The organism is Ruegeria sp. CDSB013, assembly GCF_059611165.1.
In genome coordinates this window covers 339340-454682 of record NZ_JBXWPA010000001.1, presented here as the reverse complement: position 1 = coordinate 454682, position 115343 = coordinate 339340, and the positions used below count along the sequence as shown (strand labels likewise).

The following is a 115343-nucleotide window of genomic DNA, read 5'->3' as shown; positions in this document are numbered from 1 at the left end:
CGACCGATGCCGCACCGCGCGTATCGTCTGCGCGAAATGGTCGGCACCTCCGTCCTTCAGGTCATCGCGGTCAACCGACGTGATCACGACGTGGTTCAGGCCCAATTTTTCGACTGCGTGGGCCACACGACCTGGTTCAAAAACATCCAGATCATCAGGGCGGCCTGTCGCGATGTTGCAGAACGTGCAACCGCGGGTACAAATCTCGCCCATGATCATCATGGTGGCGTGGCCCTGGCTCCAGCATTCGCCGACATTTGGGCATCCGGCCTCTTCACAGACAGTGACCAGATTGTTTTCGCGCATGATCTTGTGCGTCTCAGCATAACCCTTACCGCCGGGTGCCTTGACGCGTATCCACTTGGGCTTTTTTGGCTGCGCATTGTCTGGACGATGCGCTTTTTCGGGATGACGTTGTTCTGGGATCTTCAGATCACGCACGGCTGGCTTTCCTGACTTTGGGTCAATTTGCTTTGCCCTAACATAATACGCCCGCGCAGACTATGCCACCCGGGTATACCCGCCATGCACGGTACGTTTGCACTCGCAGAAAATAGCCCGGAACTTCAAACACTCTAGGCAGATTAACTTTCGTTTGCAGCCACCTAAAGTTATATCGCAATTGCAGCATTTCTGGCGTTGAAGGCGGTTTAGAACTGTTTTAAGTCACCATTAATTCTAATGTGAATCACAGGAGCCCGTAGATGAAAACCGGCGCAAAACTGCCTTCCGTTACCTTCCACACCCGTGTCCGCGACGAAGCAATCGAAGGATCCAACCCGTTCCGTTGGGAAGACAAAACAACCGCGGATTACTTCGCGGGCAAGCGCGTTATCCTGTTTTCCCTGCCCGGTGCGTTCACACCCACGTGCTCGACCTACCAACTGCCCGGTTTCGAAAACGGTTATGCCGACTTCACCGCCAAGGGCATCGATGAAATCTACTGCATGTCCGTGAATGACAGCTTTGTCATGAACAAATGGGCAAAGGATCAGGGCCTTAAAAACGTCAAAGTCATCCCTGACGGTTCGGGCGAATTTACCCGCAAAATGGGCATGCTGGTCGACAAGGAAAACTTGGGCTTTGGCATGCGTTCGTGGCGCTACGCTGCCATCGTAACGGATGGTGTGGTCGAAGCTTGGTTCGAAGAGCCCGGCCTGATGGACAACTGCCCAGAAGACCCCTATGGCGTTTCGTCCCCGGAAACCCTGATGAAGCACCTGGAAGAAGCCAAAGAACCGGCACTGGCATAAGAAGTGTCAGGCTGACGTATCAAAGGCTCGCCTCTGGCGGGCCTTTTTTAATGACGGGTCTCGGTTACAATATCTTCGCCAACACGCCGGATGACTTCCGCCAGACTGTCGAACCAGTCTTCATGTCCCGTCGAAAGGCGCCGGACCAACCCCACCGTCCGCGCAGGCTGCGGTGCCCCGAACCGCATGAGCTTGAGCCCCGGAACTGCTTCGGTTTCCGAGCGCGCCGCGAGTTCAGGCATGAGTGTCAGACCAAACCCTTCGGCAACCAATCGCGACAGAGTCGCCAATGAGGACGCCCCCATATTGATCAAACCGCTGCTTCTGTCCTGACCACAGACCTCAAGAGCCTGATCCGTCAGGCAATGCCCGTCATCCAGCAACATCAACTGCGCGGTCTGCAGATCCACCGGGCGCAAGGCATCCGGGTCTGAGTGTACTGTCCCAAGCCGCCCCGCGCTTCCGGCAAGCAGAAAGCGATCCTCGAAAAGCGGCAATTCGAACAATTCGCTGCCACCGGCCGGCAAGGCCATCACACCGGCATCGATTTCCCCGGCCCGCAGCATGGCCAGCAAGCGCTCGGTCCGGGCCTCGCGGATCTGCACCCGCAAGGAGACGTCAGCTGTTCGCAGCCCGGCAAGCACTCCGGGTAAAAGATATGGGGCTATGGTCGGGATGATCCCAATCGCCAAGGACCGATGCCCAACGGAATGATCCTTTGCGAACTGGTCCAGACGGTCTGCCGCGCCAAGCACCTGACTGGCGTAGTCCATCACATCGCGCCCCAATGGCGTCAGCAGGATGTCGCGGGCCTGACGTTCGAACAGCGGCCCGCCCAAAGTCTCTTCCAACGCTTTGATTTGAACCGACAGCGCGGGCTGCGAAACATGGCAGACCTGCGCTGCACGGCCAAAATTGCGCTGATCCGCCACCGCATTGAAATACTGAAGCTGTCTGAGGGTAAAATTCATAGGCAATTCCTATCACTACCCCCTGAAACCTCAACTGCGAATTATGGAATTTCTACCCAATCAGGCGAGTTTTCTCTGCTTGATCTTCGTAATGGCGCTTGAGGCGTTGCAAGGCGATGCGCAACACGATCTTCCCGGAACGCGCCGACCAGCCCATGCGTTTTTCAGCCAATTCGAGCCCCTCAAGGTAACAGCAGCACCGCAGTGCCACGTCGCTTAACCCCGGTCCCAGATCCGACAGGGCACGTTCAACCCGAGCGCGCGCGTCTGACGATCCCTGGCCTGCATACGTTCCATTTGCGAAACTTCCCCGCCCCCCGGCAGTTAGAAAGTGATCCCAGTTTTGGGCAACCTGCGGACCGATCTGCGACAGTTCAAAGTCTTCGCGCAGCCGTTCCCCAGCGCCGACCAGAGTTTCGTCGAGAAAGGGCTTTCCGTCCTTGTCCCGCCTGCGCGCCAACGCGATCAGCGGGCTTTCGGCAGCACTGTACCGAATACGTCTGGCGCCGTGCGACGACCTGTCCTGTCTTTGTTCGCCATGCCCCTGAAACGGCGATTGCGCCTCGGCCATGCCGAACTCGTTTCTGGCGCGCGCTTTGTTCTCGGCCTCGGCGATCAGTTGGCTTAAGGCCGACCGCCCAGAGGAAGAGATGCGATACCGGGAAATACGTCCGGGATTATCGCAGGATATCCAATCATTCAGAGCCAGCGCTTGCGCAATCGTGCAATCGACGACTGCGGTTCTTGCGGTCCCGCTGTCGCCGGTGTCCCGAACGACCACGGCCTTGTCCATCTCTTCCGCCACGGCCAGAACCGCGCCGGTTTCGCAAAGGCGGCGCAGTATTCGAAGAGCTTCGCGGTTAAACTCATCGTCCTTGCTTGTTGCATCGTTGGCCTGAACCCCCAAAGGCTCGTTCAGGGATCCTGCACGCCCCTGTTGATCCGTGAAATGGACCTCTGCCAGCGCCTGCAGCGCAGCATCCACCAATGGATCGTCGCGGCGCATTTCAATACGTCGGATCTGTCTGAGTATGGTTGACGCATGGCACCCCACAGATCGCGCGATGTCGCGGATCGATTGACCGGTTTCAGTATGCGCCAGGTATCTCTGCGCCCCTTCAGGCACCCACGCCGGAATGGTGAAAGCCATGTTTTCTTGCATAGTTACTTGCCCTCGTCGACAAAACAATCGGTTCTCAATCGCCCCCGGTGAATGTGTTAACCAATCCTAACTAGAGCCGCTTTCGTTACTCGTTCGTTAACCGGGAGAGACAACAACCAGATTTGATTCAAAATCATAAACACTCATGAAGTCAGAGTTCGGAGGGAACCCGCACAAGGCAACACTCGTTTAGGTTGTGTGACAAATGGCTTTCTTCTGTTCAACCAAGGGATCACCGAAATGCAGGACCTGATGACCATGATTACAACGCTCCGCCGCCCACGCCTGTTGGCTCGGGCCGCAAAAATTGGGGCGCAGGAGTATGATCGGGATCGGCATCTTCAGCGTGTTCTGGGATACGGATCACTGCCCGGCACAGGGTCTGGGCTGGTTCGTTTGTTGGAATTGGAACGAGAGGTTAACGCCCAAAGACTGGCCGAAGACGCCGCCTATTCGTTGGTCCGCCATCTGGACCTGCTGATCGCGCTGTTGGGCGAGGCGCAACTGTTCAAAGCCAGTCGCGCCGCGCAATATCAATGATCAGGTGAAGGCATCCGGCATGGAAGCTTTCTTTTCCGCCACGTATGCGTTCAATGCTTCGTTGACGGCGGGATCGAGTTGCGGTTGCTGGTAGTTGGCCAGCAGATGCTCGACCCGCGACGTGGCCAATTGGCGTGTGTCGCGCCCGCCTTCGTCTTCCCAGGTCTCGAAGGGTTTGTAATCCAGAACATCGGACTTCCAGAACGCTTCTTTGAAATTCGCCTGCGTATGGGCGCAGCCCAGATAGTGGCCGCCGGGGCCAACCTCGCGGATCGCATCCATCGCCTGCGCATTCTCATCATATGCCACGCCTTTGGCCAGGCTATGCAGAACACCCAACTGGTCGGCATCCATGACAAACTTTTCAAAATCGGCCACCAGACCGCCTTCAAGCCAGCCGCAGGAATGCAGCATGAAGTTCACACCAGACATCAGCCCCATGTTCAGCGAGTTCGCGGTCTCATAGGCCGCCTGTGCGTCAGGCAGTTTCGAGCCGCAGAACGACCCGGCCGAGCGGAACGGCAGATTCAGACGTCGCGCCAACTGGCCCGCTCCGTAGGTGACCAACGAAGCCTCAGGTGTACCAAAGGTCGGTGCACCAGAGTTCATGTCGATCGACGACACAAAGGCACCAAAGATTGCAGGTGCACCCGGGCGGATGATCTGACTATAGGCCACGCCGGCCAGAACTTCGGCCAGAACCTGCGTCAGTGTCCCCGCAATCGAAACCGGTGCCATCGCACCGCCCACGATAAAGGGCGAGATGATGCAGGCCTGATTGTTCTTCGCATAAACCTCAAGCGCGCCCATCATCACATCGTCGAAGGTCATCGGCGAGTTGATGTTGGTCAGCGAGGTCATCACCGTGTTTTCCTGAACGAACTCTTTGCCGAACAGAATCTCGCACATCTCAACCGAATCCTGCGCGCGGCTGGGATCGGTGACCGAGCCCATGAACGGCTTGTCCGACAAGGTCATGTGCGCCATCAGCATGTCCAGGTGACGCTTGTTCACCGGAACGTCGGTGGGTTCGCAAACAGTCCCGCCCGAATGGTGCAACCACTTGGACATATAGGCCAGTTTCACGAACTTGTTGAAATCTTCCATAGTCGCATAGCGACGGCCACCTTGCGCGTCCCGCACAAAAGGCGGGCCGTACACCGGGGCCAGAACCAGATTACGGCCACCGATGACAACCGATTTTTCGGGGTTACGGGCGTGCTGCGTGAATTCGCTGGGCGCGGTTTTGATCAGCTGACGTGCCAGACCACGCGGAATGCGGACGCGTTCACCATCGACATCGGCGCCAACATCTTTCCAGCGCTGCAGCGCGGCTGGGTTGTCGACAAAGTTCACGCCGACTTCGGCTAGAATGGTTTCCGCATTGGTTTCGATGATTTCCAACGCTTCTTCGTTGAGAACCTCGAAGTTCGGAATATTCCGTTCGATGTATTTCGCCGTTTCGATGCGAACCGCGGTACGTTCGGCCCGGCGGGCGGCGCCACCGCCACCTCTTGCCCGACGCCGGGTGTTTGCCTCTGCCATGAGAAGATCCCGTCTAATGATTGAGTTGATCAGTTTGTTACAGCAAGCATTTGGGGCAAAGCATCTAATTTACGGCGCTATAGGGGGAAAAGCGACATCTGCATAAACCAAAACCGTCAGGCACTTGCTCTGATCACGTAAGTTCCTTCTCCATCAGGATGGTCTTTCCGCTCACCTCTTTCTCGTGCCACCCTAAGTAGAGATACATGGAGACTGTCGCTTGCATTAATTTATGCGTTCGCAACCTGAGCTTAGCGGTGCCCGTTCCCTTGGCTTTTTGTTCAGCTATTTCGATCAACCGCCTCGCCAACCCTGCCCCTTGTGCCTTTGGCGATACGGCGAGGTTAAAGATCATCACCGCAGAATCGACCTGGTCAAAAACAATAAACCCGACGATGTCTTCATCCTTCGCGGCAACCCAGGCCTGATGCGCGGCGATGTCGTCGCCAACGCCGTCCGTGACATCGGGCAGATCAGGAATATCGCGCAATGCCTCCGCATAGGCCGCCGCAATGCAGGTTGTGACCGCTTCGGTATCAGCAGCACTTGCGCGGCGTAGTACGATCTCGGGCATCTCGCGCTCTTTCTGTATTATCCTGAGGCTCAATTGCACAAATGACGTCATAGCGCTTGCACATGCAAGGCTTGCGACCTAATAGCCAACCATGACCCAAGACACCCATGACCGCCTTCTGATCATCGACTTCGGCAGCCAGGTTACGCAGCTTATTGCGCGCCGCCTGCGCGAGCTGAATGTCTATTGCGAAATCCACCCCTATCAAAAAGTCACAATGGACTTTGTGCGGGAAATGGCCCCGAAGGCCGTGATATTCTCGGGCGGTCCTGACAGCGTGACACGTGAGGGTTCGCCCCGTGTACCGCAAGAGATCTTTGATTACGGCGTTCCAATCCTTGGTATCTGTTACGGCCAACAGGTGATGATGCACCAGCTGGGCGGCAAAGTTGAAAGCGGACACGGCACGGCCGAGTTCGGGCGTGCGTTTGTTACCCCGCAGGCAAAGCTGGATATTTTGGAAGGCTGGTTTTCGGACGGTGACGAGCAGGTCTGGATGAGCCACGGCGACCATGTCAGCGAAATCGCGCCCGGCTTCACCGTTTACGGCACCTCACCCAACGCACCTTTCGCGATTACAGCGGACAGCGACCGTCACTTCTATGCGGTTCAGTTCCACCCCGAGGTGCACCATACCCCAAAGGGTGCCATGCTGTATGAGAATTTCGTCAAGCTGGCCGGGTTCAAGGGCGATTGGACCATGGGTGCCTATCGCGAACAAATGATCGAAAAGATCCGCGAGCAGGTCGGCGACAAACAAGTCATCTGCGGCCTGTCCGGTGGCGTCGACAGCTCGGTAGCGGCGATCCTGATCCACGAGGCGATCGGTGATCAGCTGACCTGCGTCTTCGTCGACCACGGGCTGTTGCGCAAGAACGAGGCCGAAGAAGTCGTCGGCATGTTCCGCGATAATTACAACATCCAGCTGATCCACGCGAACGAAAGCGATCTGTTCCTTGGTGAACTCGAAGGTCAAAGCGACCCCGAGACCAAGCGCAAGATCATCGGCAAGCTGTTCATCGACGTGTTCCAGAAACACGCCGACACAATCGACGGCGCCGAATTCCTGGCGCAGGGTACCCTGTATCCCGACGTGATTGAATCTGTGTCCTTCTCGGGCGGCCCCTCGGTCACGATCAAGTCGCACCACAATGTAGGCGGCCTGCCCGAAAAGATGGGCCTAAAACTAGTCGAGCCGCTGCGCGAGCTGTTCAAGGACGAAGTCCGCGCGCTGGGTCGTGAGTTGGGCCTGCCCCAGAGCTTTATCGGCCGCCACCCATTCCCCGGTCCCGGCCTGGCGATTCGCTGCCCCGGCGAGATCACCCGCGAAAAGCTGGATATCCTGCGCGAAGCGGATGCGGTCTATATCGACCAGATTCGCAAGCACGGTCTGTACGATGACATCTGGCAAGCCTTTGTGGCCATCCTGCCCGTGCGCACGGTGGGCGTCATGGGCGATGGTCGCACCTACGACTACGCTTGTGCTCTGCGCGCGGTGACATCGGTGGATGGCATGACCGCAGACTACTACCCGTTCAGCCACGAGTTCCTTGGCGAAACGGCCACACGGATCATCAACGAGGTCAAGGGCATCAACAGATGCACCTATGACATCACATCAAAACCACCCGGAACCATCGAGTGGGAATAATGCGAAAGCCGGGCTCTGTCCCGGCTTTTTTGTTTTTCACGCCGTGAAAAAATCGATAGCAATCAATTTGGTATAACCAAAATCTACAGGCGCCCGGATGGAAACGGCCAGACCACAGATCGGCAAGGCAGCGCTCTGGATGACCGGGGCGATTGCCTCTTTCTCGTCCATGGCAATCGCGGGCCGCGAACTGAGCGTGACCCACGACACGTTCGAGATCATGTTCTATCGCAGCCTCGTCGGCATCTGCGTGGTCGCCCTGATCCTGACTCTGACGCGAAAGTGGCACCAGGTTTCGACTGAACGGATCGGCTTGCACGGCATCCGGAACGTATTGCATTTCACCGGGCAAAACCTCTGGTTCTATGCGGTCAGCGTCATTCCGTTGGCGCAGGTTTTTGCGCTGGAGTTTACCCAGCCCATATGGGTCATACTGCTGTCTCCACTTCTATTGAAAGAGCGCCTGACGACCGTGCGCATGTTATCGGCGCTGATTGGCTTTGCTGGAATTCTTCTGGTCGCCCGGCCGGGCACCGTGCCTCTCAGTGCAGGTGTGATGACCGCTGCTATGTCCGCTGTTTTCTTCGCCTTAACAACGATATCGACAAAGTCCCTCACTCGTTTTGCCAGCATCGGATGCATCATGTTCTGGCTGACAGTAATGCAAGCCGTGCTGGGGCTGATCGCATCGGGTATCGACGGACAAATCACCCTGCCCTCGGCAGGCACAGCTCCGTTTTTGTTACTGGTGGGACTGGCCGGGCTGCTGGCGCATTACTGCATCACAAATGCGCTGGCGATTGCCCCGGCAACCGTTGTGGTGCCGTTTGACTTTGCACGCCTGCCCACAATCGCGGTCATAGGTATGGTTCTGTATCACGAACCGCTGGATCACTGGACTCTATTAGGCGCTGCGGTAATTTTCGTAGGTATTTTCCTGAACGTTCACGCCGAGAATCGTAACAGTTTGGCAACACCTCTACGCGACACTCAACACAAGTAACGCACGGTCACCAGTTGACGATAAGGTAAAGCTCAAGAAAATAACGAGCACCACAATGCAGGTCAGCCCGCACCACATATCAACAGGCGCTGACCTCCAGGAGACCTAGAGGGAGGAACTAATGAAAAAAGCGCTTCTACAGGCGTGTGCGGTATGCGTTGGCGCAACCGGTGCTTACGCAGGCGGTCTTGATCGCAGCGGCCAGGGCGTCAACATTCTGTTTGAGGAAGGTTCTGTTGTTCAGTTCCGTTTGGGTTACGCAAACCCCGACGTGAGCGGTGAGCAGAACGGTGTTGATTCCGGAAACATCGCCAAAAGCTTCTGGACACCACACCTAGCGTACAAGCATTCGTTTACCGATCAGTTGGACTTTGCTCTCATCTATGATGAGCCGTACGGTGCCGATGTCGAATACCCGTCGAACTATCCTTTGTCGCAGAACCCCTTGGCCGCTTTTGGTGGTCGCACCGACGTTTTGCGCGCTAAAGCGGATGTTGATGCGATTACTGCCCTGGTTCGTTACAAGTTCGATGGCGGCTTCAGCGCAATCGGCGGTATTCGCGCACAACGGGCCAAGGCAACCGTTGCTGTCCCGGTTGTTGCCGGTTACGAATTTGAATCCGGCTCTGAGGTTGACTTCGGTTACGTCATAGGCGTCGCATGGGAACGTCCCGAGATCGCGGCACGTGTCGCACTGACCTACAACTCGAAAATCACACACGATTTCGACTCGACAGAGTCCATCAACCGGAGACCACCGCCCGTCCCCGCACCGCTTGTGACCGCACAGACCGAAACCGAAGTTGTGACGCCTCAATCGGTAAATCTGGACTTCCAGACCGGTGTGGCACCTAAAACGCTGCTGTTCGGCTCGATCCGCTGGGTTGACTGGCCGCAGACAGTTCTGGCACCGCCGGTTTATACTGCCGCTGCGCAACAGAACCTGGTTGACTATGCGGACGATACCTTCACCTACACACTGGGTCTTGGCTACAAGTTCACCGAAGAGTTTTCTGGCGCGATCTCTGCGGGCTATGAAACGTCCTCGGGTTCTGCTGTTTCGAACCTCGGCCCCACCGACGGTTTCTGGAGCCTTGGCGTAGGTGGTACATACTCCTTCGAGCAGGCTCAGATTTCTGGCGGCATCCGCTATACCGACATCGGAGACGCGACCACCACAACAGGTGGCGAATTCTCGGGCAACTCGGCATGGAGCGTCGGCCTTCAGCTCACTTACACGCTGAACTGATCCCGCCTACCGAACCAACTACAAAAACCCCGCCACTTTCGGCGGGGTTTTTCTTTGCGCAAGTTTCGGGTCGAACATCGCCTTGGGGAATGCGAGAACGGGCTATGGAACCTCAAAAACACCTGTCTCCAAGGGCTTGGGCCGAACTGTTGCTTCTGGGCGTGATCTGGGGCGCATCCTTTATCTCGATCCGCGTCGCATTGGACACGATCCCCGTCATGACCTCGGTTCTGCACCGCGTATTCTGGGCGATGCTGGCGTTGTGGATCGTTGTCTGGGTTAAAAAGCTGAGTGTTCCTACCAGTCCGCGCATCTGGGGCGCATTCCTGATGATGGGGTTGTTGAACAATGCCATCCCCTTCTCGCTTATGGCTTGGGGGCAGCTTTACATCGAGACTGGCCTGACCTCGATCCTGAATGCCGCAACCGCTGTTTTCGGCGTTCTGATCGCTGCAATGTTCTTCAAGGACGAGCGATTGACCCTCGCGCGCGGAGTGGGCGTCGGTCTGGGATTTCTGGGTGTAGCAATTGCAATTGGCCTTAAGAATTTCGCAACTTTCAACCTTCAAAGCGTTGCCCAACTGGCAATCATCGCCGGAACAGTTTCTTACGCGTTGGCCAGCGCCTGGGCCAGAATCAAGTTGTCTGGCTTGTCTCCCATAGTTGCCGCAGCTGGCATGCTGACCGGCTCAACCATTCTGATTTTGCCTGTTTCCCTCGTGGTCGACGGGCTTCCCGTTTTGAACCTGCCGGTGATAACGTGGGCGGCCATTGCCTATTACGCTCTGATTGCAACCGCCGGAGCGTACTTGTTGTATTACCGCGTTCTGGCCATGGCCGGGGCCGGAAACCTGATGTTGGTAACGCTTGTCATACCGCCTGTTGCCATCGTTTTGGGCACTCTGGTGCGCGACGAAACCTTACCGCCGCAGGCCTTTTTGGGCTTTGCCGTGCTGGCGATCGGGCTATTGATTCTCAACTGGTCCCGCTCACGTGATTGACGCCGCCCCCTGCCCGTTTTAGCTAGGTCAGAAAAAGGGACAGCGGATAATGATCTACAGCTCGGCAAAGGACTGGCGCGAAGCGGCCCGGAAAAAAGTGCTGTTCTTCGGCATGTCTGGGCTGGGCAAGACCTATGTGTCGAACGTGCTGCGTGATTCCGGGGACTGGTTCCACTACTCGATCGATTACCGCATCGGCACCCGGTACATGGGCGAATACATCATCGACAATGCCAAGGCCGAGGCGATGAAGGTGCCCTTCCTGCGCGACCTGTTGCTGTCGGATTCGATCTATATCGGCTCGAATATCTCGTTCGAAAACCTGACACCGGTTGCGACCTATCTGGGCAAACCGGGAAACCCGGCGCACGGCGGGCTTGAGCTTACGGAATATCGTCGCAGGCAAGAACAGTTCCGCCTGGCTGAGATCCACGCCCTGCTAGACACCGAGTATTTCATCGACCGCGCCAAGCGTTTGTATCAATACCCGAACTTCATCTGTGATACCGGCGGGTCAATTTGCGAATGGGTCGATCCTGAGGACCCGGCTGATCATGTCTTGTCCGAGCTGTCCCGCCAAACCCTGATGATCTGGATTAAGGGCGATGAGGATCACACTGCAGAACTGATCCGCCGTTTCGATAAGGCCCCCAAGCCGATGTCCTATCAGGCAGAGTTTCTGACCCGGGTCTGGGACGAATACCTCACCGAACATGGTTACGCACCCGAGGACGTCGACCCGGACGCCTTTATCCGCTGGACCTATGCCCGCGCACTGGCGCACCGCCAACCGCGCTATCAGGCCATGGCGGACAATTGGGGTGTCACAGTCACCGCTGACGACATGCACAAGGTCCGCGATGCGGGTGATTTCGATGAGTTGATCGAACGCACCCTTGAGACCCGGACAAACCGGGCTTAATTACCGCCTCTACACAGTAACTCCAAAGGCTTGCACCTGATGCCGATCAAGATCCCTTCCGACCTGCCCGCTTACGACGTTCTCACCAAAGAGGGCGTCATGGTCATGGCTGCGGATCAGGCAATGCGTCAGGACATCCGCCCCTTGCGGATCGGATTGCTGAATCTGATGCCCAAGAAGATTCAGACCGAAAACCAGTTCGCGCGCCTGATTGGTGCCACGCCTCTGCAGATTGACCTGTCGTTGATCCGCATGACCGAACATCGCACCAGAAACACCGCCGCTGATCACATGGCCGAATTCTATCAACCGTTCCAAGAGGTTAAGGATCAGAAATTCGACGGCCTGATCATCACAGGCGCGCCAATCGAGCATCTGGAGTTCGATGACGTCACATATTGGGACGAAATGACCGAAGTATTCGAATGGACGCAGACGAACGTCCATTCCACCTTTGGCGTCTGCTGGGGTGGGATGGCGATGATCAACCATTTCCACGGCATCGACAAACAGGCGCTCGATGCCAAGGCGTTTGGTTGCTATCGGCACCAGAATCTGGCCCCTTCTTCCCCGTTTTTGCGTGGGTTTTCTGATGATTGCGTGATCCCGGTCAGCCGCTGGACCACAATGAACCAATCTGAGATCAACAGCGCGCCCGGCCTGACGACATTGTTGGGCAGTGATGAGGTCGGCCCCTGTCTGGTCGAGGACCCTTCGCATCGTGCGATCTATATCTTCAACCATTTCGAATATGACAGTGATACGTTGAAGCAGGAATATGATCGCGATGTCTCGAACGGGACACCCATCAACGTGCCGATGAACTACTATCCAGACGACGATCCATCACAACCGCCGCAAAACAGATGGCGCAGCCATGCGCATCTACTTTATGGCAATTGGATCAACGAGATTTACCAGTCCACACCGTTCAACATGGAAGACGTTGGTCATTAAAGTTCTGATATTCCTTGCCCTCGTCCTATCGGGTCTGATTCTGCTCACAGTCTGGCGCGCAGCACAGAATGAGGCTGCGGCTGAGGCTCGGTTTCCCCCCGAGGGTGAAATGGTGATGGTCGACGGTATCGCCGTCCATGCGGTGGTCATGGGCGACGGCCCCGATGTGGTTCTGATCCACGGATCCAGCGGTAACACCCGTGACATGACCTTTGCTCTTGCACCGATCCTGGCCGAGAACTTCCGTGTAATCGTGTTCGACCGACCCGGTCTGGGCTATAGCGATAGCTTCAATCCGGACGGCGAAACCATTGAAGAACAAGCGTTAATCCTGCAAAAGGCTGCAGCCAAATTAGGGGCGAAAAAACCTATTGTTGCAGGGCAAAGCTATGGCGGGTCCGTATCGCTGGCTTGGGCGGTCACCCGGCCCGACAACATTTCTGCCCTTGTTTTGATCGCACCGGCTGCGATCCCGTGGGAGACGCCGCTGGACGGTTTCAACAAACTGGCGTCGACTGAAGCGGGCAATACGCTGGCCCTGCCCCTGATCACCGCGTTTGTCCCTGAATGGTACGTGGAACAAGCGCTGGACAAAGTCTTTGCCCCGCAGACGGCACCCGCAGGGTATGCTCAGCATTTCGGCCCCGGCCTGACGATGCGACGCGCCTCGATGCATGCGAATGCCAAGCAACGGGCCAACCTGCTGGACGAAGTTCGCGCCCTGCAACCCCGATATGGGGAAATTTCCGTACCGACCGAAGTTGTTCACGGAACGGCTGACACCACTGTCAAGTTTGCCTGGCATGCAGAACAACTGGTCGACCAAATCCCTGACGCGGAACTGATCGAGCTTCCGGGTATTGGTCACATGCCGCAGGTTGTGGCTGCCCCCGAGGTCGCATCAGCTATCGACCGCGCGGCCGAGCGAGCGGGTTTGCGTTAAACCGCCAGCTAATCCATAGTAGGATATGGATTTTATGGCGAGGTAGCTAATGGCCCGTTCGGAAAAAGGTTCCATTGAAAAGTATTTCCGCAAGGACGCCCCGAAAGAGGTGCGATCAGCCATTGAAAACGCAAAGAAAGACGACATTCTAAACCCGACATATCCTTACGAAGAACGAATGAAGCGTAAGGATTACGACAAAGAGATGGATTTGCTGCAGATCGAACTGGTCAAAATGCAATCCTGGGTCAGGGAAACAGACAATCGCGTTGCAATCATTTTCGAAGGCCGCGATGCCGCCGGAAAAGGTGGTACGATCAAACGCTTTCGCGAGAACCTAAATCCGCGCGGCGCCCGCAACGTGGCGCTCAGCAAACCCTCTGATACCGAACGCAGCCAATGGTACTTCCAACGTTACGTTCAACATCTGCCTGCGGCAGGCGAAATCGTGTTCTTTGACCGCAGCTGGTACAATCGCGGTGTGGTCGAAAACGTCTTTGGTTTTTGCGAACCCGAAGAACGCGAACGTTTTTTCAGGCAAGTTCTGCCGCTTGAAACCGGACTGGTGAATGACGGGATCAAACTGTTCAAATTCTGGCTTAACGTCGGGCGCGCGGAGCAACTGAACCGCTTTCTGGCACGTGAGACAGATCCGCTAAAGCAATGGAAACTTAGCCCAATCGACATTGCGGGGCTTGGTAAGTGGGACGAGTACACGCAATCGATCTCGGAAAATCTGACCCGCAGTCACTCAGACCTTTGCCCTTGGACCATCATTCGCTCAGACGACAAAAAACGCGCCCGCATCGCGGCAATACGAACTGTTTTGCACGCGCTGGAATATGATGAAAAAGACAAGAAGGCTATTGGCAAGATCGATCCACTGATTTGCGGCGGACCCGAGGTGTTGGACGAGTGATGACATTTTCGCGCTCCATTGCTGCCAAGGGTTGGACGAACCGGCAGGCGTGGATTATGTCTTGGTTCCCCGGAACTTAAACAAAAAGGCTCGTGACACAGGCATGGCGAAACGCGGGTATCACCACGGCAATCTCAAGCAAGCCCTGATCGAGGCCGCTCTTTCGCTGATCGAAGAAAAAGGTCCGACAGGCTTTACCCTTTCCGAGGCCGCAAAGACCGCGGGTGTAACGCCTGCAGCTGTATACAGGCACTTTCAGGGACGCGAGGACCTGATTGCCGAGGCCGCCCGGCAGGGTTTCGAGATGTTTGCCGACTTGATGCAGTACGCCTACGACACGGGCCAACCCTCGGCCCTTGCTGCGTTTGAGGCAACCGGTCGGGCTTATCTGGCTTTTGCCCGCAAGCACCCTGGTCACTACATCGCCATGTTCGAAAGCGGGATTTCCGTTAACCGAACGCCTGAATTGGCGCTGGCCGCGAACCGGGCCAAGAGCGTCCTGGAGAAAGCGGCCGCAGATCTTTCGCAACACATCCCGCCAGAAAAACGGCCACCTGCGTCGATGTTCAGTGCTCATATCTGGGCCATGAGCCATGGCGTTGTTGAGCTTTATGCCCGAAACACAGGTGCCAGCTCTCCATTTCCGCCAGAGGATCTGTTGGAAAGTGGCATTGGAATATATTTGCGAGGTTTAGGTCTGGTTCCGCAGGACGATTGAGGTTCGAGCTAGAACCTGGGCCTTGGTGCCGGAACACTAAGGCCCGAGGTGACGTTAATCAGATCCATCTGCCCCATGCCCTTGATATCCACCGGCCCAATATCCGAGACCTGGAACTCGTCAATCAACGCGTATTTCATCTCTTCCGGGGCGACAATATTCATTGGGTTTGCAAAGACTTGCAGGCGTGAAGCAATGTTCACGGCCGGACCAAACACGTCGTAGACGTATTTCTGAATACCCACGACCGAGCCGACAGCCGGCCCCATTCCCAGACCGATCCGAGCCTGCCATTTATGCGGATGGCTTTCGTTGCGCCGTTCGAGATATCGCAAGAACCGCACCGCACAATGGGCCACGGCCGTCGCATGATCCGGTGTAGCGTCCGGCATACCCGAGACCGCCAGATAAGCGTCCCCGATAGTTTTGATCCGTTCGCACCCATATTGTTCGACGATCCTGTCGAAGGCCGTGAAAACATCGTTCAACTCGCTGAGTGTCACAGTCGGGTCGGTCTTTGCCGCAAAATCCGTAAAGCCCACAAAATCCAGCATCACGACCGAGACCTGATCGTAGAGCTGCGGCGTAACGACACCAAAGGTCTTGAACTCTTCGTACACAGCGCGTGGCATGAGGTTCAACAGCAGCCGTTCGACCCGCTCTTTCTCGCGTTCCAATTCGCGCGTGTTACGTTCGACCATGGTCGAATAGCTGTCGATCATGCTCTCAAGCTCGCGAATGCGGGTGATGTTCTGAAATTCGACCACCAGCACCTGTTCGGAAAGGCCGTTTGCCAAGGACACCGCGACCGCAAATATCAGCGTCCGGCGCTTGGGTTTGACCTGCAGCTCGACCGAATAGCGGAGGCCGGATTGTTTAACGTCTTCAAGCTCTTTTGGATCAAGGTCGGGAAAATAATCCAACAGGGTCTGACCTTCGGCCGGTGCCCCAAACCACTCGGTAAATGGACCGTTGTGAAACACGAAACCCAAATCCGAAGCCCGCACAACAGCGACGCCGACACCGATCGCGCGGAGCAGCTGTTCGTTTATGGCCAGAATACTCATGCGGCGTCGCGTGCCACGATGATGGCTCGTTTTGACTCGATGGCATCAAGGGCAATTTTTATATGCGCGTCTTCCATTCCATGCATCGACAGGGCTTCTCTGAAAAGCGCAGCCATCTCATCAAAATCGGCGTGAGAGATGTTCAGGTGACGATGAACCGCCTCGATCCTGTCATCGCTAAAGGATGCAGGTCCCCCAACCAGGGACGAAACGAACTTGGTCTGATGATCAATCAAACGGGGCATGTCTATGTCTTCGAAATGACCGCCGATCTGATCGGACTCCAACGCCATTTCGTAAAAGGTCATCACGATCCGCGAGATCGTTTTGAAACCACCGTATCTTTCGTAAATTGTCTGCCCCACGACACATAACCCAAACGTTATTCACCACTAACGTCACGAGATTATATCATATTGACAGTTTTGTTAACGCTTATGACGCGGCTGCAACGCGGGATGTCCGTTTAGGTGGCGTTGGTGAGGCTTGAATTTACACGCCCAGATCGTCGGCGCAGGGGATGAACCCGACATATCCCCCCTGTTCCAGCAATCGCGTCTGCCCCCCCATGCGCCAATACAGCTTGCGCCGCGCCGCGACCAATTCCCGCCGAAGGCGGAACCAAAGCGGCCCCTTATCCAGCCCGCTGTTGGTTTTCTGGTCTTGGGATCGTTCACTGACCTTCACCTCTTCGACCGTGTGATCTTGCTGTTTCGACCAGATCATCTGCACCCCAACAGCCGGACAGCACTGATACATCCGCCAATCCGACCGTGGGATGGAGACGAAATCATCCAGGTGATCCGAATACTTTTCGGACCAATTCAGCAGTTTCTGGCAGGCCCGCTGAGAAAGCACATAGGCGGCCGCACTCGGCGCCATTTCCAGCATGGGCCGGACGATTACGCCTGCGATATGCGTCTCTGGACCAAAACGAAGGGGCTTGGGGGAATAGTCCAGCTTCACCATGTCAAAGGCATTCGGGGCCTCTAACAGTGCAGAAATCACAGATCCTGCCTGAACAGACATTTCGACGTCATCTTCGAAAATGGCCACCGCATTCAGGCTTTGATCCACCGCAGTCTGCCAAACCGCGCGATGGCTTTCGAAACAGGCGACTTCGCTTTGCGTCAAACCCCAGCGACTGCCCGTTCCGGCAACATAACCACTGGCGTCCACGACTCCGGGTATCTGGGCATCCGTCGCGCTGAACCGGGTGGCACCCTCCAAGCCGGCATGATTGAACTGCGTTTCCATGAAACTGCGGCGCGCTGGAACCCGATCTAGATTGATAAAAAAGGCACCCGTCTCTGGTGGCAATTCCTGACGTCCCACGGCGTTTCCTTTCAAGCGGTTACGCCAGATACACACCGGTGAGGCGGACAATCAAGTCCGCGCTTGGGCAATAAGCATTGCGTTATGCCTATTCAGAATTAGAAGCCCCGATTAAGCTGCGCTGGGAAAACAATAAACAGGATTCTTGGAATGACGTCTCATGGATATTCTGGCGGCCGCCTCAACCTTCCGTTTGTGGGCATTTCGACCTTTGGCAAGGCTCCGTATGTCGAGGATTGGGACAAAATCGAAGCCGACGTCGCCATCATGGGAGCCCCTTTTGATTTCGGCACGCAATGGCGTTCGGGCGCCCGTTTCGGCCCAAGGGCGGTGCGAGAGGCGTCGACCCTGTTCAGCTTTGGGCACGCAGGCGCGTATGATCACGAGGATGATGCTACCTACTTGGATGCGTCCGTCCGGATGGTCGATATCGGTGATGCGGATATCATTCACACCAAAACCGAAGAAAGCCACGCGAACATTCAGTTCGGTGTGGAAAAGATGCTGAACGCGGGCGCCCTGCCCGTCACTATCGGTGGAGATCACTCGATCAACATCCCGTGTATCAACGCTTTCGAGAAAGATTGCGAAAAAAACGGACCCATCCACGTTGTTCAGATCGACGCACATCTGGATTTCGTGGACGAACGGCATGGCGTGACCGCCGGACACGGCAACCCCATGCGACGTGCAATTGAAAAATCGTATGTTTCGGGCATGACACAATTGGGCATCCGGAACGTGTCGTCAACCGCCAAAGAAGGATATGAGGACGCCCGCGCCCGCGGGTCGGACATTTTGTCTGTTCGGCAGGTGCGCAAGCTCGGTACGGATGGCGTGTTGGCGCGCATCCCGGAAGGCGCCCGGTATTATGTCACGATTGATATCGACGCATTCTGCCCGTCCATCGCCTCTGGCACTGGCACGCCCAGCCACGGCGGGTTCCAGTACTATGATGTCTTGGAGATAATTCAGGGGCTTGCAAAACGCGGAGACGTAGTCGGGATCGACCTTGTCGAAGTGGCTCCGAATTACGACCCGACCGAAAGCACGCAGATATTGGCGGCTCAGGTTCTGCTGAACTTCATCGGGTTCATCTTTCACGAACGTGGCAAGAAGGGCTGACCGCCCTTCCTGCCAGATCAATTATGCACTGATCGTGTTGTGTTCAGGGCCATAGGGGAAGCCGGTAATGTTTTCGGCACCGGTTTCCTCGACCACCAGAATATCGTGTTCCCGGTATCCGCCTGCACCCTTCTGACCTTCGGGAATCCACAGCATCGGTTCGATCGAGACGACCATGCCGGGTTCCAGAACCGTGTCGATGTCTTCACGCAATTCCAGACCTGCCTCGCGCCCATAGTAATGGCTGAGGATACCGAAGGAGTGGCCGTACCCAAAGGACCGGTACTGCAGCAGACCCTCGTCGGCAAAGAAACAGTTGATCTCTTCGCAGATCCCCGAGCAGGTCGCGCCGGGTTTAATCAGGCTCAGACCCAGTTCGTGCGCGGCAACGTTCGCTTTCCAGATGCGTAGACTTTCGGCGTCGGGTTCGCCCAGGAACAGAGTGCGCTCCAGCGCTGTGTAATAACCTGAAATCATCGGGAAAGTGTTCAGGGATAGGATATCGCCCTTTTCCAACGCACGCTTGGTGACCGGGTTATGTGCACCATCCGTGTTCAGGCCTGACTGAAACCAAACCCATGTGTCGCGGTATTCGGCATCCGGATAGGCGCGGGCAATCTCGGCTTCCATTGCGTCACGCCCAGCCATGGCGATCTCGATTTCGGTCGCGCCTTCACGGATCGCGGCGTGGATAGCTGCGCCACCAACATCCGCAGTACGCGCGCCGCCTTTGATCAATTCGATCTCTTCGGCTGATTTCACCATCCGTGCAGCCATCGTATCAGGCGCGATATCGACCAGTTCCGGCCCACCCAACATGTCCAGCGCAGTGTCGCGCATTGCCAGGGTCATGTGGTCACCCTCGATACCGACCCGGCGCGCGGAGCCGATCAGGCTAGCTACAGCGCGCCAGTAATTGTTCCGCTTCCAATCGGTGTAGATCACGTTCTCTTCGACCGACCGGCGCCAGGGCTGCCCGGCGTCGATATTGGCCGAAACCGTGGTACAGGCATCCTGCGTTACAACACAGCCATAGGGGCGACCAAACGAGCAGTACAGGAAGCCCGAGTAGTAAGCGATGTTCTGCATCGACGTCAGCAGAACTGCGGGAATGTCCCGTGCCGCCATGGTCGCGCGCAGGCTGGCAAGGCGGCGGTCGTATTCAGCCCGGCTGAATGGCAACGGCGCTTTGTCACCGTTGTGGCAGGTGAAAAACTCGGGGCGGTTGTTCAGATCTTTCATCTTTGACTCTCCTCAACGCCGGACTGGCATCGCCCGGCCACAAGTCCCGGCGTTCAGGACGAGCGGCCTCGGGATCCGAGAGCCATGCACCCCGCGTTGCGTCACGACGCCATCGTGACCGGGGTACATGGTGAAATCGCTAAATCAGCTTTTGAGTCGCGTCAAGCCGGGGTGAGACCCCGCAGGCGTTCAGACCGCCGCCGCAGCAGTTCGACCGTGGTCAGCAGCGCGATAGAGATCACGACAAGGATGGTCGCAACGGCCAGAATGGTCGGGCTGATCTGTTCACGAAGGCCGGTGAACATCTGCCAAGGCAATGTCTTTTGGCTGGCTGATCCGACAAAGAGAACCACCACAACTTCGTCAAACGAAGTGATGAAGGCAAACAATCCGCCCGAGATTACACCCGGCAAAATCAGCGGCATCTGGATCTTGAAGAACGTCCGCACCGGACCTGCACCCATATTCGCAGCAGCCCGCGTCAGGGATTGGTCAAACCCGACTAGCGTTGCGGTCACCGTGATGATGACGAAGGGAATCCCCAGAACCGCGTGGGCCAGCACGACTTTCACATAGCCGACGAAGTTCTTGTTCATGCCCAGCGTACCTTCCAAAAAACGGCCGATGTCGCTGTAGAAAAAGAACATACCCGTGGCCGAGATGATCAGCGGAACGATCATTGGCGAGATCAGAATGCCCATGATGGCCCGACGCCCCGGAACATGCGACTGGCTGAGGCCTATCGCCGCCAGAGTGCCCAGCGATACCGAAATGATGGTCGCAATTGGTGCGATGATCAGCGAGTTCTTGAAGCTACGCTGCCATTCATTGTTGGTGAAAAAGTCGCGGTAGTGCTTCAGCGAATACCCTTCAGGGTCCAGACGCAGCATTTCGGGCGTAAAGGTGAAAAAGTCCTGCGCATTGAAAGACAGCGGCAGTACCACAAGGATCGGCGTGATCAGGAACACGAAGATTGCCCCGCAGATCACCCGGAAAGTAAAATGCCACAACACCTGACCAGCCGTCATGTAAGGCAGCAATTTTTGCCGATAGCGCCCCTCGTAGAGCCAGAAGATGAAGAAGGCAAAGAACCACCCCGCCAGCAGCCCGACGATCAAGCCCGTAATGCCTGCGAAGAAAAATCCAATTGCAGCAAGACCCAGTATCGTAATCCAGCGCGCAACGCGTTCGTTGTCCAGCACGTTGATATACAGCCATGCCAGCCCTGCCATCAAAGCAGCGCCGATCAGAATGCCCAGCAGAACGTTGTCCTGCCCGGCTCCGACGAACATGCCCAGAAATCCTCCGGCGATTGCGACAGCCGGCAGAACCACGGACAACGGTTTGCGGGATATTGGTGTAAGTGCAGCCATATTCTTTATCCCAGCTTGACGTTATCAATGCCGACGATCTTGTCGTAGCACCAGTAGAGTAGAAGAACGACCGCCAGCAGGATCGTCCCCAGCGCCGCAGCCAGTCCCCAGTTCAGAGAGGATGAGATGTGGTACGCAATCCGGTTCGAAATGAAGACACCTTTGGTGCCGCCAACGATCTCGGGAGTGATGTAGTACCCGATGGCAAGAATGAATACGAGGATCGAACCCGCGCCGATACCCGGTATCGATTGCGGGAAGTAAATCCGCCAGAAAGTCGTCCAGTTGGTGGCGCCCATGGATTTGGCCGCACGGGTATAGTACGGCGGAATCGTCTGCATGACCGAATACATCGGCAGGATCATGAACGGCAGCAGGATATGCGTCATCGCAATGATCGTGCCGAATTGATTGTTGATGATCACCAGCCTCGCATCATCGGCAACAAAGCCCAGCCAGACCAGCGTTTCGTTGATCACACCCTGCTGCTGCAACATCACTTTCCAGGCGGAGGTGCGCACAAGCAGCGAGGTCCAGAATGGCAACAGCACCAAAATCATCAGCATGTTTGAAGCCCGCATCGGCAGATTGGCGAGCAGGTAAGAAACTGGATAGGCCAGCAGAATACAGGCCCCGGTAATGATCAGCGACATGAACAATGTCCGGCCGAACAGCTTGATGAGGATGCGCTTATCTTCGGGTTGCGCTTGCGCCCCTTCGGGTGTGCGCTGCATATCAATAGCGTTCAGAAAGTATCCATTGGTGATCGGCACCGCGTGCGTCTTGATCACGCGCCACGTGTCCACGTCCCCCCAACCATCGTGAATTTCGATCAATTTTTCCTTGAACGGGGCGTCAGCTTCCGTATCCAACCGCTTGATCTGGCGTCCAGATTTTCGGAACATCGACGACATTCCCGTCTGTTCGTAGTTCAAGCGGGTACCTAGTCTTGTGTGTTGCTTGGCGTCAACGGCAACAACCATGTCGCGAATAAATGCTTCATACAAAGCTTCGTCCGGCAATTCCCCGCTCTCGGCGTCCCATTGCTGTAACTCAACGACAGTCAAAGGAAGTGTCTCTGAGACTATCCCGTTTTCGACCGATCGGAATAGCATGGAAATGATAGGTATGACGAATGATAGCAGTACAAATAGCAAAAGTGGCGCAACTAGAGCCAACGCCCGCAATTTACGCCGACGCAATGAACGCGCCAGTGATTTCTTCAGCGGCGTACCATCTGCCGCCAACATCGGACCTGATTGAGTTGCGTCGCTCATCTGCGTTCCCTGACTTTTTGACGCCGGGGCCCAACTTGGCCCCGGCTGGTTTTTTGGTTCAATCAGCGATTACTTCGCCAGCCAAGCCTGGAACTTTGCTTCGATGTCATCGCGATAGTCAGCCCAGAACTCGTAGTTGTACAGGAACGTGTTCTTGGCGTTCTCGGGATCGGTCGGCATGTGAGGTGCCATGTCGATGCCCAGGTCCGCGTGCTGACCCACCAGCGGCGCCGAAGATGCGCGGGCCGGACCGTACGAGATGTACTTGGCCTGATCCGCCAGGCGCTGCGTATCGGTTGCGAACATAATGTAGTCCAGCGCGCGCTTCTGGCGCTCTTCGCTCAGACCAGCAGGAATAATCCAGCCGTCCAGATCAAAGATCTGCGCATCCCACAGCATTGCAACGGGTTGCTTCTGCTCTTCGATCACGCTGAACAGGCGACCGTTATAGGTCGAACCCATGATGATCTCGCCGTCCGCCAGCAACTGCGGCGTGTCCGCGCCTGCAGACCACCAGACAACGTTGTCTTTGATGGTGCCTAGCTTGGCCAGGGCCTGATCCTGCCCTTCAGGAGTCGCCAGCACGTCATAGACGTCGTCTTTGGCTACGCCATCACAAATCAGCGCCCATTCCATGTTGTTGATGGCACGCTTTTCAAGCGAACGCTTGCCAGGATACGCTTCCAGATCGAAGACTGCGCAAACATCCGACGGCGGTGTGTCACCCACCAGATCCGTGCGATACCCGAATGTAGTCGAATAAACGATTTGCGGAATGAAACACTCGCTGACAAGCAAGTCACCGAAATCATCGGCAGCCGAGGTTCCGTCAGGTGCCGGGGCCAGCATGGTGTCCGGATCGATTTCCAGCGCCAAACCTTCGTCACACAGACGAATTGCGTCTGCCGCCACAACGTCGACCACGTCCCAGGTAACGTTACCCGCTTCGTTCATCGCACGCAGTTTCGCAACCGCCTCGGCCGAGCTGTCGTCGTTCAGGATCGTGACGCCGGACTTCTCGGAATAGGGCTCGTGATATGCTTTCAGCTGCGACTTGGAGTATGCGCCGCCCCATGAGACAATTGTCATTTCTTCGGCTGATGCAGCGCCGGCAACTGCCGCGATAGCACCTGCCATAAGAGTGGTTTTTGTTACTTTCATCGTTAACTCCCTGTTATTCCCGTTAATTTTGATCTTTTTGGTTGGGCCACGGGGTAACCCACCCATGCCTTTCCCCGCGCACTTTGGTGTCGTGAACGGGTTGTTCCCTGATCAGGCGTCCAACGCCCGACAGTCACGCGCAAGCCAGCCGATCTCGACTTCTTGGCCCGGTGACAGTTTGATCGCGTCCGGGGCGTTTCGCGTTTTGATGATGAAGTCGTCGTTCCCGGCAACTGAAAGCCGGAACCGGAATACATCACCCATGTAGATGAACTCTTTCACCGTTGCTTTCAGGGTATGCGCATCGGCGTGCAGGCGATCCTTGTTGAATTCCACACGCTCAGGCCGGATCGACACTTTCGTTCGATCACCTGCCGCATGGACATTGACCGGCTTGGCGTCAATTTCAGATCCGTCATCCAGCGCTACAACACATTCGTCGCCGTTAATTGACTTAATAACGCCTTCCAACGTGTTGTTTTCACCGATAAACTGAGCAACAAAGCTGTTCTCTGGCTCTTCATACAGAAGATCCGGCGGCGCAAGCTGTTGAATGCGCCCATCGTCAAATACGGCAACGCGATCCGACATTGTCAGCGCTTCGGTTTGGTCGTGGGTCACGTAGACGGTCGTAATCCCAAGTTCATGGGCCAGACGCGTGATTTCAAACTGCATATGCTCGCGCAGCTGTTTGTCGAGCGCGCCCAGTGGTTCATCCATCAGAACCAGCTCGGGTTCGAACACCAACGCGCGCGCGAGGGCGATCCGCTGTTGCTGACCACCGGACAATTGCGCCGGTCGACGGCTGCCAAAGGCCCCCATCTGCACCATATCAAGCGCCCGGCGGACTTTCTCTTCTCTTGCGTCCTTGCCGATATTCCGCACTTCCAGAGGGAAAGACAGATTTTCTGCCACCGTCATGTGCGGAAAAAGAGCGTAGTTCTGGAAAACCATGCCGATACCGCGCTTGTGCGGTGGGATGTTGTTGATCGGCCGTCCGTCCAACATAATCTCGCCATGTGTGGCTGTTTCAAACCCTGCCAGCATCATCAGGCAAGTTGTCTTGCCGGATCCCGAGGGCCCAAGCATTGTAAGAAACTCACCCTTCGGCATGGAAAGGTTAAGGTCTTTTACAACAAGGATCTCGCCATCATAAGATTTTTGGACATGCTGAAACTCGACGAACGCTGCGTCATTGGACATTTACCGATTAGTCTCCCCTGTGCAGTCCTTGCCTGCCCGGTTCATCCGGATCTCAAAGACTTGTCGAGGCCATTTAAGGACATGCAGGGTGCGGCACGCAACCAAAATATGACACGTAGGTAACGATTAAAAAGGAAGCAGCAGAGTTTTCAGGCAGAATTCAACTTGCGCATGTGCCACGCAAGGCTTTGATTGCTGGAAAGCACCGGTTTTTTAAGGCGTTCCTGCACAATCGGAATAACATCAAAAGTTCTTAGATTCGTGCAGCTTAGAAAAACAGCTTCAACTGAATCATCCTGCCCAAGACTCACTGCAGCCTCAATCAGAGACTTCCGTGAAATCCGCGCGACTTTGGCCTCTTCGGCTTCGCCGAATGTGCCAAAAACATCCATCGAAATGCCATTTTGCGCAAATGCATGGCGTAAGGGATCGTTCACTTCTTCGATATATGGCGACAAAAGTGCAAACTTTGCTACGCCAAGTTCGTGGGCGCAGGCCGAGGCCGCGCGCAATGGGTTTGTAACAACCTCTGCCTCGCAAGTTTTTTGAACCATTTGTTCGACCTGATCCGAGCCGATAACCGAGCTGGCAGAGGTGCAGCCATAACCAACCACACGATATGGTCGGGTCTTGGGCAACAGATCGGCAGCGGCAGGTAACGCGGTTTCCATTTCCGCCAGAGTATCTGTCGTCACCTCTTTGCCGCTGGGAATTCTGGAGACATAAATCGGACAGCTACGATCAGAAAAATACGCGTTGAATTCCGGCTCAAGGGTCTCGTCTGTCTGCAAGACGATCAGACCCATTGGGGGCGTGGCGGGATCATCTGCATCAACTGTATAGGGTAATCGCGTCATATCTCGGGCAACTCCATACCAGCGCGAGGGCTAAGAAAGCGGGGCTCTTCTTCGGTTATGACGATGTTTTCTTCGTGGACAAGGATCTTTCCACCCACGGCAATGCCCGGTTCAAGCGTCAGGACCATGCCTGGTTCCAAAACTGTGTGGTCGGTTGGAATGAGAGATGGCCATTCTGTCAAAGACATCCCCAAACCATGCCCCAAACGCCCTGCCCCAGTGTCAGCATCGTGGCGCGACAGCACAGAGTTCATCGCCTGAAACAAGTCAGCCGCCGTGGAGCCCGGACGCGCAATCTCGAATGCCGCATCCGATGCTTCAATCAAAGCACTGTAGGCCGACTTAACCTGCTGGCTCGCGGACCCTATTGACCAGTTGCGGTCGTAATCACTGAAATACCCATCCCAAACCAGGCCGGTGTCCAGCATCAAGACATCGCCTTGCTGCAGCAGCGTATCAGATGCCGGGGAAATTACGTCGGTATACCCACCCTGTTCCGCACCACCGGCAAGGTAGGGAACCCAATCGGCCCCCTCGTCCAGGCACAGCATTTGAAACCGGCGAAACACAGCATCCAGCGCCACGCCTTCTTTGGCGATTTCGGGAACCCGCTGAAAGGCACGCCCGGCGATGGCGCATGCCGTTTCAATCTTTGCAATCTCCGCTGATGATTTCACCATCCGCAGCGCGCGTACGATCCCTTCATCGCCGCAAAGGTCTCGCTGACCGACTGTCTGTTGCAGACGTCGAAGGTCTGCCAACGGCATCCTCACATGCGTTTCATGCCCATCTGGTAGTCCGATCTTTGCGTCGTCGGGCGTCACCTCGCGGAGTGTATCAGCCAAAAGGCTAATGCCATCGTCGGCCAGATCCGGCGCAGCCCAGGTTCGGATATCGTCGAGCCATGTCTCGGCCATAAGCGCGGCCCCGATCGAAGGGATCACCGCAATCGGCTTGCCACTGGCAGGTACAATCAGAAACCAGGGCCGTGTTGGGCTTTCCCAAAAACGCGTCAGGTAGCCGGTAAAATATCGGACCTCAGGTTCCGTCGTCAGCAAAAGGGCCGACAGACCAGAGGCTTGCATCTTGTTTTGCGCGCGTTCCGTACGTGCTGCGAACTCAGATGTGTCAAACCCCCTCATTCCGTGACCTCAGAGAAAAAGTGGATAACCTGCGCGTCTGCGTCAATTCTCAAGCAAGTGCCATTGATCAGCTTTTGTCCGCCGCGATGGGGCGTAGGTGAGATTCTCAATTTGGTGTCTTTCCCGTGATGCCCATTGACGTGATCGCATTCGTCAAGTTCTGTCAACAAAACTCGCCCAAGGCAGGAGCCTAAAATGCCCCATTCAGATCCGGCCTTCAGCCGCGCCGAGTACGACCGCAGATTGGCAAAGACCCGCGCCGCCATGGCAGCCGCCGGGTTGGATGCTTTGTTTGTCGAAGATCCTTCAAACATGGCATGGCTGACGGGCTATGAGGGCTGGTCGTTCTATGTGCATCAAGGGGTACTTGTGCTTCAGGATGCCGACCCGATCTGGTGGGGCCGAAATCAGGATGCCAACGGCGCGCGTAAAACTGTTTGGATGTCCAATGACCGGATCCACGGCTATGCGGACGAATACGTACAATCCACCGTGCGTCACCCCATGCAGGATCTGGCAGCGCTGATTGCGGATACTGGTATCGCGAAGGGGCGGATCGGTGTCGAGTTGGACAATTATTATTATTCAGCCAAAGCGCACCTGACTTTGCTGGCAGAGTTGCCCGACGCAGAGCTGGTCGACGCAAACACATTGGTGAACTGGCAGCGTGCCGTGAAATCCGATGAGGAAATTGCGCTAATGCGAAAAGCTGCGCGGATATCCGAGCATGTGACCGACGGCGTATTGGAGCGCATCGAACCGGGTATGCGCAAGAACGACCTCGTCGCGCAAATCTACCATGACGCAGTCACCGGAGTTGGCGAGGATTGGGGCGATTACGCGGCCATTGTGCCGCTGCTCCCGTCCGGCCCGGATGCCGCCGCACCGCACCTGACTTGGGACGGTGAACCATTCAAATCCGGAGAGTGTACATTTTTCGAACTGTCAGGATGCTATCGCCGTTACCACGCGCCCTTCTGCCGCTCGGTCTTTTTGGGTAAGCCACCCGACTATTTGCTTCGTGCTGAAGCCGCCCTGGTAGAAGGGCTTGAAGCGGGACTAGAGGCCGCGCGGGCCGGCAATCAGGCGCGTGATATCGCGTTGGCTCTAGCTGACCCGCTGGAACGGGCGGGTATCAAGCGCGGCGCGCGATGCGGTTATCCGATTGGCCTCAGCTACCCACCCGATTGGGGCGAACGCACGATTTCCCTGCGACCCGAGGACGAGACCGTACTGGAACCCGGCATGACCTTTCACTTCATGCCCGGCCTCTGGATGGACGATTGGGGGTTGGAGATCACCGAGCCGATCCTAATCACTGAGTCGGGTCCCGCCGAATGTTTCTGCAACCGCCCCAGAATGCTGTTTGTGAAGCCATGACTTTACCTAGAACCATGGAAATACTGGCCGACCTGATTGCTTTTGAGACGGTATCTGCGGATTCGAATCTGGAAATGATCAACTACCTGACCGAACGGCTCGAGGCATTCGGTGCGAGGTGTATCGTCACTCGAGACAAGACCGGGGCAAAGGCCAACGTGTTTGCCACCGTCGGGCCGGATCAACCCGGCGGCATCCTTTTGTCCGGCCATACGGACGTGGTACCGGTGGCCGATCAGGACTGGACGACCGATCCGTTCCAGATGGCTGAAAATGACGGCAAACTCTACGGTCGCGGCACGTGCGACATGAAGGGCTTTATCGCTGCGGCGGTGGCTTTCGGCGAAACGCTGGATGTCGGGAAGCTGACCCAGCCGCTGCACTTTGCCTTTACTTACGATGAGGAAGTCGGCTGCCTTGGTGCGCAAGCGCTGGTCGATGACTTGTCCGAACGCGGCATCGTTCCGGACATCGCGATTATCGGCGAACCGACTGAGATGCGCGTGATTGAGGGGCACAAGGGCTGCTTTGAATATACAACTCGCTTTACCGGGTTAGAGGGACACAGCTCTGCCCCCGATGACGGGGTGAATGCTGCGGAGTATGCCGCGCGATACATCGGCAAACTGCTGGAGCTGCGCCATATCCTCAAGTCCCGCGCACCCGCCGACAGCCGGTTCGAGCCGCCTTGGACGACGGTCAATATCGGCCAAATTTCAGGCGGCGTTGCCCATAACGTCATAGCCAGCAAGGCCGAGGTCTTGTGGGAGATGCGGCCCGTGCAAGCAAGCGACGCCGACCTCGTCAAAAAGACCCTTTCGGACTACGTACAGCATTCACTGTTGCCGGAAATGCAAGCGGTCCACAGCGACTCGAGCATCACGCAAGAGGCTATCGCCGAGGTCGAAGGCCTTGAACCCATGGAAGAAAACGCGGCCCGTGATTTGGTGGCTGAGCTAACAGGCGCGAACGGCACTGGTGTTGTCGCCTTTGCGACCGAGGCCGGGTTGTTCCAGAAACTGGGCGTTCACGCGATCGTCTGCGGGCCGGGTTCGATCGCTCAGGCCCACAAGGCGGACGAGTTTCTTGAAATCGAACAGTTGGACATGTGCTGCAGAATGTTAACCCGTTTGGGTCAGCGCCTGACTCGTTAACCGGTTCCGTGCGTGCGGTCATATTTTGATCGATCCGGTTGCACATGCGCCGCACGCGCTTTCTCGCCGGGATCATAGACCTCCATCACCAACGGATGGCAGGCAGCGGCATCCGAAGAATGTTCCGACGAACAATCCCCGCCGGGGCAAGCAGACAGGCCGACGATCAGGTCAATCTCGGCATAGAACTCGAGATAATCGCCAGGCCGCACCGGGCTGGCCTTCATGAAATACTGGCCCGTGTCGCGGGTAAATCCGGTGCACATGAACACGTTCAGTACGTCATGCACCAGCATTTCGGCCTCATGCAGCGGCAGGTCGCAATGGCTGGCTAGCGCGCGGGTCAGGTTCGAGTGGCAGCAATAGTGATAGTCGTCCCCCGATAGCAAACGCCCGGTATACGGATCACACCGTGTGCCAATCACGTCATGGACCGATCCGCCATAGGTATCGAACCCATACCAGTCCAGAGTATCGGCAACGATCGTCGCCATCGGTCGCATGTTGGGAAAGCTCGACCACATCCGGTCTCCGGTCGATAGGTGCGTGCCGTGCAGCGCGCGGGTTTTGCCGGAATAGAACCGCTCGGTCAGGTCATGCTTATTCCACATGTTCAGGTCGCCAACCTGAGGACCGTCGACCGAAACCACTCTGACGAAAGCGCCAGCCGGAACATCAATGCAAGCCGCGTCACGCGGGGCAGCAGTGGCCTCGGCCACCTTTACGGCACCTTCGCGCAGTTGGCCCAAACCAATCAGATCAGGCTGCTGCAACGAGTCCGGTGGGTAGCAGATTACTGGGGCAATGGCCTTGCGGTCGGCGGCATCGGTCGGTGGTGGGAAGTTCGGTTTTGTCAGTTTCATGCGCCCCTCACCTCCCTCCGGAAATCCCTGCCTTTCCGAATCCTTAGCGCATTATGAAAGGGTTCGCCATCGGCTCTTGCGCGGTGCTGATCCAGGTGGTCTTGGTTCTGGTGTAATCCAGGATCGCCTCAACGCCGGCCTCGCGGCCATATCCCGACTGATTGAACCCGCCAAACGGCGCGATAGGAGAGATCGCGCGATAAGTGTTCACCCAGCAGATCCCAGCCCTAATCCGTTTTGATACGCGATGCGCGCGCGCAAGGTTCTGCGTGAACACGCCCGACCCCAACCCGTAAGGCGTGCTGTTTGCCAGCGCGATAGCCTCTTCTTCGGTATCGAATGGCAGCAACGACATGACAGGTCCGAACATTTCGATCTTCAAGGTTTCGGTCTCGGGTGACACGCATTCGACCAAAGTGGGATTCATGTAATTTCCGGGACGGTCTGCAGTTTCTCCGCCGAAATGGATCGTCGCGCCCTGCCCCTGCGCTTTGTCCAAGGTCTCTTCGATCTTGCGCACCTGCGCTGCCGTGCAAAGCGGTCCAACATGCGTTTCGGGCTGCAAAGGATCACCCAACCGGATGGCGCTGGCCTTTTCGGCGATCCGTTCGACCAGAGGTTCCAGGATTGACCGATGCACCAGCCCCCGTGTACCCGCCACACAACTCTGACCGGATGCGCCGAAGTTACCTGCGATCAGACCGTTTGCTGCACCGTCCATATCGGCGTCCTCAAACACGAGGATCGGGGATTTCCCACCCAATTCCAATGACGTGACCGCAAAGTTCTCAGCCGAGTTTCGCACCACATGGCGGGCGGTCTCTGGCCCGCCGGTAAAAGCAATTCGGTCGACATCAGGATGGCGGGTCAGTGGAATTGCACAGTTTTCGGCGTCACCGGTGATGACCGACACAACGCCGGACGGGAACCCAGCCTGTTCAATCAGCTTGGCGAATTCCAGCATGGGTGCGGGCGCGATTTCCGATGCTTTCAGCACCACGGAACACCCGGCAGCCAACGCCGGGCCCAGCTTGGTCGCGGTCAGGAACATCTGGGCATTCCACGGCACGATCGCGGCCACGACTCCAATCGGTTCTCGTGAGGTAAAGACATGCATGTCAGGCTTGTCGATGGGCAGGACCGTGCCTTCGATCTTGTCTGCCAGACCCGCATAGTAGCGGTAGTAATCGGCAACATATCCGGTTTGCGCCGAGGTTTCCGCCAACAGCTTTCCGCTGTCGGTCGTCTCCAACTCACCCAGGCGCTTGGCGTTTTCTGCCACCAGATCGGCAAGACGATACAGCAGCTTGCCCCGCTGCGTCTGTGTCATATCCCGCCATTCCGGGTCATCCAGAACCCGTTTGGCGGCGGCGATGGCGAGTTCAACATCACTGGGCGCGGCGCACGCGAATGTGGCCCACCCCTGGCCCGTGGCCGGGTTCTGTGACGTCATCACCTGCGAGGCTGATCCTTCGGTCCAGACGCCGTCAATGAACAGCTGAAAATGCGGTAGGTTTCCCATGGTGGTCCTCACTGAAATGCCGGCATCACGTCGTCGATGAATCGCGCCAAAGAGGCACGCTTACGTTCGTTGGTCATGCCGCTGTCGACCCAGAACGAAAACTCGTCATAACCCAGATCTTCATAGCGCTTGATCCGGTCGATCACCTGTTGGGCGGTCCCAACTGTCAGATCACGGCCCAAATTTTCTTTGGTATACATCGGGTTCGCGTCCATCTCGGCTTCGGTAATCGGCTTGATCAAGCCCTGTTCAACTGGCCGTTTGTTCATGAACCATGCACCAAAGTAATTGTAGTAACGGCGCAGATTTTGCACGCCCTGCGCAACATCGTCGTCATCTTTTCCGACATAGGTGTGGTGCAACAGCATGATCTTGGGGCGCGGCCCCGCGTAGCTGTCACAGGCATCGTTGAACCGCGCCATCAGGGTCTCGATCTCTTCCATGCCCTGCCACAGTGGGGTGACCTGAATATTGAATCCGTTGTGAACGCCGAATTCATGGCTGTTTGGGTCCCGCGCCGCGATCCAGATTGGCGGGCCGTCCTCCTGATATGGTTTCGGTGCCGAAGTTGCGGCCGGAAACGCATAAAACTCGCCTTCATGGGAACAATCGCCCTTCCAGATCTGAGGCAACAGCGGGGTGGACTCGCGCATGCGCTGCCCAGCTTCCCATGCGTCCATTCCCGGCATCAGGCGTTCATATTCATAGGAATACGCACCGCGCGCGATCCCCAACTCGATACGCCCTTTTGTCATCTGATCCGCTGCGGCGGCCTCACCTGCCAGTTTGATAGGATGCCAGAACGGCGCAATTACCGTCCCGGTCCCCAACCGCACATTGCGCGTGTGGTGTGCCAGATCGACCAGAGACAGGAACGGGTTCGGCGCAATGGTGAATTCCATCCCGTGATGTTCGCCGGTCCAGACCGCCCGCATGCCACCATCGTCAGCCATTTTTACAAGGCTCACGAATTCATCGTAAAGCACATCGTGAGGCTGATCCGGCGTCAGACGTTCCACGTGGGCAAACAGTGAAAACTTCATCAAATGGCTCCTTTACCGAAACTGTGAATTTCGCCGCGCTCAGCGTCACCGAGATACAGCCCGAAAACGCCTTCGCGGGCTTCAAGGGCGTAGCGGGTCATCATGTGGTGCAAACTTTTGCTGGCATAGGTCAGACCGGCCAGATCCCCGATATCTACCCATTTGGCATTGCCCGTCTGGGTGGTCTGACCGCAGGACGCCAGAAAGAACGTATAGTGCAGGTTCGTTTCGGCATCGTTGAACGAAGAATAAACCTGTTCGATCTGCGCCTGAATGCCCCGATCGGAAAGGCCCTGTGCCAGCCTGTTGCGTTGCCCCCCGGGTTCTGCACCGGCGATTTGAACCGGGCGAAATGCGCCTTGGTGGCATTCCAGAAGAACTTTGCCATTCGCCGCGACAATCGCGCCGCAGATTGTTGGAACCTGCGCGTCCATTTCACGCTCAAGTCCAAGACTGAAGTACGATCCGTTAACGTAGCCCAGACCGTTTCCACCGATATGGGTGAAGTCTGTGACACGACCAATCAGAACCGTGTGGTCGCCTGCGGGCAGCGCCTGATGCGTTTCACAACTGAACTGCGCCAGCGCTCCGTCGATCAGCGGCAAGCCATTGGCCCCGTCGCTATGCGCCACCCGACCAAATCGGTCGCCCTTGAAACTAGCGAAGGTGTTCGAGACGCCCTGCTGCCCATCTGCCAGAACATTCACCGCAAAGTGCGCGCATCCGGCAAAGGTATCGTGGGTGGACAGAAACTTGCCGGGACAGACCAACAGCAAGGGCGGATCAAGCGACACAGACGTGAAGGAATTCGCCGTGAACCCGACCGGGTTGCCGGACGTATCCCGGGTCGTCACAACCGTCACGCCGGTCATGAAGTTGCCGAAAGCATCACGCAGGGCGCGGGTATCAACCTCGGTCATGGCAGGCACCTCCGAACGAACTCAAGCAAATTGGCGTTAACGTTAGCCGGGTGCGTCATGGGCATCATGTGGGCGGCGTTCGGAACAATTTCGACACGCCCATTTGTCACCTTCTGCGCCATGCCCTGTGACATGCCCGGTGTGGAATTCGGCTCATCCCCGCCCGTCATAAACAGTGCCGGGCATTTGATTTGCCCCAGTTGTGCGTTAGTCGGTCCATCGCTTTCGGCGAAGACGGTATAGGCCGCTTTGTAGGCGCTCGGATCGACATCTTTTAGCCAACGCGAACAGGCTTCGCATTCTTCGGAAACCTGATCGCCAAACCAACGCTGCAAAGTCACGGTGGGATCGTTCATGGCCTCAGCATCCAGCGCCGCCGCGCGTGTCGTAACAGCCACGCGCGCTTCGGGGGTTCGGCGGTAAATTGCGTTCAACGCGGCAATGCCTCTCACCTGATCATGACCCGATGCCGCAATGTCCAAAGCGATCAAGGCGCCCATGGAATGCCCAATCAGAACGGCAGGCTCGGTCAATCGGGCCGCGATCGGGTTGGCGTATCCATCCAGCCCAATAGCACTTTGGAACGGGGTTTCCCCGTGCCCGGGCATATCCGGACACAGAACACGATACCCGGCGGCAGACAGCGCATCGATCTGTGCGCCCCAGGCTTCGGCCCGCAAGCCAACGCCATGGAGCAGAACCACAAGCGGGCCTTCGCCTTCGTCTATCGCGGCGAGCCCGCCGATGTCAGACCGAGGCCGGGTTGTCCACGTCATGGCCCAGATCCTTCAAGTCCTGATAACGGTCGCCAATACGATGATGCGGACGGCCCGAGGTTGCTCCGCCCAAAACCACAACAATCTCATCCGCACGGGGCGCATCGGGGATGGCGAATTGCAGCGTCAGGTAATGCGACCGGCGGCCTGCATCGTTCTTGTCCATCAATGGCACCATGATCGGTGTGTTCGCAGGCCCCCGGGTGTTGGTGAATGAAAGATAGGACTTGGCGCCAACTGCCTGCCGGAAGATATTTCCGAAATGCAGCGTGTGGATCAGGCCCGAAGCATGCTCGACCTCTCCGTCCAACCCCACAACCGCGGCCTTGCCATAAGCCTCAATCGCCTCGCCGCTTCCGGCCAGCGCGATCATCCTGTCGGTCAATTCTTGGCCCAGAATTGGGCCATAGGCCAAAATTTCAGGCCGCAGATCTTCGACGAAACGTCCGGCCCAAGGGTTCGTGACAACCGCTGCCACGGCGAACATGCGCCACGGCCGTTCGGCTTTGCGATATCCTTCGATCAGCACTTCTTCGTCGAAGGTCACTATTTTACGAATTTCCGGCTGCACGTTATCCCCCAATCTTGAGTACGAGAAATATCTTTGATTGGCCGGCACTTTGACAAACGAAAGAAGTTGGGTCTTAGGTATCAACAAAGCTACTAGGTCGGTTGCACATGCCCAAAACACTGCCCCCCCTTACATGGTTCAGGTCGTTCGAGGCCGCGGCCCGAAGGTTGAGCTCAACAGCTGCGGCGGATGAAATCGGATTGACCCAATCCGCCGTAAGCCAGCAAATCAGGTCGCTGGAATCCCGGCTTGGCGTCGTCCTGTTTCATCGGCACCCGCGCGGTCTTTCCTTGACGGATGAAGGGCGAAAGCTGCTGCCGCAAGTCGAAGCCGCACTGCAATTGCTGCAATCCGCCGCCTCTCCGTATTTGGCAGAGGAACGGGCCAGACACGTCACTGTTGCGGCGTCGATCAGCATCATCGAATGGTTGATTTCCCCTGCCCTGCCCCAGTTTCGCGACCAAAACCCAGACACGTCCATTCGCTTTGTCAGCACGATCTGGCCCGATGAATACTCGGCCCTGCGCGCCGATGTCGAAATCCGGTTCGGGTCGGAAAAACAGGTTGGACGGGATGCAATGCCCTTACGACCAAATGACCTGATTGCGGTAAAAGCACCTGGCTTGGTTGGCGCTTTTCAGGACTTGCCGTTGATCGAGGCCGTGGGAACGTCAGACAACTGGTCAACCTGGGCGGAAGTCACCGGTCATAAAATCCATACCCCGGCCTATTATGTCGATTCTTACGGCCTCGCCTTGCAATTGGCGGCTTCCGGGAACGGCGTGGCCTTGGTGAATGCACTTATCGCTGATCACGCTCTGCAGACCGGACAGGTCGCGCGTGCTTTCGATGAGACTGCTCCAGCGGCCGAAGGGTACTTTCTGGCCGTGCAGCGCGCATCACCCGAGGTTGACGCCTTTGTATCATGGTTTTCACAATTGGTTCCCGGCTCGGCACAGCAAAGGGTCTGATTCAGACACACCAATGTCGCATCTGAGGATATCGCTGAGCAGGAAAATAGTTAATTCTGGCAAAAAAGGTCCGATTCATGCGATATTCAGGCTTTCGAGTCATCAAAGAGGCGCTTACCGGCCACAAAGGGTGGAAACCGGTCTGGCGTGACCCCGAACCCAAAGCTCATTACGACATTATCGTCATAGGCGGTGGTGGTCATGGGCTGGCAACTGCTCATTACCTGTCCAAGGTCTACGGTCATCGAAATGTCGCGGTTGTCGAAAAGGGCTGGATCGGCGGAGGCAATGTCGGGCGGAATACAACGATCGTCCGCTCGAACTACATGCTGGACGGGAATGAGCCGTTCTACGAATTCTCGATGAAACTGTGGGAAGGGCTTGAGCAGGACCTGAACTACAACGCCATGATGAGCCAGCGCGGAATACTCAACCTGTTCCACACGGATGGTCAGCGCGACGCTTATACGCGGCGCGGCAATGCGATGATCCTGCACGGTGCAGATGCCGAATTGCTGGATGCCGATCAGGTACGCAAAGAACATCCCTATCTGAATTTCGACGACGCGCGTTTCCCGATCAAAGGCGGTCTGGCTCAGCGGCGGGGCGGCACCGCGCGCCATGATGCGGTGGCCTGGGGCTTTGCCCGATCCGCGGACAGCCACGGTGTCGACATCATCCAGAATTGCGAAGTCACCGGGCTGCGCATCGAGAACGGCAAATGCCTCGGTGTTGAGACCTCAAAGGGCTTTATCGGGGCTAACAAAGTCGGCTGCGCTGTTGCCGGAAACTCGGGTCGGGTGATGGGCATGGCGGGCATGCGCCTGCCGATCGAAAGCCACGTGCTGCAGGCCTTTGTGTCCGAAGGTCTGAAGCCCGTTCTGCCCAGCGTCATCACCTATGGGGCCGGACATTTCTATGTCAGCCAGTCCGACAAAGGCGGGTTGGTCTTTGGCGGCGACATCGACGGTTACAACACCTATGCGCAACGCGGGAACCTGCCGGTGGTCGAAGATGTCTGCGAAGGCGGCGTCTCATTGATGCCGATGATCGGGCGTGCCCGCCTGCTGCGCATGTGGGGTGGTGTTATGGACATGTCGATGGATGGCTCACCCATAATCGACCGCACGCCGGTCGAGGGTCTCTATTTCAACGGCGGATGGTGTTACGGCGGGTTCAAGGCGACCCCGGCGTCCGGTTACTGTTTTGCGCATCTGTTGGCGAAGGACGAACCGCACTCTACCGCCACAGCCTATCGTCTCGACCGGTTCCGCACGGGCCGGATGATCGACGAAAAAGGCGTGGGCAATCAGCCCAACCTGCATTGAGGGGAGCACGAGAATGATTATCAACCATCCCCTTCTGGGCCCGCGCGACGCATCTGAATTCACCTATCTGGGTGACGCATCACTGATCAACCGTCCTGATTGGCGGGCCGATAACGCGGCGGACGCGTTCTATGAATACGGCTACTTGCGCGACAATCCCGCAGGCGAGCATCAAGAACTCTGGTATCACGAGGCTGGCGACCGATCCTGGCTGGTCGTGACCCGTGACACCACCACGCATGAGATTTCGAAGGTAGAACTGGCGCGCGACGTGGCCCGTGCCCGGGGGCGATCCAAATGACCCAGAACAACAGGCTGAGCGGCGGCCAGATCGACCTCAATACCACTGTGAATTTCCGGTTCGACAACCGCAACTATACCGCCCATCCCGGCGATACGCTGGCTTCGGCTTTGCTGGCCAATGACGTGCGGTTGATCGGACGCTCGTTCAAGTATCACCGCCCGCGCGGCCTACTGACTGCCGGATCCGAGGAACCCAATGGCATTGTCGAGCTGCGCTCCGGCAACCGGCAGGAACCCAATACCCGCGCCACCACGATCGAGATGTTTGACGGGCTTGAGGCGCAATCGCAGAACCGTTGGCCAAGCCTGAAATTCGACGCTTTGGGCGTGAACGATCTGTTTTCGAACTTCCTGTCCGCCGGGTTCTATTACAAGACATTCATGTGGCCAGCCGCTTTTTGGGAAAAGGTCTATGAGCCGATCATTCGCCGCGCCGCGGGCCTTGGATCGCTCTCCATGGAGGCCGACCCCGACGAATACGACAAGGGGTTCCGCCATTGCGATCTGCTGATCATCGGTGCGGGCCCATCGGGCTTGATGGCAGCCCTGACCGCGGGGCGCGCTGGAGCGGACGTTATTCTGGCAGACGAAGACTTTCGGTTCGGCGGACGTCTGAACAGCGAGACAATTTCGGTTGGCGATCAAAGCGCTAGCGATTGGGCAGCGCAGGCCGTCGCGGAACTGTCATCCTTGCCCAACGTCCGGCTGATGGCCAGAACCACTGTCATCGGCGCGTTCGACCACGGCATCTACGGCGCTGTAGAACGCACCGGGGATCACGTGGCCACCCTACCCGCCGGTAAGCCGCGCCAAATCCTATGGCGCATTTATACCAAGAAGGCATTGCTGTGTGCGGGGGCGACTGAACGGCCCATCGCGTTCGAAAACAACGACCGCCCCGGCATCATGATGGCCAGCGCCTTGCGAACTTATGCCAACCGGTTTGCGGTTACGGCCTCTCAACGCGTGGCGATCTTTACCAACAACGACGACGGTCACCGCGCCGCCGCCGACTTGCATGCCAAGGGCGTTCACATTTGCGCCGTTATCGATGTCCGTGAAGATGCTCCGGTCAACTACGATTACGAAGTCTTGAGTGGCGCTCAGGTTGTGAATACCAAGGGGCGTCTTGGTTTGACCTTTGTAGAAGTTGCCCTGCCCGACGGTTCGACCCGCACGCTTGAATGCGGCGCGCTGGGCGTTTCGGGCGGGTGGAACCCGAATGTGCACCTGACCTGCCATCAGCGCGGGCGTCCGGTCTGGAACGACGATCTGGCCGCCTTTGTGCCCGGCTCGAACCTGCCTGTCGGGCTATCGGTGGCGGGTGCGGCGAACGGGGTGATGTCCACCCACGGCGCATTGAAATCCGGTGCCGAAGCTGCTGCGGCAGCATTAGAGTTGAGCGATGCTCAGCCCGACCTGCCGGAGGCCGAGGATACTCCGATCGCGCAGAAACCGTTCTGGTATGTCGAAGGCTGCAAACGCGCATGGCTGGACCAGCAAAATGACGTGACCGTCAAAGACGTCAAACTCAGCTATCAGGAAGGGTTCCGGTCAGTTGAACACCTGAAACGCTATACCACGCTGGGCATGGCGACTGATCAGGGCAAGACCTCGAACACCAGCGCATTGGCGATCATGGCCGAGGTGGCCGGAAAGACGATCCCCGAAACAGGAACAACCATTTTCCGCCCGCCCTACACGCCTGTTCCGATCAGCACTTTCGCCGGTCGGATGAAGGGACAAGAATTCCACCCCACGCGCCTGACGCCCTCGCATTATTGGGCCAAGGAACGGGGCGCTGTGTTTGTCGAGGTCGGCAACTGGCTGCGCGCGCAGTGGTTCCCCCTTCCGGGCGAAACACATTGGCGCGAGTCCGTGGATCGCGAGGTCCGTCAGACCCGCGCCTCCGTCGGGGTGTGCGACTGTACGACACTGGGCAAGATCGACGTCCAGGGTGCGGACGCGGCTGATTTCCTGAACCGCGTCTACGCGAACGGTTTCGCCAAGCTTCCCGTGGGAAAAACCCGCTATGGCCTGATGCTTCGCGAAGACGGCATGGTGATGGATGATGGCACAGCCGCGCGTCTGGCCGAGGATCATTTTGTCGTCACAACGACCACGGCCAACGCGGTAAATGTCTATCGTCACATGGAATTTGTGCGCCAATGCCTGTTCCCGGATATGGATGTGCAGCTGATCTCGACCACCGAATCCTGGGCGCAATATGCTGTCGCTGGTCCCAATTCGCGCAAGCTGCTGCAAAAGATTGTCGACCCTGAATTCGACATCTCGAACGACGCGTTCCCGTTCATGGGCTGTGGCAACATTACGGTCTGCGGCGGGTTGCGGGCGCGGCTGTTCCGGATCTCATTTTCGGGAGAGTTGGCCTTCGAAATCGCGGTGCCTTCGCGCTATGGCGACGCCCTTATGCGACGTTTGATGGCCGACGGCGAAGAATTTGACGTAGTCCCCTACGGCACCGAAGCGCTGGGCGTCATGCGGATCGAAAAGGGCCACGCGGCCGGCAACGAGTTGAATGGCACCACAACGGCATTGAATCTTGGATTGGGTAAGATGGTGTCGAAAAAGAAAGACAGCATCGGATCGACCCTGTCCGAACGAGAGGCCTTGGTAGAACCGGATGTCCTGCGGCTGGTCGGGATCAAACCGGTATCGCCCGAAGAAAAAGTCACCGCTGGTGGCCATTTGATGAACACGACCGGCCCGGTGGATGCCGCGCACGATCAGGGCTATGTCACTTCGGCTGCGTATTCGCCCATTCTGAACAGCAATATCGGGCTGGGTCTTTTGAGGGACGGTGCCAACCGAATGGGCGAGAAAATGCGCCTTGTGTCCCCATTGACCGATCTGACCGTCGAAGTCGAAATTGTATCGGCCCATTTCGTTGACCCCGAAGGAGAGCGTCTGCGTGCATGATCTAGTTGCAATAACCGCATTGGGCGGGTCCGAACCGCAGGTCGACACTGTTGGCGGGGTTACGTGCCTGGAAGTTCCGGGCGTCGCGTTGGCATCTGTCGCCGCACGAATGGGACAAGAAACCAAGGCCAGCAAAGCCCTGGCCAAGCTGATCGGTGCCCCTGCTCCCAATGTCGGCCAACATGCTGGTGACACTGTCACCGCCTTTTGGGCCGGTCCGGATCAGTGGATGATCGAGGCGCCTTTTGACACGCACGAAGAGCTTACTGATCAGGTGAAGTCCGCTTTGGGCGATACCGCGTCGGTGACAGAACAGACCGACGGTTGGACACGGTTCGACCTGAATGGGGATCAAATACCGGCAGTGCTGGAGCTGTTGTGCATGCTTGATCTTCGTAAAATGGACGCGGGCAGCGTCGCTCGTTGCTCAATTCACCACGTTGGCTGCTTTGTTCTCTGTCACTCAGATAAGGCGTTCAGCATTTATGGCCCCCGTTCATCCGCCGGGTCGTTGCATCATGCCATTGTCACTGCAATGCGGTCGGCGTTGTAAAGCAACGTCAGACTGACGGCAGCGGCGCGTTACCTTCGACACGGAAGCGGTTGATTCTGCGACGGTCTTCGCTGGGGCTTAGCCCAAAGGCCGACCGATAATGCGTCACAAGCGGCGCCACTGAACCATAGCCAATCGCAGCGGCGATGTCTGCGATTGGATCTTTGGTATAGACCACCATCTGCCGTGCCGCCTTCATGCGCATGGCGCGATAGTAATGGCTGGGGCTTTGGCCCGTCGCCTGCTTAAATGCGCGTTCCACCTGGCGCGGCGTAACCCCGATCTGCTGTGCGGCCTCTGCGATGGAAATCGGATCGCTCATATGACCGGCGAACAGGTCGACGCAGCGCGACACCAACGGTGGAAGGCTGTCCCCGGTTTCCGGCGCGGTCGTGGTCGGAACCTGTTGCCGCACACCGGCCCCCCGCATCATCGGATGTTGGAACCAACAGGCAACCTCGTGTGCAACATCGCCACCCAGCCGATCCTCGATCAGATGCAGGGCCAGATCGAACCCGGCAGCGGCACCGGCTGCAGTGTAGCGTGTCGCCGTTTTCACGATCACCTCGCTACGCGAGTCGACTTCGGGAAACTCAGCCAGAAATGCGGCCTCATAGCACCAATGGACGGAAACAGGTTGCCCCCCCATTACCCCGGACCGGACCAATGGGAAAACCCCACCGCTAATCCCGCCCAATACAGTGCCATGCCGTCCAAGACTGCGCAGAGCACCGTTGCCAACGGTTGTGTTGTCAAAGCCGGACGTTGGGCTGCTGAGAAGGAACAAGATGTCGATATCCTTGCAGTCGGCCAGAGATTGCTCGGCCTCGAACCGGACACCTGCGCTGGATCGTATTTTCTGTTGGCGCTCGGACAGCAGCGACCAGCAGAACGCCTCTTGCCCGGCGATTTCATTGGCCGCCCGCAACGGCTCGATTACCGAGGTCAGGCAAGCCATGGGAAAGCCGTCAAACAGCAAAAAGCCGATTTTGATTCTGTCTTCATTGCGCATAAGGCTGTTCTAGCAAGATTCCCGCAACTGCCCTATGCGAAGTTCATGCCCACCGGATCAACCCAATGATCGCTGAGGCCGCATAGAACCCTTGCAATAGCAGGAACGTCCAGCGGCGATCAATCACGGCCCAGGCCGCGAACAGGCCCGAGGACACTAACAAAAGGGTGAAACCCAACAACTCGGCCCCCGTATTCGACGCGATCAACAAGGCATAGGCCATGGCCAGAACCGATCCGCTGATTTCGAATACGGTCGTCAGACCGCGCTGGTCACGGGTTTTGGTTTGATCTGTCATGGCTCAGACTTTTCTCGGTAAGAGATTGATAAGCGACGTGGGTGTCTGTTCGGGGTGATCTCCAATCGGGAAATGACCGCAGTTTTCCAGCAGCTTGTGAACGACGGGAACCTGATCGGTGACCGAACCTTTAAGCGCCGGAATCCAAGGTCGTTCAAACTGACCAAGACACGCCAGATCGAACAAGTGTACCCTGTTGCCCGCCGCTGCCCGTACAGGCGGCACGCCGCGATGGATGTAAGATAATGTGCTGTGGATCAAATCCACCGGATCGCCTTCCCCATGGGTTCCGGGGACCATCCGCGGGGTTTTGATCACTGTGTGGTCCGGGACGAGATGCGGCATGCGAATGCTCCTGAGCTTTGGATTTCCTGACCAGTAGTTCAACACTGGTATGTGACGCAAATGAATGATATTCATACTTCAATCCAAATTTGTCATGGATATGCAATTGACCGACCGATTGGAAATTGACGCCCTGCGTGCCCTTCTGGCCATCGCATCCCACGGCGGCGTGACGCGTGCGGCCGAGCATTTGGCGCTGTCGCAATCGGCAGTCAGCCACAAAATCAGACGGTTAGAGCAAGCACTGGACTGCGATCTGCTGGCGCGCCGACCCGGTGGCCCTCTGTTCACGGATACTGGTCTGCGCCTGTGCGACTATGCCCGCCGAATATGTGCCCTGCACGATGAGGCGCTGGCCAGTTTGGGCAAGAAACCTTTGGCCGGCGCACTCCGGCTGGGTATGACCGAGGACACGGCCACCAGCGACATCGCTCGCATATTGGGTCGTTTCACACGGCTTTATCCGGACGTTCAGGTCCGAACACGCACCAGTCAAAGTCTGAACGTGCAAGAGTGGTTGAAGGCCGGAGAGTTGGATGTCGCCGTCATGCAAATCTTTCGGCACGATGCGCGGCCAGATGACCTGATCCTGTTCGAGAACACTCTGCACTGGGTAAAATCACCGGATTTCCAACTGGATACGACAGCACCTGTTCCCTTTCTGTCCTTCGACAGCCAGTGCTTCTATCGAAAATGGGGCTTCGGAGATGGGCAGCTGCAAGGGCACCGCTTCAACAACGTATTAGAGTGCCCAAGCGCCACTGGCATTCAGTCGGCCGTGCGGTCCGGTTTGGGCGTCGCCCTGTTGAATGGAATGCATGTCACACCGGACATAGAGGTGATCAAAGGCGTGTTCCCCGATCCCCCGGCCATCATTTTTGTCGCGCGGATGCATGTTAAGCGCCGAAACCCTGCCGCGATGGCGCTGGTTCAAGAGATCAGCCGCGAGGTTGAAGGCGCCAACCCTTTGAAAGTGGTCAGCTGAGTGTTTGTACCGGAAGAGCCTAAACAACGACCTCTACGATGGCCGGGTTTTCCGTCGACTTCTGCGGATGGGAAGAGTGGTTTGCCGAAGGAACCTAAGACCAAGAGGTAGGTCAATCAGCTCCTCAGGTCAGGCCTGATCAATTGCGCGGTCCCGTTTCTGCAACGCGCGGATACGCATCCGCTGTGCCGCATGAACATGGGCGCGCATCGCCAGCTCGGCTGCGTCGCCGTCACGAGCCTTTAAGGCTTCCATCACACGGCGATGCTCACCTGCGGCATCGTCCGCGCGCTGACCGTCCAGCATTTGGGACGGGCCCAATATCAACAACGCCTTTTGCAGCGATAGCATCGACTTTGTGAGAAATCGGTTTTTGGCGGCATCCAATAGCGTGGCGTGGAAAATACGGTGCAACTGGGCGGCCACCGGACCGGTGCCAGCCTCGGCAAGGCGATTGTTCAGGACATTCAGTTCGTCCAGTTCCACATCCGAAGCCGAGCGTGCCGCCAAACGTGCCGCCGTGCCCTCAAGTACGGCGCGCATTTCGTACAGCTCCATGACTTCCGAATAGCTCAGGCTGCGAACCGTTGCGCCCAGCCTAGGGACATGCGTAACCAACCCATCCGCTTCGAGTTGCCGTATCGCTTCGCGCACAGGTGTTCGGCTGACACCCAGTCTTTCGGACAGCTCGATCTCTCTCAGCCGTTCACCAGGCAACAAAACACCCTCGCGAATTTCATCTAGCAAGCGCTGATAAGCGGAATTCCCCTGCGGGCCGGTCTGATTAGGATCTTCTTGAGTTTTCATCATTCTCAATCTTGCATATTGAGTCTCTTTGTATACATTTGGATACATGCCTTAGTCAACGAAATCGGACACTATCCTTGACCGCCTCAAGCCTTCATTTGTCGCCGCTGATGCAACGGTCAGTCACGCTGATATTGGCTATGTTGGGAACTGCAGTTTTTTGGGCGTTAAACCTGCCGCTGCCCTTTCTGTTCGGGCCGATGTCAGCGTGTTTGATTGCCGCTTTGGCACACGCACCCATGCGGGATTTCGGGCAAGTCTCGGTCGCGTCCAGAACTATACTTGGCGTCGCGGTCGGGGCGTCGATCACACCCAGCCTGTTCGCGGAACTACCAAAGATGGCGGCGTCCCTTTTGCTGATACCAGTATTTATCCTGCTGATTGCAATGGTTGGCGTGCCGTTCTTTCGTAAATTCTGGGGCTTTGACGACAAAACTGCGTTTTTTGCAGCCATGCCGGGCGGGTTTCAGGACATGGTTATCTTTGGAGCCGAGGCCGGTGCCAATCCGCGAACCCTATCGCTGATCCACGGGACGCGCGTATTGATTATCGTCACCCTTGCCCCTTTGTTCCTGACTTTGTTTTACGGTGCCGAACTGACCAACCCGTTGGGCGAACCTGCCTCGGCCCTACCCTTGCATGAACTGATACTCATGGCGGTCGCAGCTTTTGTCGGCTGGAAAGGTGGAGAGAAGATCGGGCTTTTCGGTGCCTCGATTCTTGGACCATTAATCCTGACAGCGGCCTTATCGCTTGGGGATTTCATCCATACCCGCCCCCCGCGCGAGGCGATCCTGTTCGCCCAATTCTTCATCGGCTGTGGGATCGGCGTCAAGTTCGTCGGCGTCACGTGGTCGGAACTCACACGCGTCGTGGCGGCTGGGTTCACCTATGTGATCTTGCTGGCCGTTCTGGCCGCTGCTTTCACGGCAGTGGTCACCACGCTGGGGCTGGGCCATCCGGTCGAAGCCTTTCTAGCTTTTGCACCGGGCGGTCAGGCAGAGATGACAGTGCTGGCCATCGTATCAGGGGCGGATCTGGGCTATGTGGTCACACACCACCTGGCGCGCATTGTCGTCGTGATCATCGGCGCGCCAGTCGCGGCCAACCTACTTCTGCGCTGGTCGAAATCCAGGGGTTGACGGATTCACGTCCAAACGCGGCTGGATGAATGTTGATAGGGGATTGTGGCGGAGAGACAGGGATTCGAACCCTGGAGACGGTCTCCCGCCTACACACTTTCCAGGCGTGCGCCTTCGACCACTCGGCCACCTCTCCGTGCCGGCGTTATTTGAACTATCGCCGAGGGATTTGCAAGGCCCCATTGAGGTGAAATTTCACCTGAAATCGAAAGCCTTGCAAAGGCGTTTAAATCTCGTCGCCGTCACCATCAGCCAAATCGCCCTCGGTCATCTCGACGGGATTTGTGGATGGCTTTGCGGACGGTATTTCGTCGGTGTTCTCGCTGGGTTGGGCTTCGCTGCCCTGCAACACCTCGGGGTTACGCAACCAGAGATCGCGCTGTGCAAACGGGATTTCGATCCCCTCTTCGACAAAGCGCTGGTTGATCTCGTGGTTCATGTCGGATTTGACTGACAGCACCCAGTTCACATCGCGCAGGATGGCCCGGATTTCAAAGTCCAGCGAATCTGCGCCAAACCCCTGGAACACCACACTGGGCGCTGGATTCGCCAGAACCATCGGGTGTGAATTCGCGATTTCGCCCAGAATCTTCTCCACCATTCGGGTATCAGTCCCATAGGCGACGCCGACCGGCACAATCACCCGCCCGATCGTATTGCCGCGTGTATAGTTCGTGACAACGCCGCTGATCAGGTCCGAGTTCGGAACGATCACATCCGTGCGGTCAAACGTCTCGATCCGCGTGGACCGGACGGAAATATCACGGACGTACCCCATCATCCCATTCACGTCGATCCAATCCCCTTTCGAGATTGGGCGTTCGACCAAAAGGATAATGCCCGACACAAAATTCGACACGATGGTCTGCAGACCAAAGCCGATCCCGACTGACAACGCACCGGCAACAATAGCCAGCGATGACAGGTTGAAACCGGCAATCGTTATCGCAACCAGCGCGGCCAGGAAAATACCGACATACCCGGTGCCCGAAACAATCGCGTTTTGCCCGCCTGGATCAATGCTGGTCTTTGGCAACAGAGAATTGCGCAGCCCGCTTTGCAGCATCCGCGTCAGGCCATAGCCGATGGCAAATATGACAAGGAACGTAAAGAAGTTGCTGGGCGAGATGGTTACCCCGCCAATGTCAAACCCCTGCAGCAGGCGCGACCAGACTTCCTGCAGGTCGGTTTGACGCGCACCCCAATACAGCGCGAGCACGGGCATAGCCAGAATGGCCATTGCAAAGCCGATGAGAACCGAAAACAGCGAGTCCTTGGCCTTATCGCCCTGCCCGCCGAGCCAGCCGTAAACAGACGTCAGGAAGCGTTGGACGATGACCAGCGCTGCAATAAGAACCAATGAACGCACGGCCGGGAAAACGATTGCCTCAGCCGCATTCGTATACCCCAGCATCGCTAAAATCGGGCTGGCGATCCCCAGGAAGAACAAAGCGCGTCGAATGAACTCAACCAGTTGGCTGAACCCGGCAGCACGGGCCGTTTCGGACGGCTCACCTGCATCGACCGGGACATCAACGCTGCGGACGCGACGGACGCGAAGAAGAATCAAAGCTGTTGCGACGATGACCGGAAAGGCGACGACGGCGCGCGTCGCATCCGAGATATTTTCGATCTGATCGAACAGGTTCACCAGTTCATGCAGGATCAGGAGCCCGGCAAGAAAGTCGAGGTAGACGCGTAACTCAGTGACTTTCTGGCGGGACAGTTTTTTGAACCCCTGCGCCGCTTGCAGCACGTAAACCTGTCGGCCAATCCAGTCATAATACAGGATGATCGCCGCCCAATAGGGCACGTTTTCCATCAACAGCGTCCCGCGCAGCCCCAGAACGCCTGTCATCACAACAGCCTGAACCAGAAGCCAGACGCCGAACCAGGGGAGGATAATGCGCAGCAACGAGGTCAGGAACGTCCATACGCCACTTCCCTGCCCTCCCAGGGCTCGCAAACGCGCACCAGCGGCTTCCGACCAGCGCTTGCCGTAAAACAGCAGAACACCAGCAACGAACACCAAAGCCAGAATACCCAGGCCACGGGAACGCAAACGTTCATGAACGACGTCAGTTCTCAGGTTCCGCCGGGCTTCGTTGAACAACGCTTGCGCAGCTTCGTTCACATCAACCCAAGCAGGCCGCCAATGGGTGGGGTTCAGGGGCGACGGTCCGCGCTCTAAAAGTTCTTTCGCCTGACGGTCCCGCAATAGTTTGTCTATCTCGGAAATAAGGCCATTGGCCCGGCTGAATGCCTCTTCCGAGATGATCTGCGGGACGCGCAAACTGTTCAGCTGCTCGTCTAGGTGCTTTCGTAGTGTGGCAATGTCTTCCGGTTCGGTCGCGTCGCCTTCGGGCGCTGCACCAAGAGCCTTGATCTGATTTTCAAGCGTCTGGATACGTTCGGTGTTTGCACCGCGTGCCCGGTTGAAATCGTCCCGGTATTCGTTGATCTCGGCGCGCAGGTTTTCGAGCGACGCGTTCGACGCGCGATCGGCCTCGATCACCGTCTCGGCACGGTCCGCCGTTTTGACCCAGCCCTGATAATATTCGCTTTGACGATCTGTAAGCTGCGCGGCAGCGGGGCCGCACAGCATCGCAATACATACTGCGACAAGGGTCAGAAACAGGCGAACCTGCCGCAGCATCACACGTCCTCAAAAACGCCGGGGATGCTGCGCGGAGCTTCGGTCATCCAGTCCGGGACAGGCAATTCCTTTTCACGCAGGAAGTCCGGGTTGAACAGCTTGGACTGATAGCGGGTGCCATAATCACACAGGATGGTGACGATGGTGTGGCCCGGTCCCAGATCTTTGGACAGGCGCACCGCACCAGCCATGTTAATGGCGGTTGATCCGCCCATGACCAGGCCTTCATCGCGCAGCAGATCAAAGATGTAAGGCAGCGCCTCGTTATCCGTCATCTGATAGGCAAAATCTGGCTTGAAGCCTTCAAGGTTCTTGGTGATGCGCACCTGACCGATGCCTTCGGCGATCGAGCCGCCCTCCATCGCGATTTCGCCGGTGGTGTAGAACGAATACAGCCCCGCCCCCATCGGATCGACCAGACCGATCTTGACACCTTTGGGCTGAAGCGCGTCCGCTACGCCCGCCAATGTACCGCCCGAGCCCACGGCACAGACGAACCCGTCAACTTTGCCATCGGTCTGTTCCCAGATTTCGGGACCGGTCGTTTCCACATGTGCCTGACGGTTCGCCACATTGTCGAACTGGTTGGCCCAGATCGCACCGTTGGGCTCGGTCTGCGCCAGTTCTTCGGCCAGACGGCGCGAGTAATGCACAAAATTGTTGGGGTTGCGATACGGTGCGGCCGGAACCTGAACCAACTGAGCACCTGCCAGTCGCAGCATGTCCTTTTTCTCTTCGGACTGCGTTTCAGGGATGACGATAACGGTCTTGAATCCCATCGACGCGCCAACAAGCGCCAGACCGATCCCGGTGTTACCTGCCGTGCCTTCGACAATGGTGCCGCCCGGTTTCAGGTCACCGCGCGCGACGGCATCGCGGATGATGTAGAGCGCCGCACGATCCTTGACCGACTGGCCGGGGTTCATGAATTCGGCCTTGCCGAGAATCTCGCACCCGGTCTCTTCGCTGATGCGACGCAGGCGGATCAGCGGGGTTTTTCCGACTGCGTCGGCAAGGTCTCGTGCAATGCGCATGGCGCCCTCATTTCATTTCGGATCAACGCAGATTTACCTGTGGTGCGCGATGACCACAAGCGGCGAAAATCATCCGCGCAGGCGCTCACGGTGACGTGCAAGCCAATGGGCCACAGCCAAAAGCGGCAAATCCTTGTACCCATGGCTGTCGACCCTGTCCATGAAATCGCTGAAAGGCAGAATCTGGGTTCGGATATCCTCGCCTTCCGTGGCCAACCCGCCATCTTCGATGGTCTTGGTCAGATCAGCCAACCCTACATAAAGGTATAGATATTCGGTCGATGACCCGCTGGAGGAATACGCGCCGCCCGCATATTCCAACCTGTTCAACGCAATCTGGGCTTCTTCTTCGGCCTCGCGCAGGGCCGCCTGTTCCGGCGTTTCGCCTGAGTCGATCATTCCAGCAACTGGCTCCCACATCCAGGGTTCAGGATCCTCAGCCAGAAAGATCGGTGCCCTGAATTGTTCGACCAACAGCACCGTGTCCCGCACGGGATCATATGGCAGGACGATCACGGCGCTGCCCTGCATCAGGCTGCTTCGGTTCAGCACTTTGCCCATCGAGCCATCGTACTGGCGATGCTGCAACGCGACTTCTTCCATCCCGAAATAATTGACATATGCCGGTTTACGGTCGTGCACGATGACGTCATTGGCCGTGTCTCGTGCATCGCCTGTCGTACGTTGACGCGCAGCCAGCTTCGCCCATGCACGCGTCCGGATCGACGGAAAGCTGCGCGCAATCTGTCCCGCATCGACTTTGCCGTAATACGCCATAACCTCTTGCGCGGCGAGCATTGTCATCGCGCCCCACTCTTCCAACCAACCCTGCAGGGACCAAAGGCAGCCGCGGTTCCAAAGCCCCGGCTCCGGATAGAAAACAAGGGCTTGCGCATTTGATCCGTCGGCCAAATCAACTGTCTGCGCGCGCAGGTCGTAATCAAAGCCACCTTCGTAGAAGACCAAACGGTTCTGATCTTCCTCATTCAATCCCCGGAGCAATAACCCTTTGGCCAGACTGCCTTCCTCAGGAACAATCATGGGAAAGGCCTGATCCTGCACGCTATGGACTGCATGATCTTTCAGAGTGGCTTGGGCAAATTCAAGTTTGGACGCTGGACGTCCCAAAACAAGCTCCAGCAATGGCAAGTGCCGCAGCGTGCCATAAAAGAACAGATCTGACACTGTTGGGTTCTTTCGTACTTTAAGTTGTTAGCTCACCGCCACCGGCGGGCTGCTTCCTCGGTGACCAGCCCAGTGACCAAAGCCCCAATGACCAAAGTCCACAAGATTTCGGGCACCACAAGTTGCTGACCATATTCAACGCCGATTTTAAAGATAGAGATCAGCGCCTCAAACGGGCCGTCATACCGATGGCGCATTGCCAGGCGGAGCATTTCGTTGACACCCTGAACAAAAAGGCCCCAGAACACCAGCGCCGCCATTCCGGTCAAGCCGTTGTTGATTGCGGCAGTCCAGCCCCGGCCGGCACGCTTGCCCATGATCCACCATCCGCAGATCACGCCCAAAGCCATGTTTACGTAGGTAAACATACCGTAGTTTTTACCTTCATCACCGTTTTCGATGACCATACTCGAAACCAAGAACGCCACGATCAAAAGGCATAAACCGGCAACAAGCTTTGAGGCAGTGGGCATTTCTGAAGTCCGTTCCTTAACTCGGTTTCGCTATAGTGATCTGTGTCACATCGCAATTGCCGGTGTCAAAGGCTGCTCCGCAGGCGGTCAAATAATAATTCCACATGCGTCGAAAACGCTCATCAAAGCCCATTTCCGAGATTTCGTCCCACTTGTCGTTGAACGTGTCATACCAGCGGCGCAGGGTCAGATCATAGCTTTTGCCAAATTCTTTCGAATTGACGACCTTCAAACCCGCCTGAGCAACTTGTTCCTTCAATACGGACGGCGCCGGAAGCATACCGCCCGGGAAAATATATTTCTGAATGAAATCAATACCGTTACGATATACATCCCATCTATGATCCGCGACGGTGATAATTTGCAACGTCGCTTGCGCCCCGGGTTTTAACCGCTCACGCACAGTGTCGAAATACACAGGCCAGTACTTTTGACCTACTGCTTCGAACATCTCGATCGATGCGATTCCGTCATACTGGCCACGTTCATCCCGGTAATCCTGCAACTTGAATTCCACCAAATCTGAAAGGCCAGCATTTTCAATACGCTGCCTCGCAAACCTCAACTGCTCTTGACTGATCGTCAGACCTGTGACCCGCAGGCCACGCTCTTTCGCAGCATATTCAGCAAAGCCACCCCAGCCGCAGCCAATCTCAAGAATATGATCTCCGGGTTTTGCGCCCATTTCATCAACCAGACTGGCATATTTTGCGGTCTGCGCCTTTTCCAGACTTTCCTGCCCTGTTTCGAACAGAGCGCTGGAATAGGTCATCGTGTCGTCAAGCCACAAACCATAGAAATCATTGCCCAGATCATAATGGTACGAGATGTTCTTTTTGGCCTGTGTCCGGTTATTGCGGTGCAACCAGAATCGTAGCCGCTCATACATCTGCACGAGGACTTTGCCGGTGAAATCATCATAGACCGTTTCATTGCCCACATGCACCAGGTCCATAAAGGATCGCAGGTCCGGCGTACTCCAGTCACCTTCCAGATATGCGTCAGAAAAACCAAGTTCACCTTCGCGGACCAGGCGGGCGAAAACGTCTGGATTGTGGATATCCACACGGGCAACCGGCCCGGGTTTGGTGCCCTCGGTTCGGAAGACACGACCATCCGGTAGTCCGATGTCCAATCGGCCGGACTGCATCCGGCTAACCATTTTGAATACTTGCGCAAAGTATCTGGGCAGGTCTATCTGCCCCTCGGTGGTCATCAAAGTCATCCGCTCTCCCCTGTGCGGCCGCGCAAACAGGCTAGGCCGAGTTTGTGTTTGTGGCAAGTTTTCAATTCGTTACTGGTTTTTTCGGCCCTCATAGGCCGCCAATGCACGCGCCCGACCGGCTGCCAAAGTGACAACGGGTTGCGGGTATGGGTCCTGTGGACTGAGGTTCCATGACTTCGGAACCGCATCAAAATACGCCAGTGCTGTTGCTGGTGGATTGCTCTGCCCCTCGGCAATCCATTGCCGAACGAAGTCAGATTGCGGATCGAACTTTTCCTGCTGTGTTTGCGGATTGAAGATGCGAAAGAATGGCGAGGCATCGGGCCCCGACCCTGCAACCCATTGCCAGCCCATCGCGTTTGCCGCCGGGTCCCAGTCGACCAGACAATCCGCGAACCAATCCATGCCAATTCTCCAATGGGTCATCAGATGCTTGGTCAGGTAACTCGCTACGATCATCCGGGCCCGATTGTGCATTCGCCCGGTCACATACATCTGCCGTAACCCGGCATCGACTGCTGGGATGCCAGTTTTCGCCTGCTTCCAAGCGAGAACTTCGGGCTGGTCCGCATCAGTATTCCAGGGAAATCTATCCCACTCCGGCTTCCAATTACCGCTGAGCAAGGATGGGGTGTGATACATTAGGTGATAAGCAAATTCGCGCCAGACCAATTGGCGCAAATAGGGTTCACCCCCCTGAACGCCCGTCATCCCGGCCCGCTGAATTGCGTGCCAGACACTGCGTGGGCCAATTTCACCTAACGAAAGATACTCGGACAGGTTAGATGTCCCGTCCAAGTCCATACGATCCCGGTGATCTGAGTAGTCGGCGATGCGGTCCAGAAAATGATGCAAAGACTCAAAAGCCGCGGTTTCGCCCGGTCGGACATGGGGTGTGACCACGGATGCTCCGCGGCGCATCTGCGTGCCCAGATGCCAATCTTGGAGATTTTCGGAAACAGGCCACGTCGCAGGCGATCTGAGATGGGCCACAGCATCGCTGGGCATCGGAACGTCGCGGCTGCGCACTGAACGCCACATCGGCGTGAACACGCGGAACGGCTGCCCTGTTTTCGTCGCCACGGTCCAAGGCTCGAACAAAAGATGGCCGGCGAAGGACTTAACGGTGACATTTTGGTCGGTCAGCGCTGTCTTGATTTTCGTATCTCTGGCAATGGCGTCAGGGTCATATGCGCGGGTCCAGTAAACGCTGCTTGCACCGGTTTCGACGACAAGCTGCCGCAGAACGGTCAGCGCATCCCCTTGACGCAAGATCAGGCGGCTGCCAGACAGCTCTAGCGTCCTTGCAAAAGCCTTAAGGCCCAATTCAAGCCGCCATTTCGGTGCTGCGCCCAAAGCCTGGACCGAGTGGTCCAAAATAAAAACTGGTATGATTGTTCGCCCGCTCTCAACCGCGGCGCTCAGTGCAGGATGGTCCGACAGGCGCAAATCCCGTCGGAACCACATGATAATCGGTGACCGCTGCTGTTCCATGTCCGCCCTGCTCTTTTCTTCTTTCTTCGGTTACGAAGCAGAGGCGGAATTGGATCACAAAACGTCGTCTAGTGCATTCAAAAGCTGATCAATTTCCTGTTGAGACGTATAGTGCGTGAAACTGACCCGCAGCACGCCTTGATCCAGATCGACCCCCATCGCGGTTAACGGACGCACGGCATAGAAATCTCCGCCACCAGCCATGACGCCATATCCAGCCAGATCAGCGGCAACGGCTTCTGCATTGCGGTTCAGCGCCAGGGCCACAGTCGGCGCGCGGCGGTTGGCATCGGATGTTCCGATCAGGCGAACGGCGTTGCGGTCTTTGACTGCGTCCAAAACCGGTTGCAACAATGCAACCTCGTGCGAGCGCATCAGATCATGGGCGAATGAACCACGCTCGGCCGCTTCGCCGGTTGGCCCGCTATGATGGTCGCACAGCAGATCAATGTAATCCGCCATCCCCGCGCTGGCCGCGATCTGGGCATGGTCCGGCCCCGCCGGAGCAAACCGTTGGTACAGCACGTCGCCGTTGAAGTAGTGCCCCTGGTTCGGCAACATTTCACCTAGCGTACGCCGGATGACCATACACCCCTGATGCGGTCCGTATGTTTTGTAGGCCGAAAACAGATAGATATCCGGCCCCAGATCACCCACATTCGGAAACCCGTGTGGCGCGTAGGACACCCCGTCCACGCACACAAATGCCCCCGCGGCATGAGCAATCGCGGTGATCTCAGTCACCGGGTTGATCTCTCCGATCACGTTCGAGCAATGGGGAAAGCACACCACACGAACATTTTCGTCCAGCAGGTTTTCCAGGTCCATCGGGTTCAGCGAGCCAGTTTCGGGATCAATCTGCCATTCGCGGATTTCGATCCCCTCGTCCGCTAGCCGCCGCCACGGACCTGAATTTGCCTCGTGATCCTGATTGGTGACAACAATGGCCTCGCCCGGTTGCATCCATTGGCGAAAAGCCTGCGCCAGGACATAGGTGTTCTGCGTGGTCGAAGGGCCAAAGCTCAGCTCATCCGTCTCGACCCCCAGAATGGCCGCCATGCGTGCGCGGGCCTCATCCATTTCCTCACCCGCCAGACGGCTGGCTTCATAGGGTGCATAGGGTTGAACTTTACGCTGGGTGTAGTACCGCGTCAGGCGATCGAGCACTTGCTTGCAAGTGTATGATCCCCCAGCGTTTTCGAAGAATGCCTGCCCTTGCAGGCTGGGCTCGGAAAACGCGGGGAACTGCCCACGTACAAAATCGATATCAAGGGATGTCATCCCGCCTCTCTCCTTGGTTTTTGTCCACGTCCTGATTGTCGGTCCTTTCATGATCCCGGACCGCTCCGAAAACATGGCAGGTCTTCCAGCCAAGCCGCGATCCAGTCACAAGTTTATGGTTCGGCGGCAGCCCCAGGGACAGATATCCTCCTGCTCCTGTGACGGGCTCAGATAACCTGACGATCGCAACTCGGTCAAGCATCGCCGCTGGTGTCAGAATCTGTCATCAGGATTTGGCACAGTGTCCACATTCCAACGATTGTGAGGGACGAACATGACTTACAAACCCAAGGACTTTCTTGTGTGGGGCGAATTGCCCGTACAGGACATGGAGAAGGCCATCGCCTTTTATACGCAAGTGACCGGCGCAACACTCGAGCTTGACCCGAATGCCCCAAACCCCATGGCTGTTTTCAAACCCGCCGATCCCGCCACCGGTGTCGCGCTGCACCTTTATCCCGGCAAACCTGCGCAACAAGGTCACGGCCCAACATTACATCTGGCTGCAGATGGCGCTTTGGAGGACGTAATGAAGCGCGTAGAAACAGCTGGTGGAAAAGTCATTTCCGACCCGATCCAAATACCGGCTGGTCGGTTCTTCTATGCAACGGATCCCGATGGCAACTCCGTGGGCTTCTTTGAAGGCACTTAAGCAAAAAGGCCGGGCAACCTGGCCCGGCCTGATCCTGAACGTTGAGGCCAGCGTTAACCCTGAACTTTGGTGTAGGTCCCCTCACCGGCCAAAATACCCCGGAACCCGCCCGGTTCGTCCAGCCCGAAGACAATCAACGGCAGATTGTTGTCGCGCGCCAGTGCAATGGCCGACGCGTCCATAACCCGCAGGCGTTTGGCCAGAACATCATCATAGCTGACGGTGTCGTACCGCACGGCATCCGCGTGTTCCTTGGGGTCCTTATCATAAACACCATCGACGCCGTTCTTACCCATGAAGATCGCCTGACATGCCATTTCGTTGGCGCGCAGGGTCGCGGCGGTGTCGGTGGTGAAATACGGGTTTCCGGTTCCGGCAGCAAAGATGCAGACCCGCTTTTTCTCAAGGTGGCGCACGGCGCGACGGCGAATATAGGGCTCGCACACCTCGTCCATGCGGATGGCTGAGATTACCCGGGTGAAAACGCCGATTTCTTCCAATGCGGACTGCATCCCCAGCGCGTTCATGACCGTTGCCAGCATGCCCATGTAATCAGCCGTAGTCCGTTCCATCCCCTGTGCCGATCCGCTGAGACCGCGGAAGATATTGCCGCCGCCAATCACCATGCAGATCTCGACACCCAAATCGTGTACCGATTTGATCTCTTGCGCGATGCGCTGAACTGTGGGCGGATGCAGGCCAAACCCCTGATCGCCCATAAGCGCTTCGCCCGAGATTTTCAGCATTACGCGATCATACCTTGCCTTTGTGGTTTCGGCGGTGTCGGTGGTCGGGGAAATGGTCATGTTGCGCTCCGGGCTGGCACGGGTTTATTTTCAGGCGCAAAATGAAGCAAAACCGGCGCAGGTTCAATGCGATTGGTAAGGAATGAGGCAGTCCGAGATGACCGAACCCGCAGGATCGCAGATATTGGACCGCCTGCCCCCAATTCCCGGCGACAAACCAGTGTTGATTGCAGGCCCCACCGCCTCTGGAAAGTCCGCCCTTGCCCTGTTGATCGCCGAGCAGTTCGGTGGTGTCATCGTGAATGCCGATGCCAGCCAGGTCTACGATTGCTGGCGCGTGATTTCCGCCCGGCCGTCTGCTGAAGAAGAAGCCCGCGCACCGCATCTTTTGTATGGCCATATCTCATATGATCAGGACTATTCCACCGGCCATTGGCTGCGCGAGGTGAAACCGCTGCTGACCGACGGGGCACGCCCCATCATTGTTGGGGGCACCGGCCTGTATTTTTCTGCGCTGACCGAAGGTATGGCCGATATTCCACCTACACCGTCCGAAATCCGGGCCGAGGCGGACAGCCTGACCTTGCAGACTCTGATCGCGGGTGTGGATGCGCAGACTCTGGCCCGGATCGACACACAAAACCGCGCCCGTGTTCAGCGGGCTTGGGAAGTGCAGAAAGCCACTGGTCGAAACCTCAGTGACTGGCAAGACGCAACACCGCCCCCAGTTTTGGACCTGAAGAACACAGTGCCCATCGTTTTTGACGTAGATAAACAATGGCTTTTGGATCGCATCACGCGCCGCTTTGACCTGATGTTGGACACTGGTGCATTGACCGAGGTTGAAAGGATGCGGGACCGCTATAATCCGTCGCTTCCGGCATTCAAAGCCATCGGAGTACCCGAGTTGATGGCCTATATCGACGGCACCATGACGTTGGATGAAGCCCGCGAACGGGCCACGATTTCGACCCGCCAATTCGCCAAACGACAGCGCACCTGGTTTCGCGCCCGCATGAAAAGTTGGAATCGGGTCGACTTATCAAAGTGATACCTGATGCGGTTGAAGTCGCATTGATCGCGAACACACGTTCAAGGAATTCGCGGCGAATCCACTGCCGCGAAACTGAACCTGCCAAGGGATTCCCCTGGGGCTGAAAATGCTGATAGCGATAAACTCAGCCCGTCAATGTCGTTTTTGTACCTCGAATGACGATTTCGAACATTGACCTCACCCAAATTCTGGTGCCGAATGTCGGTCATGGGGATGTCCGAAATCCGAGATCAGAAGACCAATGAACCTGCCGGCCGGAGCATTCCGGCCTGAGCGGTTCGACACTTCATCCAAAAAATACTGTCTCACAGGGAGTAACGTTAATGAATAATCAAACAATGACCGGAGCACCGATGCACTGGGCGGCAGAAATGCACGCACAGGAATATCGGGACGGCAAACTGAACCGGCGCGAGTTTTTGACCCGTACCACCGGTCTTGGGGTCACCGCGGCCGCAGCCTATGGCATGATCGGACTGGCCGCCCCGGCACGTGCGGCCGGTGAAGACGCAAAGAAAGAAGGCGGCACCCTGCGCGTTCAGCAGGAAGTGCGCGCCCTGAAGGACCCACGCACCTATGACTGGTCGCAGATCGCGAACGTCACCCGCGGCACGCTCGAGTATCTGGTCGAGTACAACTCGGACGGTACGTTCCGCGGCATGTTGCTGGAGGGCTGGGAAGTCAACGACGACGCAACCGTTTACACTCTGAAAGTCCGCCCGGGCGTCAAATGGAACAACGGTGACGACTTCACCGCGGAAGATGTGGCCCGCAACATTGGGCGCTGGTGTGACAAGAGTTCGGAAACCAACTCGATGGCAGGTCGCTTTGCGACACTGATCGATCCTGAATCTGGTCAGGCCATTGACGGCGCAATCGAAGTTGTCGATGCCAACACCGTCAAACTGAACCTGCCAGCTTCTGACATCTCGCTGATTGCGGGCATGGCAGATTATCCGGCGGCTATTGTACACAGCTCGTTCAGTGAAACCGATCTGCTCAACAATGTGGGCACCGGCGCATATCTGGTGCAGGAATTGGAAGTCGGCGTGAAAGCCACCCTCGTTCGCAACGAGAACCACACCTGGTGGGGCGAAGAGATCTTTGGTCGCCCGGCACTGGACAGCATCGTCTACATTGACTACGGCACCGACCCGTCCGCTTGGCTGGCCGCGCTGGAATCCGACGAAGTCGACATGTTGTATGAATCGGTTGGTGAATTCATCGACGTGATGGACAGCCTCGGGTACATCAAATCCGAAGTTGTGACCATGAACACCATTGTCATCCGTCCGAACCAGCTGGCCGAGATCGACGGCAAGAAGCCATACGAAGACAAGCGTGTGCGCCAGGCTCTGCAAATGGCGGTTGATAACTCGATCTGTCTGGAACTGGGCTATGGCGGCCGCGGTTCGCCTGCGGAAAACCACCATGTTGGTCCGATCCACCCGGACTACTACGAACTGCCACCGCAGAAAGTGGACCCGGAAGGCGCACGTGCGCTGATGGAAGAAGCCGGAATGATCGATTTCGAGCACGAGCTGATCTCGATCGATGACGACTGGCGCCGGAACACCACCGACGCGGTTGCAGCGCAGCTGCGTGACGCGGGTATCAAGGTCAAGCGGACCGTTCTGCCGGGTAACACCTTCTGGAACGACTGGGCGAAATACCCCTACAGCTCGACCAACTGGAACCACCGTCCACTGGGCGTGCAAATCTGGGCTCTGGCCTATCGTACCGGTGAAGCCTGGAACGAATTCGGCTGGGCAAATGCCGAGTTTGACGCGCTTCTGACCGAAGCACTGGCCATCGCGGATGCCGACAAGCGCCGTGAAGTGGTCGCCAAGGGCGAGGCGATGATCCAGGAGGAAGGCGTGACCATTCAGCCTTACTGGCGTTCGCTGTACCGCCACATGAAAGACGGGCTTGTTGGCACCGACATGCACGTGTCCTTCGAGCACCACCACTATAAGTGGGGCTGGGCGGCCTAAAACCTGCCAGACGTTAATGGGGGCGCCTGAACAGGGCGCCCCTTTCCAGCCGCAGACAGGCCGACGCGGGGTCGGATGTCCGAGGCCAGACAATGGTCCAATGATCTGCGGAACACCCGAACAACAGGGGTCATCATGGGACTATTCATCCTCCGACGGTTCGGCGTCATGCTACTCACTGCATTGTGCCTGACTTTCGTGGTCTTTTTTCTGACCAACCTCTACCCGAACCTGGAAAAGCTTGCGAAAACGCAGGGCAACCAGCGGATGTCCGACGAACAGGTTGAGACCTGGTTGGACAATCGCGGCTATCTGCAACCCACTCTCGTCAAGTACGGTCAATGGCTGGGCGTTCTCCCTGGCTTTTCCAAGACACTTGACGACGGAACGTTCCTTGGAACGTGTACCCGCCCGGGATCGACCGAGGAAACGACTCCCAGATATTGCGGCGTATTGCAGGGTGACTGGGGTTACTCAACCGTTTTCAAGGATGATGTCGGCAAAATCGTCGGCATACGTCTCGGCAATACCGGCTATCTTATGTTCTGGGTTCTGGTTCTGATGGTGCCATCTGCGCTGCTGGTGGGTGTGTTGGCCGGGATGCGCGAAGGATCAGCATTGGACCGGTCCCTGTCCACATTCTCGATCATTACCACGGCGACACCGGAATATGTGTCGGGCGTGATCTTCATCGCGATCTTCACCTCGTCGACCGTCGGCCTGAAATGGTTCAAGGGCACGGCGACGTCGGCGATGGACAACCCAACCTTCGAGAACTTCTTCCTGCCGGTACTGACCATCTCACTGTACGGGATGGGCTATATCGCCCGGATGACCCGCGCGTCGATGACCGAGGTCATGACGGCGCAGTACATCCGAACCGCGCGGCTTAAAGGTGTTTCCTTTGGCAACATCGTTATGAAGCACGCGCTGCGAAACGCGCTGATCGCGCCCTTTACCGTCATCATGCTGCAGTTCCCATGGCTGCTGAATGGCGTGGTGATTGTTGAAACCCTGTTCAACTACAAAGGTTTCGGTTGGGCACTGGTACAGGCTGCAGGCAACAACGACATTCAGCTCTTGCTGGCGATTTCGGTCGTGTCGGTCTTTGTCGTGCTGGTGACGCAGCTGATCTCCGATATCGGCTATGTCTACCTCAACCCGCGCATCCGTATTTCTTAAGGGAGATAGATCATGGAACCTCTAAGCTGGACCGGCTCTATCGCCATTCTGAACCCTATCCTGATGATCGCGCTTGCCGCGTTGATCGTATCAATCGTCGTTTGGATTATCGGAAGCATTGTGCTGCCCGAATCCCCGATGAGCGTGAATATCGACGGCACCATAAGCGGCGGCAACGGGCTACGTGGGCTAACACAAAAGGCTCTGAGATACAGCTTTTCCGCCTGTGTCGCGCTTGCCTTGGCCTACATCGTGCTTGGCATCCTCATGGGGACCAGTGCCGGTATAATCGGAGCGATCTCGCAGCAGTTTCTTCCTGTGTGGTTATCGCTGATCATCCTGTTTGCAATGTCGATTGCCTTCAAACGTCGCCTCGGCCTTTACGGCAAACTGTTCGACAGCCCCATCGGCATGATCGGTTTTGGCCTTGTGATGTTCTGGGTCTTCACCGGCATCTTCGGTGCGCTGGATCTGATCATCACTCATGACCCGTTGGTTCAGGTATCGGGCATGAAGAACAAAGTGCCGGGAACACCACTGCCAAGTCCCGAAGAAGGTGAGTATGCCTGGTACCTTCTGGGCGGCGACAACCTTGCCCGCGACGTCTTTAGCCGAATGGTCAAAGGTGCTTGGATCGTGGTTCAGATCGCTCCGCTTGCGACCATGTTCGCATTTATGGTCGGGATCACTCTTGGTCTACCAGCCGGGTACTATGGCGGACGTCTGGACACGTTCCTGTCCTTCCTTGCCAATCTGATCCTGGCTTTCCCGGTCATCCTGCTGTTCTACTTGCTGGTCACGCCGGAAATCGTGGCGACAGGTGTGCCGAACTATATGGCGGCCGTTTTGTTCGTGTTCCCGATACTGTTTATCGGCGTTCTGCTAAACTCGCGGTATTATACCCGCCCGAATTTCCGCACTCCGCTATTGATCGGGGTTCTGGGTATCGCACTGTGGTTGTATCTGTCGCTGATTTCGACCGGTGGTTACGTCATCAACACGGATGACTACAGCATTTGGGGTCTGCCGACCTATCTGGACCTGTTCGATATCCCAGGCGGTATCCTTGTGGTGTTTGTGTCGGTGGTCTTCGTGAACTCGCCTACGGTTTTCCGCATCGTGCGCGGTCTCGCGCTGGACATCAAAACACGGGATTACGTGGCGGCGGCACAGACCCGTGGCGAAGGCCCTTGGTACATCATGCTGTGGGAGATCCTGCCCAATGCACGTGGCCCGCTGATCGTCGATTTCTGTCTGCGTATCGGCTATACCACGATCCTGTTGGGAACCTTGGGTTTCTTCGGATTGGGACTGCCTCCGGAAAGCCCCGATTGGGGCTCTACGATCAATGAAGGGCGCAAGCTACTTTCTATCTATCTGCACCCTGCCCTTCCGCCTGCCTTTGCCTTGCTGTCGCTGGTTCTTGGTTTGAACCTGCTTGCGGATGGACTGCGCGAAGAAAGCCTGAAGGACTGATGTGAGAGCGACCGGGGGCTTTGCCCCCGGACCCCCAGGATGTTTTTAGCCAGATGAAGGGGATCCCCGGACTCTCGCGAGGAGATACAAGATGAACAAATTGGCGGAATATGACGGCCCGATTCTTGAGATCGACAAACTTTCGATTTCTTTCTTCACCCGCCTTCGGGAAATTCCCGCCGTGATGGATTTTTCGGTCAGCGTACAGCCCGGCGAGGCTGTTGGACTGGTCGGAGAATCCGGTTGCGGCAAGTCCACTGTGGCACTTGGGGTCATGCAGGACCTCGGCAAGAACGGGCGGGTTGTAGGCGGTTCGATCAAGTTCAAAGGCCGCGATCTGGCCGAGATGAGCGCGGATGAATTGCGCGATATCCGCGGCAATGAGATCGCGATGATCTATCAGGAACCGATGGCCTCGCTGAACCCGGCGATGAAGATCGGCAAGCAATTGATGGAAGTGCCGATGATCCACGAGGGAGTCGGCAAGGAAGAGGCCCATGCCCGCGCATTGGAAGTGGTAACGGACGTACGCCTCCCCGACCCCGAGCGGATGCTGAACTCGTTCCCCCATCAGCTGTCAGGGGGGCAGCAGCAGCGTATCGTGATCGCGATGGCGCTGATGTCGAAGCCGGCGCTGTTGATTCTGGATGAACCGACAACCGCACTGGATGTGACGGTAGAGGCCGCCGTAGTCGAGCTGGTCAGGGATTTGGGTAAGAAATACGGCACCTCGATGCTGTTCATCTCGCACAACCTTGGTCTGGTTCTGGAAACCTGTGACCGGCTTTGCGTGATGTATTCGGGTGAGGCGGTTGAGCGCGGCTCGATACACGATGTGTTCGACGAGATGCAGCACCCCTATACGCAGGCGCTGTTCCGCTCGATCCCGTTGCCGGGGGCAGACAAGAACGCCCGCCCATTGGTGGCTATTCCGGGGAACTTCCCCCTGCCCCACGAACGCCCGTCAGGCTGTAACTTTGGCCCGCGCTGCGACTATTTCGAAGAAGGCCGCTGCGACGCGCAGAACATTCTGATGGAGCCTGTGCCCGGCAATGACCGCCACCACACACGCTGTTTGAAGTACAAGGAGATTGACTGGAACGCCCCGATCACTTTGGCCGACAAGAAAGAAAAAGGTGAAATCGGTCGCGTTGTCCTGAAAATGGACAACCTCAAGAAATACTATGAGGTAGCCGCCAATGCGTTGTTCGGGGGCGGTGAGAAGAAGGTAGTCAAAGCCAACGAAACGCTAAGCTTTGAGGCGCATGAGTCTGAGACGCTGGCGATTGTAGGCGAATCTGGGTGCGGTAAATCCACCTTTGCCAAAGTGTTGATGGGGCTTGAAACAGCCACAGATGGGCAAATCCTTCTGGACAACCGCAACATCGAAGATGTGCCCATCGAAGAACGTGACGCCAAAACCGTGGGCGAAGTTCAAATGGTGTTCCAGAACCCGTTTGACACTCTGAACCCCTCGATGACCGTTGGGCGGCAGATCATCCGCGCGCTGGAAATTTTTGGCATCGGCAATTCCGAGGCTGAGCGAAAACAACGCATGCTGGAATTGTTGGACCTGGTGAAGCTGCCGCGCGCCTTTGCCGATCGGATGCCGCGTCAGTTGTCCGGTGGACAGAAACAGCGCGTCGGTATCGCGCGCGCCTTTGCAGGCGATGCGCGGATCGTAGTTGCGGACGAACCTGTGTCGGCATTGGATGTGTCTGTGCAGGCGGCGGTGACCGACCTGTTGATGGAGATTCAGCGCGAACACAAGACAACCTTGCTGTTCATCAGTCACGACCTGTCGATTGTGCGCTATCTCAGCGACCGGGTGATGGTGATGTATCTGGGCCATGTGGTCGAGCTGGGGACCACCGACCAGGTGTTTTCGCCGCCCTATCACCCCTATACCGAAGCGTTGCTGAGTGCTGTTCCCATCGCGGATACGTCGGTTGAAAAAGCGCATATCGTTCTGGATGGTGATATCCCCTCGGCCATGAACCCGCCCCCGGGGTGCCCTTTCCAGACGCGCTGTCGCTGGAAATCCGAAGTGCCGGGCGGACTGTGCGAGAAAGATGTGCCGCCGGTGAAAACCCTTTCGGACGGGCATCAGGTCAAGTGCCATCTTTCCGAAGAGGTTCTGGCCCGCATGGAGCCGGTCATCAAAATCGCGGCCGAGTAACAGCCCAAACGCAAAGAACCGGCCACAGCGCCGGTTCTTTTCTGACTTGGGTTGGTAGTTTTTCAGCCGCCCCAGATCACTTTCACATAGTTCTGGGTTTCTTTGTAAGGTGGCACGCCGCCGTGCTTTTCCACGGCTTTCGGACCGGCGTTATAAGCCGCCAGCGCCAGCCGCCAGGATTTGAACTTGCGATACTGCCACGACAAATAACGGGCCCCGCCTTCCAGATTTTGCTTCGGATCATGCGGGTTCACACCTAAAAGGCGCGCGGTTCCAGGCATCAGCTGCGCCAGACCCAGTGCTCCTTTGTGAGACACCGCGTGCGGGTTCCATCCGCTTTCCTGTTGCACCAGTCGCAAGAACAACTCTTCCGGGACACTGTGTTTCCGGGCTGCTTGCCGCGCCAGCGCCAGGTATTGGCCGCGATATTTACCATTATACCGCTTGATGACCTGAGATGGCTGCGCGGTCTTTGGCTTCAGCCGTTCAGAATCGCGGTATTGAGTGGCTGCGCGCGAGTCCAGAATCTTGGATTGTTTGAGGAAGATGTCCTTGCGGCTTTTGGTGGACAGGGTGTCCGCTGCTGCCGGACCCGAAACCAGCGCAAGGCACAGAACAGAAAAACAACCAACTTGAAAACGCATTTATGCCAATCCCGCTCGCTCTCGAACCCGAATGAGTATAGGTATTTCAGGCAAGAATAAAAGCTTGGTAAACAGAACCTGCGTAGTTTCTTGCCAACCGTTGCACACATCAACTGTGTTTTAACCATGACGCAGGCCGTATAGGGTCGCGTAGCAACTTCGCGTCAGATTCGGGCGCGCTCGACACAGACAAGAACGGGGAAATATATGGCAGGTTCAGTCAACAAGGTCATTCTGGTCGGAAATCTTGGCCGCGATCCTGAAGTTAGGAATTTCCAAAACGGGGGCAAAGTATGCAACCTGCGCATCGCCACATCCGAAACCTGGAAAGACCGCAATACTGGCGAGCGTCGTGAGCGCACCGAGTGGCACTCGGTCGCGATCTTCAACGAAGGGCTTGTCCGCGTGGCGGAGCAATATCTGCGCAAAGGCTCGAAGGTCTATCTCGAAGGGCAATTGCAGACCCGCAAATGGCAGGACCAATCTGGGCAGGACCGTTACTCGACTGAGGTTGTTCTTCAGGGGTTCGGTTCGACCCTTGTGATGCTGGATGCACGCGGTGAAGGCGGAGGCAGTTACGGCGGCGGACAGTCAGGCAGCTATGGCGGCGGTCAGGCGGGCGGCGGCTATGGCGACCCTTATGGCGGACAGTCCAGCGCCCCTGCCCCTGCACCTGCATCCGGCGGAATCGACGACGACGAGATTCCGTTCTAAGACAAACGGAGACGCAACATGACATGGTCCTTCTCTCTCGGCCGAATACTGGGGTCGGAACTGAGGGTCCATGTCACCTTTTTTCTGCTACTGGGCTGGGTCGCCTTTGCGGCCTATTCCCAAGGCGGGGTGCCCGCCGCGATCGACAACCTGATCTTTGTTCTGGCTCTGTTTGCCTGCGTTGTCGCGCACGAGTTCGGCCACGCGCTGATGGCGCGGCGCTACGGCATCAAAACCCCTGACATCACCTTGCTGCCTATCGGCGGGCTCGCCCGGCTAGAACGGATGCCCGAGAAGCCCATGGAAGAAGTCTGGGTCGCTCTGGCCGGGCCGGCGGTAAATATTGTGATCTGGATCGTTTTGATGGCCATGGGGGCCGGAATGACGCTGGATTCCCTGGCCCGGATCGATTCGACCAGTGCCGGGCTGTTGAACCGGCTGGCCTATGTGAACTTGCTGCTGGCCGTATTTAACATGATCCCGGCCTTCCCCATGGATGGCGGCCGGGTATTCCGCGCGCTTTTGTGTCTGAAGATGGACCGGGTAAAAGCCACACGTATCGCCGCCCTTGCGGGTCAGGTCGTGGCGGTGGCGTTTGGTTTTCTTGGGTTGAGCACTGGTAACCCCCTGCTGGTTTTGATCGCCGTCTTCGTGTTCGTCGCGGCCAATGCCGAAAGCCACGATGTGGCCATGCGCTCGGTCGCGCGGCGGGTGCTGGCCCGCGACGCTATGATTACCGAGTTTCACTCCCTATCGCCCAACGACACGCTTGCAACCGCCGCACAGGCCGTCATTCACACCACGCAACACGAGTTCCCCGTGTTGGGTTCGAATGGAGACTTGCTTGGTTTTATTGCGCGCGGCACGCTGTTTACTGCCATGGCGCAAGAGGCACCTCGGTCCGATCTGGCAACTTCAATCATGGAAACCGAGATCCCGCGTGTTGAATTGACCACCGGCTTGGAAACCGTGCTGGAAAAGCTACACAAGGGTGCTCCCGCCGTCGCAGTTTGCACGCAGGCCGGCGCAATGGTTGGCTACATCACCCGCGAAAACATCGGAGAATTGATGGTGATCCGCGGACGCTGATCAGACCGTCGCCAATGCGTCTTCCAGCACGGACAATACAGCGTCCCTTGGGACGTCCGAAGTTACGAACGCCTGCCCGATCCCGCGGGCCAGAATAAACCGAAGCTGGCCATCGATGACCTTTTTGTCCTGCGCCATCAGATCAACCAGTGCCGCGGCACCCGGCAGATCTCCGGGAATGTCGGCCAGATCGGTTTTCATTCCCATTGCACGCAAGTGCGCCCGAACACGGCTTGGCTCCTCCTGTGAGCACAGCCCAAGACGTGAGGACAGCTCAAACGCCAGCGCACAGCCGATGGCTACGCCTTCACCGTGCAGCAGACGATCCGAATACCCGGTTGCCGCTTCGAGCGCGTGACAGAAAGTGTGCCCAAGGTTCAGCAGCGCACGGTCGCCCTGCTCTGTCTCATCGCGGGCTACGATGTCGGCTTTCATCTGAACCGAGCGTGTCACCGCCCGCACGCGCGCGGCCATATCGCCAACCGAAACGTCGGGACCGTTAGCTTCGAGCCATTCAAAGAACGCAGCATCGCCCAGCAGGCCGTATTTGACGACCTCGCCATAACCCGACAGGAAATCCCGCTGTGTCATGGTGCCCAGAACCAAAGTGTCCGCCAGAACCAGAGACGGCTGATGGAATGCCCCAATCAGGTTCTTGCCCTGTGGTGCGTTGATCCCGGTTTTTCCGCCAACAGAACTGTCCACCTGCGCCAGCAAAGAGGTCGGTATCTGGACGAAACGGACACCGCGCCGCAAAACGGCCGCGGCAAATCCCGCAAGATCTCCAATGACCCCGCCACCCAAGGCAATGACCACATCGCGGCGTTCGACTTTTTCCGACAAAAGCCATTCAACCGCGCGCTCGAAATGCGGCCAGCTTTTTGTGGCTTCGCCCGCGGGCAAGGCCAGCGAGGTCATCTCAATACCAGCAGTTGCCAGACCATCCCGCAACGCATTCAGGTGCAACCCGGCCACGTTCTCATCCGTCAGAACGGCGACCTTGGGCCGGTGCAATAAGGGTGCAATCATTGTGCCGGATTGTGCCAGCAGGTCGGGCCCGATTTCCACGTCATACGAGCGTTCGCCCAGCTCTACATGTACGGTTTGGTGCATTTACTTCCGTTCCAATACGTCGGGGCGCGTCAACATCGACTCCACCACCCGGTCCACCATATTTTCAATCGAGGTTTCGCCATCGGATTCAACCGTCAGCCCTGCCTGCGCATAAACCGGAACGCGGGCTTCGTACAAGTCGCGCAAGGTCGCATAAGGGTCAGCCGTGCGCAGCAAAGGCCGCGTGTCCTTGTGTTTGACCCTGTTCCATAACACCTTCAAATCAGCCCGCAGCCAGACCGAGACCCCGCGTTCGGTGATCATCTGGCGATTCAGCTCAGACAGAAACGCGCCGCCGCCAGTTGACAGGATGCCTTTTTCCTCGTCCAGCAGGCGCCCAATGACCTGACTTTCCTTGGCACGAAAGAACGGCTCACCGTCACGCTCGAAAATCTCGGGGATGGTCATATTGGCGGCCGATTCGATCTCGGCGTCACTGTCTAGGAACGGAACGCCCAACCTTGCGGCCAATGCACGGCCTACAGCCGTCTTTCCGGCCCCCATCATGCCAACAAGAACGACGGTTTTGTGCAGTTCAAAGACCGCATCAGTACCTTCTGTGTGGGCGTTATGCTTAATTTCGCTCATTTCAACGTGAATGACGTGATCTTACGAAAAATGCCAGCTATAACTATGGCAAAAGACAAAATTGGGGCAGCGTTGAGCAATGGGCCGTCTGATCAAGTTCCTGATATATATTGTTTGCCTGTGTTTTGTCGGGCTGGTGGGATATGCGTATCTGGGTCCGATATTCGGGGTGGATTTCTCGGCCCCGCAAGACGAGATCCGAGAGCCGGTAATCCTGAATGTTGAATAAAGCCGCACTGGCTGCCTTATTGCTGGCCGGTTCAGCGCAGGCGCAACAGGCTCCTCTTTCCGTCATCGATTGGCTGACGGACCCTCCGGAAAACCTGCCAGGGACTGTCCTGTTGGAACCACCGGTCACGGAGACGGGCATTCAGCCGGATATCCAAGTCTCTCCGCTTGAGGCACTGTCACAGCCGTTGGGGCTTGTGTCGTCGTCGGTGACTGGCCTGCCGGTGCACCTTTGGCAGAATAGTGATGCCGACCGGCTGGCTGAGCTGATCACCGATGTGCCGGTTCGCTATAACCCCGCCATGCAGCGGTTGTTGTTTACGCTGATCCTGTCCGAGGCCCGCGCACCTGCCAGTTCCGGCGCCGAGGAAACGCTACTATTGGCCCGCATCGACCGATTGATGCAACTTGGCGCAGCCGACCCGGCGCAATCGCTGGTCCAATTGGCCGGTCCGACCGACACACGCGAAAGGTTCCAGCGCTGGTTTGACGCCACCCTGCTCACCGGGGACGAGGATCGCAGCTGTACGTCGCTGATCGCGAAGCCACACCTGTCTCAGGACTACGCCGCACAGATTTTCTGCAAGGCGCGGCGCGGAGACTGGCCATCAGCCGCCCTCACACTGGAAGCGGCGCACGCATTGCAGATATTGCCACCAGATGAGCTGGATGTGCTGGATCGCTTTCTCAGCCCCGAGTTGTTTGAAGAAGCCGAATACCTTCCGCAACCAGATGATCCCAGCCCACTGACCTTTCGCCTGTTTGAGGCGATCGGAGAACGCCTGCCATCGGCCCCTCTGCCCCGTGCCTTTGCAAATGCCGACCTGCGGGACGTAGCCGGGTGGAAAGCGCAGATCGAAGCGGCTGAGCGGCTGACCCGCATCGGCGCGCTGACCCCCAACCAATTGCTGGGGCTGTATACCGAGCGCTCTCCAGCCGCGTCCGGCGCAGTTTGGGACAGGGTCTCGGCCGTGCAACGGTTCGAGTCTGCGCTGGATTCACGCGATCCCGAGAAAATCGCTCGGGCTTTGAAGACCGTGTGGGCGCAAATGCGCCTGATCGGATTAGAGGTACCCTTTGCAGAATTGTTCGCAGAACGCCTGTCGCAGATAGAGCTGACGGACCCGTCGGCGGAACAGCTGCGCTGGCGTATCCTGCTGTTGTCTGAACTGTATGAAACGGCGGCCCTTTCTGTGCCCGGTCAATCCGACGAAAATCACTTTCTGGCGGCGTTAGCGCAAGGAGATCCGGGGCGCGCGCGCTCTCCTTCGCCTCTGGCGGATGCGGTTGCGCAAGGGTTTGCATGGGCTGCTCCGGTCCCGCCGAATATCGAAACGATGCTAAACAATGATCAGCTGGGGGAAGCGATCTTGGAGACCATGCAGCGGTTCGCGCATGGGTCGCGCGGCAACCTTGTCGACCTGACAGCGGCTATCGCGACTTTGCGCCGTGTGGGTCTTGAGGACACCGCCCGCCGCGCCGCACTGAACTTGCTGATCCTGCAGGACCGCTGATCGTGGCGGCCCCGGCGACGCAGGACTTGTGGATTTCCACCTTTTTACAAGCTCAGGCCGCTGAATTGGGCGCTGCGACCAACACGCTGCTGGCCTATGGCCGCGATCTGAAAGAATTCTCGGCCTGGTTGGAACGTCGAAAAACGGGTTTTCCTGACACACAGAGAGAACAGATTGAGCAATACCTGATTGATTGCGACGCACAGGGCCTGTCCCGTTCCACGCGCGCACGTCGGTTGTCCGCGATCAAGCAACTGTTCCGGTTCGCCTTCGAAGAAGGTTGGCTTGAAGCTAACCCCGCCATTCAGATCAAAGGCCCCGGTCGACAAAAACGCCTGCCCAAAACGCTGGATGTCGCTGAAGTCGATCGTTTGCTTGAGGCCGCGCGCCGCACCGGCCGCAAAGATGCAGACCGGGTGCGCAACACTTGCCTGATGGAGGTTCTGTACGCCACGGGAATGCGGGTGACCGAATTGGTTTCGCTGCCAGTCTCCTCGGCCCGGGGTGACCCCCGGATGCTGCTAGTGCTGGGCAAAGGTGGCAAGGAACGGATGGTACCACTGTCGCCTCCGGCGCGCGATGCGTTGGCGGCGTGGTTGCTTATCAGGGACGAGGCCGAGGACAAGCAGGTTGCAGACGGTGCTCAGCGTTCCAAGTTCCTGTTTCCGTCTCGCGGTAAATCCGGCTATCTGACCCGGCACAGGTTTTTCCTGCTGGTCAAGGAACTGGCCGTAGAAGGCGGCGTTTCGCCGGAAAAAGTGACGCCACACACCCTGCGCCATGCCTTTGCCACGCATCTTCTGGCGAATGGCGCCGATTTGAGGTCGATCCAGACCCTGCTGGGCCATGCCGACGTGGCGACCACGGAAATCTATACCCATGTCCTGGACGAACGCCTGTCAGAGCTTGTGTTGCAACATCACCCGCTGGCGAAAGACGGCGATGACGACGGCTAACCCCTTGATCCACAGCATGCGCACCCCCATAACGGATGCAGTATCACGAACAACCAAGGACCGATGGAACCCTCTTCTGCTTCTCTGATCGACGGCGCATTCTGGTTTACCACAGGCGCCATTCTACTTTTGCTTGTCCTATCGGGCTTTTTCTCGGGTTCTGAAACGGCATTGACCGCCTCGTCGCGCGGAAAACTGCGTGCGCAGGCCGACAAAGGGTCGCGCGGTGCGCAGAAGGCCCTGGACATCACTGACGATAACGAACGACTGATCGGTTCGGTCCTGTTGGGCAACAACCTTGTCAACATCCTTGCCGCATCGCTTGCGACTGCGCTTTTCACACGGCTGTTCGGTGAAAGCGGCGTTGCGTTGGCAACGCTTGTAATGACCCTTCTAGTCCTGATCTTTGCCGAGGTTCTGCCCAAAACCTACGCGATCACCAATTCGGAAAAGGCCGCCGCTGCCGTGGCACCGATCATCGGCGTCGTCGTGACGGTGTTTTCACCCATCGTTGCAGCCGTGCGTTTGCTGGTCCGTGGTGTTCTGCGCCTGTTTGGCGTCCAGATCGACCCGGACAGCAACATTCTGGCCGTGCGCGAGGAAATCGCCGGTGCGTTGCAGCTTGGTCATTCCGAAGGCGTGGTCGAAAAGGAAGACCGCGACCGTATCCTTGGCGCGCTGGATCTGGGCGATCGTACGGTTGAAGAGATCATGTTGCACCGCTCGAATATTGAGATGATCGATGCAGACGCTTCGCCCGAGGCCATCCTTCAGCAATGTCTGAAAAGCAGCCACACCCGCCTGCCCGTGTTTCGCGACGAACAGGAAAACATCGTTGGTGTCGTCCACGCCAAGGACCTGTTCCGCGCGATGTACGCCCATGCCGGCGGCAGTGAGAACGCTGATAACCGACTGAAAGAATTCGACATCCTCAAGGTCGCGAACGACCCCTATTTTGTTCCGGAAACCACCACTCTGGACGATCAGATGCGCGAATTCCTTCGGATGCACAGCCACTTTGCACTGGTAGTGGATGAATATGGCTCGCTGCGCGGGCTGATCACGCTTGAGGATATCCTCGAGGAAATCGTGGGCGAGATCGCGGACGAGTTCGACATCGACGAAGACGTATCCGTGACCCGAACCGAAGATGGGCAGTTTCTGGTCGAAGGGGCCACCACGATCCGCGACGCCAACCGCGCGATGGATTGGTCCTTGCCTGACGATGAGGCAAATACCATCGCCGGTCTGGTCATTCACGAAGCGCAAATGATCCCAACCGTCGGTCAGGTCTTTTCCTTTCACGGCTTCCGCTTTGAGGTGACAAAACGTCAAGGCAACCGGATCACCGAACTGAAAGTTCGACCTCTCTGAGAACAACCCAAAAAACTGCAAGAATCCACCGGCGCTCTGATCCGAGCGCCGGTTTTCTTTTGGACAACCACCGTATCCTTCCTGTTTGGGGTCGCCAGCAGGTGCTGAACCCGGATCGCCTTCCGCGACACTTTCTGTCGCTGAAGCTATTGCAAAGGCAGCTTTCCTATTGAGACTGACGGCATAGCCATCAGGAGACGTGCATGAAACTCACAACCCAAGTTGCAGTCATCGGCGGCGGAGTCGTTGGATGTTCCGTACTCTATCACCTGACCAAGCTGGGGTGGACGGACGTGATGCTGTTGGAACGCTCCGAGCTGACCAGCGGGTCGACCTGGCACGCAGCGGGTGGGTTTCACACCCTGAACGGCGACACCAACATGGCGGCGCTGCAGGGGTATACGATCCGGCTGTATAAAGAGCTGGAAGAGATTACCGGCATGTCCTGCGGTCTGCATCATGTGGGCGGAGTGACGCTGGCAGATAATCAGGATCGGTTCGACATGTTGCTGGCAGAACGCGCCAAGCATCGGTTCATGGGGTTGGAGACGGAAATCGTTGGTCCGGATGAGATCAAAAAGATCGCTCCTATCACCGCCACCGACGGGATCATCGGTGCGCTTTATGATCCGCTGGACGGTCATCTGGATCCGTCGGGGACCACCCATGCCTATGCCAAAGCGGCCCGGATGGGAGGCGCTACGATCGAAACGCACTGCATGGTACGCGAGACCATCCAACGCACCGATGGGACATGGGATGTGGTTACCGACAAGGGTACGATCCATGCCGAACACATCGTCAATGCCGGTGGCCTTTGGGCGCGCGAGGTTGGCGCGATGGCAGGCGTCTATTTCCCCCTGCACCCGATGGAACACCAATATCTGGTGACAGACTCGATCCCTCAGATCGAAGCGATCATCGATGCTGGCGGCGAGCATCCGCATGTGATGGATCCCGCCGGAGAAAGCTATCTGCGGCAGGAAGGGCGCGGGCTGTGTATTGGGTTCTATGAACAACCCTGCAAACCCTGGGCTGTCGATGGCACACCGTGGGAGTTCGGCCACGAACTGCTGCCCGACGATTATGACAAGATCACCGACAGCATCGAATTTGCCTACAAACGCTTCCCCGTTCTGGCCGAGGCTGGTGTCAAATCGGTGATCCATGGACCGTTTACCTTTGCGCCCGATGGCAACCCGCTCGTCGGGCCGGTGCCGGGCATGCGCAACTATTGGTCCGCCTGTGGCGTGATGGCGGGTTTCAGTCAGGGCGGCGGGGTTGGCCTAACGTTGGCGCAATGGATGATCGAAGGAGAGCCTGAGCGCGATGTGTTCGCCATGGATGTCGCCCGCTTCGGCGACTGGATCGGGCCTGGCTATACGCGCCCGAAGGTGATCGAGAACTATCAGAAACGCTTTAGTGTCGCCTACCCCAACGAAGAACTGCCTGCCGCGCGTCCGAACCGGACCACCCCGATGTACGATATCTTCAGCGATCTGGGCGCGGTTTGGGGTCAGCAATACGGGCTAGAGGTTGCGAACTATTTTGCGCAAGGCGATGAGCCGGGCTATGAAACGCCCTCGTTCCGACGCTCGGATGCGTTCGAGGCAACCGGGCGCGAGGTGCGCGCTGTTCGCAACAGCGTAGGCATCAATGAAGTCCACAATTTCGGCAAGTACCGCATCACTGGTCCCGGCGCACGAGTTTGGCTGGATCGGGTCATGGCCGGACGAATTCCAAATCCGGGGCGGTTGTCCCTGACGCCGATGCTGTCGCATAAGGGCAAGCTGATCGGGGACTTCACTGTCTCTTGCCTGAACGAGACCGAATTCCAGTTGACTGCTTCATATGGCAGTCAGGCCTTTCACATGCGTTGGTTCCTGCAACATCAGGAAGACGGCGTTTCCATTGAAAATGTTTCCGACCGATTGAACGGGTTCCAGATCGCAGGCCCAAATGCCGTAGAAGTGCTGGCGGCATGCACCCGCACGAACATTTCTGACCTCAGGTTCCTTGATGTTCGCCGCATGACCATCGGCATGACCGACTGCACCGTTCAAAGGGTCAGCTACACAGGCGATCTGGGGTACGAAATCTACTGTGATCCGATGGCCCAACGGCAATTGTGGTGGACCCTTTGGCAGGCCGGTCAGCCCCACGACATGGTGCCATTTGGCATGCGCGCGATGATGAGCCTGCGGTTGGACAAGTTCTTTGGGTCTTGGATGAGCGAGTTCTCACCCGACTACTCTGCCGCGGAAACCGGGCTGGATCGCTTTATTGCCTTCACGAAGAACACCGGCTTTATCGGTCGCGCCGCAGCCGAGCTTGAACGCTCCGAGGGGACCGCGCGCAAGCTAGTCTCGTTCGAAGTGGATGCAGACGACGCCGACGTGAATGCCTATGAGCCGATCTGGCTGGATGGTGCGGTCGTCGGATTCTGCACCTCGGGCGGGTATTCACACTATGCCGGGAAATCCATCGCCATGGGCTTCCTGCCCTCGGACCGTATACGCGACGAATTAGAGGTCGAGATTGAGATACTGGGCCAGATGCGCAAGGCGCGCGCGATCTCAACCCCACTGTTCGATGCGGACGGTGCACGCATGCGGGGATGACAAAAGATGGCCATGGCGGCTATGTGATTGCATGAGAGATATTCCCATCATTCTTCTGGCCGCCGGACAATCCCGCCGCATGGCTGGCACGGACAAGCTGATGCAAAACGTCGATGGCATGCCCCTGCTACGGCGATCCGCACAAACAGCGTTGCAGGTAGGCCCGGTGATCGTTGCGTTACCGCCTGCCCCGCATCCTCGCCAGGACGCCTTGAAAGGTATGGATGTTGTTGCAGTTGAAATACCCGACGCTGATGAGGGCATGAACGCCAGTTTGCGCGGTGCTCTTGCGCATGTGCCCGCCGATGCCAGGGCTGTCATGGTTTTACTGGCAGATTTGCCGGAAATCACAGTTGGTGACCTGAAGCAGGTCGCAGAGTCTATCCAAGAATATCCAAATTGCTTGATCTGGCGTGGGGCGACAGCCACAGGAAAGCCCGGCCATCCGGTTGTGTTTGCTCGTCCGCTGTTCAGAGAGCTCAGGCAACTTACAGGCGATGAGGGCGCGCAGTCCGTTGTGCAGGCGCATAAGAATGCAGTGCATCTTCAACCATTGCCCGGCCAAAACGCCCTGTTGGATTTAGACACGCCCGAGGATTGGGCGCGCTGGCGGGCCAGGCGGGCCACATAGCCAGCCTGCCAAAATAGAAACGGCCTGGTCGATACCGACCAGGCCGTTTGCCCAAAACAGGACTACCACTTTTCACCAATCCTGAAAACGCTGCCAAAAATGCCTATGGCACCCTGGCTATTCCGCCGCTGAACCTAAACAAGACCCCCTCGTTAACATGCCGCTCAGCGTTTCCAGTGACTGTGACAAGCCGTTGGCACCCCCTAGTGCCGTCGGCTCCCCCTTCGCTTGGGCAAGATCATCGTCACCCAAACGGTGCTTCCAAACAATGTAAAATTGGAAAGAACGGTTAATTTTTGGCGTCTCGGAATGGTTTTTGCGCAACATCCCGCCGAGGCGAAATCTACCTATAGAAGATCAATGAACTGACCATTTTGGTCCAAACCTGACGTTATGCATATTCTTTATTAGTAATATATAAAAGTTATTGGGTGCATATGTACTTAATTTGCTCAGGTTGCAGCAACGCACCACAACCAAGGGGTGAGCGGATTTTCGCCAAGGCTTTCCAGTGATCCTTTGTTACCAAAACTGAATCAATTCAGGTTAAATCAGGGTTTGACTTTCAAATTGGCAACAATCGCTGATTCGTGACAAGCGATTCGCCATTATCTCGGCGAACCGTCCGCATACGACGACCTGTTTGTGGCGAAATTAAGATTTCTTAATCCTCAACACAGGAAACTCACAGGTTGATGCCTCATCTCCTCGGTTAACGCGCGGCTGCAATCGCGTGAAATAAACAGGAGACAAAAATGAGCATCCGTAAATCCTCACTGCTTTTGCCACGTGCAACAGGCCTCGTTGGCGCATCCGCGCTTGGCGCCGCGCTGCTGGCCACGACCGCCCTGCCCTCGCTGGCAGACGAAGCCCTGGCTGATCTGGTTGAAAGCGTGTCCCCCTCGGTGGTGACCATCATTGCCGAACAGGACATTGTGCCCGTGCAAGCACCGGGACAGGGACAGAATTTTGATTTGGAAGACCACCCCTTTGGAGAGTTCTTCAAACGCTTCGGAGCGCCTGAGGGCTTTCAGGCACCGCAGCGTGGACTATCGCAAGGCTTGGGATCGGGGTTTGTACTCGACGAAGCCGGGTACATCATCACCAACCACCACGTTGTCGACAATGCCTCGACCGTGACCGTCCGTCTGAGCGACGACCGTAGTTTCGAAGCCGAAATCGTGGGCACCGACCCGCTGACTGACATCGCCGTTCTGAAGATCAACGCCAGCGAGTCGCTGCAAGCCGTTGAGATCGGGGACAGCGACGTTATCCGCGTGGGTGAGGACGTCGTGGCCATCGGCAACCCGTTTGGCCTGCATTCGACCGTGACCACGGGCATCGTTTCGGCCAAAGGCCGCAATATCTCGGCCGGGCCCTACGCTGAATTCATTCAGACCGATGCGGCCATCAACAAGGGCAACTCGGGCGGTCCACTGTTCAACATGGAAGGCGAAGTGATCGGCGTGAACTCGGCCATCTACTCGCCCACCGGCGGTTCCGTTGGTCTGGGCTTTGCCGTGACCTCGAACATCGTTGAACATATCGCCGCCGATCTGCGTGACGATGGTCAGGTCAGCCGCGGCTGGCTTGGTGTTTCAATCCAGAATGTCAGCCCAGAGATCGCGGCGGCCATGGGGATCGATGCCTCGACCGGCGCACTTGTGTCAGATGTCGTCGCGGGCAGCCCCGCAGAGGGCGTGTTGGAGCAAGGTGACGTTATCCTGACCTTCAACGATGAAGCCGTCGATTCCAGCAGCGACCTGCCGATCCTTGTCGGCACGACCAAAGTCGGTACCGACAGTGTCATGACCGTTCTGCGTGATGGAAAAGAGCAACAGATCGAGTTGACAATCGGACAGCATCAAAGCGCCTCGGCCGAGATCGACAAATCGGTGGACGAAGGTATCTCGGGCACCGCGTTGGGCGTGACCGTCGCACCGCTGACCGACAGCAACCGCGCACAAATGGGCGTAGCTGAGAATGTCGATGGTGTGGTCGTCACTGATCTGAAGCCCGACAGCCCTGCCGCCAAGGCCGGTCTGCAACGCGGCGACGTGATCGTAAAACTGGGCGGTCAGGAAACCGCCTCACCCGACGCGCTGAAGGCTGCGCTGGACAGCGAAAAGACTGACCCTGCACTGGTGCTGATCAACCGGGGCGGAAACCAGATCTTCGTGGCGGTGGAAATCGCCTGACCCGAAGTCCGCGTGCGCCATTTGATGGGGATTTCTGGCGTGCGCCTCCTCGGCGGATTGAATTGTCCGCATTCCGCCGGGACTGCCGGGTGCGCTGCAACGCACCCGGCACGTAGTTTACGCAAATCATGTGCTTTTCAGGAAATTTGTGTTTAAATCCCGATAGAAAGGAACCCGAAACATGAGCCGCCGCCTGCTGATCGTCGAAGATGACGAGGACACTCGTGAGTTCATCGCCAAGGGCTTTGGCGAAGAAGGCTATGTGGTCGAGCAGGCCGCAGATGGCCGCGAGGGTCTGTACCACGCCACGGATGGTGGGTTTGACGCCATCGTGCTGGACCGGATGCTTCCCGGTCTTGATGGCCTTTCGCTGATCCGATCCTTAAGGGCGGCTGGGGTCAAGACCCCTACCCTGATGCTGACCGCAATGAGCGCGGTTGACGAAAGGGTTAAGGGGTTGCGGTCGGGTGCGGATGATTATCTGGTCAAACCATTTTCGTTTCAGGAACTCCACGCGCGGATCGAAGCCCTATTGCGGCGCCCGCAGGAATCTGAGGAAACCGCGACGCTGACCTGCCGCGACCTGGAAATGGACTTACTGACACGCAAAGTCACCCGCGATGGACAAGAGATTTCCCTGACCCCGCGTGAGTTCCAGATCCTTGAATTCTTCCTGCGCCGCAAGAACCGCGTCGTATCGCGCACCATGCTGCTGGAAGGTGTCTGGGATTACCATTTTGACCCAAATACCAACGTGGTCGACGTCCATATCTCAAAACTGCGCCGCCAGTTGGATGAAGGCGACAGGCCGCCGTTGATTGAAACGGTTCGAGGTGCGGGTTACATGATATCCGATGGATAACCTGCGACTTTCGTTCAATAATTCTCGCACCCGCCTCGTTCTAGCCAGCATGGTTCTTAGCACATTGCTGACGGCCATCGTGCTGGGGCTTGTATACTTCACCGCCAATCGCAGTATCGAGGGCGAGACCCGTTCAGTGGTATCCGCCGAATTAACCGGTCTGGCCGATGAATATGAACGGCGCGGCCTATTCGGGCTGTTGCAAGCCATTGAACGCAGGATTCCAACCGCGTCCGAACGGGATGCTTTGTATCTTTTGACTGACCGGTTCGGTGTAAAGCTGGCTGGCAACCTCAAGCACTGGCCTGCGGACGTCACGGCAGGCAGTGGCTGGGTCGACCTAGAACTACGCCGCGCCGATAACGACCAGTTGGTCCCGATCTCGGCCGCCTCGGTCCGCTTGCCGGGCGGCGAACGCCTGCTAGTAGGTCGTGATGCCCTTGCACGGCAGCAATTTGACAGGGCGCTGTTGCGCGCGGTTGGCTTGGCGCTTGCAATTGCACTGGCGCTAAGCCTTTTGACCGGCTGGCTTTTCACGCGGCTGGTGTTCACTCGCCTGTCCGAGTTTGCGGGAACAGCGGAAAACATCGTGTCAGGTGATCTGTCCCGCCGCATGCCTTTGCGCGGAACCGGGGACGAGCTGGATCAAGTGGCCGGAACCCTGAACAGCATGTTGGACCGGATTGAGGAACTGATCAGCAATCTGCGCACAACCTCGAATTCAATCGCCCATGACCTGCGATCCCCGCTGTCCCGCCTGCGTCAAAGGGTCGAGTCACTGTCTGACCCATCCAAAAGCGATCTGGACCGCGACGTCGACGTGGCACGCGCGACAGCGGAAATCGACCACGTGCTGCGCGTTCTTGGGCAGTTGACCGAAATTTCTCGCGCCGAGGCCGGTGTCGGGCGGGAACAGTTCGAACCCGTGGACTTGCAGCAACTGATCGGTGACGTCGTCGAGTTGTACGAACCAGTTGCCGCCGATCAGGGCATCTCGCTTGAGGTCGTCGGCACCGCCCACACTGTTCAGGGGCACCGCCCGCTTCTGTCTCAAGCGCTGTCAAATCTTCTGGAAAATGCCATGCGTTATGCCCCGGAAAAGACGGCAATCACGATCACCCTGTCAGAAAGCGGTCCCTACACCTGCCTGAGCGTGCGTGACCGGGGCCCTGGTGTCCCTGAAGAGGATTTGCCACGTTTGCAGGTGCCGTTTGTGACGCTCGATCCCGCAAGGACCGAGCGCAACTCAGGCCTGGGTCTGGCGCTGGTGGCGGCGATTTCTCACATGCATCAGGGCGCATTCGAGGCGCGCAAATGCGAACCTGGCCTTGAGGCAACAATCAAACTGGCGCGTAAGCCCTAGATTGGCACACCATTGATCGCCATCATCTTGTTTTTGTAACGTTTATCTGCCGTCACATCTGTTCCGAACCAGTCGGGCGGCGTGTATGCCTGCGCCTCGGCCTCTGTATCGAACTCCACCTCGACCAGCCGCAGCGGCGCGAGGCTTCCCAGAAAGATGTCCAGCTCAAACACCCGACCGTCTAGCATTTTTCCGGTATAGCGTTCTTTCTCAACCCGACGTCCTTCGGTTTCCGGCCAGAAGGTTTCGAATTGCTCGGCCGTGATCTCGGCCTCGCGTTCCACCCGCACCAAGGAGCCCGCTCCTTTGAGCGTCAAAAAATACCTGTCATTCTTTTGCCGCAGACGCAATTCCGTGGAATCGTCCGGTGCAGTCAGATAACCTTGGCGGACGACGGCCTTATCAGCGCCGCTCAGGTCGGGCCGATCCGCCACCAGAAACTTGCGTTCAATTTCGGTGCTCATCGCTTTGACACCACTCCGTTTTCCATCTCATCGTACAGCTTTTGATATGCCAGGCTGGCGGCGCTGCGCGGGGCGAATTCACTGACCGGCGCACGGTTCTGCCCCATCCGTTCGATATCCGCCGCAAACGGGATTGAGCTGTGCAGGAACCGCTTTCGATAAAGCTTTCGCATCGCATCCATCGTCTCAAGGTGCAGGGTCTTGCGCTGTTGCACCATGGAAAAGAATGCTGTCAGCTTTTTCTTCGACAACTTGTTGGTATCGAAAAAACCGACCAACTGATCGAAAGACCGCTCAGACAGCGTCGTCGGGATGACCGGAATCACGATCAGATCTGCGGCTTTGAAGATGTTTTCCGAAAGGGTCGAAAAGTTGGGCGGGCAATCCAGAATGATCACCTCATAATCGCTGCCCGCCGAGATCAGCGCTTTTTTCAGCCTGGATCGTTTGTTCCGCATCCGCGACAGGAAGACGTCAAAATCCCGGAAGGTCATGTTTGCTGGCAGCACGTCCAGCCCTTCGAAATCGCTGGCTCGAATGGACTTGGTAAAGCGCGCGACATCGTCAAAAAACCGTGCATCTGTCAGCTTTTTGGACGGCTTGACGCGCAGATAAAACCCAGACGCCCCTTGCGGATCCAGGTCGCATAGCAAAACCTTGTGCCCTGCTGCTGCGTAGGCATGCGCCAGATTGACCGAGGTGGCGGTTTTACCCACACCGCCCTTGTTGCTGTAACAGGCAATGATCTTCACTCTTCAGCCCTCCTTTTGATGAAACAAACTGCGGAACAGGTGCCGGATGTCCGGGCTGTCGAAGTGCTTGAAATTTGCAATGACTCGGTCGCGTTCTGCCTTTTGGAGTTGATCCAGAACAGAAATCAGCCCGCCCACGGACAAGGCCAACTGCGCATCAGCGCGGCCTTGCATATTGGTGTGCTGTTTAACAAAGCTCAGAAGCGCCTCTTGTTGGACCGAGAAATCATTGAATAGACCCAAATTATCCTGCAGCCTTTTCAATGGCTTGATGATCGTTTTAAATGCCTTTTCAACGAACAAAGGGGCAAAGAACTCCATAAGATAACGCAGTTTTTTGCAGTCGATCCGCAACTTATGAACATCTTCATCAGGCGTGTCCGAGGTGATACGTCGCGCCAGTTTGCAGGTTTTGCGATATCGCTTCCAGATCAGCGCGCGCGCATATTCATAGGCAGGCCGATCTGCATTTGGGCCAGGCTGCAGGTTTGTCGGATCAGCAAATAGCTCGGTCAACTTTTTCATCTGATTGTCATAGCTCTGCGTCCGAAAGCGCCGGGACAGACGGCCAAGTGCCTGGCTGCGTTCCTTTTCGAATTGCGCAAACATGGTCACGGCACCTTCATGAAGGTTCGGCGGTATAAGATTGAAGTAACTGTCTTTTTCCAACAGATAGACATCCAAATCCCGAACGCGACTAGTGGGTTCCATCAAACCGGAAAACTCGCGCTTTAGTGCAGCGGTTTGTTCGGGCGAAAACACACCCTTGAACAGGCTGATCACAGATCGCACGCGGCGCAGAGAAACGCGGTAGTCATGCAGAAATTCAGTATCGATATCATCGATCACGCCAGCCTCATTTTGGCGCGCGACCGCCAGATAGGTGCGAATGATGTTGGTGGCGACTTCAATTGATGGTTCTTGTTTACTAACGCGGATTTCGGGCTTGGCCCTGTATATGGTCGCGTCGGGAAACAACCAGTCGAACAATGGCTTCGCCTTGCTTTTGCCAGCCTCCAACTTAGTCAGCTTTTCACAAACAGTCCTATACGCCCGGTCATATCCGCGCATGTGTTGAACGGTTACAACTGTTACCTGCCCCTGATCCGAGGACATCAACATCATCGTGCCGCGCACTTGCGTCTTTTGCAGGTCACCCAGAATGGCAAACGAGCGGTGTTTGGCCCTGCCCGCCCCGACGCTCATCAACGCGCGCAACTTGGGAAAGCCCGCTAGACCTGCCTTGACGGGTCCGACAGGCAATTCCTGCACGAACTTGCCCTTACCCTTGCACCACTGGGTTACGGCTCGGGCACCGTGCAAAAGGATCAAAGACTCATCGGTCTCGATCAAAACTTTGGCAGATGCCCTGAGGGATTGGTCATGACAATCCAGAATATCAAAATTTCCAGCAGGTTCAGCGGCCTCAAACCGCAATGCCAGTTCTTTTAAAGATTTGGTAAAACCCGCCTCATCGAATGCTCCCGGGATAACAAAACAGTTTTTGACCCGAGCCATTAAGAGCGTCCCTTTCACCGAGGATCCAGTACGTGATCATGAATTCATATTCCTGCGATCCGATCAACGACTAACTCCGTTGATCAACAGCAATGACCAGAACATCTGATTCTGCTCGAACAACCGAATGACTCTGTCCGGACATTTGGCTAAGACGGGGGTATGTCTGATCCTGTTTCATCGATCCGCAATCTCGGCCCGGCTTTTGAGCAATCCTGCGCACGCGCAGGCATTCATTCTGCGCAGGAATTGCGCGATTTGGGGGCGGATGAGGCCTACGCACGGCTATTACAGGCGGGAACCCGGCCGCATTTCATTGGATACTACGTGCTGGTGATGGGATTACAGGGGCGCGCCTGGAACGACTGCAAGGGCGAGGAAAAGAAGGCGCTGCGCGAAAAGTTCGACGCGATAAAAACCAGCGTCAGCACCGCCCCGGAAACCCAGATGATTTCTGATCTGGATGCGATAGGTATACGCGTTGCGCCGAAAGATCTTAAACAGGTCTGAAACGAAAAAGGCCGCACCCCCAATGGGATACGGCCCTGAACTTCGTCTGACGGCGGATTAGCCGACCAGTTCGATGCCCGAGAAGAAGTACGCGATTTCAACGGCAGCAGTTTCAGGCGCGTCCGAACCGTGGACCGAGTTTTCGCCAACCGATTCAGCGAACTCGGCGCGGATGGTGCCGGGTGCTGCGTCTGCGGGGTTGGTTGCGCCCATGACTTCGCGGTTCTTTGCAATGGCGCCTTCGCCTTCCAGAACCTGAACGACAACCGGCTCGGAGGACATGAATTCGCACAGTTCGTCATAGAACGGACGCTCGGCATGCACGTCGTAGAACTTGCCAGCCTGAGCTTTGGTCATGTGAATGCGCTTTTGCGCAACGATGCGCAGGCCAGCGTCTTCGAACTTGGCGTTGATCTTGCCAGTCAGGTTGCGACGGGTTGCATCAGGTTTGATGATCGAGAATGTGCGTTCCAGTGCCATATCGGCCTCTCCTTACTATATGGCGCGAGGTACGCGCCGAAATCCATCGCGCGCCGCCTAACACGGTATGTGCCTCATGAAAAGTGGAATGATTGCGCCAATGGGTCTTGGCGATCAGATTGTGTCCGGCAAGGGCTCTGACGCGTCGATCCGGCGAACGTAAAGCACCGCAAGCAATCCGACAAAGCTGCTGGCGAACATCATGCCCAACACCAGATAGGGCCCATTTTCGGGGCTAACAAATGCGCCGGTCATCAAGGTCAGAATGGCTCCCAACGCCACGATCAGCGCACCAGAAAGCCCCGCGGCGCTGCCCGCCAGATTGGGTCGCACGGACATTACGCCGGCCGAGGCGTTGGCATTCGTCAGCCCGTTACCGAAGCCCACGCAAATTGCCGAGCCGAAAAACACCCAGACCGAGCCCAGACCTGCTGTGAACAGCAGCAACCCGCAGAAAGGGCCAATCGAGGCAACGACCCGACCGATCAGGATCATCGTCGTCAGCTTCGTGTGTGCTGCTATGCGCCCGGTAATGAAATTGCCCACCATGAAGCCGCCGGTAATAATTCCGATCCCCAGACCCAGCATGGCAGGGCTCAGGTCGAACCAGACCGCGGCGACCAATGGCGCACCGGTGATAAAGCTGAAGAACCCGCCGATCGAGAACGCGGCACACAGCGCGTAACCCCAGAACCTACGCGCGCGAAACAGGTGCGGGTATTCCTTTAGCTGAGCCGAGAATGTTGCGGATCGGTTCGCATTTGTCTCACCCATGTCCGCCCACAAGAGCACCAGCATCCCCGCCCCCAGGACCGAGTACAAAATGAACCCGGCTCGCCAACCGAACAGCATATCCAGTGCGCCGCCCAGCATTGGGCCTAGCATCGGTGCCAAAGCCATTGCCATCGCAACATAGCCCAGTTTGCTGGCGGCCTCGTTCGGGGCATAGAGATCCCTGATCGAGGCGCTGGACAGCACGGGTCCGGCCACCACCGCTGCTTGAAGCAGACGGAAACCGAGGAATATCCAGATCGACTCGGCCAATACGCAGCCAACGGAGGCCACTGTGAAAAATACCATACAAATCAACAGGATCGGTCTGCGACCATATCGGTCGGACAACGGCCCCATGATCAATTGCAACACGGCGGACACCGCCAGATACCCGGCGACTGACAAGTTAATCAGTCCGTAGTCGACCTGAAAGCCCTCGGCCATCCTCGCAAGCGACGGCAGGAACATGTTCAACGACAGCACCGACAACGCCGTAGCGAAGATCAAAGTGACCAAAGAAGGAGGCGTCTGAGCCGCGCGCATGATGAAAACCGTCGAGTAATGCCAACCGGATCAGCGCTAACACATTGCCTGGATATTGAACATATCAAGCTGCTGGCGGCGGCACCAAGGCTCTGCTAAGAGCGCGTCATGCTACGGATTCAAGACATAACCTACGCGGTTGAAGGCCGCCCTCTGTTCGATGGGGCCAGCGCAACCATTCCCGATGGGCACAAGGTAGGCCTTGTGGGGAGGAACGGCACGGGGAAGACAACCCTGTTCCGGCTGATCCGGGGCGAATTGGCGCTGGAATCCGGCAATATCACAATTCCCAAGCGCGCGCGGATTGGCGGAGTGGCGCAAGAGGTGCCCTCCTCGGATGTGTCGCTCATCAACACGGTTCTGGCGGCCGATACTGAGCGCAGTGCGCTGATGGACGAGGCCGACACCGCGACCGACCCCACACGTATCGCCGAAATCCAGACACGACTGGTAGATATCGACGCCTGGTCTGCCGAGGCGCGCGCTGCCTCGATCCTCAAAGGTCTTGGGTTTGATGATGACGACCAGTTGCGCCCCTGCTCCGACTTCTCGGGCGGCTGGCGGATGCGCGTGGCGTTGGCGGCTGTGCTGTTTTCACAGCCCGATCTGCTGCTGCTGGACGAGCCTACGAACTATCTGGACCTCGAAGGTGCGCTGTGGCTGGAGAGCTATTTGGCCAAATATCCGCATACCGTCATTATCATCAGCCACGACCGCGGGCTGCTGAACCGCGCGGTGGGGTCGATCCTACATTTGGAAGACCGCAAGCTGACCTATTACGCGGTTCCTTATGACAAATTCGCCGAACGCCGCGCTGAACGACTGGCACAGGCGGAATCCGAGAACGTGAAAGCCAAGGCCCGGATCGCCCATCTGCAGAGTTTCGTGGATCGCTTCCGCTACAAGGCATCCAAGGCAGTTCAGGCCCAGTCACGCTTGAAAATGATCGAGCGCATTCAGCTGGTTTCAACCCCTCAAGAGGCCGCTCTGCGCGCATTCTCCTTCCCAGAGCCAGAAGAGCTGTCCCCGCCGATCATTCAGATTGAAGGCGGCGTGACGGGCTATGGTGAAACCGAGGTGCTGCGCCGCTTGAACCTGCGTATTGACCAGGATGACCGGATCGCGCTGCTGGGCAAGAACGGTCAGGGCAAGTCGACCCTGTCCAAGCTGCTGTCCGACCGCCTGCCTTTAATGACTGGCAAGATGACCCGCAGCAACAAGCTGCGGATTGGTTATTTTGCGCAGCATCAGGTGGATGAGCTTTATGTGGACGAATCGCCGCTGGACCATCTGCGACGCCTGCGCCCGAACGAGGCGCCGGGCAAGTGGCGGTCGCGTCTGGCGGGGTTCGGGCTGAACGCGGATCAGGCTGAAACCAAGGTTGGTCGTCTATCGGGCGGCCAGAAGGCACGCCTGTCTCTGCTGATCGCCACCATCGACGCGCCGCATATGTTGATCCTGGACGAGCCGACCAACCACCTGGATATCGAAAGCCGTGAGGCGCTGGTCGAAGCGTTGACCGCCTATTCCGGTGCGGTGGTTCTGGTCAGCCACGATATGCACCTATTGTCGCTGGTCGCGGACCATCTGTGGCTGGTTTCGGACGGAACGGTCAAACCTTTCGAGGGAGATCTCGAGACCTATCGCACCATGCTGCTGGGACGCGACAAACCGGCCAAAGAGAAACCGCAAGTGATCAAGCCCAAGCGCCCCTCGCGCGAGGCAGTGCTGAACCTGCGGGCGGATCTTCGCAAATGCGAGGACCGGATCGAGAAGCTAACGGATATGCATGATAAACTGTCGGCCAAACTGGCAGATCCTGCGCTTTACGAGGACGACAGGAAAAACGATCTTGCAACGTGGAACCGGAAATTTGCCGAAGTGGTCGAAGCCATGCAAAAAGCCGAGGCCCTTTGGGTTGTCGCCGCAGAGCGTCTTGAAAAGGCCGAAGCGACATGACGAAACCCGTAATCGAAACGACTGCCATGATCGCAGGCATGCGCCCTGAACTTCAGGACGCAGAATTCGCCTTTGTTGTTTGGCCGCATGACAAAGCTTGGCCCGAAGGAACGCGGGCCAGTTGCATGGAGGCCGAAGGACTGTCCCTTATCGTGCCAATCGACGCAGCACCCGCTGGCGCCATCAGTATGAAGTGCATAACGTTGCGGGTTCATTCCTCACTGGAAGGCGTTGGCTTGACTGCCGCTGTGTCCGATGCTCTTGCCCAAAGTAGAATTCCGGCAAACATGGTCGCGGGGTATCACCATGACCACGTCTATGTTCCAAGCAATCTGGCGGGAAAAGCTGTGGCCGTTCTGTTAGACCTCCAACAAGGTGCCGGCAAATGATCGACTTCGCCTTTTTCATCACTGCCTTCACCACCCTGTTCGTGGTGATTGACCCCTTTGGCACCGCGCCGATTTTTGTGGCTTTAACTCAGGACATGGACGCCCGCGCCCGTCGCCGGACCGCCTATCGCACCTGTGCTGTGGCCTCTGGCATACTCATTGCCTTTGCCGCCTTTGGCGAAGCGGTGCTGGGTTTTGTCGGTATCTCGATGGAGGCCTTCAAGGTCGCCGGGGGCGCGTTGTTGTTCCTTACAGCATTGGACATGCTGTTCGAACGACGCACCAAACGCCGTGAAGACCGAGTCGAGGAAGAAGAGGAACACCACGACCCGTCCGTGTTCCCGCTGGCCATTCCGCTGGTCGCCGGTCCCGGATCAATTGCGACGATTATCCTGCTGGCCGGACAGCACCCGGGTATTCTTGGCATTGTCGAGGCCTGTATCGTCATGCTGGCCGTCATGGCCGTGGTTTTGACCTTCTTCCTGTCCGGCGGCCTGATTGCGCGCTTGCTGGGCAAAACCGGCCTGAACGTATTGACGCGGCTGTTGGGGATGCTGCTGGCGGCGTTGTCGGTTCAATTCATCCTGGACGGCCTCAAGGCCTTTGGATTTGCGTCGTAAAACCCCATATATCTTTCAGTGAATATGGTGAGGAGCGCTATGGACGGCGACAACATTGGACGTTTGGTATATCTGGCCGTGCTTGGTACGGCCGTTGTGGCGTGGTTTGTCGCGCAAAACCGCCAGTCTTTGAACAAAACGCTGCAACAGGCTTTGGCGTGGGTCTTTATCTTTATCGGTGTCATTGCCGTTGTCGGCCTGTGGGAAGACATCCGCACCACTGTTGGCCCTGCCCCGCAAATGAATGTCACCGGTCAGACCATAGAGGTTCCGCGCGCCTCCGACGGACACTATTATCTGCCCATTGATGTGAACGGAGAACCGATCACCTTTCTGGTGGACACTGGCGCAAGCCAGATTGTTCTAAGCTCGCGGGATGCCGAACGTGTTGGGATTGATCCCGATCAGTTGAATTATTTCGGCCGGGCAAATACGGCCAATGGCGTTGTGCGTACCGCGCCGGTGCGCCTGGACACGCTGGCATTGGGGCCGATCACGGACCAGAATATCTCGGCCTGGGTAAACGAAGGGGAATTGGACAAATCCTTGCTGGGTATGGATTACCTGCATCGGTTCTCGAATATCCAGTTCGCCAATGGCCGCCTGCTTTTGTCGCGTTAAGACGTCCGTTGTCGCAATTCCACAATTGAGAACAAAACAAGAACATGCTAACCTGACAGCATGTCTACACATCTTCTTGGCCGCAAACCCGCACGTGAGGTGCCGGGGATAGATCTTCATCCGCAGATCAGACTGCAACTGGCCCGCGTGCACGAGGCTTGCGGCCCCGCCCGGCGCAGCTTTGCCATGTGGCTGGCGGGGCAGATGCAGGGGCCGGTGCTGTGGATCGCGCCCGCATGGGAGCCCGGCCAGCTTAATCCCGATGGCATGATGGCCTTTGCCGACCCCGCCCGGTTCATCTTTGTGCGCCCGACCCGGTCCGAAGACCTGCTGTGGTGCGTAGAAGAGGCGCTGCGCAGCGCGGCCATGCCTCTGGTTGTCGGTGATCTGCCGGGCGCGCCGGGGCTGACGCCAGTGCGGCGCATGCATCTGGCCGCAGAACAGGGTGGTGCGATGGGGCGGGCTCCGCTTGGGATGCTGCTGACCCCTGGTGACGGTGGTGCACAGGGGGTAGAGACGCGCTGGCACATGGCCGCAAACCATCAGGCAGAGGCCCGGCGCTGGACCCTAACCCGCCGCCGCGCCCGCGCCCTGCCCCCGGTCAGCTGGCATGCCACGCAGACCAAACCGCGAGCCGGTTTGCACCTGCAACAGATCGCCACAGAAGACACACCCGTGTGATCACGCCCCCCTCACGGGGTTTGTGACTGGCCAAAGCAAGGGCCGAGCCCTAGCGTTTCAGGATGAGCCACGCGATCCACGATAGCCGATACTCCTGGCTGCGACTTGCGATCACTTTGATCATCGCAACCGTGGCCAATGTGGGAATGTGGGCCGTCATCGTTGTGATGCCCGCCATCGAAACCCAATTCAACGCCGGACGTGCCGAGGCCGCGATGCCTTACACATTGGCCATGATCGGATTCGCCCTTGGCAATTTTTGGATGGGGCAGTTGGTGGATCGGCTGGGCGTGACCAAGGCCCTGATCGGGGCCGCAATCCTCAGCGCCACCAGCTATCTGCTGGCGACACTGGCGCCCAATATTGTGATGTTGTCCGTCGCACATCTTCTATTGGGCCTCGGGGCATCCATCGGCTTTGGACCATTGATCGCTGACATCTCGCACTGGTTCATGAAACGCCGCGGGATCGCCGTGGGTCTGGTGGCAAGCGGAAACTATCTGTCCGGGGCCATCTGGCCGACCTTGCTGTCCGGCATACTCACACGCGATGGCTGGCAACAGGTCTACCTGACGCTGGCTGTCATAACGTTGCTGGTCGTTATCCCCCTGTCCCTACTGTTGCGTCGACAGGTCCCGGCCGAGGCGCACAGCACCGCAGCATCTGCCGCACAAATCAAGGCGCGCAGCGTTGGTATTTCCCCCCGGGCACTTCAATACATCCTCGGTCTGGCCGGTATTTCGTGCTGTGTCGCGATGTCGATGCCTCAGGTGCATATCGTGTCCTATTGCGTCGGGCTGGGTTACGGACCCACAGTCGGCGCCGAGATGTTGTCCCTGATGCTGTTCGGAGGTGTGATCAGCCGAGTAATATCAGGCATGGCCGCCGATCAACTTGGCGGCGTTCTGACGGTTCTGATCGGCTCGGTTCTTCAATGCCTCGCACTGTTCCTGTTCTTGCCTTATGACGGGATGGTCTCACTCTACCTGATCAGCCTGCTTTTTGGCCTGTCACAAGGCGGCATCGTTCCCGGCTATGCCCTTATCGTGCGCGAATATATGCCCCCGCGAGAGGCCGGCGCGCGCGTGGGGTTTGTCATGATGATGACGATCATGGGCATGGCGCTGGGGGGATGGATGTCCGGCTGGATTTATGACGTTACCGGCAATTACCAACTGGCTTTCGTAAACGGCATTCTATGGAACGGCCTGAACATCGGAATTCTGCTGTTTCTGCTCAGCCGCTCGCGCGCCCACAGACAAGAGGTTTTGGCATGAGATCATTGACGCGGCGCTTTCTGATTGCGGGTCTGGCGAGCCTTCCGTTGGCACGGCCAACTCATGCTGCGTTGGTCCAATATGAATTGTCTCGAGCCGGAACGTCCGTCGGATTTTCCTTCATGCTTTCGGGGGTTGCGCAGTCAGGCACGATGCCGATCCAATCAGCAGATATTCGGGTCGACACGGATCAGTTACAAAACAGCCGTGTCACCGTCGTACTGAATGTAGCCGCGGCGCGCACCCGCTTGCCCTTTGCCCGCGGCCCGATGCTAAGCAAAAGCGTTCTGAACGCGCAGGAATTTCCGACCATAACGTTCAAATCCACCCGAATTCAGCTTGGCCCAACAGGCCGCATTTCCGAAGGCGCAACTATCACCGGAGACCTGACGGTGCGGGGGGTCACGCGCCCGGTGACCCTGCAAGCCAATCTGTACCGTCAACCCGGATCCGAGGCTGATGATCTGAACGCATTGTCAATTCGACTGTCGGGCGCGTTGAACCGTCACGAATTCGGCGCCTCTGGTTATCCCGATCTGGTCGCCGAGACCGTGTCTTTGAACATCCGGGCCGAGTTGACCCGCAAGGCCTGACACCCAAAGGACAAAAAACGACGCGCAGAGGTCGAATTATCACGCGCAACGCTCGCTGATGGGGTAATGCTGGGCGCACTATGCGCACGATCATTTCTTTTGCCGCCCTGTTTCTTTCTGTCATTCTTCTGCAGCTCTCGACGGGCGGCGTTGGTCCTTTGGATGCGATATCCGGCATCACGCTTGGGTTCACGACCGGACAAATCGGTATGTTGGGTTCGGCCCATTTTGTTGGCTTCTTCATTGGCTGCTGGTGGTCCCCCCGCCTGATGGGCAGTGTCGGACATTCGCGCGCTTTTGCGGTCTGCACGGCCTTGGGTGCGATGGGTCTTATTGGGCATACGTTGACCGAAAACCCGTACATCTGGGCAGCCCTTCGAGTCGCATCCGGAACCTGTGTCGCCGGGGCCTATACGGTGATCGAAGCATGGCTGAACGCCAAGGTCACAAACGAAACGCGCGGCCGCGCCATGGGGACTTATCGCATCGCGGATATGGGCGCGTCTCTGTGCGCACAGTTGATCATCGCGGTTCTGCCGCCTGCATCATACGTGTCCTACAACTTGCTGGCGATTCTGTGCTGCGCGTCCCTTTTGCCGCTGACGTTGACACGGGCCAGTCAGCCGAAAACACCCGACGCCCCTCGGCTAAAGCCCAAACTGGCCTGGCGCAGCTCGCCTCTGGCTGTTGCAGGGGTGATCGTTGCGGCGCTCAGCTCTGCGTCGTTTCGGATGGTTGGTCCGGTTTACGGTCAGGAAGTTGGGCTGGACGTGGACCAAATCGCATTCTTCCTGGCGTCATTCGTATTGGGCGGCGCACTGGCGCAGTACCCAGTGGGCTGGCTGGCCGACAAATATGACAGGCGCTGGGTGTTGATCTGGCTGTCCGTTGCTGCGGTCGTCAGCAGCGGAGTCACAATGGCGGCCAGCGGAACAGGAACGGTAGGCGTCATGCTAGCCGCTGTTTTCTTTGGCCTGACAACCTTCCCGATCTTCTCAGTCTCTTCCGCCCATGCGAACGACTTTGCAACGGCAGAAGAACGGGTTGAGCTATCCGCGGCACTGATGTTCTGGTTCGCTTTGGGTGCGATAGCCTCGCCCTATATTTCATCGACACTGATTCAGCAGTTCGGACCCGGAGCGCTATTTGCATTTGTGGCCATCGGCCATGTTTTCCTGATCATCTTTGGCCTGGCCCGAATGCGCTCACGCCCGACGCCCGAAGAGCGGACAAACTATGTCTACGCGCCACGCACATCTTTCACGATTGGTCGTCTGCTGAAACGGTCGCGTGAAAGGCAATAAGAAAGGGCCGGGAAAACCCCGGCCCCTTTCGATTAGTGTTCAGTCCGCGATTCTTCTTCGATCACGCCGCCCTCTTCGGCAGGTTCGACCGTTGATTCAAGCGCACCGTTGACGACACCGCCGACACCGTTTTCCATCGACAAGCCAAGCTCTTCACCCAGCTTCTTGAGCGCCGGCATCTGCACCGCCATTCCCATGATCGAGTCCAGCGCCTGATTGACGACCGGCTTGTCACCGTTCGATGCGCCGCCGCCATTGGCGCCACCGATACCGCCGACCTGATGGATCTTGATCGAGTCGATCTTCTCAGCCGGTTTGACCATCTCCGCAATAATCGACGGCATGGTTTCAATGCGTGCCAGATCAACCTTCATGCGGATCTGATCCACTGACAGCACGTTGTCTGCTTCGACGATCGCACGCTTACCTTCGGCTTCGGCCAGCATGTCGTTCTTCTTGGCCTCAGCCCGAATGTTTAGAGCGTCCGCTTCGGCCTGTGCCTCTTCACGACGCGCTTCGGCGCGGTCAGCAGCGGCTTCTTTGTCAGCTTGCGCAGCCAGTCGGATCGCCGTCGCCTGACGTTCAGCTTCACGCGTGGCTTCAATCAGGGCGATCTGCTTGATACGCTCAGCCTCGGCAACCTTCTGCGCGGTCGCCACGGCTTCGGTCGCTTTGGTCGCCTCGGCACGGGCCAAATCAGCAGATGCACGCGCGCGGCTTTCCTCTTCGGATTTCTGCGCGATGATGATCTGACGCTCTTGCTCGGCCACTTCCAGTTCACGCTCTTTCGAGATCTCGGCCTCGCGGATTTTACGCTCACGCTCAATGTCCGCCGAACGGATCGCTTCTTCCCGCGCAATCCGGGCGCGTTCTGTTTCACGCACCGAGTCTTCGGTTCGCGCAGCGATCTCGGCCTCTTGCGCAACGCGCAGGGTTTCGACCTGTTGCGTCTGCTCGATGCGCGCCTGCTCTTCGTCCTTTTCGATCAACAGCTTCTGACGCTGAGCTTCCATCGCTGCACGACGTACCTCGACCTCGGCATCGGCATCAATCTGCGCGCGCTCTTTTTTCGAGGTCGCAATGACCTCGGCCAGCTTGCGCATACCCACAGCATTAAAGGCGTTGTTTTCGTCCAGAGCCTCAAACGGCGTCTGATCCAACGCGGTCAGCGAGACGGATTCCAGTGACAGTCCGTTCTTCAACAGATCCTCGGATACCGCATTCTGCACTTCTTGCACAAAGTCAGCGCGGTTTTCGTGCAGACCGTCCATCGTCATCTGGGCCGCAACAGCGCGCAGACCGTCGATCAATTTGCCTTCGATCATTTCCCGTAGCTGTTCGACGTCGAATGTACGGTCGCCAAGGGTTTGCGCAGCACGTGCGATGCCCTCTTCTGTCGCCATGACCGAGACGTAGAACTCGACGCCCACGTCCACGCGCATCCGGTCCTTGGTGATCAGAGCGGCCTCACCGCTGCGCTGAACCTCAAGGCGCAGGGTTTTCATGTTGACGGGGCTGACTTCGTGCAGCAACGGCACGACGATGACGCCACCATCCATGATGACTTTCTTACCGCCAGCACCGGTTTTCACCAGGCTGATCTCTCGGGTCGCGCGGCGGTAAAGACGGCCAAGCACAAGGCCGATAAACAAAACTACTGCCAGAATGGTCACAACTGTGACGGCTAGGAATGTAAGTTCCATGCAAAATCCTCCGTGATGGGGTTAGAAATTTTGGTTATTCAGACATGCCGACCAGAACGAACCGGTCGCGCCGTCGGTCGCGCAGCACCAGCACATCGGTGCCTTGCTTCAGCGCGTCTTTGTCCTGCAGCGGCTCAGCGCGCAGGTAGTGGGCGTTGCCAAAGCGGTCCATGACACGCACCTCAGCCGGGCGTCCGCGCGAAGCGGTGCCTTGTGTGATTACGCCCCGGCGGCGAGCAAGCATCCGTTCGGACATTGCCTCGGTCTCGGTTTTGGGCAGCAAGCGGGCAAAGACCCCGCCAAAGCCACGTGCAAACCAAAGACCAAAGGCACCGGCAGGGATCGCGGCCATCCAGGCAGGCAGGTCGAAGCCAAGCAGATCGCGCAACGCCAACTGCAGGCCCATACCGGACAGGCCAAAACCCGCCAGCAGAACGACCAGCCAGATCATGAACGGCACTTTGCCGATCCCAAGCCAGGCCAAGGGTCCCGTAGGGGCCGCGCCAGGCGCGTCCGCTTCGACCTCGGCCAGCTCAAAGTCACCTAGGTCGACATCGGCATCGATATCCAGATCGAAATCACCAACATCGAGATCCGGGGCGTCAACAACGTCCAGATCAACCTCGCCCTCACCCGCCATAAGGCTTCCACCCAGGACCAATGCGATCAGTTCCAGCACAAGCAGGCCGAACAGAAGCGCAAGCGCCAAAGTGAAGGGTACAAATGCACCCTCGAGCAGAAAGTCGAACATCAGTTGTTTGCCCTCGTTATTGTATACTGTGGTATACAATATAGATGGGAACTCATTGTGAAAATTCAAGAGTTTGTGATTCTAATTTACAACTCTGGGGTATTGCATGCGATGACGGCGACGCAATCCAAGGCTGCAACTCAGTCCGATTTTCCCGGCGACCCGTGCCTAAAATGACGTCCGAACCAAAGCCGGGGTTTTGCTGGCCGGTAACATAATGTAGACGGGCGCGCAGACAGTTACGCGGAAACGGAACATGGCTCGAATTCTCATCACCTCAGCGATCCCTTACATCAACGGGATCAAGCACCTCGGTAACCTGATCGGCTCGCAATTGCCGGCTGATCTGTACGCGCGCTACCTGCGTGGCCGGGGGAACGAGGTCATGTTCCTGTGCGCCACCGACGAACACGGCACACCCGCCGAGCTGGCCGCCGCGAAAGCGGGCAAGCCAGTGGCTGAATACTGCGCAGATATGTACGAGGTTCAGGCCGACATCGCCAAGCGTTTTGGTATGAGCTTTGATCATTTTGGCCGCTCGTCCAGCGAGCAGAACAAGACGCTGACCCAGCATTTCGCCGGGAAGCTGGACGATGCAGGGCTGATCCGCGAAGTCAGCGAAAAACAGGTCTATTCCAACGCCGATGGCCGCTTTCTTCCTGACCGCTATATCGAAGGCACCTGCCCCAATTGCGGATATGAGCGCGCGCGGGGCGACCAGTGTGAAAACTGTACCAAACAGTTGGATCCGACCGATTTGATCGAGCCGCGTTCAGCCATTTCCGGTTCAACTGATCTGGAAGTGCGCGAGACCAAACACCTGTATCTGCGTCAATCAGCGATGAAGGACCAATTGGATGCATGGATCGACAGCAAGAACGATTGGCCAATCCTGACAACCTCGATTGCTAAGAAATGGCTGCATGACGGCGACGGTCTTCAGGATCGCGGCATCACCCGCGATCTGGAATGGGGTGTACCGGTCAAGAAGGGCGATCAGGACTGGCCCGGCATGGAGGGCAAAGTCTTCTACGTCTGGTTCGACGCGCCGATCGAATACATCGCCTGCGCGAAGGAATGGGCGAATGCCAACGGCAGGACCGAGGCCGACTGGGAGCGCTGGTGGCGCACCGACAATGGGGCGGATGATGTCCGTTATGTCCAGTTCATGGGCAAGGACAATGTGCCTTTCCACACCCTTTCCTTCCCGGCGACAATTTTGGGCACCAATACGTACAACGAAGAATCTGGGTCATCTGAACGTTGGAAGCTTGTCGACTACATCAAGTCGTTCAATTACCTGAACTACGATGGTGGTCAGTTCTCGACCAGCCAGGGCCGTGGTGTGTTCATGGATCAGGCGCTGGAAATCCTGCCAGCCGATTATTGGCGCTGGTGGCTGCTGAGCCATGCACCAGAAAGCAGCGACAGCGAATTCACATGGGAGAACTTCCAACAGTCGGTGAACAAGGACCTGGCGGATGTTCTGGGTAACTTTGTCAGCCGCATCACCAAGTTCTGCCGTTCGAAGTTTGGTGAGGCAGTTCCTGAAGGCGGCGCTTATGGCGACCGCGAACACGCGTTGATTGATGAACTGACCAAACGCGTCCACGCCTATGAAACGCATATGGAGGCGATGGAGGTTCGCAAATCCGCGCAGGAACTGCGTGCGATCTGGGTTGCGGGCAACGAATACCTGCAAGCTGCTGCCCCGTGGTCGACCTTCAAGGAAGACCCTGAACAGGCCGCCGCTCAGGTACGTCTGGGCGTGAACCTGATCCGCCTCTACGCCGTACTCAGCGCACCGTTCATCCCTGAAGCCTCGGCCAAGATGCTGAGCGCAATGAACACATTGGACACCAGTTGGCCTGACGATGTCGCAGCTGCGCTGGACGCCCTGCCCGCTGGTCACGCGTTCACCGTACCGGATGTACTGTTCGCCAAGATCACCGACGAACAGCGCGAAGAATGGCAATCCAGGTTCGCTGGACAGCGCGACTGATGTTTTGGATCACAACACCATAGTTACGGAGGCCATTTGGCCTCCGTTTTCATTTGAAATGGGGCAAAAACCGGGATTGGGCGCCAAAACTCCATAGGATCTTGGCGTAAGTCCGCCTGAAACCGGAATAATTTCCGGGCACACCACCCAGCTGACGCATTCAAGAAGCTTGAGATAAAGTTCCAAAACGGCCATCCTGCCAAGAAATCAGCACGACTCGTCGAGGCAACAGAGCTGCCCCGGCGCAATATCCTTAGGTCTAATGAGGCGCCCGCCATGTCCCTTGCATTAAAGAATTCATTTTTTCGACACAGAGGTCCGGTCTTGGCCATCGCGGCACTGACCAGTTTGGGCGCCTCGTTCACGGCGCTGGCCCAGGATCAAAGCGACGCGCCGCCGCCGAAAGTGTCTATTGCAGCGGCCTATACTGAAGAAATTACCGATGAGGCCGTGTTCATCGGGCGCGCCGAGGCCATTAACAAGGTGGATATTGTCGCCCGCGTGAACGGCTTTCTTGAAACTCAGGATGTGGAAGACGGTGCGCTTGTCAAAAAAGACGACCTGTTGTTCACCATCGAACCCGATCTTTATGAGGCGACCCTGGAGGCCCGGAAAGCCGATCTGGACCGGGCCGAGGCCAATCTGGAGCTTGCCAAGGTCGATCTGGCCCGAAAGGAAGAGCTGTACAAACGCGATGCCACCCCGGAGTCCGAGCGTGACATCGCCCGCGCCAATGAACTGGTCGCCGAGGCCGAGGTCAAGGCCGCTCACGCTGCCATCCAACAAGCAGAGTTGGACCTGAGCTATACCGAAATCCACGCGCCGTTTGACGGGCGGATTGGGCGCGTAGAAACCAGCGTAGGTGACGTTGTCGGACCAACAAACCCCCCGCTCGTCAACCTGGTAAGCGAAGCCCCTATCTATGTAAATTTCTCGCTGAACGAAAAACAATTCACCTCGGTCCTCGAACAGGTTGGAGAGAGCGCAGCTTCACTGGCTGAAAGCAACAAAAGCCCGAATGTGCACCTCACCTTGCCCAACGGAACCAAGCTGGACGAAACAGGCGAGATCGTTTTTGTAGATAACCGCATCGACCCGCTGACAGGCGCAATTACTATGCGTGCCGAGTTCCCCAACGCGGACCGGTTCATCATCGACGGACAATTTCTGAGCGTTCAGATCGAAGCACTGGAGCCCACCCTTCAGGTGCTGGTCCCTCAGGCCGCATTGCAACGCGATCAGCGCGGTGAGTTCGTGCTGGTGGTGAATGACAAGCAGATGGTCGAACAGCGCTATATCACAACTGGCGACGTGGTTGGGACCGCGATTATTGTGACAGATGGTCTGCGCGAAGGTGAAAGCGTGATCGTTGAGGGCCTGCAGCGGGTTCGCCCGGGCGTTGCGGTGGATGCCGTCGTCGCCTCTGAACAGCCGGGAGAATAACGGATGTTCTCAGCCCTGTTCATTAGCCGGCCCAAGCTGGCGCTTGTTATTTCGCTTGTCCTGACGATCATGGGCGGCATCGGCTATTTGGTTCTGCCGGTCGCTCAGTTCCCGGACATTACGCCACCGGTGGTCAGCGTGACGACCACCTACACTGGCGCCAACGCCGAAACCGTGGAAAACACCGTCGCCGCCCCGATCGAGGCGCAGGTCAACGGTGTAGACGACATGATCTACATGACGTCGACTTCGGCAGACAACGGATCCTATTCGCTGAACGTCACATTCGAAGTAGGCACTGACCCGGATATCGCCTCAGTCAACGTGCAGAACCGAGTGGCTCAGGCCATGTCATCCCTGCCCTCCGAGGTAACCTCGTCAGGTGTGGTCACACAAAAAGCATCCACCAACATGCTGTTGCTGGTGACGCTGACCTCACCGAATGAGACGTATGACAGTGTCTTTCTATCAAACTATGCTTCGATCAACCTGAAGGACGCGCTGGCGCGTGTTCAGGGTGTGGGTAAAGCCGACGTTCTGACCAATCTTGAATACGCCATGCGGATCTGGATGGACCCGGATCAGATGGCTGCTTTGTCCATCACACCCGGTGACGTGATCAATGCAATTCGGGAACAAAACGTCGAAGTTTCGGCCGGTTCTATCGGCGCTCCTCCGGTCCCGGAAGGGCAGACCTTTCAATACACGATCAAAACCAAGGGCCGCCTAACCTCGGCCGCAGAGTTCGGCGACATTGTCATCCGGACTGGGGATGCCGGTTCAATCGTACGGGTCAAGGACATCGCGCGGGTCGAGCTGGGCGCGGAGTACTATGCGGCCTCGGGCTATTTTGACAGTGTCCCGGCGACGGTAATCGGTATCTACCAGGCCCCTGGCGCGAACGCGCTGGCCGTGTCGGACCGAGTAGAGGCCGAGCTTGAGCGGTTGTCACGTACCTTCCCGACGGATGTGGAATACGCTGTTCCATTCAACACGACGGACTTTGTAAATCAGTCGCTGAATGACGTGGTCACGACCCTGATCTTGACCTTCATCCTTGTGATTTCGGTGGTGTTTGTTTTCCTTGGAAGCTGGCGCGCGACGATCATTCCAGCGGTTGCGATCCCCGTCTCGTTGATCGGGACCTTTGCGTTCCTGCTGCTGTTTGGCATGTCGCTGAACACGATCTCATTGTTCGCTTTGGTGCTGGCCATCGGCATCGTGGTTGATGACGCGATTGTTGTGGTTGAAAACGTCGAACGGATTATCGCAGACGAAGGCCTTCCCCCTGCCGAGGCGACGCGCAAAGCCATGGGGCAGATCACCGGTCCGGTGATTGCGACAACGCTGGTTCTGTTGGCGGTGTTCGTACCCGTCACCTTTATGCCCGGCATCTCGGGGCGGCTTTATTCGCAGTTCGCTGTGACGATCTCGACCGCTGTTGTGATCTCGTCGATCAACGCGTTGACGCTGTCGCCTGCGTTGTGCGGGTTGGTGTTGAAGGCGCGATCCGGCCCACCCAAAGGGCTGTTGGCAGTGTTCGAGAACTTCATCGGTGGTGTTCGCAGTGGCTATGTCGCCATAGTCCGGAAACTACTGATCCTGCCTATCGTTGGTCTGGGCATCATCGTGGCGCTGGCCATGGGTACGGGCACAATCATGTCCAACACCTCAAGCGGCTTCCTTCCACTTGAAGACAACGGATATCTGTTCGTGGATGTGCAACTGCCAGACGCTGCGACGTTGGAACGGACCGAAGCGGTCACTGCACGTGTCGACACACAGATCCAACAGATCCCCGGCGTCGCAAGCACAGTTCTGATCAACGGCTTCTCGATCCTGAACGGCACAACGACAAACGGCGCCGCGATCTTTGTGAACCTCGACAACTGGGATGAACGGAAAGAGGATGACCTGAGCGCTGACGCGATCCTGCAGAAAGTACTGGCGATAGCCTATGGTGAATCCGCTGCATCGATCATCGCGTTCAACCCACCACCCATTCAAGGCTTGGGCAACTCGGCTGGCGTCGAGATGGAGGTGCAGCAGACCGGAGGCGGTACGCCTCAGGATCTGGCCTCGGCGGTTGGGTCGTTCGTCTATGCGGCTAACCAACGTCCTGAAATCGGTCAGGCCTATACCACTTTCCGGGCCAACGTTCCTCAGTTGTTCGTGGATCTGGACCGCGAAAAGGCCAAGACGCTACAAGTGTCCGTGGCCGAGGTGTTCCAGACGATGCAGGCGCAGTTGGGGTCATACTATGTGAACGACTTCAACCTGTTCGGGCGTGTGTATCGCGTGATGATCCAGGCCGACGGTTCATATCGTGATAATGTCGACGATATCGCGAACCTGTATGTGCGATCGACCAAGGGTGAGATGGTGCCGTTGGGTACGCTCATCGATGTCGAAAACGTACTGGGTCCGGTCTTGCTGAAACGTCACAACCTGTTCCGTTCGGCGACCGTAACGGCGGTTCCGGCCCCTGGGTTATCCACCGGTGACGCGATCAATGTCATGACCGAGGAATCCACGACTGCCCTGCCTCCGGGCTATGCCTTTGAATGGACCGGTACTGCACAACAGCAATTGGCGACCGGTGGTCTGGTGGTCGTCATCCTCGGGCTGGCGATCCTGTTCGGCTACCTCTTCCTTGTGGGGCAATACGAGAGTTGGACCTTGCCCGTGTCGATCCTGCTATCGGTGATCGTCGCCTTGTTCGGGGCGGTGGCGGCCGTGGCCATCGTGGGCAGCGACATCAACCTCTATACGCAGATCGGGATGATCATGCTTGTGGGGCTGGCCTCAAAGAACGGCATTCTGATCGTTGAATTCGCGATGGAACAACGCGCCAAGGGGTTGTCGGTCAAAGACGCCGCAGCCGAGGCCGCTTATCAGCGTTTCCGTGCGGTAATGATGACGGCCCTGTCCTTCCTGTTGGGTGTTGTGCCGCTTCTGGCGGCCAGCGGCGCGGGTGCCGCCAGTCAGAAGGCCATCGGTGTCGCCGTGTTCGGCGGGATGCTGGCAGCCACTTTGGTCGGCGTGATCCTAGTGCCGGTCCTATACGCCTTGCTGCAAGGGATGCGGGAATGGATCAAGGGAACCAAGGATGATCCGGGCTCATCAGAAGAGGCCGCGTGATCCAAAACAAAAGCCCCGCCAAACTGGCGGGGCTTTTACTTTTTTGGTCAGGCGTTCACTGCGACGGGTTCGGTTTTGCGATCCATCCAGCCTTGAATGCCGGCGATCTGCTCGGCACTTAACCGCAGACCCATCTTGTTTCGGCGCCAAACAACATCTTCGGCCGTGCGCGCATATTCTTTGTCCATCAGCCACGCCAATTCCCGTGCGGTTAGCGTCGCGCCGAAGTCCTCGCCCAGATCCGATGCGGACTTGGCATCGCCCAAAATTGTCTTGGCCTCAGTGCCATAGGCGCGAACCAGACGTTGCGCCCAGACACGGTCCAGAAACGGGTAGTCGGCCAACAGTGCCTCGACCAAATCCGGTACGCCACCAACTGGAAAATCGCCGCCCGGAAGCGAAACGCCCGCAGTCCAGGGGCCGGGAAGATCCGGGAAATGCTCTGACACTTTGTCCAGCGCGCTTTCGGCAAGACGCCGATAGGTGGTGATCTTGCCGCCAAAGACATTCAGCACTGGCGCCCCACCCTGCGCGTCAACTTTTAGTGTATAATCCCGCGTTGCCGCGGTGGCGCTGCTGGCCCCGTCGTCATACAGCGGACGCACACCGGAATAGGTCCACACGATGTCATCGCGCGTAACCGGTTTTTGGAAATACTTCGAGGCAAACGCGCACAGATAGTCCTGCTCTGTCTCCGTACAGGTCGGGGGCTCTGCTGGGTCTGGGTGATCCTGATCCGTTGTGCCGATCAGCGTAAAATCGCGCTCATACGGAATGGAGAAAATGATGCGCCCGTCTTCACCTTGGAAGAAATAGCACTTGTCGTGATCATAAAGCTTAGGCGTCACGATATGGCTGCCGCGCACCAATCGCACACCTTCACGAGAGTTGATGTGGATCTTGGTCTGGATGATGTCCCCAACCCAAGGTCCACCTGCGTTGATTAGCATTTTAGCCTGCACCGTCTGCGTGTCGCCGCTCTGCATATCGCGGATGGCAATTTCCCACAGATCATCGACGCGTTTGGCCGCCAGAACTTCGGTCCGCACCAGAATATTCGCCCCACGTGCCTCGGCATCGCGGGCATTCAGCACAACCAGCCGTGAATCCTCAATCCAACAATCGGAATACTCGTAGGCTGTGTGAAACTTGTCCTGCAGCGGCCTGCCTTCCGGCGCGCTTTGCAAATCCAGTGAGCTTGTCCCCGGCAGGATTTTGCGCCCCCCAAGATAGTCATACATAAACAGGCCCAGACGGATCAGCCACGCCGGGCGCCGGCCCTTCATCCATGGCATTACTGTGCTGAGAAGTCGCGAGGTCGGCGTTTCAGAATCGAACCGCATATCCTTGTGATACGGCAACACGAACCGCATCGGCCAGCTGATATGCGGCATTGCCCGCAGCAGGGTTTCACGCTCGATCAACGCCTCGCGCACCAGACGGAATTCGAAATACTCCAGATACCGCAAGCCGCCATGAAACAGCTTGGTCGAGGCCGATGACGTCGCCGAAGCAAGATCGTTCATCTCGGCCAATGTCACGGACAATCCGCGCCCGGCCGCATCGCGCGCTATTCCGCACCCGTTAATCCCACCACCAATGATGAAAAGGTCCGTGACCTTGTCCGTGTGCCGTTCCATGTCCGGATGATTCTCTTTGTTTGAAAAACCGGGCTCATTAACCCGATGAACGCGCGTTTCGTCAACGTTTACTTTCGTTTATTTTCGTTTTATCACCACAAATCGAAGTGTTTCAAAAGTGTGGTCAATCAGATCTCTTGGAAACTCTTCGAAATTAGAACAAAAACGAACACACACCGTTTCGGAGCCGACCATGTCCCTTTCCTTTCGTCAGTCAGACATTCTGAACATCGCCAGACAGGATGGCCGTGTGATGGTGGATGACCTGGCCGCTCAGTTCGGGGTCACGGTTCAGACCATTCGCCGCGACCTGTCTGAGCTGGCGGATCTGGGAAAACTGGACCGGGTTCATGGCGGGGCCGTCATTCGCTCTGGCGTTTCCAATATTGGCTATGAGGATCGCCGGGCCCTGAACGATGAGGCCAAGGCGCACATTGCGTCGGCCTGCGCCCTAGACATCCCAGACGGCGCGTCGGTTTTCATGAATATCGGGACCTCGACCGAGGCGGTTGCGCGCCAATTGGTGAACCACAAGAACCTGATGGTCGTCACAAACAACATGAATGTCGCCAATATTCTGGCCGAGAACGCCGATTGCGAAATCGTTGTTGCAGGCGGTGTCCTGCGCAGATCAGATGGCGGGTTGGTGGGTAATCTGACAGTCGCGACCATCCGGCACTTCAAATTTGACTATGCGGTCATCGGCTGCTCGGCACTTGATGCCGATGGCGACCTATTGGATTTTGATTTTCAAGAGGTCCAGGTCAGCCAAACGATTCTGGCCCAGACACGGCGCACCTTTCTTGTGGCCGATCATTCAAAGTTTCAGCGTGCAGCCCCCGCGCGTATCACTTCATTGGCTGAGATCGACACGTTCTACACGGACCGGCCTCTGACGGACCGCCTAAGCAAGAGGTGTCAGGGGTGGAATACCGATCTGCGCGTGTGCCGATAACCCCCTAAGTAGTTCTCCTAAAAGGTGAACTGGGTAAGAGTTTTCTTGCCAGGCCTCCCAGTGCCTGACAGTATCGCGATATTGCGGTCGTTGCACGGAAGGGGAGAACCGGGCCATGATAGCGCTTTTATTTGCGTTACTTACAGCCACCATGGGGCTGAATTATTTTCGACAAACAACGGCAGCCAACGCGCTGTTTTTCTTCACGCTGGCGTTGAGTGTGTACTGGCTGAAATTCCACGCCACCAGCCAATTGACCATCCAGTTGTAGGGGGCGGTGATGACACCAGAACTGTCCCGAACCCTGAACGCCATAGGCATGCTGGCCGTCAGTCTGGTGCTGCTTTTGGCCTTTGTTTACCAACTGACGCTTTACGAACTGCCCTGCCCGCTTTGCCTGCTGCAGCGCGTTGGCTTTGTCGCCGTGGGCGTTGGGCTGGGGTTGAACCTGCTATACGGCGCGCGGCCGCAGCACTATGCGTTGATGTTAATCGCAGCGCTTTATGGCGGCAGCGTATCGGTGCGCCAGATCCTTCTGCATATCGTTCCCGGCACGGGTCATTACGGCTCGCCCGTGTTAGGGCTGCACTACTATACGTGGGCGGCCATTTGCTTTTTCCTGATCCTGTTGGGCACCGCGGTTATGCTGCTGTTTGATCGCCAATACGCTGACGACACTTCGGATCAGCCGCGGTTTGGCGGAAGCACACTGGCCAAAACAGCCTTTTTTGTCATGTTCGGTCTGGCGGTTCTGAATGCCGGTTCGACACTGCTTGAATGTGGTCCTGGCATTTGCGCCGACCCACCAACCAGCTACAAAGTGATTGACGAACTGGGCACCAACAACTGAGGATGGGGAAACCTTCCCGAACGGAGGCACGAAGATGGGGCTACTTGGGCAGCCGCTTGGCTACTATGACTACCTGACATTTGTTGCGTTGATCTTGCTGCTGGCCGCCGTCATGGCGCTGTTTCTATTCGTGATGGGACTACCGGGCCGCATCGCAATTAAACGCAACCACCCTCATGCCGAGGCGATAAAGATCATGGGATGGATGGGGTTTCTCGCCATCGTACCCTGGGTCCATGCCTTCATCTGGGCGTTCCACGATGGAACGGTGGTCGATATCCGCCGTATGCCCGATGATGAGCGTGAGGCGGTTCGCAAAGAAATCAAGCGCTTGGGTGGTGAGTTGACGGAAGAATACCGTGACCCGCTGGATCCGGAAGAGACGCAAAAGAGCTAAGGCCAAAGGAAACTACAAAATATGTTTGTCGCCCTAGGCATTACGCTGTTCTACATCATTTTCGTCTGGCTTATCTTCTTCAAGTTCCAGTGGCTGAAATTCAATATAATGTGGGGCATCGTATCCTTCTGGGTCGGTGCACACCTGCTGTTGATCTTTCTTGTCGCTCTTCGGTTCTTTCAGCCGTTCTCTATCGACAGCCACGTGGTCCGCTCAACGATCCAGATCGTCCCACGGCTGACCGAACCGACGATATTGACTGAGGTACTGGTCGAGCCAAATACCGAAGTCACAAAGGGCGATCCCCTGTATCGGTTCGACGACACTGTTTTCGCGCTTGAGGTTGAGGAAGCCACAGCGCAACTGGTCGCGGCCGAGCAGAACGCCAAGATCCTTGAACAGGACGTCATTGCCGCAGGGGAAGCCATTGAGCGTGCCAACGCTCAACTTGCCTACGCACAGACGCAGCAAGCCCGATACGAAAACCTCGTACCCGCTGGCGGTGCGCGTCAGGACGAGCTGGATCGCTGGAACGAACAGGTGACCGAGGATCAGGCACAGGTCAAAGAGGCCACGGCCAATCTGGAAAAGGCGCAACTGGCGCTGGATTCCCAGATTGACGGCGTGAACACCGGCATCCTTCAGGCGCAGGCGCAATTGGACAAAGCCCAGTACTTCCTGGACAACACAACAATCTACGCCCCCGAAGACGGGATGATCGTGTCTCAACAGGCGCGTCCCGGTCTGGTCGTCGGCGATATCCGTCTGGGCGCCATCGCCAGCTTTGTCACCAAGGACAATCCGTACATTCTGGCCACGTACCGACAGCAGAACCTGAAATTTGTCGAGGTCGGCCAACCCGTTGAAGTTGCTCTTGATCTGTATCCGGGTGAAATCCTGACCGGCAAGGTCGAGGCAATCTGGTGGGCAACCCGACAAGGTCAGTACTTGCCGTCTGGCCGCCTGCCGGGGTTTGAGCTGCCAAAACTGCCCGGACGCATTGCCGTGCAAATCTCGGTCGATATCCCGGACGGGCACACCTTCCCTGCCGGTGGTCACGCGGCCGTGGCGATTTATACCGGTCAGGGCAAAAGCTTTGAGTTCCTGCGACGGATCAACATTCGTCTCTATTCCTTCGCCAACTTCATTCGACCACTGGATATCTAAGGACGCATATGATGACCCGGGCCAGATTATACCGCCGACTGATGGGCACGGCCCTATGCGCCGCGCTGCTGGTCGGCTGCGCACCAGTTGGCCCGGATTTCGTGCGCCCGAACTCACCGATCGTCAAACAATGGATCGAGGTCAACACCCCAAGCGCAGGCCAAAGCGGCCTGACCTCGCGCAGTGCGCCTGTGGTGAAATGGTGGGAGACGTTCAACGACCCCACTCTGAACAAACTGATAGCCGAAGCCTATGCCCAGAACCTTGATCTGCAGGTTGCCGGTGCGCGCGTTCTGCAGGCACGCGCGCAGTTGGGCATCGCGTTCGGCGAGCTGTATCCGCAATCACAGGCCATTGGTGCCTCTATTGAACGCCGTCAGGTCAGCGATAACCTCGGGCCGATTTCCGATATCCGTCGGATCATCCCGCTGGATACCGAGTTTTCGACCTCGCAGGTCGGGTTTGATGCCCAATGGGAATTGGACGTCTGGGGCCAGCAACGCCGCGGTGTTCAGGCCGCCCGGTCCAATCTGGCTTTGCAAGTGGCCAACTATGACGACGCGCTTGTTACTCTGACCGGCGATGTTGCTGCCCTGTATGTCAACATCCGTGCCTTGCAGGAGTCGCTGGCCGTGGCGCGCGACAACATCAAACTGCAACAGGAATCCGCGGACCTGACCCAATTGCGGTTTAACAACGGCGTCACGACCGAACTGGACGTTCAGGAATCGCTGACCTTGTTGAACAACACCAAGGCTTTGGTCCCAGAGATTGAAAGTGATCTTCAACAAGCCAAGAACGCTTTGGCTGTGCTGCTGGGAACCACGCCATCCCGCATGACCAGCCTGCTGGGCAATTCCGGGCGCATACCGTCTGCGCGTTCGAACGTCTCCGTAGGTGTCCCTGCGGAGCTTCTACGTCGCCGTCCGGACGTACGCGCGGCCGAGTTGGCAGCGGCTACGCAATCGGCGCAGGTTGGGATCGCCTTGGCCGACCTATACCCTCAGTTCGTCCTGTCCGGTGCAATTGGTCTGCAGGCCTCCGGCGGGCAAGATCTGTTTTCAGCAGGCAGCAACACCGGGCTCGCGAATGCCGGTGTGGTCTGGAACGTGCTGAACTATGGCCGGATCAAAAACAACGTCCGCGCGCAGGATGCGGCCTATCAGGCGTTGATCGCCAATTACCAGAACACTGTCCTGACCGCCTATTCCGAGGTTGAAAGCGCCATGGTGGCCTATGCCCAATCTCGCAAGCAAGTTGGCTTCTATGAAAAAAGCGTCGCGGCTTCGCGCAAAGCGGCTGATATCGCCATCGACCAGTATCGGGACGGTATCGCAAGCTATTCGCGTATCCTGAACACCCAAACAGCCCTGTTGCGATCACAAGCCAATCTGATTCAGGCCCGCCAGCAGGTGTCCAGCAATCTGGTTGCGGTTTACAAGGGATTGGGTGGCGGCTGGCAGATCCGGCAGAACCAAGAATTCCTACCAGAAACCGTTCTGGCCGAAATGGCATATCGCACAGATTGGGGCGATCTTCTGGAGAAAACCCCAACCCGCGCCAGTCTGAACTGAGTGTTACTTCGTCAGCCCGCGCAAACCGCCTGAAATCAGGATGTTCACCTCGTACAGAATACGTGGTGCTGCCAGACCACCGGGGCTGGCGAGGTAATTCGGGCTCCACTCCGGATCGAACTTCTGCTTGAAAGATCGCAGCCCTTCGAAGTGATAGAACTGCTCGCCGTGCTCATATACGAACCCTCCCACGCGGTTCCAGAAAGACGCCAGTTGCCGGTTCTCAATTCCCGAAAACGGTGCCGCTCCTAGCGAGAACCAATGGAACCCCTGCTCTGCCCCCCAGGTCATCATCTCGGCAAACAAGGCGTCCATGATAAAGTTCGACCCGTCCGGCTCATACCGCATCAGGTCCAACGACAATTCGGACTTGTTCCCGCCTTGGAAGAGGTTCGCGAAGGCGACGATCTTTCCCGTATCTGCCTTCTTCAGCACCGCGAAATCGAAATAGGACAGGTATTCATCGTCAAACCCGCCCAAGGCGAACCCCTTCTCCTCGCCCGCCTTATGCTCCAGCCAATCGTCTGAAATCTTGCGCAATTCGGGCAACACAGAGCCCACTTTTTCCTTCGGTATGATCTCGAACACATACCCTTCGCGTTCGGCCCGGTTCTTGGCCTGACGGAACCGCTTGCGAGATTTGCCGTCCAGCGAGAAATCTTTCAACGGCACGCGCGCGACCTCTCCGATCTTCAGAATAGACAGGCCCAGATCCAGAAACGTCGGCAAGTACTTAGTCGATACGCTGTAGAAGGCGCACAATTTGCCTTCGCGATCCGCCATTTCGCGCAGCTGCCAGATCAGTTGATTTCCGGCGGCTTCATCCCCAACCGGCTCCCCCTTGGTGATCAGCGCATTGCCTGTGTCGGCATAAGCCAGAAATGCGTCATTGTCCGGTGAAATCAGGAATTGCTTGTCGCCGGTCAGTGAAATCTGAGACTCGGTATCTTCACTTTCCATGACCAGACGTTCAACAACCTCGGGGATCTCCGTCCGGACCGGTTCCGGAACCTCGCGCCCGAACAAAGAATTTACGGCCACCACACCAAGAATAAGCGCCACCACAAGACTGGATCGCAAAAAGCGCGAGGCGTCACCGTTCCACGCGAACTCCCACCACAAGGCGTTCTGGTACTCGACATGCGAATAGGAAAACAGCCCGACCCAAAAGACGACCAGAAGCAAGGCGACCACGCTGACCAGCCACGGGATGTTCAGACGGAATATCGAGGCCCCGCTGACCCGGTAAAACGCCCCGCGAAAAGTGGCCAGCAAGGCGATTGTGCCCAACATGCTGATCGCTTCGTGCGTATCGAGACCCTTGGTCAGCGATGCGACGAACCCGGCAACCATCAGCAGCATGGCCACTATCCATGCGCGGTACAGCTTGCGGAACAGGCCGCGTGAAACAAGGATCAGTAGAACTCCGACAGCGCTTCCGGCAAGATGCGAAGCTTCAACGAAGGACAAAGGTAGAAAGTCCCGCAATGCGCTAAGGTTCTCGCTGCCTGCAGGCAACGCCCCGGACACCAGCAGAATGACACCCGCCACAGCTGCGACACCGGCCGCGACCATAGGCACAATCGGACGGATCACGCGGTAAACCCACGTGGCGGCTCCGCTGATGTGATGTCGGTGCGTCAGGGCCGAAGCCACCGCGATGGACAGCGTCGCAATGGCGAACGGCAGGAAGGTATAGACCAACCGGTAAAGCAACAGGGCCGCGATCACGTCAGACCGACCCGAGGCCCCTAGCCCGGCGATTAAAGTTGCCTCAAACGCGCCAATTCCGCCCGGAGCGTGGCTGAGGATTCCGACTGCAATAGCGCCAATGTAAACGGTGAAGAAGAACGGAAACCCGACGCCCAGATCATCCGGCATCAACACGTACAGTGTCATTGACGCCCCAAACAGGTCGCCCACAGCCGCCAGCGTCAGCAATCCCGGCAACTTGCCGCCCGGCAGATTGAAACCAAAACCACCGGTGGCCAGTCTGCGTCCGCCCTTGGACAGCCAAATGAACAAGGCTGCAAAACCAACAAGCAGGCACAGGCCTATCACGGTTTCGAACGTGTCACTTATCGGCAGAACCTTGGACACTCCGTCCGGATGAAAGGTTAGCAACCCGCCCAAAAGCAGAATGAAACCCGACCAGAACGCGATCCAGGATGTAGCGATCACCCCCGCGACTCGACCCAGATCAAGACCCAGGGACGCATAGATCCGATACCGGATCGCCGTGCCGGTGATGTAGGAAAACCCAAGGCAATTCGAGACGGCATAGCCACAGGCCCCAGCCATGCCTGCGACAGGCAATGGGACCTCGCCATCTGCCACGCTTTGCACGGCAAACACATCGTAAAGTGACAGTGACAAAAAGCTGACTGCCGTCCAGCACAGGGCGAAAAACATCAGTTTCCACGATGTGTTCGCGACGTCCGTTTTTACATCGGCCCATTTGACGTGCGAAGACAGTTCATGAAGGACAGTCAGGGCAATAAGGGTAACCAGAATCGGTATCGCGATTCGGACTACGGGCTTTTCAAGAAATCCCGATACCCGCTCGGCCAGGCGCACAGCCCAGAGTTCTTCGGCATTTTCGTGAGTTGCCATGCTTTGTCCCTGCTCTCAGGCGCGATCACACTCTGAACAATCGAAACGCGCAGGCCGACTTTCGCACAATTTCGTTCTAGCTCAAAGCGCTACGGGCGTCAGACCCGACCTTTGCGCGTGGACAGCAACAGGTTAGTCTCGGATTTGGTTATCCCTTCCATGCGCCGGATCTGGAACAAAACCTCGTCCAGTTCGGCCAGGGTTTCGGTCCAGATTTCGGCGATCAGATCCCAGCTGCCGTTCGTGGAGTGAACCGCGCGCACCTGCCGCATAGCAGCAATACGAGCCATCGTACGTTCAGTCCCACGGCCTTCGATTTCCAACATCATCAGCCCGCGCACCGGGCTTTGCGCAACGTCCTGTCGGGTGAGGACGGTGAACCCAACTATCTCACCTGACTGTTTGAGCCGTTGCAGGCGGCTGCGGACAGTGGTGCGTGTTACCCCCAGCGTTTCGGCGAGTTCGGATAGCGATGCTCGTGCGTCGCGGTGCAATGCACTCAGCAGCCTACTATCCAAATCGTCCATAACCACTTCCCATTTCGCTTATCCGAATGTCATTTTGAACATTTTGCTGTCTTTTCGCAAGCCATCATGAGGGTCTAGATAGTCATATGGATACGCAAAATGTAATATTGGTTGGCGCACCGATGGACGCAGGAAAGCGTCGTCAGGGCTGCCGCATGGGCCCGGACGCCTATCGGGTGGCCGGTCTGGAACAAGCTCTAACTGACCTCGGACACCAAGTGACGGATGTCGGCAATGTCGGTGCCGATCCGTCAGATGTACCGGAGCATCCACACCTTGTGGCCCTGCCCGAGTGCGTCGGTTGGACCAGCGCTCTGAGCCGCGCCGCACAGGAAACCGCGCCGAACGGACTGCCGATTTTTATGGGCGGCGATCACGCCTTGTCCATGGGCACAGTTGCCGGGATGGCAGCACATGCCGACGGGATCGGGCGACCTCTGTTCGTACTTTGGCTGGACGCTCATAGCGATTTTCATACACCCGACAGCACGGGCAGTGGCAACCTGCACGGCACACCGGTTGCTTATTTCACGGGGCAACCCGGATTTGACGCCTTCCCTACGCTGGCTGCCCCGGTCCCAACGGATCGAGTAGGCATGATCGGCCTGCGATCCGTGGACCCGGCTGAACGTGCACGACTGGAACAGGATCAGGCCGTGCTGGCAGACATGCGCAGCATTGACGAGCACGGCATCAAAGCGCCGCTGATCGCGTTCCTCGACCGTGTCCGCGCGGCAAATGGCATTCTTCACGTATCTCTGGATGTTGATTTCCTCGACCCCTCGATCGCCCCCGCTGTCGGTACAACCGTTCCCGGTGGCGCAACCGAACGCGAAGCTCATCTGGCGATGGAGCTGCTGCATGAAAGCGGGCTCGTCTGTTCGCTGGATCTGGTCGAGTTGAACCCATTCCTTGATGAGCGTGGGCGTACCGCAAAGCTGATGGTCGACTTGGCCGCGTCCCTGCTTGGCCGTCGCATCTTCGACCGCCCGACCCGGAGTTTCTGATGAATTCCCTGCAATCTCCTTCCGCTGTCGTCATGGTTCGACCGCACGAGTTTGTGTCGAACCCAGAGACTCGCCATGACAATGCGTTTCAGACACTGGCACACCGATCCGCCGAAGCGACTTCAGCAGCCGCGCGCGATGAACATGATCGCGCAGTCGAGCAACTGCGCAATGCAGGCGTCACAGTTCATATATTTGATGATCACGGTCAACAGAACACGCCGGACAGTGTCTTTCCCAACAACTGGTTCTCGACACATCCCGGCGGGCACGTCGCGATCTATCCGATGTTTGTTCCGTCGCGTCGACGCGAACGCCGCACAGATGTTATCGAGTTGCTGAAACAGGAATACCGCGTTCAGGACGTGATCGATTATTCGGGGCTGGAACAGGACGATCTCGCACTGGAAGGTACCGGAGCAATGGTTCTCGATCACGTCGGCCGCATCGCTTACACGGTCAAGTCAAACCGCGCTGATCCCGTTTTGTTGGAGCGGTTCTGCACGAACTTCAACTACGAACCCATCGCGTTCGAAGCTAGGGACGACGCAGGCCGAGACGTTTATCACACCAATGTCCTGATGGGGATCGGCACACATTATGCACTGATCTGCCTCGACATGATCATCGATGCCGAACGCCGCGCGACCGTACAGGCGCGATTGGAAGAATCCGGTCGCACCGTAATCGATCTGTCCCATGACCAGATCGCAGACTTTGCCGGAAACACCATCGAGCTTAGTGGTCGTGATGGGCTCGTGCTGGCTCTTTCCAGTCGCGCCAAAGATGCGCTGACACCCCAACAGACCGACATTATCGAAGACAGCGCCACTCTGCTGCCATTGTCAGTTCCAACCATAGAAACAGCCGGAGGATCAGTACGCTGCATGATCGCCGGTATCCACCTTTCCCGCCGATAGGAGACCATGATGCAACCTTCTGACAAGGCGCTTGTGCCCTTTGTATCCGTCGACAACATGATGCGGCTGGTGCACCATATCGGGCTTGAAAAGATGATCACTCAGATCGCGGCTCAGATCGAATCCGACTTCAAACGATGGGAGAGCTTTGACAAGACCCCCCGCATCCCGGCGCATTCTCCCCATGGCGTAATCGAACTGATGCCGACCTCGGATGGTGAGGCCTATGGGTTCAAATACGTCAACGGGCACCCCAAGAACACGTCCGAGGGCCTTCAGACCGTGACAGCCTTTGGCCTTCTGGCCGACGTCTATACCGGCTACCCTACGCTTTTGACCGAGATGACGATGCTAACCGCCCTCCGCACGGCGGCAACCTCGGCCCTTGTCGGCAGCTATCTGGCACCCAAGTCATCGCGTGTTATGGCGATGATTGGGAATGGCGCTCAGTCCGAGTTCCAATGCCTGGCGTTCAAGGCCATGTGCGGGATCGACACTGTGCGCCTTTACGATACCGATCATGCAGCAACCGAAAAATGCGCGGCAAACCTTAAAAATTCCGGTCTGACGGTGGTGCATTGCAAAACACCCGAGGACGCCATCGAAGGCGCTCAGATCATCACGACCTGTACGGCGGACAAGAAAAACGCAACGATCCTGACGGACAACATGGTCGGACCGGGCGTCCACATCAATGCAATTGGCGGTGATTGCCCCGGCAAGACCGAACTACACCGCGATATTCTGCTGCGCTCGGACATCTTCGTCGAATACCCGGAACAAACACGCATCGAGGGCGAGATCCAGGCCTTGGCCGAGGATCACCCAGTGACCGAATTGTGGCAGGTCATGACCGGCCAGGCCAAGGGCCGACGCGACGACCGACAGATCACTCTGTTTGATAGTGTTGGCTTTGCGATCGAAGATTTCTCAGCCTTGCGCTACGTCCAGTTTGCCATCAAAGGCACTGATTTCTTTGAACCTTTGGATATGTTGGCAGATCCGGATGATCCACGGGATCTGTATGGGATGCTGATGCGGGCGAGCTGAAGAACCCGCACTTCACGTCGACTAGCCCCCGGTTCACCACCGGGGGCTTTTTCTATCCGGCCAATGACGGCAGGTAGAGTACGATACCGGGAAACGCCACGAGCAGCGCGATCGTTACGCCGTCGGCGATGAAGAACGGCGTAACGCCCTTGAACACATCCTGAACGCTCAGATCCGGACGTACCCCGGCAACCACGAAACAATTTAGGCCAATAGGAGGCGTGATCAGGCAAAACTCGGCCATTTTCACCACCAGAATACCAAACCAGATCGCACACATCGGACCTGACATGCCAAAGGCGCTTTCTGCTGCGCTGACAGTCTCACCCCCGTTCAGGGCCATTACCGCCGGGTAAACCACTGGCAGCGTCAGCAACAGCATCCCAATGGCGTCCATGAACATGCCCAAGACCGCATAGGCGAGCAGGATACAGATCAGGATCAGCATCGGCGACATTTCCAACGAAGTGATCCAGTCCGAAAACGCGC

106 protein-coding genes and 1 tRNA gene (2 of these 107 only partly in view) are annotated in these 115343 nt (G+C 57.2%); 59 read left to right on the top strand and 48 right to left on the bottom strand.

Translation table 11 applies throughout. The annotated features are described in order from the left end of the window. A protein-coding gene (gene lipA / locus AC2FJF_RS02260) for a lipoyl synthase (protein WP_496722568.1) crosses the window boundary here: on the bottom strand, positions 1-441 show its start. The gene continues 510 nt to the left of window position 1, outside the view; only the first 441 of its 951 coding nucleotides appear in the window; its start codon is at positions 439-441; its stop codon lies beyond the left edge, outside the window. A 263-nt stretch (positions 442-704) separates the two neighbouring features. Between lipA and AC2FJF_RS02255 the strand changes: the two genes are divergently transcribed. Then, on the top strand, positions 705-1253 hold the full coding sequence (locus AC2FJF_RS02255; RefSeq protein ID WP_496722566.1) for a peroxiredoxin: 549 nt from the start codon (positions 705-707) through the stop codon (positions 1251-1253). A 47-nt stretch (positions 1254-1300) separates the two neighbouring features. Here the strand turns inward: AC2FJF_RS02255 and AC2FJF_RS02250 are convergent, their stop codons facing one another. Then, positions 1301-2224, bottom strand: coding sequence for a hydrogen peroxide-inducible genes activator (locus AC2FJF_RS02250; RefSeq protein WP_496722565.1), 924 nt, complete (start codon positions 2222-2224; stop codon positions 1301-1303). Positions 2225-2276: 52 nt separating this feature from the next. After that, complete coding sequence (locus tag AC2FJF_RS02245; RefSeq protein WP_496722563.1) at positions 2277-3386, bottom strand: DUF6456 domain-containing protein; 1110 nt, start codon at positions 3384-3386, stop codon at positions 2277-2279. A 198-nt stretch (positions 3387-3584) separates the two neighbouring features. Between AC2FJF_RS02245 and AC2FJF_RS02240 the strand changes: the two genes are divergently transcribed. Then, complete coding sequence (locus AC2FJF_RS02240) at positions 3585-3926, top strand: DUF6477 family protein (RefSeq protein ID WP_496722561.1); 342 nt, start codon at positions 3585-3587, stop codon at positions 3924-3926. On the opposite strand, the gene AC2FJF_RS02235 is transcribed toward AC2FJF_RS02240, so the two are convergent. Together AC2FJF_RS02235 and AC2FJF_RS02230 are read right to left on the bottom strand one after the other, a co-directional pair. Then, positions 3927-5471, bottom strand: coding sequence for a trimethylamine methyltransferase family protein (locus AC2FJF_RS02235; protein WP_496722559.1), 1545 nt, complete (start codon positions 5469-5471; stop codon positions 3927-3929). A gap of 133 nt (positions 5472-5604) precedes the next feature. Then, positions 5605-6045: a GNAT family N-acetyltransferase gene (locus tag AC2FJF_RS02230; protein WP_496722557.1), complete on the bottom strand. Its 441-nt coding sequence runs from the start codon at positions 6043-6045 to the stop codon at positions 5605-5607. 91 nt (positions 6046-6136) lie between these two features. Here AC2FJF_RS02230 and guaA point away from each other — a divergent pair, with 91 nt between their 5' ends. The 9 genes from guaA (at position 6137) to AC2FJF_RS02185 (ending at position 15408) form a co-directional block, all read left to right on the top strand. Next, positions 6137-7696 (top strand): glutamine-hydrolyzing GMP synthase, encoded by a 1560-nt coding sequence (gene guaA / locus AC2FJF_RS02225; protein ID WP_496722555.1) that lies wholly within the window; start codon positions 6137-6139, stop codon positions 7694-7696. A 97-nt stretch (positions 7697-7793) separates the two neighbouring features. After that, positions 7794-8699 carry a DMT family transporter gene (locus tag AC2FJF_RS02220; RefSeq protein WP_496722552.1) on the top strand — a complete coding sequence of 302 codons (906 nt, stop codon included), beginning with the start codon at positions 7794-7796 and terminating at the stop codon, positions 8697-8699. Between the two features lie 121 nt (positions 8700-8820). Continuing rightward, on the top strand, positions 8821-9948 hold the full coding sequence (locus AC2FJF_RS02215; protein WP_496722550.1) for an OmpP1/FadL family transporter: 1128 nt from the start codon (positions 8821-8823) through the stop codon (positions 9946-9948). Positions 9949-10052: 104 nt separating this feature from the next. Beyond that, positions 10053-10949 carry a DMT family transporter gene (locus AC2FJF_RS02210; RefSeq protein WP_496722548.1) on the top strand — a complete coding sequence of 299 codons (897 nt, stop codon included), beginning with the start codon at positions 10053-10055 and terminating at the stop codon, positions 10947-10949. Between the two features lie 49 nt (positions 10950-10998). Then, positions 10999-11871: an ATPase gene (locus AC2FJF_RS02205; protein WP_496722546.1), complete on the top strand. Its 873-nt coding sequence runs from the start codon at positions 10999-11001 to the stop codon at positions 11869-11871. 39 nt (positions 11872-11910) lie between these two features. Continuing rightward, positions 11911-12828, top strand: a complete 918-nt coding sequence (metA, locus tag AC2FJF_RS02200) for a homoserine O-acetyltransferase MetA (protein ID WP_058271457.1) — start codon at positions 11911-11913, stop codon at positions 12826-12828. After that, entirely contained in the window at positions 12818-13771 is a 954-nt protein-coding gene (locus tag AC2FJF_RS02195) for an alpha/beta fold hydrolase (protein WP_496722544.1), read from the top strand. The genes metA and AC2FJF_RS02195 overlap by 11 nt, the downstream gene beginning before the upstream one ends. 49 nt (positions 13772-13820) lie before the next feature. Further along, a complete protein-coding gene (ppk2, locus tag AC2FJF_RS02190) occupies positions 13821-14690 on the top strand; it encodes a polyphosphate kinase 2 (RefSeq protein ID WP_496722542.1) in 870 nt (289 codons plus the stop codon). Positions 14691-14793: 103 nt separating this feature from the next. Continuing rightward, a complete protein-coding gene (locus AC2FJF_RS02185; protein ID WP_058271885.1) occupies positions 14794-15408 on the top strand; it encodes a TetR/AcrR family transcriptional regulator in 615 nt (204 codons plus the stop codon). Positions 15409-15416: 8 nt separating this feature from the next. Here the strand turns inward: AC2FJF_RS02185 and AC2FJF_RS02180 are convergent, their stop codons facing one another. From AC2FJF_RS02180 to AC2FJF_RS02170, 3 genes are all read right to left on the bottom strand, one after another. After that, positions 15417-16475: an adenylate/guanylate cyclase domain-containing protein gene (locus AC2FJF_RS02180; protein ID WP_109311633.1), complete on the bottom strand. Its 1059-nt coding sequence runs from the start codon at positions 16473-16475 to the stop codon at positions 15417-15419. Continuing rightward, complete coding sequence (locus AC2FJF_RS02175) at positions 16472-16840, bottom strand: group I truncated hemoglobin (RefSeq protein WP_199528462.1); 369 nt, start codon at positions 16838-16840, stop codon at positions 16472-16474. The genes AC2FJF_RS02180 and AC2FJF_RS02175 overlap by 4 nt, the downstream gene beginning before the upstream one ends. A gap of 127 nt (positions 16841-16967) precedes the next feature. Further along, complete coding sequence (locus tag AC2FJF_RS02170) at positions 16968-17810, bottom strand: glycosyltransferase family 25 protein (protein ID WP_496722539.1); 843 nt, start codon at positions 17808-17810, stop codon at positions 16968-16970. Between the two features lie 150 nt (positions 17811-17960). Here AC2FJF_RS02170 and speB point away from each other — a divergent pair, with 150 nt between their 5' ends. Beyond that, complete coding sequence (speB, locus tag AC2FJF_RS02165; RefSeq protein ID WP_496722537.1) at positions 17961-18935, top strand: agmatinase; 975 nt, start codon at positions 17961-17963, stop codon at positions 18933-18935. A gap of 21 nt (positions 18936-18956) precedes the next feature. Here speB and AC2FJF_RS02160 read toward each other — a convergent pair whose 3' ends face one another. From AC2FJF_RS02160 to AC2FJF_RS02130, 7 genes are all read right to left on the bottom strand, one after another. Continuing rightward, positions 18957-20177 carry an aminopeptidase P family protein gene (locus AC2FJF_RS02160; protein WP_496722535.1) on the bottom strand — a complete coding sequence of 407 codons (1221 nt, stop codon included), beginning with the start codon at positions 20175-20177 and terminating at the stop codon, positions 18957-18959. A 161-nt stretch (positions 20178-20338) separates the two neighbouring features. Further along, entirely contained in the window at positions 20339-21550 is a 1212-nt protein-coding gene (locus AC2FJF_RS02155) for an ABC transporter permease (RefSeq protein ID WP_108858770.1), read from the bottom strand. A 5-nt stretch (positions 21551-21555) separates the two neighbouring features. Then, positions 21556-22827: an ABC transporter permease gene (locus tag AC2FJF_RS02150; protein ID WP_496722532.1), complete on the bottom strand. Its 1272-nt coding sequence runs from the start codon at positions 22825-22827 to the stop codon at positions 21556-21558. Positions 22828-22896: 69 nt separating this feature from the next. Further along, positions 22897-23988, bottom strand: coding sequence for an extracellular solute-binding protein (locus AC2FJF_RS02145; RefSeq protein WP_108858772.1), 1092 nt, complete (start codon positions 23986-23988; stop codon positions 22897-22899). Positions 23989-24099: 111 nt separating this feature from the next. After that, a complete protein-coding gene (locus tag AC2FJF_RS02140) occupies positions 24100-25191 on the bottom strand; it encodes an ABC transporter ATP-binding protein (RefSeq protein WP_496720180.1) in 1092 nt (363 codons plus the stop codon). Positions 25192-25340: 149 nt separating this feature from the next. Continuing rightward, complete coding sequence (locus tag AC2FJF_RS02135) at positions 25341-26048, bottom strand: maleate cis-trans isomerase family protein (protein ID WP_496722528.1); 708 nt, start codon at positions 26046-26048, stop codon at positions 25341-25343. After that, positions 26045-27190, bottom strand: coding sequence for a M24 family metallopeptidase (locus AC2FJF_RS02130; RefSeq protein WP_496722527.1), 1146 nt, complete (start codon positions 27188-27190; stop codon positions 26045-26047). The genes AC2FJF_RS02135 and AC2FJF_RS02130 overlap by 4 nt, the downstream gene beginning before the upstream one ends. 195 nt (positions 27191-27385) lie before the next feature. On the opposite strand from AC2FJF_RS02130, the gene AC2FJF_RS02125 reads away from it, so the two are divergent. After that, positions 27386-28570 (top strand): M24 family metallopeptidase, encoded by a 1185-nt coding sequence (locus AC2FJF_RS02125; RefSeq protein WP_496722525.1) that lies wholly within the window; start codon positions 27386-27388, stop codon positions 28568-28570. Next, the gene (gene argE / locus AC2FJF_RS02120; RefSeq protein ID WP_496722523.1) at positions 28567-29724 is read left to right on the top strand and encodes an acetylornithine deacetylase; all 1158 of its coding nucleotides are present in this window, start codon (positions 28567-28569) and stop codon (positions 29722-29724) included. The genes AC2FJF_RS02125 and argE overlap by 4 nt, the downstream gene beginning before the upstream one ends. On the opposite strand, the gene AC2FJF_RS02115 is transcribed toward argE, so the two are convergent. The 6 genes from AC2FJF_RS02115 to AC2FJF_RS02090 are packed head-to-tail and all read right to left on the bottom strand — an operon-like array spanning position 29721 to position 35419. Then, positions 29721-30587, bottom strand: coding sequence for an urea carboxylase-associated family protein (locus AC2FJF_RS02115; RefSeq protein WP_496722521.1), 867 nt, complete (start codon positions 30585-30587; stop codon positions 29721-29723). The genes argE and AC2FJF_RS02115 overlap by 4 nt on opposite strands. Before the next feature lie 43 nt (positions 30588-30630). Then, a complete protein-coding gene (locus tag AC2FJF_RS02110) occupies positions 30631-32109 on the bottom strand; it encodes an aldehyde dehydrogenase (protein WP_496722519.1) in 1479 nt (492 codons plus the stop codon). Between the two features lie 8 nt (positions 32110-32117). Continuing rightward, positions 32118-33152, bottom strand: coding sequence for an LLM class flavin-dependent oxidoreductase (locus tag AC2FJF_RS02105; RefSeq protein ID WP_496722518.1), 1035 nt, complete (start codon positions 33150-33152; stop codon positions 32118-32120). Then, on the bottom strand, positions 33152-34072 hold the full coding sequence (locus tag AC2FJF_RS02100; protein ID WP_496722516.1) for a flavin reductase family protein: 921 nt from the start codon (positions 34070-34072) through the stop codon (positions 33152-33154). The genes AC2FJF_RS02105 and AC2FJF_RS02100 overlap by 1 nt, the downstream gene beginning before the upstream one ends. After that, a complete protein-coding gene (locus tag AC2FJF_RS02095) occupies positions 34069-34848 on the bottom strand; it encodes an alpha/beta fold hydrolase (RefSeq protein ID WP_496722514.1) in 780 nt (259 codons plus the stop codon). Before AC2FJF_RS02095 ends, AC2FJF_RS02100 begins: the two co-directional genes overlap by 4 nt. Further along, positions 34820-35419, bottom strand: coding sequence for an amino acid synthesis family protein (locus tag AC2FJF_RS02090; RefSeq protein WP_109311679.1), 600 nt, complete (start codon positions 35417-35419; stop codon positions 34820-34822). Before AC2FJF_RS02090 ends, AC2FJF_RS02095 begins: the two co-directional genes overlap by 29 nt. A gap of 107 nt (positions 35420-35526) precedes the next feature. Here AC2FJF_RS02090 and AC2FJF_RS02085 point away from each other — a divergent pair, with 107 nt between their 5' ends. The 5 genes from AC2FJF_RS02085 to AC2FJF_RS02065 all read left to right on the top strand — a co-directional run bounded on the left by AC2FJF_RS02085 (position 35527) and on the right by AC2FJF_RS02065 (position 41514). After that, positions 35527-36390 carry a LysR family transcriptional regulator gene (locus AC2FJF_RS02085; protein ID WP_496722511.1) on the top strand — a complete coding sequence of 288 codons (864 nt, stop codon included), beginning with the start codon at positions 35527-35529 and terminating at the stop codon, positions 36388-36390. A 77-nt stretch (positions 36391-36467) separates the two neighbouring features. Then, positions 36468-37718, top strand: a complete 1251-nt coding sequence (locus tag AC2FJF_RS02080; RefSeq protein ID WP_496722509.1) for a sarcosine oxidase subunit beta family protein — start codon at positions 36468-36470, stop codon at positions 37716-37718. Between the two features lie 13 nt (positions 37719-37731). Further along, positions 37732-38019: a sarcosine oxidase subunit delta gene (locus tag AC2FJF_RS02075; RefSeq protein ID WP_496722507.1), complete on the top strand. Its 288-nt coding sequence runs from the start codon at positions 37732-37734 to the stop codon at positions 38017-38019. Beyond that, the gene (locus tag AC2FJF_RS02070; RefSeq protein ID WP_496722505.1) at positions 38016-40961 is read left to right on the top strand and encodes a sarcosine oxidase subunit alpha family protein; all 2946 of its coding nucleotides are present in this window, start codon (positions 38016-38018) and stop codon (positions 40959-40961) included. The genes AC2FJF_RS02075 and AC2FJF_RS02070 overlap by 4 nt, the downstream gene beginning before the upstream one ends. Next, positions 40954-41514 carry a sarcosine oxidase subunit gamma gene (locus AC2FJF_RS02065; protein ID WP_496722503.1) on the top strand — a complete coding sequence of 187 codons (561 nt, stop codon included), beginning with the start codon at positions 40954-40956 and terminating at the stop codon, positions 41512-41514. The genes AC2FJF_RS02070 and AC2FJF_RS02065 overlap by 8 nt, the downstream gene beginning before the upstream one ends. Positions 41515-41521: 7 nt before the next feature. Here the strand turns inward: AC2FJF_RS02065 and AC2FJF_RS02060 are convergent, their stop codons facing one another. The 3 genes from AC2FJF_RS02060 to AC2FJF_RS02050 are packed head-to-tail and all read right to left on the bottom strand — an operon-like array spanning position 41522 to position 43169. Continuing rightward, positions 41522-42526: a GlxA family transcriptional regulator gene (locus tag AC2FJF_RS02060; protein ID WP_496722501.1), complete on the bottom strand. Its 1005-nt coding sequence runs from the start codon at positions 42524-42526 to the stop codon at positions 41522-41524. 43 nt (positions 42527-42569) lie between these two features. After that, positions 42570-42824, bottom strand: coding sequence for a hypothetical protein (locus AC2FJF_RS02055; protein ID WP_496722499.1), 255 nt, complete (start codon positions 42822-42824; stop codon positions 42570-42572). A gap of 3 nt (positions 42825-42827) precedes the next feature. Continuing rightward, complete coding sequence (locus AC2FJF_RS02050; protein WP_496722497.1) at positions 42828-43169, bottom strand: hypothetical protein; 342 nt, start codon at positions 43167-43169, stop codon at positions 42828-42830. Positions 43170-43233: 64 nt separating this feature from the next. Here AC2FJF_RS02050 and AC2FJF_RS02045 point away from each other — a divergent pair, with 64 nt between their 5' ends. Next, positions 43234-44154 carry a LysR family transcriptional regulator gene (locus tag AC2FJF_RS02045; RefSeq protein ID WP_496722495.1) on the top strand — a complete coding sequence of 307 codons (921 nt, stop codon included), beginning with the start codon at positions 43234-43236 and terminating at the stop codon, positions 44152-44154. Between the two features lie 129 nt (positions 44155-44283). On the opposite strand, the gene AC2FJF_RS02040 is transcribed toward AC2FJF_RS02045, so the two are convergent. After that, positions 44284-44961: a GntR family transcriptional regulator gene (locus tag AC2FJF_RS02040; RefSeq protein WP_496722493.1), complete on the bottom strand. Its 678-nt coding sequence runs from the start codon at positions 44959-44961 to the stop codon at positions 44284-44286. Positions 44962-45071: 110 nt separating this feature from the next. Between AC2FJF_RS02040 and AC2FJF_RS02035 the strand changes: the two genes are divergently transcribed. Continuing rightward, positions 45072-46103 (top strand): AbrB family transcriptional regulator, encoded by a 1032-nt coding sequence (locus tag AC2FJF_RS02035; protein WP_496722491.1) that lies wholly within the window; start codon positions 45072-45074, stop codon positions 46101-46103. Between the two features lie 46 nt (positions 46104-46149). On the opposite strand, the gene AC2FJF_RS02030 is transcribed toward AC2FJF_RS02035, so the two are convergent. The 8 genes from AC2FJF_RS02030 to AC2FJF_RS01995 form a co-directional block, all read right to left on the bottom strand. After that, a tRNA-Ser gene (locus AC2FJF_RS02030) sits at positions 46150-46239 on the bottom strand. A 90-nt stretch (positions 46240-46329) separates the two neighbouring features. After that, positions 46330-48759 (bottom strand): DUF3772 domain-containing protein, encoded by a 2430-nt coding sequence (locus tag AC2FJF_RS02025; protein WP_496722489.1) that lies wholly within the window; start codon positions 48757-48759, stop codon positions 46330-46332. Beyond that, entirely contained in the window at positions 48759-49793 is a 1035-nt protein-coding gene (locus AC2FJF_RS02020) for a cysteine synthase A (RefSeq protein WP_496722487.1), read from the bottom strand. Before AC2FJF_RS02020 ends, AC2FJF_RS02025 begins: the two co-directional genes overlap by 1 nt. 69 nt (positions 49794-49862) lie before the next feature. Further along, positions 49863-50978 (bottom strand): NUDIX domain-containing protein, encoded by a 1116-nt coding sequence (locus tag AC2FJF_RS02015; protein ID WP_496722485.1) that lies wholly within the window; start codon positions 50976-50978, stop codon positions 49863-49865. Positions 50979-51010: 32 nt separating this feature from the next. Further along, positions 51011-51451, bottom strand: a complete 441-nt coding sequence (locus AC2FJF_RS02010) for a TrgA family protein (protein WP_496722483.1) — start codon at positions 51449-51451, stop codon at positions 51011-51013. 16 nt (positions 51452-51467) lie between these two features. Next, positions 51468-52676 carry a class I SAM-dependent methyltransferase gene (locus AC2FJF_RS02005; protein WP_496722481.1) on the bottom strand — a complete coding sequence of 403 codons (1209 nt, stop codon included), beginning with the start codon at positions 52674-52676 and terminating at the stop codon, positions 51468-51470. Between the two features lie 69 nt (positions 52677-52745). Beyond that, positions 52746-54170, bottom strand: a complete 1425-nt coding sequence (locus AC2FJF_RS02000) for a cryptochrome/photolyase family protein (protein WP_496722479.1) — start codon at positions 54168-54170, stop codon at positions 52746-52748. A gap of 54 nt (positions 54171-54224) precedes the next feature. After that, on the bottom strand, positions 54225-55451 hold the full coding sequence (locus tag AC2FJF_RS01995) for an aminotransferase class V-fold PLP-dependent enzyme (RefSeq protein WP_496722477.1): 1227 nt from the start codon (positions 55449-55451) through the stop codon (positions 54225-54227). 274 nt (positions 55452-55725) lie between these two features. On the opposite strand from AC2FJF_RS01995, the gene AC2FJF_RS01990 reads away from it, so the two are divergent. Then, entirely contained in the window at positions 55726-56103 is a 378-nt protein-coding gene (locus AC2FJF_RS01990) for a VOC family protein (RefSeq protein ID WP_496722475.1), read from the top strand. A gap of 53 nt (positions 56104-56156) precedes the next feature. Here the strand turns inward: AC2FJF_RS01990 and pyrH are convergent, their stop codons facing one another. Then, on the bottom strand, positions 56157-56909 hold the full coding sequence (gene pyrH, locus AC2FJF_RS01985; protein WP_058273777.1) for a UMP kinase: 753 nt from the start codon (positions 56907-56909) through the stop codon (positions 56157-56159). An 82-nt stretch (positions 56910-56991) separates the two neighbouring features. On the opposite strand from pyrH, the gene miaA reads away from it, so the two are divergent. The 5 genes from miaA to AC2FJF_RS01960 all read left to right on the top strand — a co-directional run bounded on the left by miaA (position 56992) and on the right by AC2FJF_RS01960 (position 64734). Beyond that, positions 56992-57900: a tRNA (adenosine(37)-N6)-dimethylallyltransferase MiaA gene (gene miaA / locus AC2FJF_RS01980; protein ID WP_496722472.1), complete on the top strand. Its 909-nt coding sequence runs from the start codon at positions 56992-56994 to the stop codon at positions 57898-57900. A gap of 326 nt (positions 57901-58226) precedes the next feature. Next, positions 58227-59897 (top strand): ABC transporter substrate-binding protein, encoded by a 1671-nt coding sequence (locus tag AC2FJF_RS01975; protein ID WP_058273778.1) that lies wholly within the window; start codon positions 58227-58229, stop codon positions 59895-59897. Positions 59898-60032: 135 nt separating this feature from the next. Then, complete coding sequence (locus AC2FJF_RS01970) at positions 60033-61079, top strand: ABC transporter permease (RefSeq protein WP_496704324.1); 1047 nt, start codon at positions 60033-60035, stop codon at positions 61077-61079. Positions 61080-61091: 12 nt separating this feature from the next. Further along, positions 61092-62555, top strand: a complete 1464-nt coding sequence (locus AC2FJF_RS01965; RefSeq protein ID WP_496722469.1) for an ABC transporter permease — start codon at positions 61092-61094, stop codon at positions 62553-62555. Between the two features lie 91 nt (positions 62556-62646). Next, on the top strand, positions 62647-64734 hold the full coding sequence (locus AC2FJF_RS01960; RefSeq protein ID WP_496722466.1) for a dipeptide ABC transporter ATP-binding protein: 2088 nt from the start codon (positions 62647-62649) through the stop codon (positions 64732-64734). A gap of 62 nt (positions 64735-64796) precedes the next feature. Here the strand turns inward: AC2FJF_RS01960 and AC2FJF_RS01955 are convergent, their stop codons facing one another. After that, complete coding sequence (locus AC2FJF_RS01955) at positions 64797-65378, bottom strand: lytic transglycosylase domain-containing protein (protein ID WP_496722463.1); 582 nt, start codon at positions 65376-65378, stop codon at positions 64797-64799. A 207-nt stretch (positions 65379-65585) separates the two neighbouring features. Between AC2FJF_RS01955 and ssb the strand changes: the two genes are divergently transcribed. Together ssb and AC2FJF_RS01945 are read left to right on the top strand one after the other, a co-directional pair. Further along, positions 65586-66092: a single-stranded DNA-binding protein gene (gene ssb / locus AC2FJF_RS01950; RefSeq protein WP_496722461.1), complete on the top strand. Its 507-nt coding sequence runs from the start codon at positions 65586-65588 to the stop codon at positions 66090-66092. 18 nt (positions 66093-66110) lie between these two features. Beyond that, a complete protein-coding gene (locus AC2FJF_RS01945) occupies positions 66111-67181 on the top strand; it encodes a site-2 protease family protein (RefSeq protein WP_496722458.1) in 1071 nt (356 codons plus the stop codon). Here AC2FJF_RS01945 and aroB read toward each other — a convergent pair whose 3' ends face one another. Both aroB and AC2FJF_RS01935 read right to left on the bottom strand, forming a co-directional pair. After that, positions 67182-68294 (bottom strand): 3-dehydroquinate synthase, encoded by a 1113-nt coding sequence (aroB, locus tag AC2FJF_RS01940; protein WP_496722456.1) that lies wholly within the window; start codon positions 68292-68294, stop codon positions 67182-67184. Continuing rightward, positions 68295-68882 carry a shikimate kinase gene (locus tag AC2FJF_RS01935; RefSeq protein ID WP_496722454.1) on the bottom strand — a complete coding sequence of 196 codons (588 nt, stop codon included), beginning with the start codon at positions 68880-68882 and terminating at the stop codon, positions 68295-68297. Positions 68883-68961: 79 nt separating this feature from the next. Here AC2FJF_RS01935 and AC2FJF_RS01930 point away from each other — a divergent pair, with 79 nt between their 5' ends. The 9 genes from AC2FJF_RS01930 to AC2FJF_RS01890 all read left to right on the top strand — a co-directional run bounded on the left by AC2FJF_RS01930 (position 68962) and on the right by AC2FJF_RS01890 (position 80629). Then, positions 68962-69111 (top strand): hypothetical protein, encoded by a 150-nt coding sequence (locus AC2FJF_RS01930; RefSeq protein ID WP_170557697.1) that lies wholly within the window; start codon positions 68962-68964, stop codon positions 69109-69111. Beyond that, positions 69101-70624, top strand: a complete 1524-nt coding sequence (locus AC2FJF_RS01925; RefSeq protein ID WP_496722452.1) for a hypothetical protein — start codon at positions 69101-69103, stop codon at positions 70622-70624. The genes AC2FJF_RS01930 and AC2FJF_RS01925 overlap by 11 nt, the downstream gene beginning before the upstream one ends. Positions 70625-70626: 2 nt before the next feature. Then, entirely contained in the window at positions 70627-71580 is a 954-nt protein-coding gene (locus AC2FJF_RS01920; RefSeq protein WP_496722449.1) for a site-specific tyrosine recombinase XerD, read from the top strand. A 63-nt stretch (positions 71581-71643) separates the two neighbouring features. Further along, the gene (locus tag AC2FJF_RS01915) at positions 71644-72954 is read left to right on the top strand and encodes an HlyC/CorC family transporter (RefSeq protein ID WP_496722447.1); all 1311 of its coding nucleotides are present in this window, start codon (positions 71644-71646) and stop codon (positions 72952-72954) included. A 203-nt stretch (positions 72955-73157) separates the two neighbouring features. Next, positions 73158-75575 carry a GcvT family protein gene (locus tag AC2FJF_RS01910; RefSeq protein ID WP_496722445.1) on the top strand — a complete coding sequence of 806 codons (2418 nt, stop codon included), beginning with the start codon at positions 73158-73160 and terminating at the stop codon, positions 75573-75575. Positions 75576-75606: 31 nt separating this feature from the next. Further along, positions 75607-76206 (top strand): nucleotidyltransferase family protein, encoded by a 600-nt coding sequence (locus AC2FJF_RS01905; protein WP_496722443.1) that lies wholly within the window; start codon positions 75607-75609, stop codon positions 76204-76206. A gap of 755 nt (positions 76207-76961) precedes the next feature. After that, a complete protein-coding gene (locus AC2FJF_RS01900) occupies positions 76962-78404 on the top strand; it encodes a Do family serine endopeptidase (protein ID WP_496722440.1) in 1443 nt (480 codons plus the stop codon). 181 nt (positions 78405-78585) lie between these two features. Next, a complete protein-coding gene (locus tag AC2FJF_RS01895) occupies positions 78586-79266 on the top strand; it encodes a response regulator transcription factor (RefSeq protein ID WP_058273791.1) in 681 nt (226 codons plus the stop codon). A gap of 49 nt (positions 79267-79315) precedes the next feature. Continuing rightward, positions 79316-80629: a sensor histidine kinase gene (locus tag AC2FJF_RS01890; protein ID WP_496722437.1), complete on the top strand. Its 1314-nt coding sequence runs from the start codon at positions 79316-79318 to the stop codon at positions 80627-80629. Here the strand turns inward: AC2FJF_RS01890 and AC2FJF_RS01885 are convergent. From AC2FJF_RS01885 to AC2FJF_RS01875, 3 genes are read right to left on the bottom strand one after another with little or no spacing between them, the layout of a single operon-like run. Then, complete coding sequence (locus AC2FJF_RS01885) at positions 80626-81093, bottom strand: CYTH domain-containing protein (RefSeq protein ID WP_496722434.1); 468 nt, start codon at positions 81091-81093, stop codon at positions 80626-80628. The genes AC2FJF_RS01890 and AC2FJF_RS01885 overlap by 4 nt on opposite strands. Next, on the bottom strand, positions 81090-81845 hold the full coding sequence (locus AC2FJF_RS01880; protein WP_496722432.1) for a ParA family protein: 756 nt from the start codon (positions 81843-81845) through the stop codon (positions 81090-81092). The genes AC2FJF_RS01885 and AC2FJF_RS01880 overlap by 4 nt, the downstream gene beginning before the upstream one ends. Positions 81846-81848: 3 nt before the next feature. Further along, positions 81849-83363, bottom strand: coding sequence for a CHAD domain-containing protein (locus tag AC2FJF_RS01875; RefSeq protein ID WP_496722430.1), 1515 nt, complete (start codon positions 83361-83363; stop codon positions 81849-81851). Positions 83364-83525: 162 nt separating this feature from the next. Here AC2FJF_RS01875 and AC2FJF_RS01870 point away from each other — a divergent pair, with 162 nt between their 5' ends. After that, a complete protein-coding gene (locus tag AC2FJF_RS01870) occupies positions 83526-83873 on the top strand; it encodes a TfoX/Sxy family protein (protein ID WP_496722428.1) in 348 nt (115 codons plus the stop codon). Positions 83874-83930: 57 nt separating this feature from the next. Here the strand turns inward: AC2FJF_RS01870 and ndk are convergent, their stop codons facing one another. Next, positions 83931-84353, bottom strand: a complete 423-nt coding sequence (ndk, locus tag AC2FJF_RS01865) for a nucleoside-diphosphate kinase (RefSeq protein WP_496722426.1) — start codon at positions 84351-84353, stop codon at positions 83931-83933. A gap of 114 nt (positions 84354-84467) precedes the next feature. Continuing rightward, on the bottom strand, positions 84468-85670 hold the full coding sequence (locus AC2FJF_RS01860; RefSeq protein WP_496722424.1) for a multidrug effflux MFS transporter: 1203 nt from the start codon (positions 85668-85670) through the stop codon (positions 84468-84470). A 108-nt stretch (positions 85671-85778) separates the two neighbouring features. Between AC2FJF_RS01860 and AC2FJF_RS01855 the strand changes: the two genes are divergently transcribed. The 8 genes from AC2FJF_RS01855 to AC2FJF_RS01820 all read left to right on the top strand — a co-directional run bounded on the left by AC2FJF_RS01855 (position 85779) and on the right by AC2FJF_RS01820 (position 93114). Next, positions 85779-87629, top strand: coding sequence for an ABC-F family ATP-binding cassette domain-containing protein (locus AC2FJF_RS01855; protein ID WP_496722422.1), 1851 nt, complete (start codon positions 85779-85781; stop codon positions 87627-87629). Then, on the top strand, positions 87626-88018 hold the full coding sequence (locus tag AC2FJF_RS01850) for an ACT domain-containing protein (protein WP_496722420.1): 393 nt from the start codon (positions 87626-87628) through the stop codon (positions 88016-88018). The genes AC2FJF_RS01855 and AC2FJF_RS01850 overlap by 4 nt, the downstream gene beginning before the upstream one ends. Continuing rightward, positions 88015-88638: a MarC family protein gene (locus AC2FJF_RS01845; RefSeq protein WP_496722419.1), complete on the top strand. Its 624-nt coding sequence runs from the start codon at positions 88015-88017 to the stop codon at positions 88636-88638. The genes AC2FJF_RS01850 and AC2FJF_RS01845 overlap by 4 nt, the downstream gene beginning before the upstream one ends. Before the next feature lie 39 nt (positions 88639-88677). Further along, the gene (locus tag AC2FJF_RS01840; RefSeq protein WP_496722418.1) at positions 88678-89259 is read left to right on the top strand and encodes a retropepsin-like aspartic protease family protein; all 582 of its coding nucleotides are present in this window, start codon (positions 88678-88680) and stop codon (positions 89257-89259) included. 60 nt (positions 89260-89319) lie between these two features. Further along, on the top strand, positions 89320-89940 hold the full coding sequence (locus AC2FJF_RS01835; RefSeq protein ID WP_496720082.1) for an ImuA family protein: 621 nt from the start codon (positions 89320-89322) through the stop codon (positions 89938-89940). Between the two features lie 62 nt (positions 89941-90002). Beyond that, positions 90003-91217 carry an MFS transporter gene (locus AC2FJF_RS01830; RefSeq protein WP_496722415.1) on the top strand — a complete coding sequence of 405 codons (1215 nt, stop codon included), beginning with the start codon at positions 90003-90005 and terminating at the stop codon, positions 91215-91217. After that, positions 91214-91810 carry a YceI family protein gene (locus tag AC2FJF_RS01825; RefSeq protein ID WP_496722413.1) on the top strand — a complete coding sequence of 199 codons (597 nt, stop codon included), beginning with the start codon at positions 91214-91216 and terminating at the stop codon, positions 91808-91810. Before AC2FJF_RS01830 ends, AC2FJF_RS01825 begins: the two co-directional genes overlap by 4 nt. An 80-nt stretch (positions 91811-91890) precedes the next feature. Next, entirely contained in the window at positions 91891-93114 is a 1224-nt protein-coding gene (locus tag AC2FJF_RS01820) for an MFS transporter (protein WP_496722411.1), read from the top strand. 32 nt (positions 93115-93146) lie between these two features. Here the strand turns inward: AC2FJF_RS01820 and AC2FJF_RS01815 are convergent, their stop codons facing one another. Both AC2FJF_RS01815 and AC2FJF_RS01810 read right to left on the bottom strand, forming a co-directional pair. After that, positions 93147-94817, bottom strand: coding sequence for a flotillin family protein (locus AC2FJF_RS01815; RefSeq protein ID WP_496722409.1), 1671 nt, complete (start codon positions 94815-94817; stop codon positions 93147-93149). Positions 94818-94851: 34 nt separating this feature from the next. Then, positions 94852-95568, bottom strand: a complete 717-nt coding sequence (locus AC2FJF_RS01810; protein WP_496722407.1) for an OB-fold-containig protein — start codon at positions 95566-95568, stop codon at positions 94852-94854. A 256-nt stretch (positions 95569-95824) separates the two neighbouring features. On the opposite strand from AC2FJF_RS01810, the gene metG reads away from it, so the two are divergent. From metG to AC2FJF_RS01795, 3 genes are all read left to right on the top strand, one after another. Then, positions 95825-97570, top strand: coding sequence for a methionine--tRNA ligase (gene metG, locus AC2FJF_RS01805; protein WP_496722405.1), 1746 nt, complete (start codon positions 95825-95827; stop codon positions 97568-97570). 276 nt (positions 97571-97846) lie between these two features. Beyond that, positions 97847-99013 (top strand): efflux RND transporter periplasmic adaptor subunit, encoded by a 1167-nt coding sequence (locus AC2FJF_RS01800; RefSeq protein ID WP_496722403.1) that lies wholly within the window; start codon positions 97847-97849, stop codon positions 99011-99013. Positions 99014-99016: 3 nt separating this feature from the next. Beyond that, complete coding sequence (locus AC2FJF_RS01795) at positions 99017-102154, top strand: efflux RND transporter permease subunit (protein WP_496722400.1); 3138 nt, start codon at positions 99017-99019, stop codon at positions 102152-102154. Positions 102155-102201: 47 nt separating this feature from the next. On the opposite strand, the gene glpD is transcribed toward AC2FJF_RS01795, so the two are convergent. Beyond that, a complete protein-coding gene (gene glpD, locus AC2FJF_RS01790; protein ID WP_496722398.1) occupies positions 102202-103794 on the bottom strand; it encodes a glycerol-3-phosphate dehydrogenase in 1593 nt (530 codons plus the stop codon). A gap of 193 nt (positions 103795-103987) precedes the next feature. On the opposite strand from glpD, the gene AC2FJF_RS01785 reads away from it, so the two are divergent. The 6 genes from AC2FJF_RS01785 to AC2FJF_RS01760 all read left to right on the top strand — a co-directional run bounded on the left by AC2FJF_RS01785 (position 103988) and on the right by AC2FJF_RS01760 (position 108737). After that, a complete protein-coding gene (locus AC2FJF_RS01785) occupies positions 103988-104749 on the top strand; it encodes a DeoR/GlpR family DNA-binding transcription regulator (protein WP_496722397.1) in 762 nt (253 codons plus the stop codon). Between the two features lie 115 nt (positions 104750-104864). Next, on the top strand, positions 104865-105020 hold the full coding sequence (locus AC2FJF_RS01780) for a DUF5993 family protein (protein ID WP_199528470.1): 156 nt from the start codon (positions 104865-104867) through the stop codon (positions 105018-105020). Between the two features lie 9 nt (positions 105021-105029). Beyond that, positions 105030-105599, top strand: a complete 570-nt coding sequence (locus AC2FJF_RS01775; protein WP_496722395.1) for a disulfide bond formation protein B — start codon at positions 105030-105032, stop codon at positions 105597-105599. Positions 105600-105633: 34 nt separating this feature from the next. Beyond that, the gene (locus AC2FJF_RS01770) at positions 105634-105996 is read left to right on the top strand and encodes a DUF3302 domain-containing protein (protein WP_113788976.1); all 363 of its coding nucleotides are present in this window, start codon (positions 105634-105636) and stop codon (positions 105994-105996) included. Positions 105997-106017: 21 nt separating this feature from the next. Beyond that, the gene (locus AC2FJF_RS01765; protein WP_058273814.1) at positions 106018-107163 is read left to right on the top strand and encodes an HlyD family secretion protein; all 1146 of its coding nucleotides are present in this window, start codon (positions 106018-106020) and stop codon (positions 107161-107163) included. 11 nt (positions 107164-107174) lie between these two features. Beyond that, the gene (locus tag AC2FJF_RS01760) at positions 107175-108737 is read left to right on the top strand and encodes an efflux transporter outer membrane subunit (protein WP_496722392.1); all 1563 of its coding nucleotides are present in this window, start codon (positions 107175-107177) and stop codon (positions 108735-108737) included. 3 nt (positions 108738-108740) lie between these two features. Here the strand turns inward: AC2FJF_RS01760 and mprF are convergent, their stop codons facing one another. Further along, positions 108741-111350, bottom strand: a complete 2610-nt coding sequence (gene mprF / locus AC2FJF_RS01755; protein ID WP_496722390.1) for a bifunctional lysylphosphatidylglycerol flippase/synthetase MprF — start codon at positions 111348-111350, stop codon at positions 108741-108743. 98 nt (positions 111351-111448) lie between these two features. Next, a complete protein-coding gene (locus tag AC2FJF_RS01750; protein ID WP_496722388.1) occupies positions 111449-111877 on the bottom strand; it encodes an Lrp/AsnC family transcriptional regulator in 429 nt (142 codons plus the stop codon). Between the two features lie 86 nt (positions 111878-111963). Here AC2FJF_RS01750 and rocF point away from each other — a divergent pair, with 86 nt between their 5' ends. From rocF to ocd, 3 genes are read left to right on the top strand one after another with little or no spacing between them, the layout of a single operon-like run. Beyond that, positions 111964-112884 carry an arginase gene (gene rocF / locus AC2FJF_RS01745; protein ID WP_496722386.1) on the top strand — a complete coding sequence of 307 codons (921 nt, stop codon included), beginning with the start codon at positions 111964-111966 and terminating at the stop codon, positions 112882-112884. Beyond that, positions 112884-113804, top strand: coding sequence for a citrulline utilization hydrolase CtlX (gene ctlX, locus AC2FJF_RS01740; protein WP_496722384.1), 921 nt, complete (start codon positions 112884-112886; stop codon positions 113802-113804). Before rocF ends, ctlX begins: the two co-directional genes overlap by 1 nt. A 6-nt stretch (positions 113805-113810) precedes the next feature. After that, complete coding sequence (gene ocd / locus AC2FJF_RS01735; RefSeq protein ID WP_496722381.1) at positions 113811-114854, top strand: ornithine cyclodeaminase; 1044 nt, start codon at positions 113811-113813, stop codon at positions 114852-114854. Between the two features lie 52 nt (positions 114855-114906). Here the strand turns inward: ocd and AC2FJF_RS01730 are convergent, their stop codons facing one another. After that, on the bottom strand, positions 114907-115343 hold the 3' end of the coding sequence (locus AC2FJF_RS01730; RefSeq protein ID WP_058273820.1) for a TRAP transporter large permease. It continues 967 nt past the right edge of the window; the window shows 437 of its 1404 coding nt (coding positions 968-1404); the start codon falls outside the window, past its right edge; it ends in the stop codon at positions 114907-114909.

Coding starts and splice junctions, on each gene's coding strand:
- AC2FJF_RS02215 (WP_496722550.1), top strand. CDS start 8,821: ATGAAAAAAGCGCTTCTACAGGCGTGTGCGGTATGCGTTGGCGCAACC.
- AC2FJF_RS01930 (WP_170557697.1), top strand. CDS start 68,962: ATGGGCCGTCTGATCAAGTTCCTGATATATATTGTTTGCCTGTGTTTT.
- AC2FJF_RS02245 (WP_496722563.1), bottom strand. CDS start 3,386: ATGCAAGAAAACATGGCTTTCACCATTCCGGCGTGGGTGCCTGAAGGG.
- AC2FJF_RS01770 (WP_113788976.1), top strand. CDS start 105,634: ATGGGGCTACTTGGGCAGCCGCTTGGCTACTATGACTACCTGACATTT.
- AC2FJF_RS02045 (WP_496722495.1), top strand. CDS start 43,234: ATGATATTCATACTTCAATCCAAATTTGTCATGGATATGCAATTGACC.
- AC2FJF_RS01750 (WP_496722388.1), bottom strand. CDS start 111,877: ATGGACGATTTGGATAGTAGGCTGCTGAGTGCATTGCACCGCGACGCA.
- AC2FJF_RS02145 (WP_108858772.1), bottom strand. CDS start 23,988: ATGAAAGTAACAAAAACCACTCTTATGGCAGGTGCTATCGCGGCAGTT.
- AC2FJF_RS01905 (WP_496722443.1), top strand. CDS start 75,607: ATGAGAGATATTCCCATCATTCTTCTGGCCGCCGGACAATCCCGCCGC.
- AC2FJF_RS01830 (WP_496722415.1), top strand. CDS start 90,003: ATGAGCCACGCGATCCACGATAGCCGATACTCCTGGCTGCGACTTGCG.
- AC2FJF_RS01970 (WP_496704324.1), top strand. CDS start 60,033: ATGGGACTATTCATCCTCCGACGGTTCGGCGTCATGCTACTCACTGCA.
- AC2FJF_RS01850 (WP_496722420.1), top strand. CDS start 87,626: ATGACGAAACCCGTAATCGAAACGACTGCCATGATCGCAGGCATGCGC.
- AC2FJF_RS01815 (WP_496722409.1), bottom strand. CDS start 94,817: ATGGAACTTACATTCCTAGCCGTCACAGTTGTGACCATTCTGGCAGTA.
- AC2FJF_RS02230 (WP_496722557.1), bottom strand. CDS start 6,045: ATGCCCGAGATCGTACTACGCCGCGCAAGTGCTGCTGATACCGAAGCG.
- AC2FJF_RS01900 (WP_496722440.1), top strand. CDS start 76,962: ATGAGCATCCGTAAATCCTCACTGCTTTTGCCACGTGCAACAGGCCTC.
- AC2FJF_RS01975 (WP_058273778.1), top strand. CDS start 58,227: ATGAATAATCAAACAATGACCGGAGCACCGATGCACTGGGCGGCAGAA.
- AC2FJF_RS02160 (WP_496722535.1), bottom strand. CDS start 20,177: ATGAAAGATCTGAACAACCGCCCCGAGTTTTTCACCTGCCACAACGGT.
- AC2FJF_RS01955 (WP_496722463.1), bottom strand. CDS start 65,378: ATGCGTTTTCAAGTTGGTTGTTTTTCTGTTCTGTGCCTTGCGCTGGTT.
- aroB (WP_496722456.1), bottom strand. CDS start 68,294: ATGCACCAAACCGTACATGTAGAGCTGGGCGAACGCTCGTATGACGTG.
- rocF (WP_496722386.1), top strand. CDS start 111,964: ATGGATACGCAAAATGTAATATTGGTTGGCGCACCGATGGACGCAGGA.
- AC2FJF_RS01795 (WP_496722400.1), top strand. CDS start 99,017: ATGTTCTCAGCCCTGTTCATTAGCCGGCCCAAGCTGGCGCTTGTTATT.
- AC2FJF_RS01760 (WP_496722392.1), top strand. CDS start 107,175: ATGACCCGGGCCAGATTATACCGCCGACTGATGGGCACGGCCCTATGC.
- AC2FJF_RS01785 (WP_496722397.1), top strand. CDS start 103,988: ATGTCCCTTTCCTTTCGTCAGTCAGACATTCTGAACATCGCCAGACAG.
- ctlX (WP_496722384.1), top strand. CDS start 112,884: ATGAATTCCCTGCAATCTCCTTCCGCTGTCGTCATGGTTCGACCGCAC.
- AC2FJF_RS02155 (WP_108858770.1), bottom strand. CDS start 21,550: ATGGCTGCACTTACACCAATATCCCGCAAACCGTTGTCCGTGGTTCTG.
- AC2FJF_RS01780 (WP_199528470.1), top strand. CDS start 104,865: ATGATAGCGCTTTTATTTGCGTTACTTACAGCCACCATGGGGCTGAAT.
- AC2FJF_RS01875 (WP_496722430.1), bottom strand. CDS start 83,363: ATGGCTCGGGTCAAAAACTGTTTTGTTATCCCGGGAGCATTCGATGAG.
- AC2FJF_RS01965 (WP_496722469.1), top strand. CDS start 61,092: ATGGAACCTCTAAGCTGGACCGGCTCTATCGCCATTCTGAACCCTATC.
- AC2FJF_RS02105 (WP_496722518.1), bottom strand. CDS start 33,152: ATGAAGTTTTCACTGTTTGCCCACGTGGAACGTCTGACGCCGGATCAG.
- AC2FJF_RS02115 (WP_496722521.1), bottom strand. CDS start 30,587: ATGAAACTGACAAAACCGAACTTCCCACCACCGACCGATGCCGCCGAC.
- AC2FJF_RS01810 (WP_496722407.1), bottom strand. CDS start 95,568: ATGTTCGACTTTCTGCTCGAGGGTGCATTTGTACCCTTCACTTTGGCG.
- pyrH (WP_058273777.1), bottom strand. CDS start 56,909: ATGACCATTTCCCCGACCACCGACACCGCCGAAACCACAAAGGCAAGG.
- AC2FJF_RS02250 (WP_496722565.1), bottom strand. CDS start 2,224: ATGAATTTTACCCTCAGACAGCTTCAGTATTTCAATGCGGTGGCGGAT.
- AC2FJF_RS02020 (WP_496722487.1), bottom strand. CDS start 49,793: ATGCGCATTGCACGAGACCTTGCCGACGCAGTCGGAAAAACCCCGCTG.
- AC2FJF_RS01960 (WP_496722466.1), top strand. CDS start 62,647: ATGAACAAATTGGCGGAATATGACGGCCCGATTCTTGAGATCGACAAA.
- AC2FJF_RS02095 (WP_496722514.1), bottom strand. CDS start 34,848: ATGACGTGGACAACCCGGCCTCGGTCTGACATCGGCGGGCTCGCCGCG.
- AC2FJF_RS02005 (WP_496722481.1), bottom strand. CDS start 52,676: ATGACTTTGATGACCACCGAGGGGCAGATAGACCTGCCCAGATACTTT.
- metG (WP_496722405.1), top strand. CDS start 95,825: ATGGCTCGAATTCTCATCACCTCAGCGATCCCTTACATCAACGGGATC.
- AC2FJF_RS02210 (WP_496722548.1), top strand. CDS start 10,053: ATGGAACCTCAAAAACACCTGTCTCCAAGGGCTTGGGCCGAACTGTTG.
- AC2FJF_RS01855 (WP_496722422.1), top strand. CDS start 85,779: ATGCTACGGATTCAAGACATAACCTACGCGGTTGAAGGCCGCCCTCTG.
- AC2FJF_RS02150 (WP_496722532.1), bottom strand. CDS start 22,827: ATGAGCGACGCAACTCAATCAGGTCCGATGTTGGCGGCAGATGGTACG.
- AC2FJF_RS02040 (WP_496722493.1), bottom strand. CDS start 44,961: ATGAAAACTCAAGAAGATCCTAATCAGACCGGCCCGCAGGGGAATTCC.
- AC2FJF_RS01825 (WP_496722413.1), top strand. CDS start 91,214: ATGAGATCATTGACGCGGCGCTTTCTGATTGCGGGTCTGGCGAGCCTT.
- AC2FJF_RS01890 (WP_496722437.1), top strand. CDS start 79,316: ATGGTTCTTAGCACATTGCTGACGGCCATCGTGCTGGGGCTTGTATAC.
- AC2FJF_RS02205 (WP_496722546.1), top strand. CDS start 10,999: ATGATCTACAGCTCGGCAAAGGACTGGCGCGAAGCGGCCCGGAAAAAA.
- AC2FJF_RS01895 (WP_058273791.1), top strand. CDS start 78,586: ATGAGCCGCCGCCTGCTGATCGTCGAAGATGACGAGGACACTCGTGAG.
- mprF (WP_496722390.1), bottom strand. CDS start 111,350: ATGGCAACTCACGAAAATGCCGAAGAACTCTGGGCTGTGCGCCTGGCC.
- AC2FJF_RS02035 (WP_496722491.1), top strand. CDS start 45,072: ATGCAACGGTCAGTCACGCTGATATTGGCTATGTTGGGAACTGCAGTT.
- AC2FJF_RS02185 (WP_058271885.1), top strand. CDS start 14,794: ATGGCGAAACGCGGGTATCACCACGGCAATCTCAAGCAAGCCCTGATC.
- AC2FJF_RS01945 (WP_496722458.1), top strand. CDS start 66,111: ATGACATGGTCCTTCTCTCTCGGCCGAATACTGGGGTCGGAACTGAGG.
- AC2FJF_RS01860 (WP_496722424.1), bottom strand. CDS start 85,670: ATGCGCGCGGCTCAGACGCCTCCTTCTTTGGTCACTTTGATCTTCGCT.
- miaA (WP_496722472.1), top strand. CDS start 56,992: ATGAGGCAGTCCGAGATGACCGAACCCGCAGGATCGCAGATATTGGAC.
- AC2FJF_RS02220 (WP_496722552.1), top strand. CDS start 7,794: ATGGAAACGGCCAGACCACAGATCGGCAAGGCAGCGCTCTGGATGACC.
- AC2FJF_RS01935 (WP_496722454.1), bottom strand. CDS start 68,882: ATGAGCGAAATTAAGCATAACGCCCACACAGAAGGTACTGATGCGGTC.
- glpD (WP_496722398.1), bottom strand. CDS start 103,794: ATGGAACGGCACACGGACAAGGTCACGGACCTTTTCATCATTGGTGGT.
- AC2FJF_RS02080 (WP_496722509.1), top strand. CDS start 36,468: ATGCGATATTCAGGCTTTCGAGTCATCAAAGAGGCGCTTACCGGCCAC.
- AC2FJF_RS01800 (WP_496722403.1), top strand. CDS start 97,847: ATGTCCCTTGCATTAAAGAATTCATTTTTTCGACACAGAGGTCCGGTC.
- AC2FJF_RS01915 (WP_496722447.1), top strand. CDS start 71,644: ATGGAACCCTCTTCTGCTTCTCTGATCGACGGCGCATTCTGGTTTACC.
- metA (WP_058271457.1), top strand. CDS start 11,911: ATGCCGATCAAGATCCCTTCCGACCTGCCCGCTTACGACGTTCTCACC.
- AC2FJF_RS01885 (WP_496722434.1), bottom strand. CDS start 81,093: ATGAGCACCGAAATTGAACGCAAGTTTCTGGTGGCGGATCGGCCCGAC.
- AC2FJF_RS02100 (WP_496722516.1), bottom strand. CDS start 34,072: ATGACCGAGGTTGATACCCGCGCCCTGCGTGATGCTTTCGGCAACTTC.
- AC2FJF_RS02060 (WP_496722501.1), bottom strand. CDS start 42,526: ATGCGCAATGAAGACAGAATCAAAATCGGCTTTTTGCTGTTTGACGGC.
- AC2FJF_RS01925 (WP_496722452.1), top strand. CDS start 69,101: ATGTTGAATAAAGCCGCACTGGCTGCCTTATTGCTGGCCGGTTCAGCG.
- AC2FJF_RS02050 (WP_496722497.1), bottom strand. CDS start 43,169: ATGCCGCATCTCGTCCCGGACCACACAGTGATCAAAACCCCGCGGATG.
- AC2FJF_RS01870 (WP_496722428.1), top strand. CDS start 83,526: ATGTCTGATCCTGTTTCATCGATCCGCAATCTCGGCCCGGCTTTTGAG.
- AC2FJF_RS02000 (WP_496722479.1), bottom strand. CDS start 54,170: ATGGAACAGCAGCGGTCACCGATTATCATGTGGTTCCGACGGGATTTG.
- AC2FJF_RS01820 (WP_496722411.1), top strand. CDS start 91,891: ATGCGCACGATCATTTCTTTTGCCGCCCTGTTTCTTTCTGTCATTCTT.
- AC2FJF_RS02075 (WP_496722507.1), top strand. CDS start 37,732: ATGATTATCAACCATCCCCTTCTGGGCCCGCGCGACGCATCTGAATTC.
- AC2FJF_RS02070 (WP_496722505.1), top strand. CDS start 38,016: ATGACCCAGAACAACAGGCTGAGCGGCGGCCAGATCGACCTCAATACC.
- AC2FJF_RS02125 (WP_496722525.1), top strand. CDS start 27,386: ATGCCCCATTCAGATCCGGCCTTCAGCCGCGCCGAGTACGACCGCAGA.
- AC2FJF_RS02025 (WP_496722489.1), bottom strand. CDS start 48,759: ATGCTGCGGCAGGTTCGCCTGTTTCTGACCCTTGTCGCAGTATGTATT.
- AC2FJF_RS01775 (WP_496722395.1), top strand. CDS start 105,030: ATGACACCAGAACTGTCCCGAACCCTGAACGCCATAGGCATGCTGGCC.
- ssb (WP_496722461.1), top strand. CDS start 65,586: ATGGCAGGTTCAGTCAACAAGGTCATTCTGGTCGGAAATCTTGGCCGC.
- speB (WP_496722537.1), top strand. CDS start 17,961: ATGACGTCTCATGGATATTCTGGCGGCCGCCTCAACCTTCCGTTTGTG.
- AC2FJF_RS02135 (WP_496722528.1), bottom strand. CDS start 26,048: ATGACGCGATTACCCTATACAGTTGATGCAGATGATCCCGCCACGCCC.
- AC2FJF_RS02085 (WP_496722511.1), top strand. CDS start 35,527: ATGCCCAAAACACTGCCCCCCCTTACATGGTTCAGGTCGTTCGAGGCC.
- AC2FJF_RS01765 (WP_058273814.1), top strand. CDS start 106,018: ATGTTTGTCGCCCTAGGCATTACGCTGTTCTACATCATTTTCGTCTGG.
- AC2FJF_RS01835 (WP_496720082.1), top strand. CDS start 89,320: ATGTCTACACATCTTCTTGGCCGCAAACCCGCACGTGAGGTGCCGGGG.
- ocd (WP_496722381.1), top strand. CDS start 113,811: ATGATGCAACCTTCTGACAAGGCGCTTGTGCCCTTTGTATCCGTCGAC.
- AC2FJF_RS02110 (WP_496722519.1), bottom strand. CDS start 32,109: ATGGGAAACCTACCGCATTTTCAGCTGTTCATTGACGGCGTCTGGACC.
- ndk (WP_496722426.1), bottom strand. CDS start 84,353: ATGGCACTGGAACGCACATTCTCGATCATCAAACCTGATGCAACCCGT.
- guaA (WP_496722555.1), top strand. CDS start 6,137: ATGACCCAAGACACCCATGACCGCCTTCTGATCATCGACTTCGGCAGC.
- AC2FJF_RS01845 (WP_496722419.1), top strand. CDS start 88,015: ATGATCGACTTCGCCTTTTTCATCACTGCCTTCACCACCCTGTTCGTG.
- AC2FJF_RS02180 (WP_109311633.1), bottom strand. CDS start 16,475: ATGAGTATTCTGGCCATAAACGAACAGCTGCTCCGCGCGATCGGTGTC.
- AC2FJF_RS01910 (WP_496722445.1), top strand. CDS start 73,158: ATGAAACTCACAACCCAAGTTGCAGTCATCGGCGGCGGAGTCGTTGGA.
- AC2FJF_RS01995 (WP_496722477.1), bottom strand. CDS start 55,451: ATGACATCCCTTGATATCGATTTTGTACGTGGGCAGTTCCCCGCGTTT.
- AC2FJF_RS01990 (WP_496722475.1), top strand. CDS start 55,726: ATGACTTACAAACCCAAGGACTTTCTTGTGTGGGGCGAATTGCCCGTA.
- AC2FJF_RS02235 (WP_496722559.1), bottom strand. CDS start 5,471: ATGGCAGAGGCAAACACCCGGCGTCGGGCAAGAGGTGGCGGTGGCGCC.
- argE (WP_496722523.1), top strand. CDS start 28,567: ATGACTTTACCTAGAACCATGGAAATACTGGCCGACCTGATTGCTTTT.
- ppk2 (WP_496722542.1), top strand. CDS start 13,821: ATGGCCCGTTCGGAAAAAGGTTCCATTGAAAAGTATTTCCGCAAGGAC.
- AC2FJF_RS02255 (WP_496722566.1), top strand. CDS start 705: ATGAAAACCGGCGCAAAACTGCCTTCCGTTACCTTCCACACCCGTGTC.
- AC2FJF_RS01840 (WP_496722418.1), top strand. CDS start 88,678: ATGGACGGCGACAACATTGGACGTTTGGTATATCTGGCCGTGCTTGGT.
- AC2FJF_RS02130 (WP_496722527.1), bottom strand. CDS start 27,190: ATGAGGGGGTTTGACACATCTGAGTTCGCAGCACGTACGGAACGCGCG.
- AC2FJF_RS02140 (WP_496720180.1), bottom strand. CDS start 25,191: ATGTCCAATGACGCAGCGTTCGTCGAGTTTCAGCATGTCCAAAAATCT.
- AC2FJF_RS02055 (WP_496722499.1), bottom strand. CDS start 42,824: ATGACAGATCAAACCAAAACCCGTGACCAGCGCGGTCTGACGACCGTA.
- AC2FJF_RS02010 (WP_496722483.1), bottom strand. CDS start 51,451: ATGCCCACTGCCTCAAAGCTTGTTGCCGGTTTATGCCTTTTGATCGTG.